Origin of the sequence: Streptomyces sp. NPDC002779 (genome assembly GCF_042888685.1) — a bacterium.
GTDB lineage: Bacteria > Actinomycetota > Actinomycetes > Streptomycetales > Streptomycetaceae > Streptomyces.
The window spans coordinates 287,642-402,051 of the sequence record NZ_JBIAQC010000001.1 but is presented as its reverse complement, the minus strand read 5'-3'; the positions used below and the strand labels follow the sequence as shown (position 1 = coordinate 402,051).

Below are 114,410 nucleotides of genomic sequence, written 5' to 3'. Positions count from 1 at the left end.
GAGGAGTCGAGCAGCCGTTCGGCCACCTGCTCCCGGTCCTTGAGCAGGCCCAGCGCGTCGCGCAGGCCCTCGAGCGCGTCGGCTTCGGTGAGGGTCGTCATCGTTCTCCCAATCAGTTACCCGGGGTCACATCCTCCGTGTCTTATGAGACTGCCTGTCAGTAAGCTCGTCAATCCCCTGCGCGCCACTTGTTGACCCCGCGTCTACCCGGCGGGAGTCTGCGAGACGTGCCGACATACGACCTGTACGCCAACAACCCGGGAGAACCCCTCTGGCAGGTGCCGGCGACCGGCGCGGCCCGTTTTCTTCGCCTGGAGTGCGACGACGGCCGCGACCGTCTGCTCGCCCTGTACCAGAAGGGCAAGGACACTGGGCGAAGCTCACGGACGCCGACAAGGGCAAGCTGCGCAGGCACTACGCCTGCTGGCAGTTCAGTCAGTTCCTGCACGGCGAACAGGGGGCGAGATCTACGGCCGTTTCCTGCACGAGAAGATCGGGATGCTGTACCCGATGAGGGCCTCGCGCTCGCAGCGTTCGGCATGATCCGCGACACCACGGACAAGCCCCTGCCGAAGCAGATCCTCGCCTACGTCATGCAGGACGAGGCCCGCCACGTGGCTTTCGGCCGCATGGCCCTGCGCGACTACTACCGGCAGCTCGCCGACGCCGAACTGCGCGAGCGCGAGGCCGAGGCGGAGGAGTGCAGCGAACAGTCCGAGTTCCTGGCCCTGTTCCGCCGGTTGCGATCGAGCAGGGCCGCCGTCAGACCGGGCAGCCCAGATCGTCCGGCACCTCAAGCGCCACCGGCTCGGCGCTCTGCGCCGGGAACGAGGCGCGGAAGGTGAAGGCGTACGGCGTCGGGCCGTTCGTCCGCAGGTGCAGCAGGCGGGACTCCGCCTCCGCGACCGTGGGACGGTGACCGGCCGGGACCCACCACAGGGTCACCATCGCCTCCTCGACCTTCTCGAACCTCCCCCACCGCCTTAAGGGCGTGGGGGGACCCCCACCCGGCGGCGGGCCAGCATCTCGCGGTGGCGGCCCTGGTACATGTACGCCGTCAGGGCCTCGGCGTCCCGCCACACCGACATGTTGATGATCAGCCACTCGTCCCCGAGCACGGCGATCTCCGTCGCGTCCCCGGACTCGCCCTGGAGGCGCCAGACGAATCCGTCCGCCGCGTCGGCGTCGTCGTTCACCGGGTCCAGCGCGTCGACGAAGTCCTTCAACTGCGGTGAAGCCAGGGGAACTTGAGGCGGGCGAGATTGACCTGGGCGAGTTGGTAAGCGGCCGTCGGCTCACTCATGGGCGTCATGGACCGAACGTTAGGTCGGGTGCCCGGCCCACGGAACCCCCCGTCTCACCCAGCGAGCACCGCCGCCATCACCGCCCGCGCGATCGGCGCCGCGTCCCCGCCCCCGCTGATCTCCCCGCGGTCCGCGTCCGCGTCCTCCACCACCACCGCGACCGCCACCCGCGGCTCCATGTCCCGCGCCCCCTGCGCCCACGACACGAACCAGGCGTACGGCGTACCGGCGTTGCCGATCCCGTGCTGCGCGGTGCCGGTCTTGCCGCCGACGGTCGCCCCCGGGATCGCGGCGTTCGCGCCCGTGCCCTTGCGCACCACGTCCGTCATCAGCTCGCGCAGCCGCCGCGCGGTCGCCGGATGCATCGCCTGCCGCACCGGACGGGCCCCGGCGGTCGTCAGCGTCGTCCCGCCCGCCCTCGTCGTCCGCTCCACCAGGTACGGCTCCCGCACCTGCCCCCCGTTGGCGACCGCCGCCGCGACCATGGCCATCTGCAAGGGCGTGGCCCGGGTGTTGTACTGCCCGATCGCCGACAGCGCGAGCTGCGCCCGGTCCACCGAGGTGTCGAAGGTGCTCGGCGCCACCGCGTACGGGATCCGCACCCCCGTGTCGTTGAAGCCGAAGGCCCCCGCGGTGGCCGCCAGATCGGCCACCCCCACCCGCACCCCCAGCCGCGCGAACACCGTGTTGCACGACCACACGAAGGCAGCCCGCAAGGAGGCGTTCCTGCACCCCTTCGCCTCGTTCGTCAGCCTCGTCGTGGTGCCGGGCAGGGTGTAGGGGTCGGGGGAGTCGGTCCGCCTGCCGACCTCGGTGACCACCCCCGCGTCCAGTGCCGCCGCCGCGGTCACCACCTTGAAGGTCGACCCCGGCGGATACGTCTGCCGCACCGCCCGGTTGAGCATCGGCTTGTCCGGGTCCTCGTTCAGCCCGATCCAGGACCGGGCCACGGCCGGACCGTTGCCCGACAGCGCCTCCGGGTTGTAGGAGGGCGCCGACACCAGCGCCAGGATCCGGCCCGTCGACGGCTCGATCGCCGCCACCGCGCCCTTGCGCCCGGCGAGCCCGTCGTAGGCGGCCCGCTGCGCCGCCGCGCGGAGCGTGGTCGCCACGTCCCCGCCCGGATTCCGGGCCCGCGTCAGGTCGTTCAGCAGCGGGAACGGCGACAGCATCGGGTCCGCCCCGGACAGCACCCCGTCCTCGGCGTGCTCCAGGAACGACGTGCCGTACACCTGCGAGGCGAAGCCGGTCACCGGCGCGTACAGAGGCCCGTCCTGGTAGGTGCGTTCGTAGCGGAGCTGTTCGCCGGTGTCCTCGGAGCCGGTGACCGGGCGGCCGTCGACCAGGATGTCGCCGCGCGGCTGGTCGTACCGGGCGATGGTCGCCCGCCGGTTGGCGGAGTTGCCGTCGTAGGCGCCGGCCCCGAAGACCTGGATGCGGGCGGCGTTGACCAGGAGCGCGGCCAGCAGCAGCGCGCAGAAGACGGCCGCCAGCCGGATGTGCCGGGTCACGCCGCCCCCTCCTCGTCGTACCGCCGCCGCGCCGAGTCGCTCATCCGGACCAGCAGCGCCACGATCGCCCAGTTGGTGACCACCGACGAGCCGCCCTGCGCCAGGAACGGCATCGCCATGCCGGTCAGCGGGATCAGTCCGCCCACTCCGCCCGCGATCACGAACACCTGGAGGGCCACGATGGAGGCCAGGCCCACCGCGAGCAGCCGCCCGAAGGGGTCGCGCAGCGCGAGCCCGGCCCGGTAACCGCGCTCCACCAGCAGGCCGTAGAGCAGGAAGATCGCGGACAGTCCGGCCAGGCCCAGCTCCTCGCCCGCCGTGGCCAGGATGAAGTCCGACTTGACGGCGAAGCCGATCAGCACGGAGTGGCCGAGCCCGAGGCCGGTGCCGGTGACGCCGCCCGCCGCGAAGGCGAACAGCGACTGGGCCAGCTGGTTGGGGCCCTGGCCCGCCTCGATCGACGCGAACGGGTGCAGCCAGTCCTCGACCCTGCTGTGCACATGCGGCTCCAGCCACCCCACGGCCACCGCGCCCAGCGACGCCAGCAGCAGCCCCACGGCGATCCACCCGGTGCGCCCGGTGGCGACGTACAGCAGGACCACGAACAGGCCGAAGAACAACAGCGAGGTGCCGAGGTCCCGTTCCAGGACCAGGACGCCGACGCTCAGCAGCCAGACGGCCACGATCGGCCCGAGCACCCGCCCGGTGGGCAGCTGCACCCGCCACACCCGGCGGCCGGCGTACGCGAGAGCCCCCCGGTTCGCGGCCAGGTACGCGGCGAAGAACACCGCCAGCAGCACCTTCGCGAACTCGCCCGGCTGGATGGAGAATCCGGCGATCCGGACCCAGATGCGGGCGCCGTTCACGGCGGGGAACAGGATCGGCAGGATCAGCAGCCCGAGAGCGGCGGCCACGCAGACGTACGCGTAGCGCTGCAGCACCCGGTGGTCCCGCAGCAGCACCATGGTCACGATGAAGAAGGCCACCCCCAGCGTGGACCACACCAGTTGGGCGGGCGCCGCCCGGTCGCCCGGGGTCTCCAGGTCGAGCCGGTAGATCAGCACCAGGCCGAGCCCGTTGAGCAGCACGGCGATCGGCAGCAGCAGCGGGTCCGCGTAAGGCGCCCGGAACCGCACCGCCAAGTGGGCGACGAGCGCCAGCACGCCGAGCCCGGCGCCGTAGCCGACGGCGCCGGGCGGGACGGTGCCGTGGCGGGCGAGGCCGACAGCGCAGTAGCCGTACACGGAGAGCAGGACGGCGACGACGATGAGGGAGAGTTCGATGCCACGGCGCCGGGGGAGGGGAACGGCGGGTGCGGGTGCGTCCGCTCGCGCCACGGTGATTCCGGCCTTGCTCATGTCCGGAACTTACCCAAATAGAGCCTCTTGCGCGCCTTGTCGCTCAGCACCAGCGTGGCGCGGGCCCGATGTTGTCGATGTACCGGGCGGATCCCCAGGCCCAGGTGCCGTCGGGGAGGAGGTACCACAGCGGGTTGCCCTGGACGTTCTGGCCGACCGTCTTGCAGTAGATCTTCACGATCTGCCCGCGGTACGCGGTCCGGATGACCTGGCTCCCCCGGTTGGGGGCGCTGCGCAGCAGCAGGGTGTCGGCGGTCACGACCCCCTTGTACAGCCGGGAGTGCTGGTTCTGGTGGTGCCCGCCCCAGTCGTCCCCGGCGACGGCGGGCGTGACGGTGGCCGCGGCGGCGAGCGCGCCGGCGGCGGCGGTTATGGCGAGGCGGCAGCGGAGCGACATGGGGGTACCTCCTGGAGAGGGGGCAAATCCTGACTAACCGCCACGCTAGGGGCGTGATACGCCGGTCGCCTCTCCGCATGGGCCATCCGGAGCGCCCCGACAGTGCGCTCAACCCCCGCCGGCCGGCAGGGAGAGAGTCGCCAAGGCCCCACCCTCCTCCGCATTCGCGAAAGTGAGCCGCGCCCCGAGAACCTCCGCCTGCCCCAACGCGATGGTCAGCCCCAGCCCATGCCCCTTCGCGCCCCCCTCCGTCCGGAACCGCTGCGGCCCGTGCTCCAGCAAGTACGCCGGGAACCCGTCCCCGTGATCCCGCACGGTCACCTGAGCCCCGTCCACGGTCAGGGACACCGGCCCCCGCCCGTGCCGGTGCGCGTTGGCCACCAGATTCCCCAGCACCCGCTCCAGCCGCCGCCGGTCCGTCTCCACCGTCACATCCCGCAGGACGACCACCTCCGTACGGCTCCCCGACGCCCGCACCACCCGCTCGGCCAGCGCCCCCAGCCGCTCGGTGTCCACATCGAGCCGCTCCCGCCCGGTGTCCAGGCGGGAGATCTCCAGCAGGTCCTCGGTGAGCGTCCGCAGCGCCGCCACCCGGTCCCGCACCAACTCCGTGGGCCGCCCCGGGGGCAGCAGCTCGGCCGCCGCGTGCAGCCCGGTGAGCGGCGTCCGCAGCTCATGCGCGACATCCGCGGTGAACCGCTGCTCGGTCTGCAACTTCCCCTGCAGCGACCCCGCCATGGAATCGAGCGCCGCGGCGACCGCGGCCACCTCGTCCTGCGGACGCGAGGGATCCTTCGTCCGGGGATCGTCCACGCGCGCGTCCAGATCGCCGCCGCTGATCCGCCGGGCCACCTGGGCGGTGGTGTGCAGCCGCCGGGTCACCCGGGTCACCGCGAGCGCGCCCACCAGCAGCGTCGCCCCGATCGCCAGCGCCGAGGACCACAGGATCGCCCGGTCCAGACCCTCGATCGTGCGGGCCTGCTGCGCGTAGTCGACCTGTACGCCCAGCGCCTGCCCGCCATCGGCCGGCCCCGCCGCCCACATGGTCGGCCGGCCCTCGTGGTCCGCGACCATCGTGCCCCGGTCCCCGCCGACCGCCAGCTCCCGCAGCGCCCCGGGCAGCCCCGGCGGATCGACGCCCGCACCCGGCATCAGCCGGTCCCCGGCCTCGAACGCCGTCGTCGCGTCGGCCAGCCGGGACAGCGCCTCGGTGCGGGCCCGGCCGACGGTCTGGTTGGTCACCGAGACATGCACCAGCACCCCGAGCAGCGCGGTCAGCGCACAGCACATCACGGTGATGAACACGGCGGCCTTGGTGGCGAGCGTCCCGGCCCAGCGGGGCAGCGAGAGCCTCATCGGCCGCTCGCGGACGCGGACGCAGACGCGGACGCAGACGCCGAGGGCTTGCGCTCGCCCGTGCGCAGCATCTCGTCCTGGGTCAGCAGCATCGCGTTGGCCTGCGCGTCCCAGGTCCACTGGAGGCGGTACTCGTATCCCGCGACCTCCGAGGGCGCACGGACGATCACGGACCGCCCGGCCAGTTCGACCGCGCTCACGGCGTCGTCGTAGGACATGACCCGGACCAGCCGGTGCTTCTGGACGGTGTAGACGCGGAGGGCGGTCAGCCGGTCGGGCAGCAACCGGAAGCCGAGCGTCAGGTCCTCCTGCCCGTCGCCGCTGAGGTCGCGGTAGTACGGGGTGAGGACGGGACAGCGAGCGTCCCCGCCGGTGCCGCAGTCGGCCATCCGGCGGGCCGTCTCGCGGTACGGCGCCTCGGCGCCCGCGTAGTCGTCGGGGTGCGCGGCGATCTCGGCGCGGACCACCGCGACCGGGTCCACCCGGCGGATGTCGTCACCGGGCACCTCGACGCCCTTGACGACCTCGGTGGTCACCTCGCCGATCTCGTAGGCGGGGCTGGAGGCGGGCGTCAGCTCCGGCCAGAGCCGGGCCGGGCTGACCGCGGTCGGAGTGGCGCCCGCGCCCTGCAGCCCACCGGCGTCCCCGCAGCCCGCGGCGGTCGCCAGCAGCACGGCGACGGCGGCGGTCGTACGGACACGGCTGCGAGGCACGGTGCTCCTGTGATGCAGAGGTGAGCGGTGGCCCCGTACACCTTATGCGGAGGTAAGTCGCTTTTGCCCGCCGAGGGGAGGGCGGGACGATGCTCAGGGCCCAGGGTGAGCGCCGGGACCGTATCAGCCGGATCGCTCCCTCGGCGGAGCGCCCCCGCCCTCCCGCGGGTACGCAAACGGCGCCTCCCCCGACGTCCCCACCCAACTCCGCTCAAAGGCAACCGTCTTCTTGCCTCGGAGCACCCCGCCTGTTCCCATGGTCAAAGGGGTGATGGTGCATGAGCGCACTGCGGGTCGTGCCGTCCTGGCGCCACGGTCAGGAACGGCTCTACGTCTGCCGCACCGACGGCAGGAACATCGCGTGGTACGACCGTGAGACCGCCAGGGTCAACCTGCTCAGCGACGAGCGCCGGGAGGACGTCCTGGAAGTCCTCGGCCCGTTCCTCACCGGACCGGTGACCGTGGGACCGCCGCCGGTCCCGACCCCGGCCGAGCTGGCCCGTCTCACCCTCCACCCGGACGACGACCTGGCACCCAACCGCCCCGGCGAGGCGCTGCTGATCGCCCTGGACCGCGACCCGGTACCGCCCCGCCGCCTGCGCACCGACCCCCGGCGCCGCGCGCTCACCGCCGAACAGACGGTGGGGGAGGCCCTGGACCGTCTGGACGGCGCCGGCTGGCACACCCTGCACTCGGTCCCACTGCCCGGCGGAGCGCGGATCCACCACCTGGCGATCGGCCCGGCGGGACTGTTCGCGATCCACACCCTGTACGCCCGCAAGCAGCGGATCAGGGTCGCGGACCCGCTGCTCCGTATCGGCCGCCGCGAGCCGGAGCCCCTGCTGCGCCGCGTCCGGGACGACGCCGGCCGCGCCTCGTACGCGCTGACCGCCGAGGTCCACCCGGTCCTGGCCCTGGCCGGCCCGGCGGACGTCACCGTCACCGGCCCGCTGCGCGAGGTCCGCATCCTCCAGGACGCGGACCTCGGCGAGCTGGCCCGCCAGGGCGGGGTCCTCAAACCGGCGGACGTGGAGGCCCTGCACGCGATGGCCCGGGACCGGAACACCTGGGCCCGGGTCTGAACCCCTGACCCCCTGGGCGCCGGGAGCTAGCGGACCGGCCTGAAGTAGTGCGCGAGCGCGAACCGGCCGATCTGCCGTCCGATCCGGTTGCCGACCTCGTCCGCCGTGCGGAAGTGAATGCCCTCCCACACCCGTGCGTCGATCACGTCCCGGTTGAAGTCGGCCGAGTCCCGGTAGGTCCGGGTCGTGCCCGTCACCGACGAGTGCACCCGCAGATCGATGTCACCACCGGTCAGCCGGTCCAGTACGGCCATCACGGCCCCGTCGGTGGCGCAGTGCCCCCCGATGTAGTCGGGGTACGGCGGCGTGTTGGCCAGCGGCAGCCATGCCGGATCGGCCTCGGTGTCCGGGTTCCCGTCCGTGTCCGCGAGCCGGATCGCGGTGACCGGCCGCCACAGCGCGTAGGTCAGCTTGGAGTTCCAGGTGGTGATCGTGGCGTCCGCGGAGGCGGTGTTCACCGCCGCGAACAGCCGGGCCGCCTCGACGATGTCCAGACCGCCCCGCGTGACGCGCTCGCGGTACGCGGACTGCAACTGCTGCGGCAGCGAATCCGTGTAGAACCGGGCAGTCTCCGTCTGCTCGGCCGTCCGCTCGGTGCTGTTCTTCGCCCCCATCGCCTTCACCTCGGCGAAGTCGCGGGCGTAGCGCTCCGAGGTCAGCTCGGGCGGCGGGCCGGGCATGAACCGGTCCGGCGAGTCCAGCAGCATCGGCCGCAGCTTCGCCATCCACGGGTTCACGAAGGGCCGGTTCCCGGGCGGCGCGGGCCGCCAGACACCGGGCGCCGGGGTCCGGTCGTACGTCACCGTCGCGTCCCGTCCGTCCCCCTGCCGCAGCTCGATGAGGTGCTCGGCGGCCCGCTCCCCGAAGGCGACCCCCTCGTCCGCGGCCCTGCCGTCGGGGATCTTCGAAAGCGAGGCGGCGTAGGCCGCGTCGATCCGCGCCCTGGAGTCCGGGAAGTACGTCAGCAGCACCCGGCGGGCGGCAGCGGCGGCGGCCGCCTCCGACGAGGCGTGACGGGGTCCCCGTACGTCCCACTTGTACGGCGTGTAGCGGCCCTCGATGCCGACGACCGCGTTGTACACGGCCGCCGAGACGAAGCCGTACCAGATGAACGGCTCCGCCGTGGGCTTGCGGGCGTCCACGCTGACCACCTCCTCGGCGGTCCGGTTCCAGTCGGTGATCACCTCGGAGTCCGGGGTGTGCGGGCCGGCCTCGGGGGCGGGGGAGGCGGGGAGAGCGGCACCGAGGGTGAGGGCGGAGAGGCCGACGATGAGGGCGCGTCGGAGATGCATGCGGCTCCTTTGGTGGGGGTGGGGCGTTGGGGAACGCCGGGGAAGGGGCGCGGCGGTGCGGATGGCGGGCGGTCAGTCCTGCGGCAGGGTGCCCGCCCGGTCCTGGTCGAGGAGCGGGGCCAGCAGGTCGCCGTAGTCCTGGATGCGGGGGGCGAGATCCGGCGCGGTGAAGGAGAGCTGCGCGGGGGTCCGGCACTCCTCGACCTCCGCCCAGGTGACCGGCGCGGACACCCAGGGCTCAGGGCGGGCGCGCAGGGTGTAGGGCGTGGCCGTGGTCTTGCGGGCGGCGTTCTGGCTCCAGTCGACGAAGACCTTGCCGGGGCGCAGGCTGCGGGTCATCCGGTGCAGGACCAGCCGGGGCAGGGCCCTCTCGGCCTCCACCGCGAGCGCCTTGGCGTACTCCGACACCTGGTCGGAGGAGGAACCCCGGACCGCGGCCAGCAGATGCAGCCCCTTCGAACCGGAGGTCTTCGCGTACGCCTCGATCCCGTCCTCCGCCAGCCGCTCACGCAGCCACAGGGCGACCTCGCAGCACTCCACGATCGTCGCGGGGGTGCCGGGATCCAGGTCGAGGACCAGCCGGTCGGCGGCGCCGGGCGCCCCGGCGACCCACTGGTGGGTGTGGAACTCGGCGACCTGGTTCGCCGCCCACATCAAACTCGGCAGGTCCTGGACGAGCACCATCCGGGCCGGCCCCTCCGACCGGGGGACCTCGGCGGTGGTGACCCACTCGGGTGTACCCGGCGGCACGTTCTTGGTGAAGAAGACCTGTCCGTCCGGCCCGTCCGGGTAGCGCAGGAAGGAGACCGGCCGGTCACGCAGATGGGGCAGCAGTACGTCGGCGGTGGTGGCGTAGTAGTGCAGCACCTCGCCCTTGGTGAAGCCGGTCGCCGGGTACAGCACCTTCTCCAGGTTGCTGAGCGCGAGCCGTCGCCCCTCCACCTCTGTGATCGGCGTCATACGATGAGACTCCCATGAAAATGGGATGAAGGGACTTAAAGCGCCCCATACCGCGCCCCATCCCGCGCCTCATATCCAACGAAAGGGTGCTGCACGTGAGATCCATCTGGAACGGCGCCATCTCGTTCGGTCTGGTCAGCATCCCGATCAAGGTGGTGAACGCGACCGAGAGCCATGCGATCTCCTTCCGCCAGATCCATACGGAGGACGGCGGGCGCATCCGGTACCGGAAGTTCTGCGAACTGGAGGACCGGGAGGTCACCCAGTCGGAGATCGGCAAGGGTTACGAGGACGCGGACGGCTCGATCGTGCCGATCACCGACGAGGATCTGGCGCAGCTCCCCATCCCGACGGCGAAGACGATCGAGATCGTGGCCTTCGTCCCGGAGGACCGCATCGACCCCCTCCAGATGGACGCGGCGTACTACCTCGCCGCCAGCGGTGCCCCGGCGGCGAAGCCCTACACGCTGCTCCGCGAGGCGCTGAAGCGCAGCAACAAGGTCGCCATCGCCAAGTTCGCCCTCCGCGGCCGGGAACGCCTGGGCATGCTCCGGGTGGTGGGCGACGCCATCGCGATGCACGGCCTGCTGTGGCCGGACGAGGTCCGCGCCCCCGAGGGCGTGGCGCCGGACGTCGACGTCACGGTCCGCGACAAGGAACTGGACCTGGCGGACGCCCTGATGGACACCCTGGGCGAGGTCGACCTGGAGGACCTGCACGACGAGTACCGCGAGGCGGTGGAGGAGGTCATCGCGGCCAAGGCGGCCGGCGAGGTCCCCCGGGAGGCTCCGGAACCGGCGACGGGCGGCAAGGTCCTGGACCTGATGGCGGCCCTGGAGAAGAGCGTCCGCGCGGCGAAGGAGTCGCGGGGCGAGGAGCCGGCGGAGGTCACGCACCTCCCGCAGCGCAAGACGTCCCGCTCCACCCCGAAGCAGGCGACGGGCAAGAAGTCGACGTCCGAGGCGAAGAAGACGGCGGCCAAGAAGACCGCCTCGCCCTCGGCGAAGAAGTCGACGTCCACGGCGAAGAAGAGCGCGTCGTCGGCGAAGAGCGGGGCGTCGTCGGCGAGGAGCACGGCGTCGTCGGCGAAGGGCACGGCGGCGAAGAAGACGGCCTCGGCGGGCAAGAGCACGGCGAAGAAGACGGCGGCGAAGAAGACGGCGGCGCGCAAGCGGTCGGCGTGACCGGGAAGAGGGTGCCGCCTCTTTACGGCTTCTTGTCCTTACCCCACCCTCCGCAACGCCAGCACGGCGTTGTGCCCTCCGAACCCGAACGAATTGCTGAGCACCAGATCCCCCCGCTCCGGCAACGCCCGCGGCGCCCCCCGCACCACGTCCAGCCCGATCGCCTCGTCGGCCTCCCCGCTCCCCACGGTCGGCGGCACCACCCCGTGATGCAGCGTCAGCACCGCGGCGACGGCCTCCACCCCGCCCGCGGCGCCTTGCAGATGCCCCAGATGCCCCTTGAGCGCGGTGACCGGCACGGCGCGCTCCCCGAACACGGCCCGCAGGGCTCCCGCCTCCGCGAGATCGCCCTCGACGGTGGCCGTGGCATGGGCGTTGATGTGTACGACGTCCACCACATGCCCCCCGGCGTCCCGCACCGCCCGCCGCAGCGCCAGCGCGACCCCGCTCCCGGACGGATCGGGCGCGGCCATGTGATGCGCGTCGGCGGACAGCCCCCACCCGGCCGCCTCGCAGTAGATCCGGGCACCCCGGGCGACGGCATGCTCCTCGGCCTCCAGGACGAGCACCCCCGCCCCCTCCCCGTTGACGAACCCGTCGCGCCCCTTCCCGAACGGCCGGGAGGGCGACCCCTCGTCCACACCCCCCGACGCCAACGCCCGCATGGACGCGAAGGACGCCATGATCGCCGGCGTCACCACGGCTTCGGCCCCGCCCGCGAGGGCGACGTCGACCCGGCCGTACCGTATGCGGTCGATCGCCTCCCCGATGGCCTCCGTGCCGGAGGCGCACGCGCTGGTCACGGTCCGTGCCTCGCCCGTGATGTGCAGGTCGAGCGAGACCTGCGAGGCGGCCTGCGACGGCACCGTCATCGGCGTGGTGAGCGGTGAGACCGCTCGCGGCCCCTTCTCCTGCAGCCTGCGGTCCCCGCCGACGAGCACGGACGCGTCCCCGAGGATCGCCCCGAGGCTCACCCCCACCCGCTCCGGATCGACCCCGCTCTCCCGGGTCCCGCCCGCGGCGAACCCGGCATCCGCCCAGGCCTCCCGCGCGGCCAGTACGGCGAACTGCGCGGCCCGGTTCATCCGCCGAGCGGCAGCCCGCGGCAGCAGTCCGGCAGGGTCGACGGGCACCACACCCGCCACCCGCACGGGCAGCCCCGCGAACTCCTCCCCGGCCAACTCCCGTATCCCGTGCCGCCCGTCGAGAAGTCCCCGCCACAACTCCCCGACCCCGACGCCGAGCGGTGACAGGGCCCCGAGCCCGGTGACGACCACTCGCCGGGGCCGGGGCACGGCAGCGGCCTCGGCCGCCGGCCGCGCCTCATGCCGTACGACGAACCCGTCCCGGTCCGCGTCGCGGGCCCACCGCCGCACGTCGTCGTCCGACACCGGTTCGCCGGCGTCCGCGTCGAGGTCCCGGTGCCACCCACCCCACCGCCGCACGTACGTCACCTCGGCGGCGAGCGGATCGACGGCCCGCAGCGAGGTCACCCGGTCCCCGTCCCGGAAGCCGACCCCGTCCAGCGCCACCGACGACACCAGCGGCACGTGCCGTACATCCACCCGCCGGCAGGCCACCGTCACCTCCCGCCCCCGGGCGAGCAGTTCATCCCGGTCCACCCCGCCGAGCGGCGGCCGCAGGGTCACCCGGACCGACTCCGGCGACTCGGGCAGGGTATGCATCACGACGAACCACCGCTGCCGTACGACGTCTTCACCCGACAGGGCGACCAGATCCCCGGGAACGACCTCGGCGACGCTGACGGAGTGCGGACGTACAGGAACTTGGTCCATATCTGTACGAGCTTCCCGCAGCGATGCGCTCCATAACCAGACCAGGAGGAAGCGCACCACACAACTAGTCACGCTCGCACCGCAGTTGCCCCCATAGAGCCACCCCTCGATGGAGACGCCTCGGCGCCCAACTTGGCGACCATCGAGGCGCCGTCGGTACTCGGCCTGCGCCGCGGCAGCGCGCACACTTGGACCCGAGGCTGTCGCTGAATTCAGGGTGACTGTCACTTCTATGCTGCGACATTTGAGGCGGCTCGCGATAGCGGCATGGCCGACTTCTTGGAGATCAGGAAACCTGACTGTGCAGCTCCACTTTCGCGGCTCGGACGAAGATTACTTCTTCTTCGTCGAATTGACGAGCGGCATCTAGGTATGCACTGCTGAGCATTGGGGGACGGGGTGAGTACCCCTCGATGAGTGCCTCGAACTCTTCGTATTCGAGCACGTTGGATGGTAGGGCGTTCCCGGCCTCACGGCAGGAGCGTTTTGCGACTCGAGCTTCCGGAGCGGAGGTCGCTGTGTACAGGCGACGCAGCTGGGAAAGTTCCCGTATGAGCCTCTCGGCAGCGGAGCTTACGGGCGACGGTTGATCATCCAACAGTCTGTGGAGCTTTCCCAACGCTCTTTCGAAGATGGCCTGCCTGCCTAGGTGAAGCACCATCACTTGAACGGCATTGGTCATCCCTGCGGCAGGTGCAGCTACCTCATCAGGGCCCTCCAGTTCGACGATCGTTTGGGCTGCCTTGAGGGCGGCGAGAGCGTCGTCAATAGCGGTCTTCCCGGATCTGATGTTCTCCAAGGGGAGTACTTCGGAATTTTCCATGGCGAACCGCTCACTCACCTCCGCTACGCGATGCACGGAAAGCAGGAAGGAGACATAAGCTTCTCGCTGGATGCCACGACGCCATTGCATACGATTGGCGTATGTTTCGGCACGGACAGCGTCCAATGCTGCACGGTATGCAGAATCAGCTTGAGCCATACCCGCCTCGCTCGTGGCTTCCGCCGTGCGCAAGGCGGCCTTCATCTGCCATCGGCCTATGAGCACTGTGGCGGGTATCCCGACGAGCGCCACTCCGGCCGCGGAGAGCGCCCCTATTACCTCAAGGTCCATGCCCGTCATGGTGTCGCAACCCCTGGGGCGCAGCCGGACCGCGGCCCTAGCCGTGCAGGCTGAGACTGTTGGCCCACACGCTCCTCACACACAAACAGTGCGTAGCAATGAGAAAGAGCGGGAGTCAGTGAGACTGACTCCCGCTCTCTCATGTCGGCATCCGCCCAGCTCAGCGCATGATTTTTGCTGGCTGTGTGGCGAGTGCCCCCGGCAGGATTCGAACCTGCGCACACGGCTCCGGAGGCCGTTGCTCTATCCCCTGAGCTACGGGGGCGTGTCGGGCGCCTTGCTTGGCGGCGACGGGTAGAACCCTACCAGCTCACCGGGGGTGTTCATGAACCGGTTTCCGGGGGTCGGGTAGCTCGCACGGGGTGGAAGTGGGCAAAACCCGGACGCGGTGGCCGGTCCGGACCTACTCTCGAGTTGTGTCAGGCGCGCCGGGCCGGGTGCTTGTTGTGGACGACAACAAGGTCATCCGGCAACTGATCAGGGTCAATCTCGAGCTGGAGGGCCTCGAGGTCGTGACCGCGGCCGATGGTGCCGAGTGTCTGGATGTGGTGCATCAGGTGCGTCCGGACGTCATCACCCTCGACGTCGTCATGCCCCGGCTGGACGGGCTGCGCACCGCCGCGCAGCTCCGCGCCGATCCCCGAACCAGAGATCTGCCCCTCGCCATCGTCAGCGCCTGCACCCAGTACGAGGTCGAGAGCGGCCTCGATGTCGGCGTCGACGCGTTCCTCGCCAAGCCATTCGAACCCACCGAACTCGTCGCCCTCGTACGTCGGCTGATCGAGCGGAAGCAGAGCGGTGGGGGCGTCCTGGGGGCCGGGGCGCGGGCCAGTGCCGGGGACTGCGGGCGGGGTGGCGGCTGAGGTCGTCGCATCGGCGGGGGTGCTCGGTCGGCGGGGGTCGGTCGGTGTGATCGTGAGCGGTCCACCCTCCGGGCGCGTCCCATCCGGCCGTCCACATCCCGGACCATCGCCCAAACCCGCTCGCTTACCCACCCCCCTTCTCCCCTACGCTTGTCCCGTGACCCCCGTCGAGCTCTCCCGTACCGTGCTGCGCGCGGTGCGTCGTGCTGTCGACGAGGGGGAACTGCGCGTGGCCGTGCCGGAACGGGCCGTGGTGACCGTGCCCGGGCCCGGCGGGTGCGGGGACTACGCCACCAACATCGCGTTGCAGCTCGCTCGCCCGGCGGGGCAGACGCCGCAGCGCGTCGCCGAGATCCTGCGGCCGTATCTCGTCGGGGCGGACGGCGTCGACGACGTCGTCGTCACCGGACCCGGGTTCATCAACTTCCGTCTGCGGGACGCGGCCCCCATCGCTCTCGTCGAGGACATCCTGCGGCGCGGATCGCGGTACGGCTTCGCCGACGGGCCCAGTGGGCAGGTCGTGCAGCTCCACTGCCCTCACGAGGTGCGTGCCGTCGTCGTCATGGACGCCGTCGCGCGGATCCTGCGGTCGCAGGGCGCCCTCGTCCGTACCAGCTGCGAGGCCCGCCCCGAGCAGGCGTGGCAGGACGTGCTCGGTGTCGACGTCGACGCGTACGGCCGACCCGCCGCCCCCGCGCCACTCGACGTCAACGTCCGTCCGGTCCCCGCCCCCGGCGACCCCGTCCCCCTCGGCGCCGACGCCGCCCGCTGGGCCCTGCTGTACCCCGCCGCGCACGACCGGCCCCGCATCACCGACGAACACCTCGTCCAGCGCGAGTCCAACCCCCTCTTCCGCGTCCGCTACGCCCACGCCCGCATCCGCGCGACCACCCGCAACGCCGCGGCCCTCGGCTTCACAGCACAACCGGACCCCACGCCCACCCCCACGACGCCCCCCGCGGCCCTCGGCATCTTCGCGGAACCGGGACCCGCGCCCACTCCAACGGCCGCCACCGCTCCCGCCTCGCCCCCCGCGGCCCTCGGCGTCTCCGCAGAACCGGGACCCGCCCCCACCTCGACGACGCCCCCGGCCCCGGCCTCGCACACCGCCGACCTCGGCGTCTCCGCAGAACCGGGACCCGCCCCCACCTCGACGACGCCCCCGGCCCCGGCCTCGCACACCGCCGACCTCGGCGTCTCCGCGGAGGCAGATCCCGCCCGCGCCCCTCACCCCGCAGGCCCCGCCCTCGCCCCAGAAGCAGCGCCTACCCAGGCCCTCGGCCGCACCGCGGCCCCCGCCCGAGCCCCGCACGCGGCCCTCGCTCCCGCCTCGTACGCCGCCGCCCCGGCCATCACCGAGGAACCGGGCCCCACCCCCTCCTCGACGGCGGCCCCCGCCCCCACCCCGCAGCCCACCCTCCTCGCCGCACCCCCCGAAGTCACGGCCCTCACCACCCCCCTCACCGCACTCCCCGAAGCCACCCCCCTCATCACCCCCCTCGCCGACCACCCCCGCATCCTCGCCGCCGCCGCCACCCACCACGCCCCCGATCGTCTCGCCCGGCACCTCGTCACCGTCGCCGATGCCGTTCTCGTTCTTCTGCCTGCCGTGCTGCCGCGCGGTGCGGAGAAACCCTCGGTCGCCCACCGTTCCCGGCTCGCTCTCGCCGAAGCCGCCGGGGCGGTGCTGGCCGGCGGCCTGTCCCTGCTCGGCATCGACGCACCCGAACACCTCTGAGGAAGCCACAAGAGTCATGAGCCGTTCCGCACACCCCGCCGGGCCCCGCCACGCCGATGTCCTGCCCGAGGGCCACTACTCCGCCCCGCCGGCCGATCTGAACGCCCTCGACCCCAAGGTGTGGGCCCAGACCGTCACCCGCGACCAGGACGGCGTCCTCACCGTCGGCGGAATCGATGTGCAGACCCTCGCCGAAGAACACGGCACCCCCGCCTACGTCGTCGACGAGACCGACTTCCGTGCCCGCGCCCGCGCCTGGCGCACCGCGTTCGGCACCGACGCCGACGTCTTCTACGCCGGCAAGGCCTTCCTCTCCCGCGCCATCGTCCGGTGGCTGCACGAGGAGGGGCTCAACCTGGACGTGTGCTCCGGGGGCGAACTCGCCACCGCCCTCTCCGCCGGGATGCCCGCCGACCGCATCGCCTTCCACGGGAACAACAAGTCGGTCGCGGAGATCACCCGGGCCATCGAGAGCGGCGTGGGACGGATCGTCCTCGACTCCTTCCAGGAGATCGTCCGCGTCGCCCACATCGCGCAGGGGCTCGGCAAGCGGCAGCGCGTGCAGATCCGTATCACCGTCGGCGTCGAGGCCCACACGCACGAGTTCATCGCCACCGCCCACGAGGACCAGAAGTTCGGTATCCCGCTGGCCGGGGGACAGGCCGCGGAGGCGGTCCGGCGCGCCCTGCAGCTGGACGGGCTCGAACTGATCGGGATCCACTCCCACATCGGCTCGCAGATCTTCGACATGTCCGGGTTCGAGGTCGCCGCGCACCGGGTCGTGGGGCTGCTCAAGGACATCCGGGACGAGCACGGCATCGAGCTGCCCGAGATCGACCTCGGGGGCGGGCTCGGCATCGCCTACACCAGCGACGACGACCCCCGCGAGCCGCACGAGATCGCCAAGGCGCTCACCGAGATCGTCACCCGTGAGTGCGAGTCCGCCAAGCTGCGCACGCCGCGCATCTCCGTCGAGCCTGGGCGGGCCATCGTCGGGCCCACCGCCTTCACCCTGTACGAGGTGGGCACCATCAAGCCGCTCGACGGGCTGCGCACCTACGTCTCCGTCGACGGCGGCATGTCCGACAACATCCGCACCGCGCTCTACGACGCCGAGTACAGCGTCTCGCTGGTCTCCCGTACGTCCGACGCGGCGCCGATGCTCGCCCGGGTGGTCGGCAAGCACTGCGAGAGTGGGGACATCGTCGTGCGGGACGCGTTCCTGCCCGCCGACCTGGCACCCGGTGACCTGATCGCCGTACCGGCGACCGGCGCCTACTGCCGGTCCATGGCCAGCAACTACAACCACGTGCTGCGGCCGCCCGTCGTGGCCGTGCGGGACGGCGAGTCCCGGGTGATCGTCCGCCGGGAGACGGAGGAGGATCTCCTGCGTCTCGATGTCGGCTGATCGCCAGGCCGATCGCCTGAAGCAGCGGGGCGGAAGATCTTCCGGTCTCCACCCGTCAGGAAAATGAAATAGTCGTCTCACGATCCGGACCAGGGATAGAAACTCCGGTCCGGTGAGTGAGACTGGTGCAACCGTAGAAGGTAAAGGAAACGAGGTCGGATGATGCGTACGCGTCCGCTGAAGGTGGCGCTGCTGGGCTGTGGAGTGGTCGGCTCAGAGGTGGCGCGCATCATGACGACGCACGCCGACGACCTCGCCGCCCGGATCGGCGCCCCCGTGGAGCTCGCCGGAGTCGCCGTGCGACGCCCCGACAAGGTGCGTGAGGGCATCCCGCGCGAACTCATTACCACCGACGCCACCGCGCTCGTCAAACGCGGCGACATCGACGTCGTGGTGGAGGTCATCGGCGGCATCGAGCCCGCCCGGTCCCTCATCACCACCGCCTTCGAGCACGGCGCCTCCGTCGTCTCCGCCAACAAGGCCCTCCTCGCCCAGGACGGCGCCGACCTGCACGCCGCGGCCGAGTCTCACGGCAAGGACCTCTACTACGAGGCCGCCGTCGCCGGCGCCATCCCGCTGATCCGGCCGCTGCGCGAGTCGCTGGCCGGTGACAAGGTCAACCGCGTCCTCGGCATCGTCAACGGCACGACGAACTTCATCCTCGACAAGATGGACTCGACCGGCGCCGGCTATCAGGAGGCCCTCGACGAGGCCACCGCCCTCGGGTACGCGGAAGCCGACCCCACCGCCGACGTCGAGGCCTTCGACGCCGCCGCCAAGGCCGCCATCCTCGCCGGAATCGCCTTCCACACGCGCGTGCGTCTCGACGACGTCTACCGCGAGGGCATGACCGAGGTGACCGCGGCCGACTTCGCCTCCGCCAGGGGGATGGGCTGCACCATCAAGCTGCTCGCCATCTGCGAGCGGGCCGGGGACGGCCGGTCCGTCACCGCGCGCGTGCATCCCGCGATGATTCCGCTGACCCACCCGCTCGCCTCGGTGCGCGGCGCGTACAACGCCGTCTTCGTCGAGTCCGACGCCTCCGGCCAACTCATGTTCTACGGCCCCGGCGCGGGCGGCGCCCCGACCGCCTCCGCCGTGCTCGGCGACCTCGTCGCCGTCTGCCGCAACCGGCTCAGCGGCACCACCGGACCCGGCGAGTCCGCCTACGCCGACCTGACCGTCTCCGGCATGGGCGATGTCGTCACTCGGTACCACATCAGCCTTGACGTCGCCGACAAACCGGGCGTTCTCGCCCAGGTGGCGACCGTCTTCGCCGAGCACGGTGTCTCCATCGACACGGTTCGGCAGCAGGGTAAGGACGGTGAGGCGTCGCTCGTCGTCGTGACCCACCGTGCGTCCGACGCGGCCCTCGGCGGCACCGTCGAGGCGCTGCGCAAGCTCGACACCGTGCGTGGTGTCGCCAGCATCATGCGGGTTGAAGGAGAGTAACCAGCAATGACCCACCAGTGGCGCGGAATCATCGAGGAGTACCGGGACCGGCTGCCCGTCTCCGCCACCACACCGGTCGTGACGCTCCGTGAGGGCGGCACGCCGCTCGTGCCCGCGCAGGTGCTCTCCGAGCGCACGGGCTGCGAGGTCCACCTGAAGGTGGAGGGCGCCAACCCGACGGGGTCCTTCAAGGACCGCGGCATGACCATGGCCATCACGCGGGCCAAGGAGGAGGGCGCCAAGGCGGTCATCTGCGCCTCCACCGGCAACACGTCGGCCTCCGCGGCCGCCTACGCGGTGCGCGCGGGTATGGTTTCGGCCGTTCTCGTGCCGCAGGGCAAGATCGCGCTCGGCAAGATGGGCCAGGCGCTGGTGCACGGCGCGAAGATCCTCCAGGTCGACGGGAACTTCGACGACTGCCTCACGCTGGCCCGCGCGCTCAGCGACAACTACCCCGTGGCGCTGGTCAATTCGGTCAACCCGGTACGTATCGAGGGCCAGAAGACGGCTGCCTTCGAGATCGTCGACATGCTCGGCGACGCCCCCGACATCCACGTCCTGCCGGTCGGCAACGCGGGCAACATCACCGCGTACTGGAAGGGTTACAGCGAGTACGCCGCCGACGGTGTCTCGAAGCGGACCCCGCGCATGTGGGGTTTCCAGGCGTCCGGTTCCGCGCCCATCGTGCGCGGCGAGGTCGTCAAGGACCCGTCGACGATCGCCACCGCGATCCGCATCGGCAACCCCGCCTCCTGGCAGTTCGCGCTCGCGGCCCGGGACGAGTCCGGTGGCTTCATCGACGAGGTGACGGACCGTGAGATCCTGCGCGCCTACCGCCTGTTGGCCGCCCAGGAGGGCGTCTTCGTGGAGCCGGCGTCCGCCGCGTCCGTCGCCGGTCTGCTCAAGGCCGCCGAGCAGGGCAAGGTCGACCCGGGCCAGCGGATCGTGTGCACCGTCACCGGCAACGGCCTGAAGGACCCCGACTGGGCGGTCGCGGGCGCCCCGCAGCCCGTCACCGTCCCGGTCGACGCGGCCACGGCGGCCGAGCGGCTGGGTCTGGCCTGATCAGCGCCGCACAGGGGGTGCACAGGGGGCTTACGACACGCATCGTGCGCCTCCTGTGCGCCCTATGTCGCCACTGAACCTTCCTTCGATAGGCTGTACCGAACCCGCCCGCCGCATATGCCCGAGCATCCGGCGGGGCGCCGCGCCGTCTCCACGGCCCGAGGGTCATCCCGTACGTATCGAATGTCTTCGACAATCACGCAGCTCAAGGAGAGTCATCGAGCGATGGCCGGTCCAGCCTTCCGCGCCGCCGCCGTCCGGGTGCGCGTCCCCGCCACCAGCGCCAACCTCGGTCCGGGCTTCGACGCCTTCGGCCTGTCGCTGGGGCTGTACGACGACGTGGTCGTCCGGGTGGCCGACTCCGGGCTGCACATCGACATCGCGGGTGAGGGCGGCGAAACGCTCCCGCGCGACGAGAAGCACCTGCTCGTACGGTCCCTGCGCACCGCCTTCGACCTGCTCGGCGGACAGCCGCGCGGCCTGGAGATCGTGTGCGCCAACCGCATCCCGCACGGCCGCGGCCTCGGCTCCTCCTCCGCCGCCATCTGCGCCGGCATCGTCGCCGCGCGTGCCGTGACCATAGGCGGTGAGTCCCGGCTCGACGACGCGGCCCTGCTGGAGCTCGCCACCGAGATCGAGGGCCACCCCGACAATGTCGCGGCCTGTCTGCTCGGCGGTTTCACGCTCTCCTGGATGGAGTCCGGCGCGGCCCGGGCGATCAGGATGGATCCCGCCGATTCCATCGTTCCGGTGGTTTTCGTGCCCGGGAAGCCGGTCCTCACCGAGACCGCGCGCGGCCTTCTCCCGCGCACCGTGCCGCATGTCGACGCCGCCGCCAACGCGGGCCGTGCCGCCCTGCTCGTCGAGGCCCTCACCCGGCGCCCCGAACTGCTGCTGCCCGCCACCGAGGACCGTCTGCACCAGGAGTACCGCGCCCCGGCCATGCCGGAGAGCGCCGCGCTGGTGGAGCGGTTGCGGGCCGACGGAGTCCCGGCGGTCATCTCGGGAGCGGGACCGACCGTGCTCGCGCTGGCCGACGGCGACAGCGCCGACAAGGTGGCTCATCTGGCGGGCGAAGGATGGGCCGCGAACCGGCTCGACCTCGACGCCCGGGGAGCGAGCGTGCTGCCGCTCGCGCCCTCCGGTGACTTTTGAAAGCGCACGGTTGCCGGATTTCGAGAGGGGGAATGTTTGTTGGATCCGGTAGTGTTAATCTCAAGTCTGCACCCGACCCCACCATGGCGAGGTGCTTTGTGTCCCCGTCCGGGACAGACATTCTTCCGGGAGCCTCCCAAGCCGCACTGTGTTCCGTACGACGTACGCGGGCGCTGAGCGACTCGCCGGGCACGCTCCGGAACCGGTGCGACCAAGCCACGTGACACGGACACTCAGTGCCACGGCTCTGGGAAGCGCCATCACCGATATTTCTTCCGCCGCTTTGGGCGGACCACCGCCCCGGCCGGTCCACGAAAAGGACCACAGCCGGACAGCACAACCGGTCGCCGAGCCAGACAGGCCGACGTCCGCTCCAGGGAAGGACCCTTCGTGAGCGACACCACCGATCTGATGGGCGCACGTGTCGAGGAGACCGCTGCCGCGCCCGCCACGGACGCCTCCGCGCCTGCCACCGGTGCCGGCTCCCGGCGGCGCCGCGGTACCGGCCTCGAGGGCATGGTGCTGGCCGAGCTGCAGCAGGTCGCATCCGGCCTCGGCATCAGGGGCACCGCGCGTATGCGCAAGAGCCAGCTGATCGAGGTCATCAAGGAAGCGCAGGCGGGAGGAGGTGCCGCGGCCCCCAAGGCCGACGCCACCGAGACCAAGCCCAAGCGCCGGGCCACCTCCAAGGCCCGTACCGGCGACGACGCGCCCGCCAAGAAGGCGGCGAAGGCCGAGGCGCCCGCCGAGCAGGCCGTGGCGCAGCAGCAGATCGAGATCCCCGGCCAGCCGGCCTCCGACGACGCCCCCGCGGAGCGCCGTCGCCGCCGTGCCACCGCCGAGGCCGGCGCCCCCGTGGCCGCCGCGCCCGAGACGGTCGCCGCCGAGGCCAAGAGCGAGCCGAAGGCCGAGACCCCGGCGCAGCCGCAGGGCGACGCCGGTGACGGCGGCGAGGGCCGCCGCCGCGACCGCCGTGAGCGCGGCCGGGACCGCGACCGTGGCGACCGCGGTGACCGTGGTGGCGACCGCGGTGGTGACCGCGGTGACCGTCGCAAGGGTGACGACCAGCAGGGCGGCCAGCGCGGCCAGCAGCAGGGCCAGCAGCAGGGCGGCGGCCGTCAGGACCGCGACCGTGACCGCCAGCAGCAGCAGCAGGACGACGACGACTTCGAGGGCGGCCGTCGTGGCCGTCGCGGGCGTTACCGCGACCGCCGTGGCCGTCGTGGCCGCGACGAGATGGGCAGCGCCCAGGAGCCGCAGATCAACGAGGACGACGTCCTGATCCCCGTCGCGGGCATCCTCGACATCCTCGACAACTACGCCTTCATCCGCACCTCGGGCTACCTCCCGGGGCCCAACGACGTGTACGTCTCCCTCGCCCAGGTCCGCAAGAACGGCCTGCGCAAGGGCGACCACGTCACCGGTGCCGTGCGCCAGCCGAAGGAAGGCGAGCGCCGCGAGAAGTTCAACGCGCTGGTCCGCCTCGACTCCGTCAACGGCATGGCGCCCGAACACGGCCGTGGCCGCCCGGAGTTCAACAAGCTCACCCCGCTGTACCCGCAGGACCGGCTCCGTCTGGAGACGGACCCGGGCATCCTCACCACCCGCATCATCGACCTCGTCGCGCCGATCGGTAAGGGCCAGCGCGGTCTGATCGTGGCCCCGCCGAAGACCGGCAAGACCATGATCATGCAGGCGATCGCCAACGCGATCACGCACAACAACCCCGAGTGCCACCTGATGGTCGTCCTCGTCGACGAGCGTCCCGAAGAGGTCACCGACATGCAGCGGTCGGTGAAGGGCGAGGTCATCTCCTCGACCTTCGACCGCCCGGCCGAGGACCACACCACGGTCGCCGAGCTGGCCATCGAGCGGGCCAAGCGTCTGGTGGAGCTGGGCCACGACGTCGTCGTGCTGCTCGACTCGATCACGCGTCTGGGCCGTGCGTACAACCTCGCCGCCCCCGCCTCCGGCCGCATCCTGTCCGGCGGTGTCGACTCGACCGCGCTGTACCCGCCGAAGCGCTTCTTCGGTGCGGCGCGCAACATCGAGGACGGTGGCTCGCTCACCATCCTGGCGACGGCTCTCGTCGACACCGGGTCCCGCATGGACGAGGTGATCTTCGAGGAGTTCAAGGGCACGGGCAACGCCGAGCTGAAGCTCGACCGCAAGCTCGCGGACAAGCGGATCTTCCCGGCGGTGGACGTCGACGCGTCCGGTACCCGTAAGGAAGAGATCCTGCTCGCCCCCGACGAGCTGGCCATCGTCTGGAAGCTGCGCCGGGTGCTGCACGCGCTCGACCAGCAGCAGGCGGTGGAGCTGCTGCTCGACAAGATGAAGCAGACGAAGTCGAACGCCGAGTTCCTGATGCAGATCCAGAAGACGACGCCGACCCCCGGCAACGGTGACTAGTCGCCGCTGAGTCGTAGCGAAGAGGGCCGCCCTTGGTTCAAGGGCGGCCCTCTTCGCTGTTGTCCCCCCGGGGTACGATCGCGCTCTTCGAACTTGTGATCCCTAGGGGGGACATTCGTGGGTACACCCATGTCCGGGGGCGGGCGGCACAGACGCCGGCTGCGGATCGCCCTGCCCGTCGCGGCCGCCGGTGTCGCCGCGGCCGTCGCCGGCGCGCTGCTGACCTCGTCCGCCGGGGCCGCCTCCGCGCAGCCGAACCCGCCGGCCATGCCGAGCGCCGCCTCTCCCTCGCCCGCCGAGCTGGAGCAGCGCGTCCTGGGCGCCGCCGCCCACGAGGACACCGCCGGCGTCTCGTCGGCCAAGTCGTCGTACAGCGGCTCCGGCACGGTCGACGCGAAGATCATCGGTGGCACCACGACCACCATCACGAACGCGCCGTGGATGGCCCAGCTCTGGTACCAGGACGAGACGAACGGCGTCTACTTCTTCTGCGGCGGCACGGTCGTCTCGCCGACGAAGATCCTCACCGCCGCGCACTGCGTCCAGGGCTACAACTGGAAGGCGTACGGAGCCGTCGTCACCGGCGCCACCCAGCTCCCCGACGGCGACCTGAACGGCGGCACCGCCACCGCCGTCCACCGCCAGTGGAACCACCCCTCCTACAGCTCGCGGACGATCGATAACGACATCGCGGTGCTCACCCTGGCCCAGCCGGTCAAGGCCACCCCGATCCGGATGGCGACGTCCACCGAGACCGCCGCCTACGCGGCCGGCACCAGCGCCAAGGTCTACGGCTGGGGCCGCACCACCTCCACCGACCAGAACGTCTCCCAGACGCTGAAGACGGCCACCCTGCCGATCCAGTCCGACGCCACCTGCGCCGCCTTCTACGGCGCCGACTTCGTCAAGGGCCACATGGTCTGCGCGGGCAAGCCCGCCAGCGGCAGCGACAGCGGCACCACCACCGCCTGCAACGGCGACTCCGGCGGCCCGCTGATCGTCGACAACCGCATCGTGGGCGTCGTCTCCTGGGGCGTGCAGGACTGTGTCGCCAAGGGCGCCTACAGCGTCTTCGCCAAGGTGAGGACCTACGTCGGCGCGACCTACCCGCGCGTGGACGACACCAACCTGAGCGGGGACCACAAGGCCGACCTGTGGGTGCGCAACGCCTCCACCAAGACCGGCTACGAGAAGGACTCCCAGGGCACCTCCTTCGGCGCCCGTGAGTCCTGGGGCAACTGGGGCGCCTACAACGTCGTCCTCCAGAACGACCTGAACCGGGACGGCTACCAGGACCTGCTGGTCCGCCGCGGCTCCGACGGTGACGTCTTCTGGAAGCACTGGGTGCCCGTGAGCGGCTCCTGGGCCACCACGAAGGTCGCCGACAACTGGAAGACCCGCACCCGCATCGTCACCCCCGGCGATGTCACCGGCGACTACCTGCCCGACCTGCTGTCCGTGGACTCCGCCGGGAAGCTGTGGCTCTACCCGGGCAAGGGCAACGGCACCTTCGCGAGCCGCGTCCAGGTCGGCAGCGGCACCGGCTGGAGCCAGTACGACGTCCTGGTCGGCCACGGTGACTTCTCGGGCGACGGCCGGACCGACCTGATCGCGCGCACCCGCAGCAACGGCGCCGTGTACGTGTACCAGGGCACCGGATCGGCCTCGGCGCCGTTCTCGTCCCGGGTGAAGGTGCGCACCTGGAGCACCTCGACGTACAACAAGGTCGCCACCGTCGGCGACGTCACCGGCGACGGCCGGGCCGATCTGCTGGCCCGCACCCCCGGCGGCACGCTCTACCTGTACAAGGGCACCGGCAAGGCCACCAGCGAGATCTTCGCCACAAGGATCTCCGTGGGCACCGATTTCAAGCAATACGACATCTTCGCCTGAAACCGCAGGTGACAGGCGTCCGCCCGGATGGCCGCCGTACGCACTGTGGCCACCTTTTCACAGGGTGGCCACAGTGCGTTGTGCAACCCTTTCCCGAGTTTCGCCGTCTGACCTGGCGGAGCGACGATGGAGCGGTACGGGTCTTCCAGACCACGCCTGACCCTGAAAGCAGGGGGTAACCGACCGGACGAGAACCGAGGAGCACATGTCCGCCGAGAGCACGCCGGAGTCCGGCATAGCGGGTGACACCGCCGCGGACGGCCCGGGCCCCCGCGCCAAGGGCCACCGCCGCAAGCCCCGCGACAAGCGTCCCAAGAGCCTGCTGATCATGGCCTGGACCGCCGCGGGCATCGTCGTCCTGGGCGGCACCGGAGCCGGCTTCCTGTACTTCAAGCTCAACGGCAACATCAACAGCGTCGACATCGACCAGGTCCTCGGCACCGACCGCCCGGAGAAGGTGGACAACGGCTCCGAGAACATCCTGGTGCTCGGCTCCGACACCCGCTCAGGCAGCAACCAGGACCTGGGCGGCGGCGCCGACGACGGCAGCGCCCGCTCCGACACCGCGATGATCGTGCACGTGTACAAGGGCCACCAGAAGGCCAGCGTGGTCTCCATCCCGCGGGACACCCTCATCGACCGCCCCGAGTGCACCGACGCCGACGGCGGCACCCACGACGCCGCGAGCGGCGTGATGTTCAACTCGGCGTACACCACCGGCGGCGCGGCCTGCGCGGTCAAGACCGTCGAGTCGATCACGAACCTGCGCATGGACCACTACCTGGAGGTCGACTTCAGCGGCTTCCAGAAGCTGGTCGACGACCTCGGCGGCGTGGACATCACCACCACCGAGGACATCAAGGACCCCGACAGCCATCTGGACCTGAAGGCCGGCACCCACACGCTCACCGGCGAGCAGGCGCTCGGCCTGGTGCGCACCCGGCACGGCGTCGGCGACGGCTCGGACCTCGGCCGGATCCAGCTCCAGCAGGCCTTCATCAAGGCGCTGATCAACCAGGTCAAGGAGGTCGGCGTCTTCACCAACCCGAAGAAGCTGTACGACCTGGCCGACACCGCGACCAGCACCATCACCACCGACTCCGACCTGGACTCGGTCAACAAGCTCATGTCCTTCGCAGGCGGCCTCAAGGGCATCAGCTCCTCGGACATGACGATGGTCACGATGCCCGTGCAGTACGACACGGCCGACGGCAACCGCGTCCTGGTGGACGAGAAGAAGGCGAAGCTGGTCTGGAAGGCCCTGAAGAAGGACCAGGCGATTCCCGAGGCGGCCACGGAAGGCACGGCCACCGGCCAGGCCAAGGACGTCGTGAGCGCCGGCTAGGGGCGCGGGGAACCGCGCGACCAGCCCTCACGGACCCGCGGGGAATACCCGACAGCCACCCCTCGTTTTGGGGGATGGCCCCAGTCCTGGCAGACTGGTACGTCGGCTCCGGTTCACGCCTCCGCATCCCGCGGCTGCGACCCGGCGCCCTCCCGAAACTAGGAGACACCTTGAAGCGCGACATCCACCCCGAGTACGTCGAGACGCAGGTCAGCTGCACCTGTGGCGCGTCGTTCACCACCCGCAGCACGATCTCCAGCGGCACCGTCCGTGCCGAGGTCTGCTCCGAGTGCCACCCGTTCTACACGGGCAAGCAGAAGATCCTCGACACCGGTGGCCGTGTGGCCCGCTTCGAGGCCCGCTTCGGCAAGGCTGCCGGCTCCAAGAAGTAGCGAGCCCCATTTCGCCGGTCCGCGGCCGCGCCCTCCACAGGCGTGCCGGGACCGGCGTTTTTGGTCGTCCGCCCTTCACCCACGTACGTACAGGAGCCCAGAGATGTTCGAGGCCGTCGAGGAACTCGTCGTCGAGCACGCCGACCTGGAGAAGAAGCTCTCCGACCCGTCGGTCCACTCCGACCAGGCCAACGCGCGCAAGCTGAACAAGCGCTACGCCGAGCTCACCCCGATCGTCGCCACGTACCGCTCCTGGAAGCAGACCGGCGACGACATGGAGACCGCGCGCGAACTGGGCGCCGACGACCCGGAGTTCGCCGCCGAGGTCAAGGAGCTGGACAAGCAGCGCGAGGAGCTGACGGAGAAGCTGCGGCTGCTGCTGGTCCCGCGCGACCCGAATGACGACAAGGACGTCATTCTGGAGATCAAGGCGGGCGCCGGCGGCGACGAGTCCGCGCTCTTCGCGGGCGACCTGCTGCGCATGTACCTGCGCTACGCCGAGCGCGTCGGCTGGAAGACCGAGATCATCGACGCCACCGAGTCCGAGCTCGGCGGCTACAAGGACGTCCAGGTCGCCGTGAAGACCAAGGGCGGCCAGGGCGCCACCGAGCCCGGCCAGGGCGTGTGGGCGCGGCTGAAGTACGAGGGCGGTGTGCACCGCGTGCAGCGCGTCCCGGCGACCGAGTCCCAGGGCCGTATCCACACCTCCGCGGCCGGTGTGCTGGTCACGCCCGAGGCGGAGGAGGTCGACGTCGAGATCAACCCCAACGACCTGCGGATCGACGTGTACCGCTCCTCCGGCCCCGGCGGGCAGTCCGTCAACACCACGGACTCCGCCGTGCGCATCACACACCTCCCCACCGGAGTGGTCGCATCCTGCCAGAACGAGAAGAGCCAGCTGCAGAACAAGGAGCAGGCACTGCGTATCCTGCGCTCCAGGCTGCTCGCCGCGGCGCAGGAGGAGGCGGAGAAGGAAGCCGCCGACGCCCGCCGCAGCCAGGTCCGCACCGTCGACCGCTCCGAGAAGATCCGTACGTACAACTTCCCGGAGAATCGCCTCTCGGACCACCGCGTCGGCTTCAAGGCGTACAACCTGGACCAGGTCCTGGACGGCGATCTCGACGCGGTGATCCAGGCCTGCGTCGACGCGGACTCGGCCGCCAAGCTCGCAGCCGCGTAAGGCACGGAGACCTGAGGACCGGAGGACGAGCGTGAACCTGCTGCTCGCGGAGGTGGCACAGGCCACCCAGCGGCTCGCCGACGCCGGCGTGCCCTCGCCGCGCAACGACGCGGAGGAGCTCGCCGCGTTCGTGCACGGCGTGAAGCGGGGCGAGCTGCACTCGGTGCGGGACGCCGACTTCGACGCCCGGTACTGGGAGGTCATCGCCCGCCGTGAGCAGCGCGAGCCGCTCCAGCACATCACCGGCCGCGCCTTCTTCCGCTACCTGGAACTCCAGGTCGGCCCCGGCGTCTTCGTGCCCCGCCCCGAGACCGAGTCGGTCGTCGGCTGGGCCATAGACGCCGTACGCGCCATGGACGTCGTGGAGCCGCTCATCGTCGACCTGTGCACGGGCTCGGGTGCCATCGCGCTCGCCCTCGCCCAGGAGGTCCCGCGCTCCCGGGTGCACGCCGTGGAGCTGTCCGAGGACGCCCTGCGGTGGACCCGCAAGAACATGGAGGGGTCCCGCGTCGACCTGCGTCAGGGCAACGCCCTCGACGCCTTCCCCGACCTGGACGGCCAGGTCGACCTGGTCATCTCCAATCCGCCGTACATCCCCCTCACGGAGTGGGAGTACGTGGCGCCCGAGGCACGCGACTACGATCCCGAACTCGCCCTGTTCTCCGGGGAGGACGGCCTCGAGCTCATCCGCGGCCTGGAGCGCACCGCGCACCGGCTGCTGCGCCCCGGGGGCGTCGTCGTCATCGAGCACGCCGACACCCAGGGCGGCCAGGTGCCGTGGATCTTCACCGAGGAGCGGGGCTGGGCCGACGCGGCCGATCACCCGGACCTCAACAACCGGCCGCGCTTCGCCACCGCCCGCAAGGCGCTGCCGTGAGCACCCCCATGACCCATCAGCAGTACGTGTACGAGGAGGCCCGCTAGACATGGCACGGCGATACGACACCAATGACGCGACCGACCGCACGACCGGTCTGCGTGAAGCCGCGTCCGCCGTCCGCCGTGGCGAGCTCGTGGTCCTCCCGACCGACACGGTGTACGGCATCGGCGCCGACGCGTTCTCCAAGGAGGCCGTGGGCGATCTGCTGGACGCCAAGGGCCGGGGCCGCAACATGCCCACCCCCGTTCTCATCGGCTCCCCGAACACCCTGCACGGCCTGGTCACCGACTTCTCCGAGCTGGCCTGGGAGCTGGTCGACGCGTTCTGGCCGGGCGCGCTCACCCTGGTCGCCAGGCACCAGCCGTCCCTCCAGTGGGACCTGGGCGACACCCGCGGCACCGTCGCCGTGCGGATGCCGCTGCACCCGGTGGCGATCGAGCTGCTGACCGACGTCGGCCCGATGGCGGTCTCCTCGGCGAACCTGACCGGGCACCCGGCGCCGGAGGACTGCGACGCGGCCCAGGGCATGCTCGGCGACTCCGTCTCCGTGTACCTCGACGGCGGGCCCACGCCCGGCAACATCCCGTCGTCGATCGTCGACGTCACCCGCGAGGTGCCGCTGCTGCTGCGCGAGGGCGCCCTCTCGCCGGACGAGCTGCGCAAGGTCGTACCCGACCTCGAGGTGGCGAATTGACAGCCCCTGACGCGGGGCGTGGCATAGGCAACGGGGAAGAGACCACCACCTTCGGGCTCCCGAGGGACAGCTTCCGCATCCTCCACGTCAGCACCGGCAACGTGTGCCGCTCGCCGATCACCGAGCGGCTGACCCGTCATGCCCTCGCGGACCGGCTCGGCGACCCGTTGTGGGGCGGGCTGATCGTGGAGAGCGCGGGCACCTGGGGCCATGAGGGCGCGCCCATGGAGGCCAACGCGGAGACCGTCCTCGCCGACTTCGGCGCCGACCCCTCCGGCTTCGTCGGGCGGGAGCTCCTCGACGACCATGTGATCCGCGCGGACCTGGTGCTGACCGCGACCCGCGACCACCGGGCCCAGGTCATCTCGATGGGCCACTCGGCGGGCCTGCGCACCTTCACCCTGAAGGAGTTCACCCGCCTGGTGCGGGCCATCGACCCGGCGACCCTGCCCCCGCTGGAGGACGGCGTCGTCGCCCGCGCCCGCGCCCTGGTCCGCGCCGCGGCCGCGCTCCGCGGGTGGCTGCTGGCCCCGACGGCGGAGGCCGACGAGGTCTTCGACCCGTACGGCGCCCCCCTGCCGTTCTTCCGCTCCATCGGGGACGAGATACACGAGGCCCTGGATCCGGTGGTCACCGCGCTGACCGGAGTGCCCGCGCGGACGTGAGCGAGCGGGCGGCGAACACCGGGCCTACATTGGTGCTACGTCACCGTCGACGCCCCGGAGCCCACCATGTCGGTCACCCCTGTCCTAGAGGCCGATGTCCTGCGTCGGCAGGATCCCGAGCTGGCGGAGATCCTGCTCGGTGAGCGGGAGCGGCAGGCGACCACCCTGCAGCTGATCGCCGCCGAGAACTTCACCTCGCCGGCCGTACTGGCCGCGCTCGGTTCCCCCCTCGCCAACAAGTACGCCGAGGGCTACCCCGGTGCCCGGCACCACGGCGGCTGCGAGATCGTCGACGTCGCCGAGCGGATCGCGGTGGACCGCGCCAAGGCGCTGTTCGGTGCCGAGCACGCCAACGTGCAGTCCCACTCCGGGTCTTCGGCCGTCCTCGCCGCCTACGCGGCCCTGCTGCGCCCCGGCGACACCGTCCTCGCCCTCGGCCTGCCCTACGGCGGCCATCTCACCCACGGTTCGCCCGCCAACTTCTCCGGCCGCTGGTTCGACTTCGTCCCCTACGGCGTCGACGCCGAGACCGGCCTCCTCGACCACGACCAGGTGCGCGCCCTCGCGCGCGGCCACCGGCCCAAGGCGATCGTGTGCGGCTCCATCGCCTACCCCCGGCACATCGACTACGCCTTCTTCCGCGAGGTCGCCGACGAGGTGGGCGCCTATCTCATCGCCGACGCCGCCCACCCCATCGGGCTCGTCGCCGGGGGAGCGGCGCCCAGCCCGGTGCCGTACGCCGACATCGTGTGCGCCGTCACCCACAAGGTGCTGCGCGGACCGCGCGGCGGGATGATCCTGTGCGGCGCGGAGCTCGCCGAGCGGGTCGACCGGGCCGTGTTCCCCTTCACCCAGGGCGGCGCGCAGATGCACACCATCGCCGCCAAGGCCGTCGCGTTCGGCGAGGCGGCGACACCGGCCTTCACCGCGTACGCCCATCAGGTGGTCGCCAACGCGCGAGCCCTCGCGGCCGGTCTCGCCGCCGAGGGCCTCGTCGTCACCACCGGCGGCACCGACACCCACCTGATCACCGCCGACCCCGCCCCGCTCGGTGCCGACGGCCGCACCGCCCGCGGTCTGCTCGCCGCGGCCGGGATCGTCCTGGACTGCTGCGCCCTGCCGCACGGCGACGCCCGCGGCCTGCGCCTGGGGGCGGCGGCGGTGACCACCCAGGGCATGGGGGAGAAGGAGATGGCCCGGATCGCCGCCCTGCTGGCGGGGGTGGTGCGCGGGGAGTCGGACGTCGTGCGCACGCGGGCGGAAGTGCGGGACCTGGCCGGGGCATTTCCGCCCTATCCGGGCTGAGCCGGGGTAGACGCACTCGTGTGCACAGCCTCACGTGCAACCATCGTCGCTACCCGGAAGTCCCCAACCATATGCGCGCCTCGCTAGGGTGTGGGGCTGAGATGGCCAGCGAGACCTGTGGGGAAGCCCGTGCGTGAATACCTGCTGACGCTCTGCATCACGGCCGCGGTGACGTACCTGCTCACAGGGCCGGTGCGGAAGTTCGCGATCGTGGCCGGGGCGATGCCGGAGATCCGGGCACGTGACGTGCACCGGGAACCCACTCCGCGGCTCGGCGGTATCGCCATGTTCTTCGGGCTGTGCGCGGGCCTGCTGGTCGCCGACCACCTGGCGAACCTCAGCACCGTCTTCGACAACTCCAACGAACCGCGCGCGCTGCTCTCGGGCGCCGCGCTGATCTGGCTGATCGGTGTCCTGGACGACAAGTTCGAGATCGACGCCCTGATCAAGCTGGGCGGCCAGATGATCGCCGCCGGCGTGATGGTCATGCAGGGTCTGACCATCCTGTGGCTGCCCATCCCGGGCGTCGGTTCGGTCGCGCTGACCCAGTGGCAGGGCACCCTGCTCACGGTCGCGCTGGTCGTCATCACCATCAACGCCGTGAACTTCGTCGACGGCCTCGACGGCCTCGCGGCCGGCATGGTGTGCATCGCGTCGGCGGCGTTCTTCCTCTACGCCTACCGGGTCTGGGTGTCCTACGGCATCGAGGCCGCCGCCCCGGCCACCCTGTTCTCGGCGATCCTCATGGGCATGTGCCTGGGCTTCCTGCCGCACAACATGCACCCGGCGCGGATCTTCATGGGCGACTCCGGGTCGATGCTGATCGGCCTGGTGCTCGCCGCGGGCGCGATCTCCATCACCGGACAGGTCGACCCGGACGCGCTGAAGCTGTTCGCCGGGTCCGAGAAGGCGGCCGTGCACCAGACGGTGCCGGTCTACATCCCGCTGCTGCTGCCGCTGACCATCATCGCGATCCCGGCCGCCGACCTGGTGCTGGCGATCGTGCGCCGCACCTGGCGGGGCCAGTCCCCGTTCGCGGCCGACCGGGGGCATCTGCACCACCGGCTGCTGGAGATCGGCCACTCCCACAGCCGGGCCGTTCTGATCATGTACTTCTGGTCGGCGCTGATCGCGTTCGGCGCCCTGGCCTACTCGGTGAACTCGGCGTCCATGTGGATCGTGCTCGGCATCGTGTTCCTCAGCGCCATCGGCCTGGCCCTGCTCCTGCTGCCGCGCTTCACGCCGCGCACCCCGAGGTGGGCCCAGGCCTTCGTGCCGCCGCGCTACCGGCGCCCCGCGGCCGTGTCGGAACCGGCGGCGGCCACCCGTCAGACGCCGGGCGGCGAGGGCGACCCGGCGGAGGCGGAGCCGCGCACTCCGGTGGCGGCCGGGGCCGCCCGAGTCAACGGCGCGACCGCGCTCGGCGCCCGTTCGCGCTTCCTGGACCGGCGTAAGGCCGGATCGTCGCGCTGACGGCAAGGTAAGAATCTGACTAGAGCATTGCCAAACCGTGGGGGAACGAAGTCCCCCAATACCAGACAAAGGGGCGAGGTTCCTGCACATACGCGCGCTGTCACTCTCATGTGTGACACCGAGCACACCCGGCAGGTAAAGACCTCATCAAATAGTTTGTGATACGGTTCACGAGAACCCCGGATAGAGCCGAAGGACCGCAGTGCGACGGCCCATCGGAGTGAGGTTCTCTCTCAGCCCGGGATTACGCTCGTCCATGACGACACCCCTCCCCCTGTGAAAGCGGAGTTGCCGCCATGCCGTCCAATGACGCCCGGAATCTTCTGCAGATCGCTGTGCCCACAGCGGCTGCCGGCGCGATTGTCGTCGCCGTCAGCGCTGCGGTCGCCGGTGGCAAGGGCGCGCTGGGTGCGGCGATCGGCACACTGCTGGCCATCCTCTTCATGGGAATCGGTCTGTACGTTCTCCAGTGGACGGCAAAAACGCTCCCGCAGCTGTTCCAGGCCATGGGGCTGATGCTCTATGTCGCCCAGCTCCTGCTGCTCCTGATCTTCGTCGCCCTCTTCAAGGACACCTCTCTCTTCAATGCGAAGGCGTTCGCGGTCTCGCTCGTCGTCGCAACCGTCGTGTGGATGGCCGCGCAGGCACGCGCGCACATGAAGGCCAAGATCTTCTACATCGACCCGGACTCCGCGAAGAGTGAGAAGACCGAGAAGACAGGGCCGTCGACGTGAGGGGTAGGGGCGGGATAAAGGCCTGGGGGAACTCCTGCTATCGTCCGGTGCCAACTGCGGCATCGCGGGCGCGGGCATCTGAGCTGACGCCTGCTCGATCGCGAGGCTTGATGCCCCAGAGCCGCCCTCACATCCGTAACACCAGTCCGGTGCCGACCCGCGGCTGCGCGCCGCGCCGACACAACGAGGTTGCCGTACCCATGCGTCACGCCGAAGGAGCCCGCGGTGAGTGCTGACCAGACCCAGCTCGCCTTTGACTGGAGCTGTCGGATCATGTCCGACAACGGGTGTGGTTTTCCGGCTCCGGGCCTGTACTCGTTCCTCTTCAAGCCGATCGCCACGGTAGGCGGGTTCGAGTTCAACAAGGTGATGCTGCTCGCGCTCATCACCACCCTCCTTGTCGTCAGCTTCTTCTGGGCTGCGTTCGGCAAGGCCAAGGTCGTCCCGGGCAAGCTGCAGATGGTCGGCGAGGCCGGTTACGACTTCGTGCGCCGCGGCATCGTGTACGAGACCCTCGGCAAGAAGGAGGGCGAGAAGTACGTCCCCCTGATGGTCTCGCTGTTCTTCTTCATCTGGATCATGAACATCTGGTCCGTGATCCCGCTGGCGCAGTTCCCGGTGTCGTCGATCATCGCGTACCCGATCGTGCTGGCGCTCATCGTCTACATCGTGTGGATGTCGCTGACCTTCAAGAGGCACGGCTTCGTCGGCGGCCTGAAGAACCTCACCGGTTACGACAAGGAGCTCGGCGCGGTCCTGCCGCTCGTCGTCGTCATCGAGTTCTTCTCGAACGTCCTGGTCCGCCCGTTCACGCACGCGGTCCGACTGTTCGCGAACATGTTCGCCGGCCACCTGATGCTGGTCATGTTCACCGTCGCCTCCTGGTACCTGCTGAACAGCTGGATGATCCCGGCGGCCGGCGTCTCCTTCGTCATGACCATCGTCATGATCCTCTTCGAGCTTTTCGTGCAGGCGGTCCAGGCGTACGTCTTCGTGCTCCTCGCCTGCTCGTACATCCAGGGCGCTCTCGCCGAGCACCACTGAGCCCCAACCCGCCCGCACACCCCCAGTCGTCCGGTGGCCAACCCCCACCGGTCCGCAAAGAGAAGGAAGTTACAGCATGTCCGCTGTGCAGCTTGCCGCTGAGGTCTCCGGTTCCCTCGGTTCCATCGGCTACGGTCTCGCCGCCATCGGCCCCGGCGTCGGCGTCGGCATCATCTTCGGTAACGGCACGCAGGCTCTCGCCCGCCAGCCCGAGGCTGCCGGTCTGATCCGCGCCAACCAGATCCTGGGCTTCGCCTTCTGTGAGGCTCTCGCCCTCATCGGCATCGTTATGCCGTTCGTGTTCGGTAAGTGATCAACCCTTACTGACACGAATCGACGAAAGGCACTGATGTGATCGCCAACCTGGTACAGCTGGCGGCCGAGGAAGAGCAGAACCCGCTCATCCCGCCCGGCCCCGAGCTGCTCGTCGGCACCATCGCCTTCGCCATCGTGTTCTTCTTCTTCTGGAAGAAGCTGCTTCCGAACATCAACAAGGTTCTGGAGGAGCGCCGCGCGGCGATCGAAGGCGGTATCGAAGAGGCCGAGGCCATGAAGGTCGAGGCCCAGAGCGTCCTTGAGCAGTACAAGGCACAGCTCGCCGAGGCCCGGCACGAGGCCGCGCGTCTGCGCCAGGAGGCGCAGGAGCAGGGTGCCGCGCTCATCGCCGAGATGCGTGCGGAAGGCCAGCGGCAGCGCGAGGAGATCGTCGCCGCGGGTCACTCCCAGATCGACGCCGACCGCAAGGCCGCCGCTTCCGCGCTGCGCCAGGACGTCGGCAAGCTCGCCACCGACCTGGCCGGCAAGCTCGTCGGCGAGTCCCTCGAGGACCACGCCCGCCAGAGCCGTGTCATCGACCGCTTCCTCGACGAGCTCGAGGAGAAGGCCGAGGCCACGCGATGAACGGAGCGAGCCGCGAGGCCCTGGCAGCCGCACGTGAGCGTCTCGACGCGCTGACGGACAACACGTCCGTGGACGCGGCGCAGCTCGCCGGCGAGCTGGCGGCCGTCACCGCGCTGCTCGACCGCGAGGTGTCGCTGCGTCGGGTCCTCACCGACCCGGCGCAGGCCGGTGAGGCCAAGGCCGAGCTGGCCCGGCGCCTGCTCGGCGGCCAGGTCAGCGGCGAGACCGCCGACCTGCTGGCCGGTCTGGTGCGCTCCCGCTGGTCGCAGTCCCGCGACCTGGTGTACGCACTGGAGCAGCTGGCGGACACCGCCGACCTCACCGCCGCGCAGCGGACGGGCACCCTCGACAACGTCGAGGACGAGCTCTTCCGGTTCGGCCGGATCGTCTCCTCGAGCACCGAGCTGCGTGCCGCGCTGACCAACCGTGCGGCCACCGGTTCGGCCAAGAGCGAGCTGCTGCGCAGCCTGCTCGGCGGACGGGCCGATGCGACCACCGAGCGTCTGGTGACGCGCCTTGTGACCGCGCCGCGTGGACGTAGCCTGGAGACGGGCCTCGAGTCCCTGTCCAAGCTCGCCGCCGAGCGCCGGGACCGCATGGTCGCCGTCGTCACCTCGGCGGTACCGCTGAGCGACGGCCAGAAGCAGCGCCTCGGCGCCGCGCTGGCGAAGCTCTACGGCCGCCGCATGCACCTCAACCTCGACGTGGACCCGGCGGTCCTCGGCGGGATCCGGGTGCAGGTCGGTGACGAGGTCATCAACGGCTCCCTCGCCGACCGTATCGAGGACGCCGGCCGCCGACTGGCGAGCTAGCGCAACTTCATAGCAGTACGTACTTACGACGGCCCTGGTTGGGCCGTACAGAAGAATCCTGGGGGTCGCCCCCAGACCCCCAAAGTGAAACTTCGGGCCCAACAAGGAGAGCAGGGAACCCAGATGGCGGAGCTCACGATCCGGCCGGAGGAGATCCGGGACGCACTGGAGACCTTCGTCCAGTCGTACAAGCCGGACGCGGCCTCGCGCGAGGAGGTCGGTACGGTCACCCTTGCCGGCGACGGCATCGCGAAGGTCGAGGGTCTGCCCTCGGCCATGGCCAACGAACTGCTGAAGTTCGAGGACGGCACCCTCGGCCTCGCGCTCAACCTGGAAGAGCGCGAGATCGGCGCCATCGTCCTCGGTGAGTTCAGCGGTATCGAGGAGGGACAGCCGGTCTCCCGTACCGGTGAGGTCCTCTCCGTGGCCGTCGGCGAGGGCTACCTCGGCCGTGTCGTCGACCCCCTCGGCAACCCGATCGACGGCCTCGGCGAGATCGAGACCAGCGGCCGACGCGCCCTCGAGCTGCAGGCTCCGGGCGTCATGGCCCGTAAGTCGGTGCACGAGCCGATGGAGACCGGCTACAAGGCCGTCGACGCGATGACCCCGATCGGCCGCGGTCAGCGTCAGCTGATCATCGGTGACCGCCAGACCGGCAAGACCGCCCTGGCCGTCGACACGATCATCAACCAGCGCGACAACTGGCGTTCGGGCGACCCGAAGAAGCAGGTCCGCTGCATCTACGTCGCCATCGGCCAGAAGGGCTCGACGATCGCGTCGGTCCGCCGCGCGCTGGAGGAGAACGGCGCGCTGGAGTACACGACCATCGTCGCCGCCCCGGCGTCCGACCCGGCCGGCTTCAAGTACCTGGCGCCGTACACCGGCTCGGCCATCGGTCAGCAGTGGATGTACGAGGGCAAGCACGTCCTCATCATCTTCGACGACCTGTCGAAGCAGGCGGACGCCTACCGTGCCGTGTCGCTGCTGCTGCGCCGTCCGCCGGGCCGTGAGGCCTACCCGGGTGACGTCTTCTACCTGCACTCCCGTCTGCTGGAGCGCTGCGCGAAGCTCTCCGACGAGATGGGCGCCGGCTCGATGACCGGTCTGCCGATCGTCGAGACCAAGGCCAACGACGTCTCGGCGTTCATCCCGACCAACGTCATCTCCATCACCGACGGCCAGTGCTTCCTGGAGTCGGACCTGTTCAACGCCGGTCAGCGCCCCGCGCTGAACGTCGGTATCTCCGTCTCCCGAGTCGGTGGTTCCGCGCAGCACAAGGCGATGAAGCAGGTCTCCGGCCGACTGCGCGTCGACCTCGCCCAGTTCCGTGAGCTGGAGGCCTTCGCCGCCTTCGGTTCCGACCTGGACGCCGCGTCGAAGGCGCAGCTGGAGCGCGGTCAGCGCATGGTCGAGCTGCTGAAGCAGGCTCAGTACCAGCCGATGTCCACCGAGGACCAGGTCGTCTCCGTGTGGGCGGGTACCACCGGCAAGATGGACGACGTGCCGGTCAACGACGTCCGCCGCTTCGAGAAGGAGCTGCTGGAGTACCTGCACCGCAAGGAGCAGGGCCTCATGACCTCCATCAGGGAGGGCGGCAAGCTCTCGGACGACACCCTCACCGCTGTTGCCGACGCGATCGCCGACTTCAAGAAGCAGTTCGAGACCTCGGACGGCAGGCTTCTCGGCGAGGACGCTCCGGCCGCCGCCAAGTGACGTAAGGAAGGGACCTGACTCATGGGAGCCCAGCTCCGGGTCTACAAGCGTCGCATCCGATCCGTCACCGCGACCAAGAAGATCACGAAGGCGATGGAGATGATCGCCGCCTCGCGCGTCGTCAAGGCGCAGCGTAAGGTGGCGGCCTCCACGCCGTACGCGAAGGAACTGACCCGCGCGGTCACGGCGGTCGGTACCGGCTCGAACACCAAGCACCCGCTGACCACCCAGGCCGAGACGGTCACGCGGTCCGCGGTGCTGCTCCTGACGAGCGACCGTGGTCTCGCCGGTGCCTTCAACTCCAACGCCATCAAGGCGGCGGAGCTGCTGACCGAGCGCCTGGAGCGCGAGGGCAAGCAGGTCGACACGTACATCGTCGGCCGGCGTGGCCTGGCGCACTACAACTTCCGTGAGCGCAAGGTCTCGGAGTCGTGGACCGGGTTCACGGACGAGCCGACGTACGCGGACGCCAAGAAGGTCGCGGCGCCGCTCATCGAGGCCATCCAGCAGGACACGGCCGAGGGCGGGGTGGACGAGCTCCACATCGTCTTCACCGAGTTCGTCTCGATGATGACGCAGACGGCGCTCGACGACCGTCTGCTGCCGCTCAGCCTCGAAGAGGTCGCGCAGGAGGCCGCGCCGAAGGGCGAGATCCTCCCGCTGTACGACTTCGAGCCGTCGGCGGAGGACGTCCTCGACGCCCTGCTGCCGCGCTATGTGGAGAGCCGTGTCTACAACGCGCTCCTGCAGTCGGCCGCCTCCAAGCACGCCGCCACGCGGCGCGCGATGAAGTCGGCCACCGACAACGCCGGAGAGCTCATCGAGACGCTCTCCCGGCTTGCGAACGCGGCCCGCCAGGCCGAAATCACCCAGGAAATCAGCGAGATCGTCGGTGGCTCCGCAGCCTTGGCCGACGCGAGCGCGGGGAGTGACAGGTAAATGACGACGACAGTTGAGACGGCCGCTGCCACGGGCCGCGTCGCCCGGGTCATCGGCCCGGTCGTCGACGTGGAGTTCCCCGTCGACGCGATGCCCGAGATTTACAACGCCCTCCACGTCGAGGTGGCCGACCCGGCCAACGCCGGCGAGAGGAAGACGCTGACCCTGGAGGTCGCCCAGCACCTGGGTGACGGCCTGGTGCGCACCATCTCCATGCAGCCCACCGACGGTCTGGTCCGCCAGGCCGCCGTCACCGACACCGGCACGGGCATCACCGTCCCGGTCGGCGACTTCACCAAGGGCAAGGTGTTCAACACCCTCGGTGAGGTGCTGAACGTCGACGAGTCCTACGACGGTGAGCGCTGGACCATCCACCGCAAGGCGCCGAACTTCGACGAGCTCGAGTCGAAGACCGAGATGTTCGAGACCGGCGTCAAGGTCATCGACCTTCTCACCCCGTACGTCAAGGGTGGAAAGATCGGTCTGTTCGGTGGTGCCGGCGTCGGCAAGACGGTGCTCATCCAGGAGATGATCTACCGCGTCGCCAACAACCACGACGGTGTGTCGGTGTTCGCCGGTGTCGGTGAGCGCACCCGTGAGGGCAACGACCTGATCGAGGAGATGTCGGAGTCCGGCGTCATCGACAAGACCGCGCTGGTCTTCGGTCAGATGGACGAGCCCCCGGGCACCCGTCTGCGCGTGGCCCTGGCCGGTCTGACCATGGCGGAGTACTTCCGCGATGTGCAGAAGCAGGACGTGCTGTTCTTCATCGACAACATCTTCCGCTTCACCCAGGCCGGTTCCGAGGTGTCGACCCTGCTCGGCCGGATGCCCTCCGCGGTGGGTTACCAGCCGAACCTGGCCGACGAGATGGGTCTCCTCCAGGAGCGCATCACCTCGACCCGTGGTCACTCGATCACCTCGATGCAGGCGATCTACGTCCCCGCGGACGACCTGACCGACCCGGCCCCGGCCACCACCTTCGCCCACCTCGACGCGACGACGGTTCTGTCCCGTCCGATCTCCGAGAAGGGCATCTACCCGGCCGTGGACCCGCTGGACTCCACGTCCCGCATCCTGGACCCGCGCTACATCGCGCAGGAGCACTACGACGCCGCCATGCGCGTCAAGACGATCCTGCAGAAGTACAAGGACCTCCAGGACATCATCGCGATCCTCGGTATCGACGAGCTCGGCGAGGAGGACAAGCTCGTCGTCCACCGTGCCCGTCGCGTGGAGCGCTTCCTGTCCCAGAACACCCACGTCGCCAAGCAGTTCACCGGCGTCGACGGGTCGGACGTCCCGCTGGACGAGTCGATCGCGGCCTTCAACGCGATCTGCGACGGCGAGTACGACCACTTCCCGGAGCAGGCGTTCTTCATGTGCGGTGGTCTCGAGGACCTGAAGAAGAACGCGAAGGAGCTGGGCGTCTCCTGAGCCTCGCGCTCTTGCGGAGGGGGCGGGGCACGTCCCGCCCCCTCCGTCACGCCCACTAGACTTGTAACCAACACCCGGCACAACCGCCGGGTGGTGACCCGAGGAGCCACCCTTGGCTGCTGAGCTGCACGTCGCGCTGGTCGCCGCCGACCGTGAGGTCTGGTCGGGCCAGGCCACCCTGGTCGTCGCGCGCACCACGTCCGGCGACATCGGCGTCATGCCCGGTCACCAGCCGCTGCTCGGTGTGCTGGAGTCGGGCCCGGTGACCATCCGTACGAGTGAAGGTGGAACGGTCGTCGCCGCGGTGCACGGCGGTTTCATCTCGTTCGCGGACGACAAGCTGTCGCTGCTGGCCGAGATCGCCGAGCTGTCGGACGAGATCGATGTCCAGCGCGCGGAGCGGGAGCTGGAGCAGGCGAAGGCGGAGGGTGACGCCCTCGCCGAGCGCCGGGCCGATGTCCGCCTGCGCACCGCGGCGGCGCGCTGACCGCAGCGCGCGCCCGTAGTGACGTCACTCAGCCGCGGCTGGGACCGGAGCGATCCGGTGCCGGCCGCGGCTGAGGCAGATATGGATGTTTTTTCCGTTCCGTTACCTGATGTGAAGGTACCTAGGAGACGAGGAGGTCGGTGTCGATGGTCCTCGCTCTGACTGTGTGCGGAATCGTCGTGGCCCTCGTGGCGCTGGGGCTGTTCGTCTTCGGGCTGCGCCGCAGGCTCATCCAGCGCTCCGGCGGCACCTTCGACTGCTCGTTGCGCTGGGACACTCCGGAGAAGACCGACACCAGCGGCAAGGGCTGGTCCTACGGCGTCGCCCGCTACAACGGCGACCGCATCGAGTGGTACCGCGTCTTCTCCTACGCCCCCCGCCCGCGCCGCATCCTGGAGCGCGTCGCGATCGAGGTCGCCGGGCGCCGGCTGCCCGAGGGCGAGGAGGAGCTGGCGCTGCTCTCCGACGCCGTCATCCTGACCTGTCTGCACCGGGGCACGCGGCTGGAGCTCGCGATGAGCGAAGACGCGCTGACCGGTTTCCTCGCGTGGCTTGAGGCAGCCCCGCCCGGTCAGCGCGTCAATGTCGCTTAGGTTTTCTCTCGGGTGATCTTTACTTCAGTCCGTTGTTGATCGCGCTCACCAGCTCACCGTTGCCGGTGTCACCGGAGAACTCCCAGAAGAAGGCGCCGCCCAGGCCCTGGCTCTTCGCCCAGGCCATCTTGGTGCCGATGGTGGCCGGGGTGTCGTAGGACCACCAGTTGGTGCCGCAGTGGGCGTACGCGGTGCCGCCGACCGTGCCCGTGGCCGGGCAGGAGTTCTTGAGCACCTTGTAGTCCTCGATGCCCGCCTCGTAGGTGCCGGGTGCTGCGCCGGTCGCCGTGCCGCCGGGGGCGGACTGGGTGACGCCGGTCCAGCCGCGGCCGTAGAAGCCGATGCCGAGCAGCAGCTTGGCCGCGGGGACGCCCTTGGCCTTGAGCTTGGCGATCGCGTCGGCGGAGGTGAAGCCCGCCTTCGGGATGCCGCTGTACGAGGTGAGCGGGGAGTGCGGGGCGGTGGGGCCGGTCTTGTCCCAGGCACCGAAGTAGTCGTACGTCATCACGTTGTACCAGTCGAGGTACTGCGCGGCGCCGCCGTAGTCGGCCGCGTCGATCTTGCCGCCGCTGGAGGCGTCGGCGGTGATCGCCGCGGTGATCAGGTAGTTCGAGCCGAACTCGGCGCGAAGGGCCTGGGAGAGGTTCTTGAAGGCCGCCGGGCCCGAGGTGTCACAGGTCAGACCGCAGGCGTTCGGGTACTCCCAGTCGATGTCGATGCCGTCGAAGACATCGGCCCAGCGCGGGTCCTCCACCACGGCCTTGCAGGACTTGGCGAACGCGGCGGCGTTCTGCGCGGCCTGGCCGAAGCCGCCGGAGTAGGTCCAGCCGCCGAAGGAGTACAGCACCTTGATGTGCGGGTACTTGGCCTTCAGCTGACGCAGCTGGTTGAAGTTGCCGCGCAGCGGCTGGTCCCAGGTGTCGGCGACGCCGCTGACGGACTGGTCGGCGGTGTACGCCTTGTCGGTGGCGGCGTAGGCGTCGTCCAGGACGCACTTGCCTTCCTTGACGTTGCCGAAGGCGTAGTTGATGTGCGTGATCTTGGCCGCGGAGCCCGACGTCACCAGGTTCTTGACGTGGTAGTTGCGACCGTAGACGCCCCACTCGGTGAAGTAGCCGAGGTTGATCTTGGAGCCGGGCTGCGGGCCGGGGTCGGTGCTGCCGCCGGTGGTGCGGACCGCGCGGGCGCCGCTGACCGGGCCGGTCTGGTCGGCGGTGTCCCGGGCCTGCACGGTGTAGGAGTAGTCGGTGCCGGCGGTCAGGCCGGTGTCCGTGTACGTGGTGCCGGTGACCGTGGCGACCTTGGTGCCGCCGCGCAGGACGTCGTAGTTCTTGACGCCCTTGTCGTCGGTGGCCGCGCTCCAGGCGAGCTTCACCGAGGTGTCGGTGATGCCGGAGGCGGTCGGGGTGCCCGGGGCGGAGGGCGCCGCGTCGCCGGGGACCGTCGGGCCGCCGTCACAACTGCCGCCGTTGAGCTTGCAGTTGGACGGGAAGCCGGAACCGGAGCCGTTGAAGCCGAAGGAGACGGACGCGCCGGGGGCGAGGGTGCCGTTCCAGGACTTGTTCTTGGCGGTCCAGTGGTTGCCGGAGGAGGTGACGTCGGCGTCCCAGGCGGAGCCGGCCGTGGTGCCGGAGGGGAAGTCCCACTCGACGGTCCAGGAGGTGATGGTCGTGGTGCCGGTGTTCTTCACCGTCCACTTGCCCTCGAAGCCGGTGCCCCAGTCCTGGGGCTTGGAGTAGGTGGCGGTGGCCTCGGTGGCCGCCTGCGCCGGGCTGGCGAGTCCGACCAGGCCGGCGAAGGGGAGCAACAGCGTCGCGAACCCTGCCGCAACTCTGTGTCTGAAGCGCATGCTGCGCCTCCCTGTCTGGGTAAGAGGGGTGATGGGCGCGCTGAGCCTTCACGCCCACGGTGCCGCGAGAATAGAAAGGTCTGGACCACAGGTCAATAGGTCCAGACCAGTTCGGGACAGACGCCCCTACATCCCCAACTCCTGCGCCAGAACCGCGGCTTGCACCCGGCTGCGCAGCTCCAGCTTCCCCAGCAGGCGGCTGACGTGCGTCTTCACCGTCGCCTCCGCCATGTCCAGCCGGTGCGCGATGTCCGCGTTGGACAGCCCCTCGCCGAGACACGACAGCACCTCGCGCTCCCGCCGGGTCAGCGCGTCGAGCACCGCGGGATCGGCCTTCGACTGCCGTACCGGCCTGGCGGCGAACTCCGCGATCAGCCGCCGGGTGACGGCCGGGGCGACGATCCCCTCGCCCCGCGCGACCGTCCGCACCGCCTCCAGCAGATCCCGGGCTTCGGTGTTCTTCAGCAGGAACCCGGATGCCCCGGCCCGCAGCGCCCCGAACACATACTCGTCGAGGTCGAAGGTGGTCAGCACGAGCACGTCCGCCAGCCCCTCCTCGACGACCTTCCGGGTGGCCGACACCCCGTCCAGACGCGGCATCTGCACGTCCATCAGCACCAGATCGGGGCTCAGCTCCCGGGCCAGCGTCACCGCCTGCTCGCCGTCCGCCGCCTCACCGACCACCTCGATGTCGGACGCGCTGCGCAGAATCAGGACGAGCCCGGCACGGACGGCGGACTGGTCCTCGGCGACGAGGACGCGGATCATTCGGGGTCTCCTTGTGCGTGGTCGGTCACGGGAAGCGCGGCGTGCACGGCCCAGACCCTGCCGTCGGGGGAGTCGTCGGGGGCCGCCTCGAAGCTCCCCCCGAGCAGCGCGGCCCGCTCCCGCATCCCGACCAGACCGGCACCGGAACCGGGGGCGCGCGGGCCGTCCCGGTCGCCGTAGGGGCTGGTCACCCGGATGTCCAGGACGCCGTCGCGCTGGGCGAGCGTCACGGTGACCGGGCCGGGGGAGGCGTGCTTGAGGGCGTTGGTGAGGGACTCCTGGACGATGCGGTAGGCGGCGAGTTCGACGGGGGCGGGCAGTTTGCCGTGCGCGGTGCCGAGGGTGACGTCGAGGCCGTTGGTGCGGGCGCCCTCCACGAGCGCGGTCAGTCCGTCCAGCGTCGGGGCCGCCGCCGGTTCCAGGTCGCCGCTGCTGTCGCGCAGGATGCCGATGAGCCGGCGCATCTCGGCGAGTCCCTCGACGCTGTTCTCCCGGATGACCGCCAGGGCGTCCTGGGAGGTCTTCGGGTCGTCCAGGGAGAGCGCGGCGGTGGAGTGGATGGCGATGGCGGAGAGGTGGTTGGCGACCATGTCGTGCAGCTCCCGGGCCATCCGGGCGCGTTCGGCGGTGACCGCCTGGACGCGGTCCATCTCGGCGAGCAGCGCGGTCTGTTCGGCGTGCAGCCGGGCGGCCTCGGCGGCGTCGCGGTGGTTGCGCACGATCCAGCCGGTGCCGGCGGGCGTGAACGCCACCAGCCCGATGACCACGCCGATCAGCAGTGCCTCCGGCTCCTGCCAGACGGCCAGCGGCACCACCGTGCCGGCCACCGTCAGCAGTCCGGTGATCCAGGGCACCCGGCGGGCGGTGCCGGGCGGGCCGTACAGGACGGCCGCGTAGATGAGGTCCGTGAACATCACGACCGTCACCAGGTTCCCCTGGGTGACGACGTCCGCGGTCAGCGCGGCCATGCCGACGATCAGACCCGTACGGGGGCGCACGCGGCGCAGCAGCTCGCAGGCGGCCATGACGGCCAGCGGCACCAGAACGGGCCAGCGCCCCTCCCACAGCACGATCGGGTCCTTCGCCGTGCGGGTGCCGAGCCCGACGCCCCAGATGAGGAGTCCGCCGAGCAGCCCGGCGACGGCGATGCGCACGTCGTCCGGGTGCGGGCGGGGGAGCGGTACGGCCATGCACCCATCCAACACGGCCCGTGCCCCCGTCGCCTGATGCCCGGGAACGGTCCCGCGCTGCATCTTTCGATGTACCGGCGGTTCGTCACCGCCGACGACGAAAGCGGCGCCCCGGGCCGGGAGCCTGGAAGGGTGACCGAGAGGAGCGTGCCGTGATCGTCGGATTGATCATCGCCTGTGAGGTCGGCTTCTGGGTGCTGCTGGCGCTGGGCCTGGCCGTCCGCTATCTGCTGAAGTGGCGCCGGACCAGCGTGGTGCTGCTGCTGTGCGAGCCGGTGCTGGAACTGGTGCTGTTCGTCGCCACGGCGATCGACCTGAAGAACGGCGCCGTACCGAGCTGGGAGCACGGACTCGCGGCGCTGTACATCGGCTACACCGTCGCGTTCGGCCACTACACGATCCGCTGGCTCGACGGCCACGCCGCCCACCGCCTGGCCGGCGCCCCCCGCCCGCCGAAGCCCCCGCGCTACGGCCGCGCCCGCGCCGTCCACGAGGCCAAGCTGTGGCTGCGCGCGGTGTTCGGGGGAGCGGTCGCCCTCGCCCTGCTCCAGCTCGCCGTCTGGTACGTCGGCGAGGACGGCGACATCAGCTCCCTGCGGTCCTTCCAGTGGGTGGCGATCCGCACGGTCGGCATCTACGGCCTGATCGTCCTCTCCTATACGGTCTTCCCCCGCAAGGAGCCCGCGTCAGCGCTCCCCGCCCGGAACCCAGAGCACGTCACCGACGCCGATGTTGGCCGTCCGCGCCAGAATGAAGAGCAGGTCCGATAGCCGGTTGAGGTAGGTCGCGGTGAGCAGGTTCATACCGCCATCCTTTCCTTGGGCTCCGTGGACCTCCATCGCCGCCCACGTCGAGCGCTCGGCCCGGCGTACGACCGTGCAGGCCTGGTGGAGCAGGGCCGCGCCCGGGGTGCCGCCGGGGAGGATGAAGGACCGCAGCTTCTCCAGCCGCTCGTTGAAGCGGTCGCAGTCGGCCTCCAGCTTGTCGATGTAGAACTGCTCCACCCGCAGCGGCGGGAACTCCGGGTTCTCCACCACCGGCGTCGACAGGTCCGCGCCCACATCGAACAGGTCGTTCTGCACCCGGGTGAGGACCTTGACGACCTCCTCGTCCAGACCGCCCAGCGCGATCGCCGTCCCGATGACCGCGTTCGCCTCATTGGCATCGGCGTACGCCGAGATCCGCAGGTCCGTCTTGGCGACCCTGCTCATGTCGCCGAGAGCGGTGCTGCCCTGGTCGCCGGTCCTGGTGTAGATACGCGTCAGATTGACCATGCGGCCAGCGTAGCCGCGGGGGCCAACTACGCCGTACGGGGCCCGCAATGAGCCGGGCCGGTGTGATGTCCGTCAGATGAGACGTGACTCGCGTTACTAACCGGTCACACACCGCCTCACTCCCGCTAGGGTCCGGCCGAGAGGCACTTAAACAGCGTGTAATGGGGAGTCGCACAGTGGCACGGAAGCTTGCCGTCATCGGCGCCGGCTTGATGGGTTCCGGAATCGCCCAGGTCTCCGCGCAGGCGGGCTGGGACGTCGTGCTGCGCGACGTCACCGACGAGGCCCTCGAGCGGGGCACCGACGGCATCAAGGCCTCCTACGACAAGTTCGTGAGCAAGGGCCGGATGGAGGCGCACGACGCCGACGCCGCCCTCGGCCGGATCACCACCACCACCGACCTGGACGCCGCCGCGGACGCCGACATCGTCGTCGAGGCCGTCTTCGAGAAGCTCGAGGTCAAGCACGAGATCTTCCGCGCGCTCGACAAGATCGTGCGCGACGACACCGTGCTCGCCTCCAACACCTCCGCCATCCCGATCACCAAGATCGCGGCCGTGACGGAGCGCCCCGAGCGCGTGGTCGGCACCCACTTCTTCTCGCCGGTCCCGATGATGCAGCTGTGCGAGCTGGTGCGCGGCTACAAGACCAGCGACGAAACCCTCGCCACCGCGCGGGAGTTCGCCGAGTCCGTCGGCAAGACCTGCATCGTCGTGAACCGGGACGTGGCGGGCTTCGTCACCACCCGGCTCATCTCGGCCCTCGTCGTCGAGGCCGCCAAGCTCTACGAGTCGGGCGTCGCGACCGCCGAGGACATCGATCTCGCCTGCAAGCTGGGCTTCGGCCACGCCATGGGCCCGCTCGCCACGGCGGACCTCACCGGCGTCGACATCCTGCTGCACGCCACCAGCAACATCTACACCGAGTCCCAGGACGAGAAGTTCGCTCCCCCGGAGCTGATGCGCCGGATGGTTGACGCCGGTGACATCGGACGCAAGAGCGGGCAGGGCTTCTACAAGCACTGAAACCGCACACGCCCCAGGAGGGTCACTCCCCGGGGTGAATTCGGTATCGGTTCGCTTACAGACGGCAACCTCTGACCCCTTCGGGCCGTCAGAGGTTGCATCACCGGACACACATCGCGGAGCACGAGACGCACGCTTAGGGGAGCGCTATGCACATCAGGGGCGACCACGCCGAGCTGGTCGTCGGGGGCCGCCTCGACGTCCGCAGCGCGGCGGACGCCCGTACGGTCCTGCACGACGCCGTCGACGACGGAGTCGGCGATCTGGTGCTGGACCTGTCCGAGCTGGACTCCTGGGACGCCACCGGCCTCGGAGTGATCATGGGAGCGCACCGGCGCGCCGGACGCTGCGGCAGACGCCTGGTGCTGCGCGGGGTGCCGCCGCAGATGCAACGCCTGCTGGTGGCCACCCGGCTGCACCGGATCCTGGCCATCGAGGGCGGCATCGGGGTGGAGTCACTGCCGCGCGTGTGACGACCGGCACGGGTGGGGACCAGCGGTCGGACGTTCCGGTCGCGAAGCGCATCACGTGCGCAATCCTCATGAACCTGTGACGTCTCGGACGGCGCGGTACCCCGGCCTGTCGTAGATACTGTGCCAAGGTTTAGGGTTCGGTCGCCCGCTGCGTGACAACCCTTTGAGCGGGCCCGGACCAGAAGCGACAGCGCGGTGTGCAGCAAGGCCGGGAGGGGCTTCGGCGCACGACGCTTTTGGGGGGCTTGAAACCTATGGACCCGAACAACCGGGGGCCCGAGGAGTACGGCCACGACGACGACGCCAACGCGCCGCGTCAACGCCCGCCCAGGGACCCCCTCACACCCGACTTCGGCCAGCACGCGCCCGCACTGGCCCGCACCGCCCAGCTCGTCTCGGGCGACTTCCTGGTCACCGTCAATCCGGTCGACGGAAGCGAGATCGAGGCCTGTCCGCCCGGCGAGCGGCCCACCCGGCCCGCGAAGCTCACCGCGGCCGACCGCGCCGAGGCCGACCGCGCGGCCAGGCCCCCGGTGCCGCCCGGACCGGCCCGGCCGGAACTTCCCCTGCTGGCCCGCCAGGAGGAGCGCGAACGGCTCGTACGACTGCTCGCGCGCGGTCGTTCCGTCCGGCTGACCGGCCCCGCCGGATCGGGCCGCACCAGCCTGCTCGACGTCGTCGCCGAGGACTGCGCGGACCTCGCCCCCGACGGCGTGGTGCGCCTGAACGGCTTCCACCGCACGGCGAGCGATCTGCTGTACGACCTGCTCCACGCCGTCTACGACGCGCCCCTGCACCGCCCGGACCGGGACGAACTGCTCGCCTGCGTCGGTGAGATCGGCGCGGTCGTCGTCCTCGACGACCTCGAGATCGGCGGCGCCGCCCTCGACGAACTGCTCGACGCCACCCCCGAGTGCGCGTTCCTGATCGCGGCCACGCCCGACGTCCCGGCCCCGTCCGCCGACTCCGCACTCGAAGAGGTCTTCCTCGGCGGTCTGGAGCGCGCCGCGGGGCTGGAGCTGCTGGAGCGGGCCGCCGGCCGTGCGCTGACCGAGGACGAGGCCAACTGGGCGGGCGACCTCTGGTTCGAGTCCGAGGGCCTGCCCCTGCGGTTCGTCCAGGCCGGCGCCCTGCTGCGCCAGCGCGACCAGCAGCGGGCCGGGGCCGGTGCCGTCGACGAGTACGGCGTCTTCGAGGACGCGCTGCCCGTCGACGTGCCCTTCGACCCGTCCCTCGACGCCGAGGACGGCGTCGAGATACCCCTGCCGGCGCTCGGTGAGGCCGCCGCGCCCGCCCCGCTGCTCGCCTCCCGGCTCAGTGCCTCCGCCCGCGCCACGCTGCGCATCGCCGTCGCGCTCGGCGGGGAGGTGCCGGATCAGGCCCATCTGCCCGCCCTGGTCGACGACACCCACGCGGACGCCGCCCTCGGCGAGCTGGCCGCCTGCGGTCTGGTCTCGCCGGTCGGCGCCCGCTACCGCCTCGCGGCGGGCGTACGCACCCAGCTCGCCGCCGCCGGATACGCCGACGACGTCGACGCCGGGGCCCTGGCCGCCGCCCAGCACTACGCCTGGTGGGCCGGGCATCCCTCGGTCACCCCGGAGCGGGTGTGCGCCGAGGCGGACGCCCTGCTCGCCGCGCTGAGCGTGCTGGTGCCGGCCACCACCGCGCCCCTCGACGAGGGGACGCAGAGCCCGGCGGTCCTGCTCGCCCGTACCGCCGCTCCCGCGTTCGCCGCCGGACTGCACTGGAGCGCCTGGGAACGGGCGCTCAGGTCCGGCGCGGAGGCGGCGCGGCTCGCCGGGGACGTGAGTGAACAAGCCTATTTCCACCACGAGTTGGGGATCCTCGCGCTCTGCGGAGGACAGTACGACCGGGCCCGTGCCGAGTTGGAGGCCTCCATCGGCCTGCGGGGCGCCCTCGCCGACAAGCGGGGCACCGTCGCGGGCCGCCGCGCCCTGGCGCTGGTCGCCGACCGCACCGGCGACACCCCGGGCGTCGGCATCGTGGCGGCGGTGGCCGGCGCGACGGCGGGCGAGGAGGTGTCGGGCGCGCGCTCCGAGGAGTCGCAATCGCCGCCCCGCGGCATCCCGGCGGCCTTCCCGTCGCTGCAGCCGCCCAACGACGACCCGGCGCTCGTGATCCACCGCACCTCGGGTCCGGTGCCCTCGCGCAAGGCCGGGGGCGGTCTGAAGGGCCTCGCCAAGCGGAACCTCGTGGCCGCGGGCGCCGGTGCGCTGCTGGTGGCCGTTCTGGGCACCGTGGTGACCCTCGGCGCCACCTCCGACGGCGACACCGGCACCCCCTCCGACCAGGTGGGCGTCAACCCGTCGGCCAGCCAGGGCGCCGGTGACGGCAGCCTCGGTGCGGACAAGGCGGACGATGGCGAGGGCTCCGGCGACACGGGCACGGCGACGAGCCGCCCGACGGACCCGGGTCCCGACGGCACGTACGGCACCTCCGACGACCCGGCGCCCACGGCGACGGCGGAGCCGTCGGACGACCCGAGCGGCACGGAGGGGCCGGGCGGGGACCCGACCAAGACCCCGACGAAGCCGCCGAGTTCGACGACGAAGCCGCCGACGACCACCAAGCCGCCGACGTCGGAGCCGCCCACCAGCGACCCGCCGACCTCGGAGCCGCCCACGAGCGAGCCGCCGACGTCCAGCGAGCCGCCCACCGACCCGCCGTCCTCCCCGGAGACCTCGGACTCGGCCAGCGGCCCGGCGTCCTCCAGCGCCCCGGCGGAGGCGAGCAGTTCGGCGAGTGCACCCGAGAGCCCCAGCACCTCGGCCAGCCTGATCTGAGGCCGCGCACGGCACAAGAAGGCCGGGTCCGCCGCACGGACCCGGCCTTCGTCGTCGTAGAACCGCCGCGGAACCCTCGTGGCACCCGGCTCAGAACAGCCGCAGCTTGTCGTCCTCGATGCCGCGCAGCGCGTTGTAGTCGAGGACCGCGCAGCCGATGCCCCGGTCCGTCGCGAGGACCCGGGCCTGGGGCTTGATCTCCTGGGCCGCGAAGATGCCCTTCACCGGGGCCAGGTGGGGATCGCGGTTGAGCAGTTCCAGGTAGCGCGTCAGCTGTTCCACGCCGTCGATCTCGCCCCGGCGCTTGATCTCCACCGCGACGGTCTGTCCGTCCGCGTCCCGGCACAGGATGTCCACCGGCCCGATGGCCGTCATGTACTCGCGCCGGATCAGTGTGTAGCCCTCGCCCAGGGTTTCGATGCGGTCGGCGAGGAGCTCCTGAAGGTGTGCTTCCACGCCGTCCTTGATCAGGCCGGGGTCGACGCCGAGTTCGTGCGAGGAGTCGTGGAGGATCTCCTCCATCGTGATGATGAGCTTCTCGCCCGCCTTGTTGGTGACGGTCCACACGCCGTCCTCGTCACCCGCGCCCTCCTTCAACGAGCACGGCGGGGACATCCAGTTCAGGGGCTTGTAGGCCCGGTCGTCCGCGTGGATGGACACACTGCCGTCCGCCTTCACCAGGATCAGACGGGGTGCGGACGGCAGGTGGGCGGTGAGCCGGCCCGCGTAGTCGACGGAGCATCGGGCAATGACGAGACGCATGGTCGGCAACGCTACTCGACGGTCGTAGGTGCACGCGATTCGCCCTGGAAGACCCCTGTTCGGTTGTGGCCGATTGTGTGCCCACGGGGACTTGCCCATGTACGCATTCTTCTGGTGCCGTCACGGTCTGTTGCCTACGGTAGTAAACGGGAGGTCGCGGACTGTGCACGCAGCGTGTTCGAGACGTGAACTCCCGTCCCTGTCCGGCAACCCCTGTTGTTCGGGGGTGCGAGAGGAGAACTCATGTCGCTCGACGTCTCACCGGCCCTACTGGAACAGGCCGAGCGAGGCGAGGTCGACGAAGCCGCCTTCGTCGACTGCGTCCGGACCTCCCTGCCCTACGCGTGGGAGATGATCAGCTCCCTGGTGGCCCAGCTGAAGGTCGACGGTGGAGAGTTCGCCGACAACCAGACGCCCCCGCCGGACGAGCAGGCGCGTGGCCAGCTGCTGCGTGCGCTTGCGAGTGACGCGATACGCGGCGCGCTGCAGCGGCACTTCGGTGTGCGGCTGGCCTTCCAGAACTGCCACCGGGTGGCGGTGTTCCCGGTCGACTCGTCGGTCGACGAGACGCTGGCCCGCTTCACCTCGGTACGCAACCAGCTGTTGAACCAGTCTCCGGAGTTCCGGGACTGCTGAGCCCGAGAGCCGTTTGCTTGCCGCTCCGTACGCGGGAGGTGCATTCAGTACGGGCGGCAAGCTTCCGGTCGGACAGGCCGTTCAGCCGAGGTGCGGGAGCACCTCGGCACCCAGCCGCCGTACGTTCTCCTCCGTGGCGGCCAGGTCGCCGGAGCCCTCGACGAGCAGGGCGAAGCGGGAGATGCCGGTCCGCTCGCTGGTCGCGGCCAGCCGGTCGGCGCACAGCCGGGGAGTGCCCACCGGGTGCAGCCCGCAGAGGAGTTCGGTGTACGCCAGCGGGTCCCGCATCGCCCGATGGCGGCCGTCCACCGTGACATGGGCCTCCAGCCCCTGCCTCAGCCAGCCCGGCATCGCCTTCAGCAGCGTCTCCGCCGCGTCGCTGCGCCGGTCGGCGATCTGGCAGACGCCGGCCGAGACATGGGGCGCGGCCCGGATCTCCTCCGGCGTCCGCCCGGCCGCGCGCGCGTGCTCCCGCCACAGGGCGACCATCTCGGCCTTCTCCTCGTCGCCCACATGCATGCCGAGCAGCATCGGCAGCCCGCGCTCGGCCGCGAGCCGCACGCTCTGCGGTGAGGTGCAGGCGAGCACGACCTCGGGGCCGGGCTCGCCCGACAAGGACTCCGAGGGACGCGGGACGACCGGGACCTCGCGGAAGGAGTAGCGGTCCCCGGCCGCCGCGACCGACGGTTCGCGCAGCCAGCGCACCAGCAGATCGAGTGATTCCGGGAACCCCGACTCGTAGGCCTCCAGACCCGAGCCGAAGACCTCCAGGTCGACCCAGGGCCCGCCGCGCCCGACGCCCAGGGAGAAGCGCCCGCCGCTCGTCAGATGCAGCAGCGCGGCCTGTTCGCCCAGGGTCACCGGGTGGGTCGTGGGCAGTACGCTGACGGCGGTGCCGACGCGGATCCGGCGGGTACGGCCGAGCAGTAAGGCGGCCAGGGTGATCGCGGACGGACAGGTGCCGTAGGGCACGAAGTGGTGCTCGGCCAGCCAGACCGAGTCGAGCCCCGCCTCCTCCGCGGCCTCGGCCGAGCGGACGGCGCGGTGCAGCGCCTCCCCCTGGCCCTGACCCGGGAACTGGGCCGCCAACACGAAACTTCCAACGCGCATGGCTCTTCCTGCTTCCTTGGCTCCGACGCGGAGCTCCCCCACTCGGCATAACCGTCTGACACGTGCCGAGGACACGGCTCGACGGAGAGATTTGCGGATTGTCTGCAGAATGACCCGCCGCGGCAGGGGACTTGTGGGGATTGGCGGCCTACGTGTACCCCCGTGTGCGCCGCGTAGGCTGGACATGGCCCATGCCCCCTGTATAGCCCCGTGAGGTGTCCTGTGTCCCCGCGTCGCAACCGTCCCAAGGCCGGCGGTGGCTCCGCCCCGTCCGGCCGGAGCGCCGAGGACGAGCGCCCGGGGCGCTACGGCGGCTGGCAGGCCGCGGAGGAGTGGCAGGGCGAGGAGTGGAACGTACGGCATGTGGCGGGGTCCAGCGCGCAGGGCAAGGCGTACCGCTGTCCCGGCTGCGACCAGCTGATCCCGGACGGCGTTCCGCACGTCGTGGCCTGGCCCGCGCATGTCGGCATCGACGACCGCAGACACTGGCACAAGTCCTGCTGGAACGCGAAGGACCGCCGCACCACGCGAGTGCAGCGGTCCCGTAACGCGCCGAGGTTCTAGCCGGGGCCACGCTCTGTGGGCTAGACGTCCCGCCTCTCCAGCAGGGCGTAGGCGCCGGCGAAGGCGGCCGCGGTCACGCCGAGCATGATCCACAGGGGGTCCCAGCCGGACGGGCCGGTCTCGGTGAGGGACTGCGAGTAGAAGACGCTGAGCTGGTTCGGGATCGAGTACTCGAACAGGGCCTCGCGCAGGTCCTCCAGGGACTGCGAGAACATGAACAGCGCGATCACCAGCGGGGCCAGCACCAGGCCGATCATGATGGTGATGGCGCCCGCGGAGTGCCGGATGACCGAGCCGACGACCAGCGAGAGCAGGCCGATCAGCGCGATGTAGAACGAGACGCCGACCGTGCCCTTCAGCCACTCCGAGCTCGACGGCTCCCGGGCGTCGGTGAGCATGGCCACGTCCGCCATGGCGACGATCAGCACCGAGACCAGGGTGACGGTGAACGCCACCACGAAGAACACGATCGCCTTCGCCGCCAGCACCCGCCCGCGGGTCGGGCACGCGGCCATCGTGGTGCGGATCATGCCCGTGCCGTACTCCGAGGCCGTGGTCAGCACGCCCAGCGTGATGACGCACATGATGCCGAGCAGCAGCCCGAAGAAGCCGAACGACAGCGGGTTCTCGCCCGCCAGCTCGCCCTGGCCGGCGTTGGCGGAGACCAGGGCGGCGGTGGCCAGGCCGATGCCGATGACGAGCACGACGAAAACGCCGAGCGTCCACATCGTGGAGCGCACCGACCGGATCTTCGTCCACTCCGAGGCGAGGGCGTTGCCCAGGTGGGTGCGCTTCACCGGGATCGGCGAGGTGTAACCGGGGTACGAAGCGCCGGGCGCCGCCTGCCAGTTCGGTGCGGCGGTCTGCGGCATCGGGGGCTGCGGGGTGCTCATCGGGCGTCCTCGGGCTTGGTCGTGTCGGCAGCGGGAGCTGGGGCGGCGGGCGCGGCGGGCGCGGGCTGCGCGTAGGGGTTCGGGGCCGCGGCGGGCGCGGCCGGGGCGCCGTAGGGGCCCTGAGGCGGCCCTGAGGGCGCCGCGGGCTGTCCGGGCTGCCCCTGGGGCATCGCGAACGGCTGACCGCCCTGCTGGGGCGGCGGCGGGGCATACCAGCCCGGCTGGCCCTGCCCCGGAACCGGCATCGGCGGCTGCGCGCCCGGCGGCACCGGCTGCTGCAGCCCGGCCTTCTGGTCGATGGTGGAGCGGTAGTCGACGGCGCCCTGCGTCATCCGCATGTACGCCTCCTCCAGCGAGGCCTGGTGCGGCGACAGCTCCCACAGCCGTACGTCCGACTCGTGCGCGATGTCGCTGATGCGCGGCAGCGGCAGCCCCGTCACGCGCAGCGCGCCGTCCTGCTCGGACAGCACGTGCCCGCCCGCCTCGGCCAGCGCCGTGGACAGCTTCTCGCGCAGCTGCGGCTCGGTGTCGGGCGTCCGTACCCGGGCGAAGCCGGCGGAGTTCGCCGCGATGAAGTCCCGCACGCTCATGTCGGCGAGCAGCTGGCCGCGGCCGATCACGATCAGGTGGTCGGCGGTCAGCGCCATCTCGCTCATCAGGTGCGAGGAGACGAAGACCGTACGGCCCTCCGCGGCGAGCGACCTCATCAGGTTGCGCACCCAGAGGATGCCCTCGGGGTCGAGGCCGTTGACCGGCTCGTCGAACAGCAGCACCTGGGGGTCGCCGAGCAGCGCCGCGGCGATGCCGAGCCGCTGCCCCATGCCGAGCGAGAAGCCCTTGGAGCGCCGCTTCGCCACGTCCTGGAGGCCCACCACGCCGAGCACCTCGTCCACCCGGCGGGCCGGGATGCCGGACAGCTGGGCCAGGCTCAGCAGATGGTTGCGGGCGGTGCGTCCGCCGTGCACGGCCTTGGCGTCGATCAGCGCGCCGACCTGTCGCGGGGCGTTGGGCAGCTTGCGGTACGGGTAGCCGCCGATCGTCACCTGCCCCGAGCTGGGGTTGTCCAGGCCGAGGATCATCCGCATCGTCGTCGACTTGCCGGAGCCGTTGGGCCCCAGGAAGCCGGTGACGGACCCGGGCCGCACCTGGAAGGAAAGGTTGTACACAGCGGTCTTGTCGCCGTAGCGCTTGGTCAGGCCGACTGCCTCGATCATGCTCCGCACCCATCGAAAGGTTCAGGACAGCGGGGCACACGCCCCCGTAAGGGTTAGGAGGATATCGGGGCGCTGACGGTTCCCTTCAAGAGCGGGCAAAATCGGCGGGCTCCAGGCGCCCTCGTCCGCGGGCGCCAGGCATCCCGCTTCCGCGGGCTCTAGGCGTCTCTCTTCTTCAGCAGGAAGAGTCCGCCCGCCAGCGCCGCGATCACCCACAGCACCATGATGCCGAGGCCGCCCCAGGGCCCGTACGGCGTGTCGTCGTCGACCGGGGTGACCACCTGCATGATCTTGCTGCCGGCCTGGTCGGGGAGGTAGCGGCCGATCTTCTTGGTGGCCGGGACATTGCCGAGGATGTTGGAGACCAGGAAGAAGAACGGCATCAGGATGCCCAGCGACAGCATCGGCGACCGCAGCATCGCGGCGACGCCCATCGAGAACACCGCGATCAGCGTCATGTAGAGACCGCCGCCGATGACCGCCCGCAGCACCCCGTCGTCGCCGATGGACGCCTTGTGCTCGCCGAGCATCGCCTGGCCCAGGAAGAAGGTGACGAAGCTGGTGACGAGACCGACCAGCAGCGCCAGGGCCGTCGCCACCGTGATCTTGCTGAACAGGAAGGAGCCGCGCTGCGGCACCGCGGCCAGCGAGGTGCGGATCATGCCGGTGCTGTACTCGTTCGACACCACCAGCACCCCGAACACGATCATCGCGAGCTGGCCGAGGCTCATGCCGGCGAAGCTGATGAAGGTCGGGTCGAAGGAGAGCCGGTCCTCGCGGTTCATCTTGTCGAACTCGTTCTTCGACAGCAGCGAGATCAGCATGCCCAGCGCGATCGTGACCACCACGGCGAGGGACAGCGTCCACACCGTCGACGCCACCGACCGGATCTTGGTCCACTCGGAACGGATGACCTGACTCGTCGCCATCGCTCAGCTCTCCTGTCGCGGGCCGGCGCCCCACGCCTGCCGCTGCCCGGCGGGTGGGTCCGAGTGCGCGTGGTACTCCACGGACTCCGCGGTCAACTGCATGAACGCCTCCTCCAGCGACGCCTGCTGAGGGCTCAGTTCGTGCAGCACGAGCTGGTGCTGCGCCGCCAGTTCACCGATCCGCTCCGAGTGCCCGCCGTCCACCTCCAGTGCCCCGCTCCCGGTCTGCACGACCGTCATCCCGGCCCGCCGCAGCACATCGAGCAGCCGCTCGCGGTGCGGGGTGCGGATGCGGACGTAGGAGCGCGAGTTCTGCGCGATGAAGTCGGCCATGGAGGTGTCGGCGAGCAGCCGGCCCTGGCCGATGACCACGAGATGGTCGGCGGTCAGGGCCATCTCGCTCATCAGATGCGAGGACACGAACACCGTCCGGCCCTGCGCGGCCAGCGACTTCATCAGATTGCGGATCCAGTGGATGCCCTCGGGGTCCAGCCCGTTGACCGGCTCGTCGAACATCAGGATCCGCGGATCGCCGAGCAGCGCCCCCGCGATGCCGAGGCGCTGGCCCATGCCGAGCGAGAACCCCTTGGCCTTCTTCCGCGCGACCGGCGTCAGACCGACGGTGTCGAGCACCTCGGTCACCCGCTTCCTCGGGATGCCGTTGCTCTGCGCGAGACAGAGCAGATGGTGGTAGGCGCTGCGGCCGCCGTGCATGGCCTTCGCGTCCAGCAGGGCGCCGATGTACGTCAGCGGGTCCTTGAGCTGGTCGTAGTGCTTGCCGTCGATCCGCACGTCCCCCGCGGTCGGCCGGTCCAGGCCCAGCATCATGCGCATGGTGGTGGACTTGCCGGCGCCGTTGGGGCCGAGGAACCCGGTCACGATGCCGGGTCTGACGGTGAAGGTGAGATTGTTGACCGCCACCTTCTCGCCGTACCGCTTGGTCAGCCCCTCGAGCTCGATCATGCGGCAACGCTAAAACGGGACAAAGCCCTCTGCCACCTCAGTGGCAGAGGGCTTTGCAGGTGTTCAGCAGCTGTACGCCGGAGCGTTACCGGGACTGCTGCGCGGGAACCCCGCGGGAGATCGGCTCGTCCTCGGCCGGCGTGCCCGCGGCGGCCACCGCGGCACCGGTGAGGGTCGCCAGCATCTCGCGCACGTTCGTCAGCTGGGCGTTGATCGAGTCGCGGCGGTTGGTGAGCGCCGCGAGCTCGCGCTCGGATTCCGAACGGATGCGGTCGGCCTTGGCGTTGGCGTCCGCCACGATGTCCTCGGCCTGGCGCTGTGCGGTCTCCACGGTCTGCCGGGCGCGGCGCTCGGCGTCCGTGCGCAGCTTCTCGGCCTCCAGGCGGAGCTGCTCCGCGCGGTGCTCGATCTCCGCGAGGCGCTTCTCGGCCTTCTGCTGACGGGAGGCCAGGTCGCGCTCGGACTGCTCGCGGCGCTTGGCCAGGTTCGTCTCGAAGTCCGCCGCGGCCTGCGCCGCCTTGGCCCGGGTCTCCTCGAAGAGGGCGTCGGCCTCCTCACGCTTGGACTGCGCGTCCTTCTGCGCCTCGGAGCGCAGCTGGGAGGCGTCGCTCTTGGCCTTCTCGACGATCCGGACGCCCTCGTCCTCCGCCTTGGCCTTGCGCTCCACCGCGAACGATTCTGCGTCGTTGCGGACCTGCTGGGCTGCCGACTCGGCGAGCTCGCGGTGCTGCTCGGCGGCGCGACGGGCCTCCTCGCGCAGGTCCTTGGCCTCTTCCTCGGCGAGGCGGAGGATCTTCTCGACACGCGCGCCCAGACCGGCGTACGACGGCTCGGCGTCGGTTACCTGGGCCTGGGCGTTCTGCGTCTCGAGGTGGAGCTCCTCGATGCGCTTTTCCAGAGCGGTGATGCGGGCGAGAGCGCTGTCACGGTCGGAGACGAGCTTGGAGATGCGTTCGTCCACCTGAGCGCGGTCGTACCCACGCCGCACAAGCTCGAAGCCGTAGGGGGAAGTGTCGCTCATGGGGTTCCTGTCGAATGAGACCGGTGAGGTGATAGGTGGAATCCTAGGGGCCGAAGCGGTGTGTCATCGAGCGGATACGTGTTTGATCTGGAGAATGACACCCCTTTTGAGTGGCTAACCGGCGGACCGCTTGCCAAAAAGTTGGGCAAAGGCCCCAGAAGGCACCGGAACCGGTTCGCCCGACTAGCTCTCCGACGCCTTGCCACCCGATCGAGGGGCGCCGACCGTCGCGCCCGCCTTGACGCCGGCGTCCTTGCCGGCCGCCGGGGCCTCGAAGGACTCCAACGCCTCCAACACGTCCTGGACACGGGAGATCTCGGCGTTGATGTCCTCACGCCGGCGCACGATCACCTCCAGCTCGCGCTTGCCCTCCTCGACCGTCCGCTTCGCCTCGCGGATCGCCTCGGCCCGCAGCTCCTCGGCCTCCTTGACCAGCGAGGACTTCTTCTGCTCGGCCTCCTTGAGCAGCCCCTCGGCCTTCTTCACCGCGGCGATACGGACCTTGCCCGCCTCGGAGTTGGCCTCCGAGACCAGCTCCTTCGCCTTCGCCTGGGCCTTCGCCAGCTGCTCCTCGGCGGCCTTGATGAGCGCGTCGCAGCGGTCGCCGGTCGACTTCATCGTCTCCGCGGCCTCGCGGCGGGCCCGCTCGTGCAGCTCCTCGATCTCGCTGGTGATGCGGTCGCGCAGCTCCTCCGCGCGCTCCCTTATGGCGGTGGCGTCCCGGCGGGCACCGACCAGCAGCTCGTCCGCGTCCGCGCGGGCCTTCTCCACCAGGGAGTTGCCCTCCACCGTCGCCTGCGAGACCAGCCGGTCGGCCTCCTTGCGGGCGGCGCCCACCATGGTGTCGGCCTGCGACTCGGCGTCCGCGGTGGTCTTCAGCGCCTGCTTCTGCGACTCGGCGAGCAGCTTGTCGGCCTCCGCCGCGGTCTCCGTGATGAGCGTGTCGACCTGCTCCGCGGCCTCCGAACGCCGCTTGTTGGCGTCCTTGCGGGCCTCGTCCAGGGTCCGTTCGGCCTCCTCGCGCGCGGCCGCGGTGACCCGCTCGGCCTCCGCCAGCGCCTCCGCCTTCAGCCGCTCCGACTCGCCGCGCATCCGCTCGGCGTGCTGCTGCGCGGAGCCGACCGTCTCGGCGGCCTCGGCACGCAGCCGCTCCGCGTCGCCGGTGGCCTCCGACAGCAGCTGCTCGGCCGCCGCGACCGACTCGGCCCGGACCCGCTCGGCCTCGGCGACGGTCTCGGACCGCAGCCGCTCGGCCTCGGCGACCGTCTCCGTGCGCAGCCGGTCGGTGTCCGTGAGGGTTTCCGTGGTGAGCCGCTCCGCCTCGGCGCGCGCCTCGGTGATGAGGGTGTCGGCCTGCGTCGCCGCGTCCGACCGGATGCGGTTGGCGTCCTCGCGGGCGTCGGCCCGGGTACGCGCGGCGGCCTGGTCGGCCTCGGCGATGGCGTCCGAGGCCTCGGTGCGCACCCGCTGGGCGTGCTCGGAGGCGTCGGAGCGCAGCCGCTCGGCCTCCGCGATGGCCTCCGAGACCGTGCGCTCGGCCAGCGCCTTGGCGGCGTCCGTCTCCTCCGTCGCCTCGCGCCGGATCCGGCCCGCGTCCTGCGAGGCCCGTTCCCGCTCGGCGTAGGCGTCGCCGCGGACCCGGTCCGCCTCTTCCTCGGCCTCGCGCCGGGTACGGTCCGCCGCGTGCTCGGCCGCGCTGCGCAGCCCCTGGATCTCCTCCTGGGCCTGCTCGTGCAGTCCGGCGACGGAGTCCCGCACCTGCTGGGCGTGGAGCTCGGCGGCCGACACCATCTCGGTGGCCCGCCGGTCCGCCTCCTCGACCAGCCGTACCGCCTCGGTCTGCGCCTCCTCCACGCGCTTGCGCGCCGAGGCCAGCAGCTCCTCGCTCTGCTCGCGGGCCCGCTCGCGCTCCTGGTCCGCCTCCTGCCGTGCGGAACCGAGGGTCTCCTCGGCCTCGCGGCGGCGCCGGGCGGCCTCCTCCTGGGCGGCGGCCAGCGTCTCCGACGCCTCGGCGGCGATCCGCTCGGCGGCGGCCTGCGCCTCCGCCCGCACCCGGTCGGCGCTGTCCTGGGCCTCCGACTTCAGCCGCTCCGCCTCGGCGGCGGCCTCCGAGCGCAGCCGTACGGCGAGGGCCTCGCCCTCCGCGCGGGAGGCGGACGCGTCCGAGGCGGCCTCGGTGCGCAGGCGGTCGGCCTCCGCCTCGGCCTGCTGCTGGAGCGTACGGATCCGCTCGGCGGCCTCCGCGCGCAGCCGCTCGGTCTCCTCGGCGGCCTCGCGGCGGATCCGCGTGGCCTCCTCACGGGCCTCGGTCAGCGCCTGCTCGGCGGCGGTCACCCGCTGCTCGGCCTCCGTCTGAAGCCGGGTCAGCTCGGCGGCCGCCTCCGCCCGGCGGGCCTCCATGGCCCGCTCGGTCTCCTCGCGCAGCTCGCGCGCGGCCCGCTCGGCCTCCTCCCGGATGCCCTCGGCCTGCTCGACGACCTCGGCGCGGTGCCGCTCGGCCTCCTGCCGGGTGCGCTCCAGCGTCTCCTCGGCCTGTCGGCGCAGCGCGGTGGCGCGCTCGATGGCCTCGGTGCGGACCTTCTCGCTGTCCGCCGTGGCGCTCTGGCGGAGCTCGTCCGCGTCCGCCTTGGCCTTCGCCAGCAGCTCCTCGGCGGTCCTGGCCGCCTCCTCGATCTGCTGGACGGCCTCCCGGCGGGCCTCCGCGCGGATCTTCTCGCCCTCGGCGACCGCGTCGGCGCGCAGCTGCTCGGCCTCCCCGCGCAGCCGGCGGGCCTCCTCCTGGAGCTCGACCGTCTTGGCGCGGTACTCCTTGGTGTCGTCCTTCGCCGCGCCCTTGAGCTGCTCGGCGATGTCGTGCGCCTCGGCCCGCAGCCGGTCCGCCTCGGCCTCCGCCTCCCGGCGGATCCGCTCGGCCTCCTCGGCGGCGGCCTTGGTGGTGCTGCGCGCGTCCTCCTGCGCCTTGTTGAGGACGTCCTCGGCGGTCTTGGCCGCCTTCGACAGCTGGGTCGCGCTCTCCTCGGCGGTGAGCGTACGGGCCTTCTCGGCGGCCTCCGCCAGGACCTTCTCGGCCTCGCCGCGGGCGTCCGCGACGATCTGCTCGGCCTCCGCCTTGGTGGCCTCGGCCTCCTTGGTGGCCTCGCTGACCAGCCGGGCGACCTGCTCCTTGGCCGTACGGGTGCGCTGCTCGTTGGCCGACTCGGCGCTGCTGAGGGTCTTGCCCGCGGCCTCCTTGGCCTCGGTGAGGACCTTCTCCGCCTCGGCCTGCGCCTTGCGCAGCGCCTCCTCGGCCGCCGCCATGCGCTGCTCGGCGGCCCGGCTCAGCTCGGCGGCCTCGCGGCGGGCGGTGTCCGACTCGCTGACGGTGGAGCTGCGCAGCTGCTCGGCGTGGTCGGTGGCCTCCTGGGCCTGGGTCGAGGCGGCGTTCAGCAGCCGCTCGGCGTCGGCGCGGGCCCGCCGCAGCAACTGCTCGGCCTCCGCGCGGGCGGCCTCCGCCTCGCTCTGGAGGCGCTGGCGGGCCTCGGCGGTGAGCCGCTCGGCCTCCGCGCGGGCGGCCGCCATGGCCTGCTCGGCCTCGGCGCGGGACTCGTCGAGGAGCCGGCGGGCCTGGGACTCGCTGCGGGCGCGCAGCTGCTCGGCCCAGGCCACGTTCTCGTTGACGTGCGACTCGACGGTCTGGCGGCGCTCGGCGAGCTCCTGGTCGAGCTGCTGGCGGCGGGTGACCGCCTCCTGGTGCAGCTCCGCCTGGAGCCGCGCGGCCTGCTCGGCGTGCTCCTGGAGGATCCGCTGCGTCTGCGCGCGCGCCTGGCTCAGCTCGCGCTCGGCGTCCTGCCGGAGCTGGTCGGCCTGGATCTGCGCATTGCGCAGCAGTTGCTCGGCCTGGTAGCCGATGTCACCGCCGCCGAAGTCGGGCCGGGACATGATGGTGCGCCGCGCCTCGTGCAACTTGGCGCGCAGCACCTCGACCTGGTAGCCGAGGTCCTCGGCGTGCTGGATCGCCTTTTCCCGCTCGGTCTTCAGCCGCTCCATCTCGGCCTCGAACCGAGAGAGGTGGTCGACGTCAGCCGCCGGCTCTCGCTCCTGGCGTTCGTAGCCCCGCACTGCGCGGTCCCATCCGTCCCCTGGTCGCAAGTCACTCCATACGAGCACCGTCCATCCGCCGAACGGGGCCCCCGGGGAATGGTGTCAGATCAACGACGGAGCATGGGCTGCTGCCCCGACGCTCGTCCCCCGAAACCCGGACCCCGGCCCGCGGTCGAACGCCCGAAGAGCGACGACCGACCCCAACCCTACCGGCCCCTATGTACGAGGGTCAGTGCTCAGGTGACTCAACGGGCGCCGAAGTGACCAGTTCTGTCAGGACGCCATGGCAATCCTTGGGGTGCAGGAAGGTGATCCGTGACCCCATGGAGCCGCGTCGCGGCTCCTCGTACAGCACGCGTACGCCCTTGTCCTTGATGTCCGCGGCGTCCGCGTCGACGTCCGCCGTGCCGAAGGCGATGTGGTGCACGCCCTCGCCGTTCTTGGCGAGCCACTTCGCGACGGTGGAGTCCTCGCGGGTGGGTTCCAGCAGCTGGAGGTACGAGGCGCCGCCGTCGGACGTATCGTTGATCTTGAGCATGGCCTCGCGCACGCCCTGCTCCTCGTTGATCTCGGAGTGGAACACCTCGAAGCCGTAGGTGGCCCGGTAGAACTCGACGGTCTTGTCGAGGTCGAAGCAGGCGATCCCGATGTGGTCGATTCGCGTCAGCATGCTGTTAGTGCAGCGCTCCGGAGGTGGTTACGCAACGTGCCAGCGATCACACCGACAGCCCGGTGACGGCACGGAGTGCCATCAGTACATTCGAAGTAAACCCTCGTTCACTCCTCGGCTGTGCAGGCTGGAAGGGGATCGCACGATATGTCTTCTGCAACTTCCGTGATCGTCGCGGGCGCTCGGACGCCCATGGGGCGACTGCTCGGCTCACTCAAGTCCTTCTCGGGAGCCGATCTCGGTGGCTTCGCGATCAAGGCCGCCCTCGACCGTGCGGGGATCGGCGGCGACCAGGTGCAGTACGTGATCATGGGCCAGGTGCTCCAGGCCGGGGCGGGGCAGATCCCGGCGCGCCAGGCCGCGGTCAAGGCCGGCATCCCGATGAGCGTCCCGGCGCTCACCATCAACAAGGTCTGTCTCTCCGGCCTCGACGCCATCGCCCTCGCCGACCAGCTGATCCGCGCCGGCGAGTTCGACGTGATCGTCGCGGGCGGCCAGGAGTCCATGACCAACGCCCCCCACCTGCTGCCGAAGTCCCGGGAGGGCTTCAAGTACGGCGCGATCGAGATGCTCGACGCGATGGCCTACGACGGACTGACCGACCCCTGGGAGAACATCCCCATGGGCCAGTCGACGGAGAAGCACAACACGCGTCTCGGCATCGCCCGCGAGGCGCAGGACGAGATCGCCGCGCTGTCCCACCAGCGGGCCGCCGCCGCGCAGAAGAACGGCATCTTCGAGGCCGAGATCACGCCGGTGGAGATCCCGCAGCGCAAGGGCGAGCCGGTCGTCTTCAGCAAGGACGAGGGCATCCGCGCCGAGACCACGGCGGAGTCCCTGGGCAAGCTGCGTCCGGCGTTCGCGAAGGACGGCACGATCACCGCCGGTTCGGCCTCGCAGATCTCCGACGGCGCCGCCGCGGTCGTCGTGATGAGCAAGGCCAAGGCGCAGGAGCTGGGCCTGGAGTGGATCGCCGAGATCGGCGCCCACGGCAATGTGGCGGGCCCGGACAGCAGCCTGCAGTCGCAGCCGTCCAATGCCATCCTGCACGCCCTGAAGAAGGAGGGCCTGGAGGTCTCCGACCTCGATCTGATCGAGATCAACGAGGCGTTCGCGGCGGTCGCGGTCCAGTCAATGAAGGACCTCGGGGTGTCCACGGAAAAGGTGAACGTCAACGGTGGCGCGATCGCCCTCGGCCACCCCATCGGCATGTCCGGCGCCCGTCTCGTGCTGCACCTGGCGCTGGAGCTCAAGCGCCGGGGCGGTGGTGTGGGCGCGGCGGCGCTGTGCGGCGGCGGCGGTCAGGGCGACGCGCTGATCGTGCGGGTACCGAAGGCCTGACCGACTTTCTCTGAGTGAACGGAGCTGTGATGCAGGACGTCTCCACGCTGGTGGCCCAGGCCAGGGAGGGCAGGCCGCGGGCCGTGGCTCGCCTGATCTCCCTGGTGGAGGGGGCGTCCCCGCAGCTCAGGGAGGTCATGGCGGCGCTGGCCCCGCTGACCGGCGGGGCGTATGTGGTGGGCCTGACGGGTTCGCCGGGGGTCGGCAAGTCGACGTCGACGTCCGCGCTGGTGACGGCGTACCGCAAGCAGGGCAGGCGGGTCGGCGTGCTCGCGGTGGACCCCTCCTCGCCGTTCTCCGGCGGGGCGCTGCTCGGCGACCGGGTGCGGATGTCGGAGCACGCCTCGGACCCCGGGGTCTACATCCGCTCGATGGCGACCCGGGGCCACCTGGGCGGCCTCGCCTGGGCGGCCCCGCAGGCGATCCGGGTCCTGGACGCGGCGGGCTGCGACGTGATCCTGGTGGAGACGGTCGGGGTGGGCCAGTCCGAGGTGGAGATCGCCTCCCAGGCGGACACCTCGGTGGTGCTGCTGGCGCCGGGCATGGGCGACGGCATCCAGGCCGCGAAGGCGGGCATCCTGGAGATCGGTGACGTGTACGTCGTCAACAAGGCCGACCGGGACGGCGCGGACGCCACCGCCCGCGAGCTGAACCACATGCTGGGCCTGGGCGAGTCCCGGGGGCCGGGAGACTGGCGGCCGCCGATCGTGAAGACGGTGGCGGCGCGCAGCGAGGGCGTCGACGAGGTCGTCGAAGCCCTGGAGAAGCACCGCGCCTGGATGGAGGAGCGGGGCGTCCTGGCGGAACGGCGCCGGTCCCGCGCCTCCCGCGAGGTGGAGACCATCGCGGTCACGGCCCTGCGCGAACGCATCGGCGACCTGCACGGCGACCGCCGCCTGAGCGCTCTCGCGGAGCGCATCGTGGCCGGGGAACTGGACCCCTACCGGGCGGCGGACGAACTCGTGGCGGGGCTGACGGAGGGCTGAGGCGGCGGCGCCGAGCGGGCGGGGGACGGGGGTGCCGCGGTTGCGGACCGCCGTCAGTCGTCGTCCGCCTGGCGGTCGTCCCGGTCGTCCCGGTCGTCCCGGTCGTCCTGCGCGTCCTTGTCGTCCTGGGTTCGGTCGTCGGCGGTGTCGGTGTCGTCGCGGTCCTGGGTGAGCTCGGCCGTCCTCGGGTCGACCTTCCACTCGCCCTTCGTGGTCTCCACGGTCCACACCGCGGGGCCGTCGTCGTCCAGGTCGACCTCGGTCACGGTGCCCCGCACCGCGGCGGCCCGGGCGGCTTCGCGGGCGTCCACGCTCGTGCCCTTCAGGGCGGCGAGGTCGTCACGGCCGTCGCTGTCGTCGTCGTCCCGGTCGGCGCCGAGGACCTTTCCGGAGCCGGTGGCGATCCTGACCGTGTACTCGGTGCCGTCCGACGTCACGACATCCACCTCCCAGGCGTCCTCGCCGTCGTCCTCCAGGTCGACGGCGACGGCCGTGCCCGGGGTGTGCTTCAGCGCGGCCGTCACGGCGTCGGCCGCGGTCACTCCGGCGGTACGGGCCTCGGCGGTGTCGTCGTCCCGGGTGCCGTCCTGGCTGTCGTCCCGGTCGTCGGCGACCCGGGTGTTCGAGTCCCGCTGGGCGGGTGCGCCGTCGTCGTCCCCGGACGCGTAGGCCGCGAAGGTGCCGCCCGTGACGAGTGCCGCGGCGGCGACGGTGGCGATGACGAGGTTGCGCTTCATCCTGGTTCCTCCCGAGTCGATGAGTTTCACGTCGTTTCGTTGCGACGGGAACCAATCTGGCGAACCGACGCTGAGGGGAACCTGAAGGACCCTGAAGAACTCTTCAGCTTCCCTTTGCCAAGCTGTGCCCATGCGCCTGTTGATCGTGGAGGACGAGAAGCGGCTCGCCCTGTCGCTCGCCAAGGGCCTGACGGCCGAGGGCTACGCCGTGGACGTCGTCCACGACGGCCGCGAAGGGCTGTACCGGGCCTCGGAGGGGTCGTACGACCTGGTGATCCTCGACATCATGCTGCCCGGCATGAACGGCTACCGCGTCTGCGCCGCCCTGCGCGCCGCCGGTCACGAGGTGCCGATCCTGATGCTCACCGCCAAGGACGGCGAGTACGACGAGGCCGAGGGGCTGGACACCGGCGCCGACGACTACCTCACCAAGCCCTTCTCCTACGTCGTCCTGGTCGCCCGGATCAAGGCGCTGCTTCGCCGCCGCAACACCGGGACCGGCTCCCCGGTGCTCACCCTCGGCGAGCTCCGCGTCGACACCGGCGCCCATCAGGTCTTCCGCGACGGCACCGAGATCCCGCTCACCGCCAAGGAGTTCGCGGTGCTGGAGCAGCTCGCTCTGCACGCGGGCCAGGTGATCTCCAAGACGCACATCCTCGACCACGTCTGGGACTTCGCCTACGACGGGGACCCCAACATCGTCGAGGTGTACGTCAGCAACCTGCGCCGAAAACTCGGCGCCGGGCTCATCCGCACCGTCCGCGGCGCCGGGTACCGACTGGAGTCCGGCCGATGAGGCGCCTGTTCGGTTCCGTCCGCGCGCGAGCGACCCTCGCCGCCACGCTCGTCGTGGCCGTGGCCCTGGTCGCCGCCGGGGCCGTCGTCCTGCTCACCCTGCGCAGCAACCTCACCGGGCAGGCCGACTCGGAGGCCGACGACGCCGCCCGTTCGGTCGCCACCCAGATCGCGCAGAACGTCCCGTACGCCGATCTCGACCTGGACGAGGACCACCCCGTGCAGGTGGTGGACGAGGACCGGCGGGTGCTCGCGGTGAGCGAGGGCCTGGAGACGATCAGCGGCACCGGTGTCGCCGGAGTGACGCCCACCACGGGCAGCACCGAGAGACCCGACGACGACGATGACGATGACGACGACCTCCAGGTCGGTGAGGTGGGGGACATCTCCTGGCACGGTCAGGGCTGGGCCACCGTCGACGGCGAGCGCACCGAGTACCGCTTCGCCCGGATCGAGGTCACCGACCCGCGCGACCGGACCGTCCTCGTCCACGCCGGCGCCTCCCTGGAGGCCGAGCGGGACGCCGTACGCACCGCCTCGACCGTCATGCTGATCGGGCTGCCCGCCCTGCTCGCCGTGGTCGGCTCGGTGACCTGGCTGGTCACCCGGCGCGCCCTGCGCCCGGTGGAGGACATCCGGCGGGAGATGGCGGAGATCACCGCCTCCGAGGACCTGTCCCGGCGGGTGCCCGAGCCGGGCACGCACGACGAGGTCGCCCGGCTGGCCCGGACCACCAACGAGACACTCAGTGCCCTGGAGACCTCCGTGGAACGCCAGCGCCGCTTCGTCGCCGACGCCTCCCACGAACTGCGCAGCCCGATCGCCTCGCTGCGCACCCAGCTCGAAGTGGCCGCCGCCCACCCGGAGTTCCTGGACCTGGACGGGGCGGTCGAGGACACCGTACGGCTGCAGCGGCTGGCCGCCGACCTGCTGCTGCTCGCCCGACTCGACGCGGGGGAGCGGCCCGCCGACGCGCGGGTGGATCTGGCCGCGCTGGCCGTGGAGGAGGCCGAGGGGCGGGCCGGGATGACCGTGGTGGCGGACGGGCCGGTGGAAGTGACCGGATCCCGGGGGCAGTTGGGGCGAGTGCTCGCCAATCTGCTGAACAACGCGGGCCGGCACGCCCGTTCCGCGGTCACCGTGACGGTCCGGCGGGAGGGGGAGCGGGCCGTGCTCCAGGTCGCCGACGACGGGGACGGGGTGGCCGAGGCCGACCGGGAGCGGATCTTCGAGCGGTTCGTCCGTCTCGACGAGGCCCGCAGCCGCGACGACGGCGGCGCCGGGCTCGGACTGGCCATCGCCCGCGATGTCGCCGAGCGGCACGGCGGCACCCTCACCGTCGGCGACGCGCCCGCAGGCGGAGCTCTGTTCGAGCTCCGCCTGCCGGTCGCCGAGCGGGAGGTCAGGGGCGGCCGCGCTGCCCGCGCAGGTGCTCCGCGATCGGCTTGAGCGCCTTGCTGAGCTCGGTCAGCGCCTCGGGGGAGAGCAGATCGATGAAGTGCCGGCGCACCGAGGCCACATGGTGCGGGGCGACCTTCTTCATCGTCTCCATGCCGTGCTCGGTGAGGACGGCGTAGAGCCCGCGGCGGTCGGACTCGCAGTTCTCGCGCCGCACCAGGTTCGCGTTCTCCATGCGCGTGATCTGGTGGGAGAGGCGGCTCTTGGACTGCAGGGTGGCGGACGCGAGGTCGCTCATCCGCATCCGTACGTCCTCGGACTCGGAGAGGTTCACCAGGATCTCGTAGTCGTTCATTGTCAGGCCGAACGGCTGGAGGTCCCTCTCGAGCTGGTACGTCAACAGCCTGTTGACCTCCAGGTGGGTGCGCCAGGCGCACTGCTCCGCATCGGTCAGCCAGCGCGTGGCCGTCTCGGTCTCCATGAATGAAGTCTACCTAAAATGTTGAAAAGCGAACTAGTGAGGGCGGTGTGACTGTGCGCACGCGTTCGAGTTCGTCACACTCCGCAGACTACCGCTCACAGCCCGAAGCGACGCTGGAGGTCTCCCAGCTGTCCGGGAAGGCGCGGTGAGCCGGCTTGCGGTGAGCCACCTGTGGAACCACCACTTCCGGGCACCCCCGCCTGATGCGGAACGGCCCCCGTCGCCTGCTCGGCCATGAGTGCCTCGGAGGACTGCAGGAGCACCGTGCCGGCGCCCACGAACTCGAACTGGTGCTCCTCTCCGGAGGCCCCTCCGAGGCCCGTCATCGCACGTAGACCGCCCATCAGGCCGGTCATGTAGCCGTAGTCGTAGTGATGGCACGGGGAGGGGCAGTCGGCCCAGCCGACGAGCGCCTGGGGATCCACCCGGATCGGGGGCTCCATGAACACCACCGGACCGTTAGATGCGGCCACGAACGTGCCGGTTCCGATGAGTGTCAGAAAACCGGGCACGATCGACTGCTTCAGCGAAAGACTTGGCTGAAAAGCGAGCAGGTTGCCTGAGCGAATGGTCAAGTTGCCGTTGGTGAGATCGTACGAATTCACATCGAAGGCCCGGTCGGCGAGGAGCATCTTGCCCGAGCCCTCGGCCACCACCCAGTCGCTCGCGTGCAGAGGCGAATGGAACGACGAACGCACCAGGCGGTCCAGCCGGCCGTGCCCGATGCCGTTGAAGTCGATCGAGCCGTAGTAGGCGATCATCTTCCCCTTCTGCAGGAACCACTGGGTTCCCTTGAGCTCGACGCAGAAGGTGTAGGGGTTGACCTTGTCGTCGGACGGCAGGGTCATCGGGTCGTGGACGACCGGACCCGCGCCCGGATGGGTGCTCACAGCTTCTCCTCCGACGCCTGGACGTACACCGCACCGCTGCCGCTGAGCTCCAGCTGGAAGGCCTCGCCGGAGCCCCGGCCCACCATGTCCCGCCAGCCGAGCGCGGTCGACAGCTTGTTGCGCACGTCGCCGTGGTGGGCGACGTAGGCCTGCGGGTCGACGTGGACCGGGCGCTGGGGGGTGATGGGGATCTCCAGGACACCGCCGTGCGCCATGACGGCGACCGAGCCGTGGCCCTTCAGGGTCGTGGTGAACAGTCCCTGGCCGGTGACCTGGCCGCGGACCATGCCCATCACGCCGCCCTGCGCGCCGAGGAACATCGTGCCCTGCTCCAGGGTGCCCTCGAAGGCCAGCAGCCGGTCCGCCTCGACGTACAGGGTGTCGCCGGTGAGGCCGATCACCTGGACGTGGTGGCCGCCGTGCCCGAACAGGACGGTGCCGCTGCCCTCGACGGTCATCAGCGGCGTGGCCTCGCCGGCCACCCGGCGTCCGACCATCGACATCAGCCCGCCCTGGCCGCCGCTGGAGTTGGGGGTGAAGGACACCTCGCCCCGGTAGGCGAGCATCGCGCCCCGCTGGCTGAACAGCCGCTGCCCGGGTGTCACGGTGGCCTCGACCACCTTGGAGTTGATCTCACGCAGGGTCATGTCAGACGTCCCCCGCGATAGTGTTCCGCTCGCTCGGCTGTACGTAGACGAGGCCGTCGCCCTCGAAGCGGATCTGGAAGGCCTCGCCGCCGCCCTCGCCCATCAGCGTGCGGAAGGTCACGCCCGACTGGAAGGACTGCCGCAGGTTGCCCTGGTGGGCGATGTACGCCCCCGGGTCGACGGTCAGCGGGTACTGCGCGCTCACCCGCAGCACGACCGCCGGGCCGGCCGAGGTGATCGCCGCCTGTCCGTGTCCCTCCACGGTCGTGGTGAACAGGCCGTTGCCCTGCGAGGCCCCGCGCACTCCGGTGAAGGTCGTGCCGGTCCGTAGTCCGCTGTCGGTCGCGAGCAGGTTGCTCGACTCCACGTAGAGCTTGTCCCCCTGGAGCCCGACGAGGTTGATCTCGGCCGCCCGGTCCGCGAACCAGCAGGTCCCGTGCCCCTTCACCTCCATCACCGTCATCTGCTCGCCGGTGATGCGCCGGGTCACCATGCCCCGGATGCCCTCACCGCCGCCGCTCATCTTCTTGAACGCCATCTGTCCGTCGTACGCGACCATCGAGCCGTTCTTCGCCTTCACGGCGTCCCCGGTCATCTCGACGGCGAGCACCTTGCTGCCCTGAAGTCGGAACATCGCCACGCAGCGACGGTAGCCGCGGGGGGCTGCCGCCGAACAGAGCCCGAAGGGGGAGATGGACCCTGAATGTGCCCTTAGGGGCGGTGTGCGGGGCGGTGTGCGGGGAGTGCCGTGGGCCCCCGGCTCGGAGCACCCCCGCCCGTTTGCCACAATGGACGAACGTTTGTGCATGCGTTCACAAACCCCCGTCGTTTCTCCCACCGAAGGTGACCCGTGGACATCAAGACCGCCACCGCCCTCCGCCGCCTCCGCCTCGTCTCCGCGCCCGAGGCGGTCTCCTTCCTGCTCCTGCTGGTCTGCTCGGTGCTGAAGCGGACCACGGAATTCAACGCGGTGCCCGTGATGGGTGCGATCCACGGCTTCCTCTTCATCCTGTACGTGATCTTCTGGGCCGACGCCTGGAACCGCGCGAAGTGGCCCTTCGGGACCGCCGCCGTCTACTTCGTCCTCTCCGTCCTGCCCGCCGGCGGCTTCTTCGCCGAGCGCAAGCTCAAGCGGGAGGCCGAGGACGCGGTCATCGCCTCCCGTGCCCGCCAGCAGGGCGCGGTGAAGACCTCGTGATCGTCGCCTTCTCCGTGACACCGCTCGGTGTCGGCGAGGACGTGGGGGAGTACGTCGCCGATGCCGTCCGCGTGGTCCGCGAGTCCGGCCTGCCCCACCGCACCGACGCGATGTTCACCTCGATCGAGGGTGCCGACTGGGACGAGGTCATGGACGTCGTGAAGCGGGCGGTCGCCGCCGTCGAGGCACGCGCCCCGCGGGTGTCCCTGGTCCTCAAGGCGGACATCCGCCCCGCAGTGACCGACGGTCTGACCTCCAAGGTGGAGACGGTCGAGCGGTACCTCGCCGCCGAGTAGCGGACCCGCACCACCGTGAACCCCGGCCCCGCGCGGGCCGGGGTTTTTGCGTGCCCCTTGTTTGAGCGGTCACTCAAAACGGTGTACCTTCCCGATCAGTGAGTTTGAGCAGTCGCTCAAACAATGGCCTGACCTGGGGGAATCACATGGGCCACACCGGTCTGTACATAGAGGCGCGGATCCGCGCCGACCTCGACGACCTGTGGTCACGTACGCAGGAGCCGTCCCAGCACCAGCGCTGGGACCTCCGCTTCACCGAGATCGACCACCTTCCGCGCGCGGAGGGCGAACCGCAGCGCTTCCGCTACGCCACGCGCGTGCTGCCCTTCCTCACCGTCGCGGGCACCGGCGTCTCGGCCGGCGAGAAGGAACGCCCCGACGGCACCCGCACCTCCGCCCTGCGCTTCTCGTCCGCCCACCCGCTCTCGCTGCTCGCCGAGGGCGGCGGCTACTGGCGCTACGTCCCCGACGGCGACGGCGTCCGCTTCCTCACCGGCTACGACTACCGCCCCCGCTGGGGCGCCCTCGGCGCGCTCGCCGACCGCCTGCTGTTCCGCCCGCTCATGGGCTGGGCGACGGCCTGGTCCTTCGACCGGCTGCGGCTGTGGCTGGAGCGCGGCGTCACCCCCGAGCGGGCCCGCCGGAACTGGCTGACGGAACTGCTGGTCCGGGCCCTGCTGCTGGCCGCCACGGCCACGGGGCTGGTCACCGAGTCCGTACTCCCCGCCTTCGGGCCGCTGGCCGCGGCGATGGCGTTCCTCTGGCCGCTCCTCCTGGCGGTCGTGTGCTGCCTGACGCTGGTCGCGCCGCCGCTGCCCGGCACCCCGGCCGCCCGCCGCTGTCTGCGACGGCCGCCGGCGCGGGCGCGGGCACCCCGGCTGCTGCGCACCCTGGAGGACCCGCGATGACCTCGATCTTCCGTACGGCCATGGGCGCCGGTTTCGACCGGCTGCACCCGCAGCTCCAGCGCCGCTTCTCCGTGGGCCTGACCAGCGGGGAGGCCTGCACCGGCCGGGGTGTCATGGACCGTGTCTGGCACGGCGGGGCCTTCGTGAAGCCGTTCCTGGCCCTCGGCGCCACCCGCAACATTCTGGTCCCCAGAGCGGGGCGCCAGGTGCCGTTCGTGATCGAGAACGTGCCGTACACCGACAGCTTCGGGCGTGAGACGGTGACCTTCGTGCGCACCTTCGACCTGCCCGGCCGCCCCCGCCGCTTCGACGCCCAGATGGTGCTCGGCCCCCGGGGTGACCGGGTCCTCGACTACCTCGGCACCCACCAGCACCTCGCCACCGACCTGTACTTCTCGGCCGAGCCCGACGGATCGCTCCTCGTCCGCTCCGGCGAAGACCGGTTCCGCGAGGGCATGGTGGACGTCCGGGTGCCCGAACTGATCGGCGCCACGGCCGAGGTGCGCGAGTCCTACGACGACGCCACGGGCCGCTTCCGGATCCGGGTCCGGGTGGAGAACCGGTACTTCGGGCCGCTCTTCGGCTACGAGGGTTCCTTCCGGGTCACGTACACCGACATCCGGGACTGCGGTGTGCGACCCGGTCTGCGCCCGGTGCGCGAGGAGGTGCGCGCGTGAGCCCGGAGACCGCCAAGTCCCTGGAGACGAAGACCAAGCTCCTCGAAGGGGCACTGCGGACCCTGACCGAGCAGGGCATCGCCAAGACGTCGGCGCGTACGGTCGCGGCGGCCGCCGGGGTCAACCAGGCGCTGGTCTTCTACCACTTCGGCTCCCTGAACGACCTGCTCGCGGCGGCCTGCCGGTACGGCGCGGAACAGCGGGTCGCCCGCTATCGCGACCGCCTCGCCGCGATCGGCTCGCTCTCCGAACTCCTCGCCTTCGGCCGTGAGATGCACGAGGAGGAGCGGGCCTTCGGTCATGTCTCCCTGCTCGGCCAGCTGCTGGCCGGCGCCCAGACCCACGAGAGCCTCGGGCCCGCCACGGCCGCCGGACTCGACCTGTGGATCACCGAGATCGAGCAGGTCCTCACCCGGGTCCTGGCGCACACCCCGTTCGGCGAGTTCGTGGACCCGCCCGGTCTGGCGCGGGCGGTGGCGGCGTCGTTCGTGGGGATCGAGCTGTACGAGGGCGCGGACGCGGAAGGGGCGGGCGCGGCGCTGGACGCACTGGAGCAACTCGGGCGCCTGGTCGCCGCGCTGGACGACCTGGGACCGGTGGCCCAACGAGCGGTCCGCCACCGCCTGCGGCGCACGCAGCGCTGAGGGGTTCGGGGTGGGGTGGGGTGTGGTCGAGGGGTGCTGGCCGAGCGTGCGGTCCGGTACCGCCTGCGGGGCGGGCAGTGCTGAGTTGTACGGGGTGGGGTGTGGTCGAGGGGTGCTGGCCGAGCGTGCGGTCCGGTACCGCCTGCGGCGCGCGCAGCGTTGAGTCGTTCCGGCGCAGCGTCGGTGGGGCGGGGGCGAAGGGGTGTTCCTACGGGCGTCCGGCCGGGTGCGGGCGGCGGGCCGTGCCGGGCGGTTGGGCGCACGGCAGGGGCGTCACCTGCTCCTCACCGCAGCGGCTGCAGCGCACGGTCCCGGCGGGCGGCGGGTGGTCCCGCTGTGCCAGGCGGGGGTGAGGGTGTCGCGGCGCCATCCACGGCGGCGCCCGCGGGCTGCGCCGCCGACCTGCCCGTCCACGGCGTCGCCGTACGCTCCGGGCACCCGCTGGACCGGCTCGGTGACCCGCTCTGCCGCGCCTCCCGCTGCAGGCGGCCCCTCACCGACGTCGGCGCCGTCCCGGCCGTCACCCTGGCCCGGCCGTCACCCTGGCCCGCCCGCCGCCCGCCGCCCGCCGCCCGCCGCCCGCCGCCCGCCGCCCGAACCGACACCCACCCATCCTGGCGCCCAGTCCGCACCACCCCTGCGCCTCGCCCGCCCGCGCTGACCCGCCGTCCGGCGCAACGGCCTCGGTGTCCTCGCCACCCCCAGCCGAGCCCCCCGGACACACGGGAGCACAGCCCCGGCGGCATTCCGCACCTACCGAGCGACCGGCCCCTGCTCCAGCCCGCCGGGCCGCCCCCTGCCCCCCACAGCAGCAGCGCCCCCGAACTCGCCGTCCCGTCAGGCGGATCCGGAACCGGTCCGTCCTCCTGGCGGGGCGGGCACCCACCTGGACGCCCCCAGTTCGACACGACCACGTATCTCATCTTGTGTAGGGGTATCGGCGCATTTCGCCGATGACTCCTCAATCACTGGAGGGCGCTGTGCGGCCGGAGGGCTATGACTACGACACCCACAGCCGACTCGCCGGACCGCTCACCGAGCCGGCCGACGCGGGGTACCGGGTGCAGTACGCCTCGCTACTCGCCCGTGAGCCGCGCCGAATACGAGCCGTCCTCCTGATGACCCTGGCGCCCCTGCTCACCGGCGCCCTGCTGGTCTACCTCGTCTGGCCGACCCACTGGGTCGAGCGCGAGGGCGCCGACCGCTGGCTGACCGGCCTCGACGTCACCATGCTCATATCGATCGGGCTCATCGAACTCTTCATGGTCGTCAACGTCGCCTCCGTCGCCCACGCCACCCTGGTGGCCCGCGACCCGGTCCCGGTCACCCCCGAACCCGGCACCAGAGTCGCCTTCCTCACGACCTACGTCCCGGGCAAGGAACCCCTCTCCATGCTCCGCGCCACCCTCGAGGGCGCGACCAGGATCACCCACCCCGGCCCTCTCGACATCTGGCTCCTCGACGAGGGCGACGACGACGGGGCCAAGGCCCTCTGCGCCGAACTCGGCGTCCGCCACTTCACCCGCCTCGGCGTCCCGGAGTGGAACCGCGCCAAGGGCGTCCACAAGGCCCGCACCAAGCACGGCAACTACAACGCGTGGATCGCCATGCACGGCGGCGACTACGACTTCTTCGCCTCCGTCGACACCGACCACGTCCCGCTCCCGAACTTCCTGGAGCGGATGATGGGCTACTTCCGCGACCCGGACGTCGCCTTCGTGGTCGGCCCCCAGGTCTACGGCAACTACCACAACCCCGTCACCAAGGCCGCCGAGTCGCAGCAGTTCCTCTTCCACGCGCTCATCCAGCGCGCCGGGAACCGCTACCGCGCCCCCATGTTCGTCGGCACCAACAACGTCGTACGGATCTCCGCCGTCCGGCAGATCGGCGGCCTGTACGACTCCATCACCGAGGACATGGCCACCGGCTTCGAGCTGCACCGGCACCGCAACCCGCGAACCGGCGCCCACTGGCAGTCCGTCTACACCCCGGACGTGCTCGCCGTCGGCGAGGGACCGGCCTCCTGGACCGACTTCTTCACCCAGCAGATGCGCTGGTCCCGGGGGACCTACGAGACCCTCTTCAAGCAGTACTGGAGGGCGCCGTTCAGCATGCCGCCCGGCCGTCTCTTCTCGTACACCATGATGCTCGTCTACTACCCGATGACGGCCGTCAACTGGCTCCTCGGCATCCTCAGCTGTGTCCTCTTCCTCTGGTTCGGCGCCTCCGGCACCCAGGTCGCGGCCTCCGTGTGGCTGATGCTCTACAGCGACGCCGCCGCCCTGCAGATCGGCCTCTACCTGTGGAACCGCCGGCACAACGTCTCCCCGCACGAACCGCGGGGCTCCGGCGGACTCGCCGGCATGGCGATGTCCGCGCTCTCCGCGCCGATCTACCTCAAGTCCTTCGGGGAGGCGCTGATCCGCCGTCCCAGCAGGTTCGTCGTCACCCCCAAGGGCGGGGACGCCAGCCCCGACCGGCTGCTCACCTTCCGCATCCACCTGGGCTGGGCCGCCCTGCTCGCCGTCTCGCTCGTCGCCTCGACGGTCCTCGACCACACCCATGCCGCCATGCGCACCTGGGCGGTGCTGGCCATGGCCATCTCCCTGGCACCGGTCGCGGTATGGGCCGGCACCCAGTACGCGGAGCGCCGCGCACGGCAGGCGCCGCGCCCCGCCCCACGGCCCGTCGAGGGCACCGAGCCGGCCCTCGCCACCAGCGGCGCGACCGCCCCCGGCAGCACGACAGGAGGCAACTAGCTCATGGCCTACCAGCCCTCGCAGAAGACCAAGAAGACCGTCCTCGGCATCGGCGGCATCGCGGTCCTGGCCGGCCTCAACGCCCCCGCCGCACTGGACTTCGCGGGTGAGCGCTACCACGAGTACAAGATCGCCCAGCCCGCCTACAAGGCCCGCTACGGCTCCTGGACCCAGATCGACATCCCGGAGGAGTACCGCACCAACGCCATCCACGCGGCCCTGCTGCACACCGGCAAGGTGCTGATCGTGGCGGGCTCGGGCAACGAGCAGAAGAAGTTCGACAAGGGGTCCTTCGACACCGTCCTGTGGGACCCGCGGGACAACACCTTCAAGAAGATCCCCACCCCCGACGACTTCTTCTGCTCCGGCCACGCCCAACTCCCCGACGGCCGCCTGCTGGTGGCCGGGGGGACGGCCCGCTACGAACTCCTCGACGGAGAGGTCGAGCGGGCCGGCGGCGGCATGCGGGTCAAGAACGAGAACCCCGACAAGGCCGTGATCCTGAAGAAGGGCACCCGCTTCCGCTCACCGGCGGGCGTCGAGTACGTCACCCGCTTCGACGTCACCGTCCCCAAGGCCAAGCGCACCTTCAAGGTGACGTACACCCAGAGCGGCGCGATGCGGCCCTGGCGGACGAAGGTCACCGCCAGCGAGGCCCGGGTCTTCGTGGAGGCCGTGGAGAAGGGCCCCCTGTCGGTCACCGACACCCAGACGCAGTACGAGGTGGTCGGGCTGAACGGCCGGGACGCCAAGAACATCTACGGTCTCTCCGAGAAGATCACGCTGGAGAAGCAGGACTTCCAGGGCATCCGCGCGGCCTACGAGTTCGACCCCGTCGCCGAGAAGTACATCCCCGTCGACCCCATGGACAAGGCCCGCTGGTACCCGACCCTGGTCGGCCTGGACGACGGACGGGTGCTCGCCGTGTCGGGGCTGGACGACGTCGGTGTGGTCGACCCGGGGGACAACGAGATCTACGACCCGGAGACCAAGAAGTGGTCCCCGGGCCCCAAGCGCTACTTCCCCACCTATCCGGCCCTGTTCCTCACCAAGGGCGGCAAGCTCTTCTACCCGGCGGCCAACGCCGGTTACGGCCCCGCCGAGATGGGCCGCGACCCGGGGCTGTGGGACCTGAAGACCAACACCTTCGAGAAGGTGCCCGGTCTGCGCGACGCGGACGCGACCGAGACCGCCGCATCCCTCCTGCTGCCCCCCGCCCAGGACCAGAAGGTCATGATCCTCGGCGGCGGAGGCGTCGGCGAGTCGAAGAAGTCCACCCCGCGCACGGCCGTCATCGACCTGAAGAAGGACAACCCCGTCTTCCAGGACGGCCCCGACCTGCCCCAGGGCACCCGCTACCTGAACAGCGTGATCATGCCGGACGACACCGTCTTCACGGCCAACGGCTCCGAGGACTACCGCGGCCGCAGCGCCAGCAACATCCTCAAGGCGCAGTTCTACCTGCCCAAGGAGAACGTCTTCCGGGAGGCCGCCGCCCCCAAGGTGGGCCGCAACTACCACTCCGAGGCACTGCTGCTGCCCGACGGCCGGGTCGCCACCTTCGGCTCCGACCCCCTCTTCGACGACCAGCAGAACACCAAGCTCGGCCACTTCGAGCAGCGCATGGAGGTCTTCACCCCGCCCGCCCTGCACCGCAACGGCGCCGACCGCCCCGTACTGAAGGAGGGACCGAAGCTCCTCGACGCCGAGCACCGGGCGACCTACCGCACCGAGCACCCGGAGCGGATCGTCAAGGCCCGCCTGATGCGCCCCAGCGCGGTCACCCACACCACGGACGTCGAGCAGCGCTCCATCGAGCTCGGCCTGACCAAGGACGCCCGCTCGGTGACGGTGACCGTGCCGAAGGACCCGGCGCTGGTGCCGCCCGGCTGGTACATGCTGTTCGTCACCGACGCGGAGGGCACCCCGTCCGTGGCGCACTGGATCAAGGTGAAGTGATCTACCGGGAGCCGGAGTTGCGTGCCAGCGCCAGCGCGTACTCCGGCCACCACTGCCCGGCGTTCGGACCGCCCGCGCAGGTCCCGTCCGACTCCCCGGGCCGCTTCACCCACAGATAGGCGTCCAGGGCGGGCTCTTCGGTGTCCGTCGAGGGCGGGGTGCCGAGGGCGCGCCCCGGCGGGTTGCACCAGACGCCGGGCAGCGGACCGTTGCCGTTGCGGCTGGTGTCGATGACGAAGTGCTTGCCGCCCAGGCTCCGGGACAGCCGCAGGCCGTACTCCGCGGTCACCGCGTTCGTCTGGAAGTTGGAGACGTTCAGCGCGAAGCCGTCCGCGTCGGCGATCCCGGCCCGTCGCAGCGGCTCCACCAGCTTGGCCGGCTCCTTGATCCAGGACGGGTTGCCCGCGTCCAGGTACACCTTGGTGTGCGGCTGCTTCTTGAGCCGGCGGATCGCCTCGCCCAGCAGCTGCTCCCGCTCGGCGTGCAACTCGCCCGGCGTACAGCCGTCCACGATGTGCGCCACCGCGTCCGGCTCCAGCACGACCAGCGCCTTGCTCTCCCCGAGCGCGCTCGCGAACTTCTCGATCCAGCCGCGGTACGCGTCCGCGTCCGCGGCCCCGCCCGCCGAGTGCTGGCCGCAGTCCCGGTGCGGAATGTCGTACGCCACGAGGAGGGCGGTCCGCCCCTGGGCGGTGGCCGCGGCGGTGGCCCTGCGGACGAGGGGGCCGGGGTCGGTCTCGGCGGGCGGCCACAGCGCGGCCGGGCGGTCGGCGATCCGGCGCAGCAGCCGCGCGTCCTCGGTGCGGCCCTCGCGCTCCCACTGCGTGATCTGCCGTGCGGCCGGACTCTCGGGATCGACCCAGAACGGTGAGGCGGGCGCCGGGCTCCCCTTGCTCGAGGCGGCGCCGACGGCGGAGGCCTCGTCGACGTCGGAGCCGGGGGCACAGCCCGCCGCGACTCCGAGCACCGCGAGAGCCGCGAGGGTGTGGATCAGCCGGGGCATGCTGCTCCCTTGGTGAGATGAGGTGACGGTCGGTTGCGATAGATGACGATGTGTGATCAATCGTTGCATAACCGTGCGAATCGCCCTGGAAAAGACATGGCGCACACCGCCCCCGGGGCAGGTCGACCGAGGAGCGAGACAGGGCTGACCGCCATATGACCGGCCGGTAGGGTCTGGTGCCGTGCCGAAGCCGCTCAGTCTTCCTTTCGACCCCATCGCCCGCGCCGACGAACTCTGGAAGCAGCGCTGGGGAAACGTGCCGTCCATGGCGGCGATCACCTCGATCATGCGCGCCCAGCAGATCCTGCTCGCCGAGGTCGACGCGGTGGTCAAGCCGTACGGGCTGACCTTCGCCCGGTACGAGGCGTTGGTGCTGCTCAACTTCTCCAAGGCCGGCGAGCTGCCGATGTCCAAGATCGGCGAGCGGCTGATGGTGCACCCCACGTCCGTGACGAACACCGTCGACCGGCTGGTCAGGTCGGGCCTGGTCGACAAGCGCCCCAACCCCAACGACGGGCGCGGCACGCTCGCCTCCATCACGGAGAAGGGCCGCGAGGTGGTCGAGGCGGCCACCCGTGACCTGATGGCGATGGACTTCGGTCTCGGGGTGTACGACGCGGAGGAGTGCGCGGAGATCTTCGCCATGCTGCGCCCGCTGCGCATCGCCGCGCACGACTTCGAGGAGCAGTGACCCGGGGAAAGATCGCCCGGAACGGGTCGTTACGCTCGACCGTATGAAAAAGAGCGTGCTCACCCGCTACCGCGTCATGGCCTACGTCACCGGTGTGCTGCTGGTGCTGCTGTGCCTGTGCATGATCGGCAAGTACGTGCTGGACGTGGACGGCGCGGCGGACGCGACCCGGGTCGTCTCGATCGCGCACGGCTGGCTGTACGTCCTCTACCTGGTCTTCGCCTTCGACCTGGGCTCCAAGGCGAGGTGGCCGGTGGCCAAGCAGCTGTGGGTGCTGCTCGCCGGGACGATCCCGACGGCCGCGTTCTTCGTGGAGCGGCGGATCAGCCGCGAGCTGGACGCGCAGGTGGCCGAGGAGTCACCCGCGGTCGCCAAGGCGTAGCCGCGTACACCGCCGGACGGCCTCGACCGTCCGGCGGTTCTTGCTGGAGCCTTGCTGGGGCGACCCGGCGAATGGCCGACAGCCATCGACATTTACTAGGACGTCCTAGTAATTTGGAGTCATGGACGCTGACGCCATCGAGGAGGGCCGCCGACGCTGGCAGGCCCGGTACGACGCCGCACGCAAGCGCGACGCTGACTTCACCACGCTCTCCGGGGACCCCGTGGAGCCGGTGTACGGTCCCCGTCCCGGGGACACCTATGAGGGCTTCGAGCGGATCGGCTGGCCGGGGGAGTACCCCTTCACCCGCGGCCTGTACCCGACCGGCTACCGCGGGCGTACCTGGACCATCCGGCAGTTCGCCGGCTTCGGCAACGCCGAGCAGACCAACGAGCGCTACAAGATGATCCTCGCCAACGGCGGCGGGGGTCTGTCGGTCGCCTTCGACATGCCGACGCTGATGGGCCGCGACTCGGACGACCCGCGCTCGCTGGGCGAGGTCGGCCACTGCGGGGTGGCGATCGACTCGGCGGCGGACATGGAGGTCCTGTTCCAGGACATCCCGCTCGGGGATGTCACGACCTCGATGACGATCAGCGGCCCGGCGGTGCCGGTGTTCTGCATGTACCTGGTGGCGGCGGAGCGCCAGGGCGTGGACCCGGCGGTGCTGAACGGCACGCTCCAGACGGACATCTTCAAGGAGTACATCGCCCAGAAGGAGTGGCTCTTCCAGCCCGAGCCGCATCTGCGGCTGATCGGCGACCTGATGGAGTACTGCGCGGCCGGCATCCCCGCCTACAAGCCGCTGTCGGTCTCCGGCTACCACATCCGCGAGGCCGGGGCGACGGCTGCGCAGGAACTGGCGTACACGCTGGCGGACGGCTTCGGCTATGTCGAGCTGGGCCTGTCCCGGGGCCTGGACGTGGACGTGTTCGCCCCCGGCCTGTCCTTCTTCTTCGACGCGCACCTCGACTTCTTCGAGGAGATCGCCAAGTTCCGCGCGGCGCGGCGCATCTGGGCGCGGTGGATGCGGGACGTCTACGGCGCTACCTCCGACAAGGCCCAGTGGCTGCGCTTCCACACGCAGACGGCGGGTGTCTCGCTGACGGCGCAGCAGCCGTACAACAACGTCGTGCGGACGGCGGTGGAGGCGCTGGCGGCGGTGCTGGGCGGGACGAACTCGCTGCACACCAACGCGCTGGACGAGACGCTGGCGCTGCCGAGCGAGCAGGCGGCGGAGATCGCGCTGCGCACCCAGCAGGTGCTGATGGAGGAGACCGGCGTCGCGAACGTCGCGGACCCGCTGGGCGGTGCCTGGTACGTCGAGCAGCTCACGGACCGCATCGAGGCGGACGCGGAGAAGATCTTCGACCAGATCAAGGAGCGGGGACTGCGGGCGCATCCCGACGGCCGCCATCCGATCGGCCCGATCACCTCCGGCATCCTGCGGGGGATCGAGGACGGCTGGTTCACCGGCGAGATCGCCGAGTCGGCGTTCCAGTACCAGCGGTCGCTGGAGAAGGGTGACAAGAAGGTGGTGGGCGTGAACGTCCACACCGGGTCCGTCACCGGCGACCTGGAGATCCTGCGGGTGAGCCACGAGGTGGAGCGGGAGCAGGTGCGGGAGCTCGCCGGGCGCAAGGCGGGCCGGGACGAGGCGGCGGTGCGGTCCGCGCTGGACGCGATGCTCGCCGCGGCCCGGGACGGGTCCAACATGATCGAGCCGATGCTGGACGCCGTACGCGCCGAGGCGACGCTGGGCGAGATCTGCGGGGTGCTGCGGGACGAGTGGGGCGTGTACACGGAGCCCGCCGGATTCTGACCCCGGGGCCGGCCGAGGCGGCCGGGAGGGTCGCTCAGTGCCTCCCCCCGGCGGCCGAAGCCGGCCTCATCCCGCGGCCGTTGCCGCCAGCCCCGCCACCAGTACCTTCGTGAAGCCCCGCACCCACTGCTCGTCCGCCGGTTCCGCGCTGACCAGGCAGCGGTGGACGACCGCGCCGGCGACCACGTCGAAGATGAGGTCCACCGTGCGGGCCGCCTCCGACGCGTCCGTCTCCGGGGGGAGTTCGCCGCGGGCCTGGGCCCGTGCCCTGCCCTCCAGGACCAGGCGTTTCTGCCGGTCGACGATGGACGTGCGGATGCGCTCGCGCAGCGCCTCGTCGCGGGTGGACTCCGCGACCACCGCCATCAGGCCGCTCTTGGCCTCCGGGCGGGCCAGGATCGCCGCGAACTGCAGCACCACTCCCTCGATGTCCGCGCCCAGGGTGCCGCGGTCGGGGAGTTCGAGTTCGTCGAACAGCTCGGCCACCGCGTCGACCACCAGCTCGTTCTTCCCCGCCCAGCGGCGGTAGAGCGTCGTCTTGGCGACGCCGGCCCGCACGGCCACGTCCGACAGGGTCAGTTTCGACCAGCCCAGCTCCACCAGCGCCTCCCGCGTCGCCGCGAGGATCGCGGCGTCCGCCGCCGCGCTGCGGGGACGCCCGGTGGCACGTGGGGCGGGAAGGCTGCTCTGCATCCCCCGACCATAACCACCGCGGTTCCCGTCGCCGCCGTGAGACAGATCACCGGGGCACGGTGTACCGGAGGCGCCCGGTGCCATTACGCTACGACTCGTAGCGAAACCACTGGCGTGGGGTGGGGACCCGGCGTCCGATCGGCTTTTCTCATCGCTTTTCACTCGCGCGCGAAGACGGGGGAGGATAGACGCATGCAGCCACGGAACATGTCCATGAGCGGAGTCGTCGACCTCGCCGCGGTGAAGGCGGCCCAAGAGGCCAAGGCGAAGGCGGAGCAGGCGCGCGCCGATGCCGCCCGGCAGGGCGGGGGAGGGGCCGTCTCGCCCGCCGACCTCGTCCTCGACGTCGACGAGGCCGGGTTCGAGCGAGACGTACTTCAGCGGTCCACCGAGGTGCCCGTCGTCATCGACTTCTGGGCCGAGTGGTGCCAGCCCTGCAAGCAGCTGAGCCCCGTGCTCGAGCGGCTCGCCGTCGAGTACAACGGCCGCTTCGTCCTCGCCAAGATCGACGTCGACGCCAACCAGATGCTGATGCAGCAGTTCGGGGTGCAGGGCATTCCGGCCGTGTTCGCCGTCGTCGCCGGCCAGGCGCTCCCGCTCTTCCAGGGTGCCGCCGGCGAGGCGCAGATCCGAGGGACCCTCGACCAGCTGGTGACGGTGGCCGAGCAGCGCTTCGGCCTCACCGGTCTCGCCGTCGACCCCGAGGCCGAGCCCGGCGCCGCCCAGCCGGCGCCCGCGGCACCGGCCGGCCCGTACGACGCGCTGCTGGAGGCCGCCGTACAGGCCCTCGACGCGGGGGACTTCGGCGGGGCGGTCCAGGCCTACAAGAACGTGCTGAGCGACGACCCGGGGAACTCCGAGGCGAAACTGGGCCTGGCGCAGGCCGAGTTGCTGCAGCGGGTGCAGGGCGCCGATCCGGCGCGGGTGCGCAAGGAGGCGGCGGACCGGCCGACCGATGCGCAGGCGCAGATCGCCGCCGCCGACCTGGATCTGGTGGGCGGTCATGTCGAGGACGCCTTCGGACGGCTCATCGAGACCGTCCAGCGCACCGCGGGCGACGAGCGCGAGGCCGCACGCCTGCGGTTGCTGGAACTGTTCGAGGTCGTCGGCTCCGACGACCCGCGAGTGACGGCGGCGCGCAGGGCGCTGGCGCGCGCTCTGTTCTGACCGGGGCGCGAACCCCGTTCTGACCAGTCACTAAACGCGAGGGCGCGTGTTGCCCGAGTGAAAGAACTGCCGACGAAGTGCCAAAGCGGCCGCGCTTTACCAAATCTTGGTAATCGCGGCCGCTGTTACTTCCAGTAAGTCGAGGGCGTTGTTCTGTCGGATTCTGTCCGGCCATTCACTGACATGTCCACCCCCCTCGCACCACCCTCCGTCGATGTCCGAGACCAGCGGGTCGTTGTTCGGTTATCCGGCCGTTACTAGCGAGTAACGAACCCCCTTGTGCGGGCGCCGAGAATGCACCACGATCGGCGACGCTCGGTCCATTCCCGAACTACCCGACAGCCGGTCGGGTCACGGGAGTCCAGGGTCCCCACCGAGCAGAGCCGGCGGCAGTGGCGCCGGCTCTCGGGCAGGGGGGTCTTCGCCACCAGGCGAAGCCTGTCCAGCAAGGTTGTGCGTGATGCGTGTCAGGCGCGACCAGTGGTTGTCGCTCGGGGGTGATCGCCGGTGATTCGGGCGCGGTTCGCGCCGCCGAAGCAGGCGCTCTCCTTTCCGAGGACGTAGCACTTCTCCCATCCCTGCCCGGCTGAGCCGTCGCGTTCGACAGCGGCAGTCAGGGCCAGGAGATGTACGTCCGAGAAGGAGGAAATATGGAGTCCCAGGTGCGTGGCGGGACCAGATGGAAGCGGTTCGCCGTCGTGATGGTGCCCAGCGTGGCCGCCACGGCAGCGATAGGTGTCGCCCTCGCGCAGGGCGCTCTCGCCGCGTCGTTCAGCGTGTCGGGCCAGTCGTTCAAGGTGACGACCAAGCAGCTCGACGGTACGGGCTTCAGCCAGTACGGCGCCCTTGACGAGGGCTACACGCTCAGCGGCAAGAAGACGGTTCACCCCGTCGCGGTCTCGGCCTTCAAGACCGCGACCATCAACAGCCTGTGCCAGTCGGTCGTCACCCCCGACATCCCGGTCCTCGGGAGTGTCAGCCTGATCCTGCGGGCCGGCCAGGACCCGGACAAGCCGGTCGAGGCCGAGAACCTGTACATCGACGTCGCCGAGCTCAACGCCGACGCGACGTTCAAGGGCATCGACATCGGTGTGGCCGCCAAGGACGCCGTCAAGGGTCCCGGCATGAAGGGCGGCAAGGAGCAGTCCAACCCGTTCGGCTTCGCGCAGCAGGCCGACTCGGTCGTGCTGAAGGACGTGAAGCAGACGGCGTGGGCGACCACCGCCGGAACCTTCAAGCTCAGCGGTCTGTCGATGAAGCTGTCGACGGGTGTCAAGGAGTGCTACTAAGCACTCGCTGACGGGCGGGGGAGCCGGTGGCGCCCCCGCCCGTCCCCACTCCGGCCGTGTCCGCACACCCCCGGCCCGAGCCGCACAACTCACCACCACAGCAAAGCCGTACCAGGGAGCTGTTTTCCATGAGCGCCGAGACTCCTGCCGTACCCGGCCGCGACGAGCACTACCTCCGGGTCATCAGGCGGCACTTCCGCGCCTGGCGGGGCGAGAGGCCTTTCTGGGCCGGTCTGTTCATCATCCTCGGTGGACTCCCCATCGCCTACTTCCCGTACGCGAACCTCCAGATAGGTCACCTGACGCTGGCGATGGCCACCACCGCGGGCGCCGGGTCCCTGATCATCGGCGTGCTGCTCGTCGTCCTCGGCGTCAGCCTCTGGTTCCAGAAGCACGTACGCACCTTCGCGGGTGTCGCGGCGATCCTGCTGGCGCTGGTGTCCCTCCCCGTGTCCAACCTCGGCGGCTTCCTGATCGGCTTCCTGCTCGCCCTCGTCGGCGGCGCGATGGCCGTGTCGTGGGCGCCGGGCCCGCCGCCGCAGCCGCAGCCGGTGCCGGAGGCCACGGTCGAGCAGGGTGACGCCCCCGCGGGCGCGCTCCCGGCTGAGGCGGACACGGTGGATGAGCCGAACGATCTGTCAGGAACGAGCCCGGCGAACGGGGCGAACGGGAGGCACAGTGCCGGCTGACGAGGTGACCCACGGGACTGACGTGGAGTCCCGTGCGAGAACCGGGCCGCGGCACGCGGCTCCCAAGAAGCCGCTGTTCACCCGGTTCCACATGCCGGCCGGCAAGGCGATAGCGCTGGCCGCGATGCCGACCGCGGTCCTGATGGGGATGGGCTTCACGCCGACGCTCGCCAACGCGGAGGACCAGCCCGCCGCCAAGAGCCTGACGGCCGACGAGTACAAGGACTGCGTGGCCGCCCTGGAGGGTGAGACCGCGTCCCCGTCCCCGTCGCCGTCCGTGAGCGAGAGTGCGAGCGAATCCCCCGCCGAGGACGACACGGCGGAACCGACACCCACCCCGTCGGCCTCCACGGGTGAGCCCTCTTCGCCGGATTCAGGTTCCGACGACGAGGCCGAGCCCACGCCGTCCGCGTCCGAGAGCAGGACCGCCGAGCCGCAGTCCGGTGGCGAGCAGACCGCTACGGCGTCCCCCTCGCCGTCGCCCTCGGAGTCCGACGGCAACCTGCTGGACGGCATCGGCGACGCCATCACCGGCATCTTCACGCCGGGTGACGGCGCGGAGAGCGCGAGCCCGGCGCCCTCGGCCACCCCGTCGGCCTCCGCGTCGCCGAGCGCCGAAGCCTCCGACCCCGGCAAGGAGATCACCGACGAGGTCACCGACGGGGTCACCGAGACGGTCGAGGACGCGGTCAAGGACACCACCGACGCGGCGTCCCCGGCGGCCGAGGCCACCGGCGAGGCGGCCGACGAGGCCACCGCCACCGCGACCCCGAGCCCGTCGGCGAGTTCCACCACCGATCCCGAGGACTGCCCGGCCGCCACGGACGACAAGGGCGGCGTCGACAACACCGTCCCGCTGCCCGACGACCCGTGGTACCTGAACGCCAGCTCGCTGCTGCTCAAGGGCGCCGACTACCAGGGCATCGTCAAGGTGAAGACGGCCAACGGCACCACCAAGGAGGTGCTGAAGTACGTCATCTCCGACGGCACCGACATCGGCGATCTGCACCAGACGGTCGAGGACCCGCAGTCGGGCAAGACGTACCACGTGCAGGCGGGCGCCGGAACGACGTCGACGATCCGCGACGGCGAGACGCTCATGTACACCGAGTCCATCTCCGGCAACCTGCTGGGGCTGATCCCGGTGACCTTCACCCCGGAGAACCCGCCGCCGCTGAACATCCCGCTGATCTACTTCACCAAGGTGAAGGTCGTGCAGGCCGGCCAGTTCGGCGGAACCCTGCACGTGCCCGGGCTGCATCAGTTCATCACCGACTGAGCGCCCTCAAAAGCCCGTTCGGGAGCCGCACAACGCCTGAGGGCGCCCCTGGTCCAGGGGCGCCCTCAGCGCCGTACACGACCCCTCGCGGGGCCTCAGTCGGTGTGATCGCCACCGAGGTGGTGGACGCGGACCATGTTGGTGGTGCCGGGGACGCCGGGGGGCGAGCCGGCCGTGATGATGACGATCTCGCCCTCGTTGAAGCGGCCCAGCTTGACCAGTTCGCCGTCGACCAGGTCGACCATCTCGTCGGTGCTGTTCACGAACGGGACGACGTGCGACTCCACGCCCCAGCTGAGGGTGAGCTGGTTGCGGGTGGCCTCGTCGGTGGTGAAGGCCAGGATCGGCTGGGCGACGCGGTAGCGGCACAGCCGGCGGGCGGTGTCACCGGACTTGGTGAAGGCGATCAGGCCCTTGCCGCCGAGGAAGTCGGCGATCTCGCAGGCCGCGCGGGCGACCGAACCGCCCTGGGTGCGCGGCTTCTTGCCCGGGACGAGCGGCTGCAGGCCCTTGGCGAGCAGCTCCTCCTCGGCCGCCTGGACGATCTTCGACATCGTCTTGACGGTCTCGATCGGGTACGCGCCCACGCTCGACTCGGCGGAGAGCATGACGGCGTCGGCGCCGTCCAGGATCGCGTTGGCCACGTCGGAGGCCTCGGCGCGGGTCGGGCGGGAGTTGGTGATCATCGACTCCATCATCTGGGTCGCGACGATCACCGGCTTGGCGTTGCGGCGGCACAGCTCGATCAGCCGCTTCTGCACCATGGGGACCTTCTCGAGCGGGTACTCGACGGCCAGGTCGCCACGGGCCACCATCACGGCGTCGAACGCCGCGACGACGGCCTCCATGTTCTCCACCGCCTGCGGCTTCTCCACCTTGGCGATGACCGGGACGCGGCGGCCGACCTCGTCCATGACCTTGTGGACGTCCTGCACGTCGTCGGCGTCCCGCACGAAGGACAGGGCGACCATGTCGCAGCCCATCCGCAGTGCGAACCGGAGGTCCTCGACGTCCTTCTCGGAGAGCGCCGGCACGTTCACGGCCGTACCCGGCAGGTTGATGCCCTTGTGGTCGGAGACGACACCGCCCTCGATGACGATCGTCTTGACCCGGGAGCCCTCGACGTCCAGGACCTTCAGCTCGACGTTGCCGTCGTTGATGAGGATCTGGTCGCCGCGCGAGACATCGCCCGGCAGGCCCTTGTAGGTGGTTCCGCAGATGTGCTTGTCACCCGGGACGTCCTCGGTGGTGATGACGAACTCGTCACCGCGCTCCAGCTCCACCGGGCCCTCGGCGAAGGTCTCCAGACGGATCTTCGGACCCTGGAGGTCGGCGAGCACACCGATGGCACGGCCGGTCTGTTCGGCGGCGGCCCGGACGCGGTCGTACCGCCCCTGGTGCTCTTCGTGCGTGCCGTGGCTGAAGTTGAAGCGGGCCACGTTCATGCCGGCCTCGATCAGCGACACGAGCTGTTCCTGGGAGTCGACCGCGGGGCCGAGAGTACAGACGATTTTCGAACGGCGCATGGGGCGATCCTATCGGTTTGTTTCGCTACGGAATATTCCGTCTGGCGGAAAATACAAAAGGGCGGGATGCCGCTCAGGTGAGGTTCCGTGAGCCATTTACCAGCGCGTACGTCTGCGTCGCAATCTCCAGTTCCTCGTCGGTCGGCACCACGGCCACGGCCACCCGCGCGTACTCCGGCGAGATCAGCCGCGGCTCGTCACCGCGTACGGCGTTCAGCTCGCCGTCCACCGCCAGTCCGAGCTCCTCCAGACCGGCCACGGCAGCTTCCCGCACGGGACTCGCGTTCTCCCCGACTCCCGCTGTGAAGGCGACCGCGTCCACCCGTCCGAGTACGGCGTAATAGGCGCCGATGTACTTCTTCAGGCGGTGAATGTAGATGTCGAAGGCGAGTTGCGCCTCTTTGTCACCCTCGTCGATCCTGCGCCGGATCTCACGCATGTCGTTGTCACCGCACAGGCCGATCAGACCGCTCTTCTTGTTGAGAAGAGTGTCGATCTCATCGGTGGACATTCCGGCAACACGCATCAAATGGAAGATGACGGCCGGATCCATGTCTCCGGACCGCGTACCCATCACCAGGCCCTCCAAGGGCGTCAGTCCCATGGAGGTGTCCACGCACCGGCCGCCCCGGACCGCCGAGGCGGAGGCGCCGTTGCCGAGGTGCAGCACGATCACGTTCACCTCTTCCGGCGACCTGCCCAGCAGCTCGGCCGTCGCCCGGGAGACGTACGCGTGCGAGGTGCCGTGGAAGCCGTAGCGGCGGATGCGGTGCTCGTCCGCGGTCCGGACGTCGATCGCGTAGCGGGCGGCCGACTCCGGCATCGTGGTGTGGAACGCGGTGTCGAACACCGCGACCTGCGGCAGATCCGGCCGCAGCGCCTGGGCCGTGCGGATCCCGGTGAGGTTCGCCGGGTTGTGCAGCGGGGCGACCGGGATCAGCCGCTCGATCTCGGCGAGCACCGCGTCGTCGATCACGGTCGGCTCGGTGAAGTGCCGGCCGCCGTGCACGACCCGGTGCCCGATCGCGGCCAGCTCGGGGGAGTCGAGCCCGAGACCGTCCCGGGACAGCTCCTCCGCGACGGCCTTCAGGGCGGCCTCGTGATCGGCGATCGGCTCGGTGCGCTCCCGGGACTCGCCGTCCCTCGGGGTGTGCTTGAACCGGGAGGACTCCTCGCCGATGCGCTCGACGAGGCCCACCGCGAGCCGGCCGCCGTCGCTCATGTCGAGGAGCTGGTACTTCACCGACGAGGAGCCGGAGTTCAGGACGAGGACGCGGGTGCCACGCGGGGAGCTCACTGCTGGGACGCCTTCTGCAGAGGGGACTGGGCCTGGATCGCCGTGATGGCGACGGTGTTGACGATGTCCTGCACGAGCGCGCCACGGGACAGGTCGTTGACCGGCTTGCGCAGGCCCTGGAGAACCGGGCCGACGGCGATGGCGCCGGCCGAGCGCTGCACGGCCTTGTAGGTGTTGTTGCCGGTGTTGAGGTCGGGGAAGATCAACACGCTCGCCTGGCCGGCGACTTCGGAGCCCGGCAGCTTGGTCGCGGCGACCGACGGCTCGACGGCGGCGTCGTACTGGATCGGGCCCTCGATCCTCAGATCGGGCCTGCGCAGTCGCACCAGCTCCGTCGCCTCGCGCACCTTGTCGACGTCGGCGCCCGACCCGGACGTACCCGTGGAGTACGACAGCATCGCGATCCGCGGCTCCACCCCGAACCGCGCGGCGGTCGCCGCCGACTGGATGGCGATGTCGGCGAGCTGCTCGGCGTTCGGGTCGGGGTTGACCGCGCAGTCGCCGTAGACGAGGACCTTGTCGGCGAGGCACATGAAGAAGACCGAGGACACGATCGACGCTCCCCCAGAGGGGGGACCCCCAGGCTTCGTCTTGATGATCTCGAAGCCCGGCCGGATGGTCGCCGCCGTGGAGTGCACGGAACCGGACACCATGCCGTCGGCCAGGCCCTCCTCGACCATCAGGGTGCCGAAGTAGTTCACGTCCGAGACGACGTCGTAGGCCAGCTCCACGGTCACGCCCTTGTGGGCGCGCAGGGCGGCGTACTTCTCGGCGAAGGCGTCGCGCAGCTCCGAGCCGGCCGGGTCGATCAGCTGGGTCTCGCCCAGGTCGATGCCGAGGTCGGCGGCCTTCTTGCGGATCTGGTCCACCGGGCCGAGCAGGGTCAGCTCGCACACCCCGCGCCGCAGCAGCACCTCCGCGGCGTGCAGCACCCGCGGCTCGGTGCCCTCGGGCAGCACCACGCGGCGGAGGTCGGAGCGGGCCTGCTCCAGCAGCTTGTGCTCGAACATCATCGGGGTGACCCGGTCGCTGCTGGGGGCGCTGACCCGCTTGAGCAGGTCACCGGTGTCGGCGTACCGCTCGAACAGGCCGAGCGCGGTCTCCGCCTTGCGCGGGGTCGCGGCGTTCAGCTTCCCCTCCAGGGAGAAGAGCTGCTCGGCGGTGGGGAAGCTGTTGCCGGGCACCGAGATCACCGGGGTGCCGGGGGCGAGCCGGGCGGCGAGGGTGAGGACGTCGTCGCTCGGGACCTCGTTCAGGGTGAGCAGCACACCGGCGATCGGCGGGGTGCCGGCACTGTGCGCGGCGAGTGCGCCGACCACCAGGTCGGCCCGGTCGCCCGGGGTCACGACCAGGCAGCCCGGGGTCAGAGCGCCCAGGAAGTTCGGCAGCATCGCGCCGCCGAAGACGAAGTCCAGCGCGTCCCGGGCGAGCCCCGACTCGTCGCCGAGGAGCGTCTTCGCGCCGAGGGCATGGGCGATCTGCGCGACCGTGGGCGCGGACAGGGCGGGCTCGTCGGGCAGGACGTAACAGGGGACGGGCAGCCGGTCGGCGAGCCGCTCGGCGATCTCGTCCCGGTCGCCCCGCGCGACCCGGTTGGTCACCATGGCGAGGACGTCGCAGCCGAGGCCGTCGTAGGCGCGGTAGGCGTTGCGGGTCTCGGCGAGCACCGACTCGGCGGGCTGCTTGCGGCCGCCGACCACGGGTATGACGGAGGCGCCGAACTCGTTGGCGAGCCGGGCGTTGAGGGAGAGCTCGTCCGGGAACTGGGTGTCGGCGTAGTCGGTGCCGAGGACGAGGACGACGTCGTAGTCGCGGGCGACCAGGTGGAAGCGGTCGACGAGGGTGGAGACCAGTTCGTCGGTGCCCTGCTCGGCCTGGAGCGCGGACGCCTCGTGGTAGTCCATGCCGTACACGGTTCCCGGGTCCTGCACCAGCCGGTAGCGGGCCCGCAGCAGCTCGAAGAGCCGGTCGGGCCCGTCGTGGACGAGGGGCCGGAAGACACCCACCCGGTCGACCCGGCGGGTCAGGAGTTCCATGACCCCCAGTTCGACGACCTGGCGGCCGTCGCCGCGGTCGATACCGGTCACGTACACGCTGCGCGTCACGCGTGGTCTCCCCTTCGTCGAGCGAGTGTCATAAAAATCGCCCACCGAGGTGAGCAGAACCCTCTTGACAATACCTCTGCCGCTAGATAAGGCGCCCGTCAGCTTCGGGGAGGCGGCATCGCCCCCGGGGACGTGAAACAATCGGAATGGCTCATTGGTGTCAACAGCGAGCAGGAGACACAGCACGATGCGTATCGGAGTTCTCACCGCAGGCGGCGACTGCCCCGGCCTGAACGCAGTGATCCGGTCGGTCGTGCACCGGGCCGTCGCCCAGTACGGCGACGAGGTCATCGGGTTCGAGGACGGCTACGCCGGTCTGCTGGACGGCCACCACCGCACCCTCGACCTCGACGCGGTGAGCGGCATCCTGGCCCGCGGCGGCACCATCCTCGGCTCCTCTCGCCTGGAGCGCGACCGGCTGCGCGAGGCCTGCGACAACGCTCCCGACATCGCCCGGGAGTTCGGCATCGACGCCCTCATCCCGATCGGCGGCGAGGGCACCCTGACGGCCGCGCGGATGCTGTCGGACGCCGGACTGCCGGTGGTCGGCGTGCCGAAGACGATCGACAACGACATCTCCTCCACCGACCGCACCTTCGGCTTCGACACCGCGGTCGGGGTCGCGACGGAGGCGATGGACCGCCTCAAGACCACGGCCGAGTCCCACCAGCGGGTGATGGTCGTGGAGGTCATGGGCCGCCACGCCGGCTGGATCGCCCTGGAGTCCGGCATGGCCGCCGGCGCCCACGGCATCTGTCTGCCCGAGCGCCCGTTCGACCCGGCCGACCTGGTGAAAATGGTCGAGGAGCGCTTCGCGCGCGGCAAGAAGTTCGCCGTCATCTGCGTCGCCGAGGGCGCCCACCCCGCCGAGGGCTCGATGGACTACGGCAAGGGCGCGATCGACCAGTTCGGCCACGAGCGCTTCCAGGGCATCGGCACCGCCCTCGCCTACGAACTGGAGCGGCGCCTCGGCAAGGAGGCCAAGCCGGTCATCCTCGGCCACGTCCAGCGCGGTGGCGTGCCCACCGCCTACGACCGGGTCCTCGCCACCCGCTTCGGCTGGCACGCCGTGGAGGCCGCGCACCGGGGCGAGTTCGGCAGGATGACGGCGCTGCGCGGCACCGAGATCGTGATGGTGCCGCTGGCGGAAGCGGTGACCGAGCTGAAGACGGTCCCGAAGGACCGGATGGACGAGGCGGAGTCGGTCTTCTAGACCTTGGTCCCAGCTTCCTGACAGGTCCGAGTCCAAGCTTCCTGACAGGTCCGGCTCAGGAGCGTCTCAGCTGCGGGCCGCACCGTGGTGCGCATGCACGCACACGGACACCGTCCCCGCACCCCTGAGGCCGAGCGCACCCGGCGCTGGTTCATGAACAAGTCCCTGCTCGTCGGCGGCGCCGCCGCGGTGGCGACGATGACCGGCTGCTCGACCGGTTCGTCCTCGTCGTCGTCCTCCTCGTCGACCGCCTCGTCGTCCTCGGCCGCTCCGGGCGGTGGCGCGCCGGGTGGCGGCGGCATGGGCCCCGGCGCCTCGGCGGTGGCGTACGACGACTTCGTCGGGGTGACCACGGACGGCACGGTCCAGGAGGACCTCTACGCGATCCATTCCACCGGCGTCTCCACCGACGCGATCGTGAAGGCGGCACAGGCTTTCCTGGACGGACTGTCCGCCAAGGAGAAGCGGTCCGCGCAGTACGACGTCCAGGACGACGAGTGGCTGGCCTGGAGCAACGTCGACGGCTACGAACGCAAGGGCGTCCGCATGGGCGACCTCACCGAGAAGCGGCGCGCACTCGGTTACGCCCTGCTCGGCGCCGCCCTGTCCGCGGACGGGCTCACCCAGGCCCGCAACATCATGAAACTCAACGCCTACCTCGGCGAGTACAACGGCGGCGGCAAGGAGACCCTGACCGAGGGCCACTACTACTTCACCTTCATGGGCAGCCCCTCGACCACCAAGCCGTGGGGCTTCCAGTACGAGGGCCACCACCTGGCGATCAACTACTTCGTCCTGGGCGACCAGGTGGTGATGACCCCGACCTTCATGGGCTCCGAGCCGACCTCGGCGACGTACAACGGCGAGAAGATCACGACCTTCAGGAAGGAGACGAAGGCCGGTCTGGCCCTGCTGCGCTCCCTGACCTCGGCCCAGCGGGCGAAGGTGATCTCCTCGGAGGAGAAGGCCGGCGACAACCTCAAAGCGGGCGCGGGCCAGGACAATCTCCAGCTGGCGTACCAGGGCCTCGCCGCGTCCGGGTTCACCGGGGCGCAGCGCGGCAAGCTGCTCGACCTGGTGCGGGTGTACGTCGGCACCATGGCCGACGCCCACGCCGAGGTGAAGATGGCGGAGGTCGAGGAGCATCTCGACGACACGTACTTCTACTGGATCGGTGAGACGAAGGACAGCTCGGCGTTCTACTACCGGGTGCACAGCCCCGTGGTCCTGATCGAGTACGACGCGCAGTCGCCGCTGGCCTACGGCAACGAGAACGGGGGAGGGGCGGGCGGCCCCGGCGGGACGCCGACGCAACAGCACATCCACACCATCATCCGCACCCCGAACGGCGGCGACTACGGCGTGGACCTGCTCAGGCTCCACCTGGAGAACGATCACTGACCCGGGTCCAGAAGTGGTCCACGATCCGGGCCAGGAAGTCCTGGCCGGACGCGCTGGAGCCGCTGTCGCCGCCGCCCCAGCTCAGGGTGGAGACCATCTGGCCCTGGTAGTCCTCGTGCAGTTCCTGGAGGGCATCCTCCAGGAGCCGCCGGTCCAGCGGGCAGAGCTTGCCGATCGGGCGGACGTACGCCTGCCAGCGCGTCGTCACCGCGCTGCGCAGCAGGTCGGCGAGTTTGCCGTCGCGGCCGGTGACGGTGACGAAGTCGGCCAGCGAGAGCCCGAGCAGCGCGGCGAGCTCGGCGGCCTGCCGCTCGGTGCCCCGCCAGTCGTCGCTCTCCTCCATCCGCAGATAGGCGTGGAGTTCGTGCCCGACGGCACGGGCGACGTCCTCGGCGGCGAGACCGCGGGCCATGCGGTGCTCGCGCAGGGTCCGCGGACGGCCGAGCAGCTCACCGGGCGAGCACCACAACACGCCTGCCAGAGCGGTCAGTTCGGGGTTGGAGGGGGAGGCGATCCCGCGTTCCCAGGCGATCACGAGGTCCGGGGTGACGTAGGGCATGCCGTACGAGACGCGCATGCCGTAGGCGACATGTTCGGGGCCCATGTTCAGGGCGGCACGGAGCCGGCGGGCGGCGGGGGCGTTGAACGGGGGAGTCGGCGGAATGGGCTGGTTCGGTTGAGCTGAGGGTCGGCGCACGGGGCTCAAGCTATGGGCACCGGGGAGCGGTGACTACGGTCTGTTCGGCCAGGATCACGGATTGTAGGAACATACGGTTTCGGCCGTCGGAGGGTGGCGTGGCTGAAGATCGTCGGTCACCCCTTGACCGCCCCGCCCAGCGCGAACCCCCCGCCCAGCCGCCTCGCCACCAGTACGTACAGCAGGATCACCGGCGTCGAATAGATCACCGAGAAGGCCGCCAGCTGCCCGTACACCACCGTCCCCCGGTTCCCGAAGAACTCGTTGATGCTCACCGCGGCCGGCATCCGGTCGGGGGTGAGCAGCAGCATGAACGGGACGAAGAAGTTCCCCCACATCATCACGAACGAGAACACCGTCACCACCGCCACCCCGGGCCCCATCAGCGGCAGGACGATCCGGAGCAGGGACTGCAGCGGTGAGGCCCCGTCCGTCCAGGCCGCCTCCTCCAGCTCCTTCGGCACGCCGTCCATGAAGTTCTTCATCAGCCAGATGGCGAACGGCAGTTGGGAGGCCGCGAAGAAGAAGATCGTGCCCCGCATCGTGTCGATCAGGTTCACCTGGACGAACAGCGCGTACACCGGAACCATGATCGCCGTGATCGGCAGGCACGTCGCGAACAGGATCGTCAGCAGGAACGGCCGGTTCAGGCGGGAGCGGAAGCGCGACAGCGGATACGCCGCCAGCGCCGCGCACACCACCGTCAGCAGCGTCCCGCCCCCGCACAGCAGCAGGCTGTTGAGCAGTGGCGTGAAGGTGATGTCGTCGGTGAGGACGGCGTCGAAGTTGTCCCAGGTCACGCCGTCCGGGACCTTCACCGACAGGTCCGCGTGCGGATCGACCGCGGACAGGGCCACCCACGCCAGCGGGAGCACGAAGGCCGCCGCGACGGCCAGCAGCCCCGCGTCGGCGGCGAGGCGGCGCGTTGTCCGGGAGCGCACGGCCCTACACCTCCGTCCGCAGCAGCCGCAGGTACACGGCCGAGAACAGCGAGCCGACCACCAGCAGCAGCAGCGCCACCGCCGTTCCGTAGCCGATCATGCTCTTCTGGAAGGCCTCCTCGTACATGAAGAGCGGGAGCGTCTGGCTCTTGCCGCCCGGGCCGCCTCGCGTCATCACCCAGATCAGGCCGAACACGGACAGCGTCTGCAGGGTGATCAGCATCAGGTTCGTGCCGATGGAGCGGCGGATCATCGGCAGCGTGATGTGCCACAGGCGGCGCCAGCCGCCCGCGCCGTCGACCTCGGCCGCCTCCGTGATCTCCTTCGGGATCTCGTTCAGCGCGGCCGAGTACACCAGCATCGAGAACGCCGTGCCCCGCCACACGTTCGCGAACGACACCGCCAGGATGGGGAGGGTGAACAGCCAGTTCTGGGAGGGGAGATGGAGCCAGTCCAGGATGGCGTTCAAGGTGCCCTCGCGGCGGAAGAAGGCGTACAGCAGAAAGCCGGCGACCACCTCCGGGAGCACCCAGGCGGCGATGACGATGCCGCCCGTCAGCGTGCGGACCGGCTTCGACGCGCGGTGCATCAGGGCGGCCAGGGCCAGGCCCAGGGTGTTCTGGCCGATCAGCGCCGATACGACCGTGAAGACGAGGGTCAGCCATACGGCGTTCAGGAAGGCCTCGTCGCCGAACGCCGTACGGAAGTTCTCGAAGCCGACGAACGACTCCTCGGCCTGGCCGGTGAGCTGGAGGTCGGTGAAGGCGATCCAGGCGCAGTAGGCGATGGGGCCGGCGAGGAAGAGGAGCAGCAGGACGACGGCCGGGGTGAGGGGCAGTGCGCGGGTGATCGTCCTCATGCGCGCCGGCTCACTTCCGGATCACCTGGTCATCGGTGGCAGTTTTGAGTTCCTCGTCGTAGTTCCTCGCCGCCTCCTCCACCGACTTGTCACCCGTCGTCACGCTCTCCATCGCCTCCTGGATGGCGGTGGAGACCTTCGGGTACGCCGGGTAGGCGGGCCGGTAGTGGGTGTGCGCGACCAGGTCCGTGAAGAACTTGGTGCCGGGCTGGGCCCCGGCGTACGCGGGATCGTCCGCGACGTCCTCGCGGACCGCGATGCCGGAGTTGGCGATGTACCACTTCTGGGCGTTCGCCTTGGTCTGCATCGTCGTGATGAAGTCGAAGGCGAGGTCGGGGTTGGCGGCCTTCGCGGGGATCGCCCAGGTCCAGCCGCCGGACATGCTCACCTTGCCGGGGGCCTGGCCGTGCTGGGTCGGCATGGCGGCGAGGCCCAGCTTCTCGGACCACTCGGGCCATTCGTGGCCGCTGCCCTCCAGCCAGTCCTGCGGGAGCCAGGAGCCGTCGAGGGCGATGCCGAGCTTGCCCTCGGGGAGGAGTTCGCCGCGTACGCGGGTGCCGAAGTTGGGGTCCAGGGCGTCGGCGACGTCGGGGCCGAGCTTCTCCCGGTAGACCGTCTCGACGAAGGCGAGCGAGTCCTTGAAGCCCTGGCTTCCGGCGATCCACTTCCTGGCGCTCTCGTCGTAGAGGCGGTCCTCGGTGCCGTACAGGAGCATTTCGAAGCCCTGCATCGTGGCGGCCTCGCCCGCGGGCTTGCCGGTGTAGACGTTCAGCGGGGTGACGTCCGGGACCTTCTCCTTGATCGTGCGGGCCGCTTCCAGGAGGTCGTCCCAGGTCTTCGGCTGCCAGGGGACCGGGATGCCGGCCTCGGCGAAGACGGCCTTGTCGTACCAGAGCCCGCGGGTGTCGGTACCGTCCGGGACGCCGTACGTCCTGCCGTCCTCGCCCTTCGCCGCCGCCTTCGCCGTGTCGATGAACCGGTCCCAGTCCGGCCACTTGGCGAGGTAGTCGTCGAGGGGCTTGAGGTAACCGCTGGTGATGTCGGAGTTGATGAGGAAGGTGTCCTCGTAGACCAGGTCGGGCGCGGTCTTGGGGGAGCGGAGCATCTGCTGGAGCTTGGTGTAGTACTCCGAGTCCGGGGCCTTGATCGGGATGAACTCGACCTTCTTGCCGGGGTACTTCTTCTCGAACTGCTTCTTGATGTCCGCGAGGAAGGTGTCCATCACCTTGATGTTGTTGTCCGTCGACTGCTTGAAGGACACCTTCAGCGTGTCCGGATCGCTCCCGGAACCGCCGCCGCAGGCGGTGAGGGTCGTCGCGGCGGCCAGGGCGAGGAGGGTGGGGATCAGGGCGGCGGTGGGGCGCACGGGCATGACGGCATGACCTCCTGCGGGCTCACGTCGTTGTGGCGCGGGGATGGCTGCCCGGTGAACGTAGGTGGAGTGGTCTAGTCAGGTCAATGCGTCTGCGAGGGATTGAACGCCGGCTACCGCTCCCGGTCGACCCGCTTGCCGATGACCGGCCCGTGGAAGACCCCGCCCCGGAAGTCGATGTGGTCGCCGCCGTACCGGGAGGATCCCTCCGCGGCACCGGCCCGGCCGGAGGCCTCCCGCGGCCGGTGCTTGCGCAGCACCCCCATCGCCACGGCCGCCGCCTGTGCGGCCGCCCGCTGCTGCGAACCACTCGCGTCCGCCGCCGGCTTCCCGGCATCGGCCCGGTCACTGATCCCCCGGATCACGAGCGCGTCCACCTGCCCGCTCACCTGCGCCGCGTGGACGGCCCCCGCGCCCTCCATCTCGATGGCGTTCGCGTCGTTGTAGTGACGCCTGATGAACTCCGCGAACGCCGACCTGTCGTCCGCGAGGACCACGTCCCCGCAGGCGATCGGCTTCAGGTGGCCGCGTACGTCCTCAAGGCCCCGCAATGCCGAACGTGCCGCCTGCACCAGCCGGTTCGAGCCGTGCCAGACCTCGGGGCGGGCCAGGAAACCCTCCGGCGTCAGCTTGCCGCCCTGTACCGCGTACACCTTCGTGCCGACCACCACGTCACCGATTCCGACCTCGGCCTTCAGGGAGCCCGCCACGCCGACGAACAGCACCGCCTCCGGCCGCAGCCAGCCGAGGATCTGCGTCGTCAGCGCGGACGCGTTCACCGCGCCCTCGCCCAACTCGGCGAGCGCCAGGGTCCATTCGGTGCCCGGCAACCGCCCGCACTCCACCCGCGTCCCGTCCTCGTGCACCAACTCCTCGCTGTCGGCGCCGAGATGGGCTCGTACGGCGTCGTACTCGACGGCCAGCGCGGTCACGACGACGACGGTGGGTGAAGTCTGCGGCACGCCTTTAAGGTACTGCCAGGCACGACCACCGGGGGAAGGAAGAACAACGTGGCGGAGCGCGACGTCACCATCGGCCAACTGCTCCTCACCGAGTACCAGACCGTCAAGGACGAGCAGAAGACCCGCATCGGCTTCCGCGACAACCTCCTCTACGTCACCCTCACCGTCGTCGCCGCGGTCATCGCCGCCGCCGCGCAGGCCGAGCAGTCCGCCATGCTGCTCGCCATCCCACCGGTGTGCGTGGTCCTCGGCTGGACCTACCTCGTCAACGACGAGAAGATCTCCGCCATCGGGAAGTACGTACGCGAGGATCTCGGGCCGCGGCTCACGCAACTCGCCGAGGCCGAGCGCGTGTTCGCGTGGGAGACCGCCCACCGCGCCGACCCCCGGCGCCGCTCCCGCAAAGCCGTCCAGTGCGCCATCGACCTGTCGGCCTTCTGCGTCGTGCCGCTCGCCGGGCTCGCCGTCTACTGGAGTGCCGGGCAGACATCCCCCGGACTGCTCGTCGTCTCCGTCCTCGAAGCCCTCGCCCTGTGCGGTCTCGCCGCGCAAGTCGTCGCCTATGCCCGGCCGTTCAGCTGAGAGCCGCTGACCCACCGGTACTGCAGCTCCGGCCGCCCCACCGTCCCGTACTGCGGACTGCGCGCCGCCCGCCCCGCGTCCACCAGATGCTCCAGATACCGGCGCGCCGTGATCCGCGAGATGCCCACCGCCTCCGCCACGCCCGTCGCCGTCAGACCCTGCGCGCAGTCCCGCAGCGCCACCGTCACCCGTTCCAGGGTCGGTGCGCTCAGGCCCTTCGGCAGGGCGGCCGGGCCCGGTGCCCGCAGGGTCGCCAGGGCGCGGTCGACCTCGTCCTGGCCGCTCGCCTCGCCCGCCGCCGCGTGGAACTCGGCGTACCGCACGAGCCGGTCCCTGAGCGTCGCGAAGGTGAACGGCTTCAGGACGTACTGGACCACCCCCAGCGACACGCCCTCCCGCACCACCGCCAGATCCCGCGCCGACGTCACCGCTATCACGTCCGCGTGATGCCCCGACGCCCGCAGCGAGCGCGCCAGTTGCAGCCCGTGCACATCCGGCAGGTGCAGGTCGAGCAGCAGCAGGTCCACGGGCGTGCGGTCCAGCGCGCGGCGCGCCTGAGCGCCCGTGTGCGCCTTGCCGACGGCGGTGAAACCGGGGACCCGGCCGACGTACAGGACATGCGCGTCGGCGGCGACGGGGTCGTCCTCCACGACCAGGACACGGATCTGCTGCGGGGTGCTCATACGGGGCCTCCAGAGACTGCGCCCCCAGAAACTACGCCCGCGCCCGCCCGTACGGCCCCCAGCGGCAGCCGTACCTCGAACTTCGCCCCGCCCTCCTCGGCGCCCGCCACCGTCAGCGCCCCCGCGTGCCTGCCCACCGCCTGCCGTACCAGCGCCAGCCCCAGCCCCCGCCCACCGGGACCGGGCGCCGGCTTGGTCGAGAAGCCCCGCTCGAACACCGCCTCCGCGTGCGCCGGGTCCACGCCCGCCCCCGTGTCCGAGACGGACAGCACCAGCTCGGACGCCTCCGTGTACGCCCGTACCGTCACCCGTGCCCGCGCGCTGCCCTGCGCCGCGTCGACCGCGTTGTCGATCAGGTTGCCCAGGATGGTGACCAGGTCCCGGGCGGGCAGCGACGGCGGCAGGAGCCCGTCGTCGAGCCGGCTGTCCTGCGACACCACCAGCTCCACGCCCCGCTCGTTCGCCTGGGCCGTCTTGCCCAGCAGCAGCGCCGCCAGCACCGGCTCGCCGACGGCTGCCACGACCCGGTCGGTGAGCGCCTGCGCCAGCTCCAGTTCGGCCGTCGCGAACGCCACCGCCTCCTCGGCCCGGCCCAGCTCGATCAGCGAGACCACCGTGTGCAGCCGGTTGGCGGCCTCGTGCGCCTGCGAGCGAAGCGCCTGGGTGAAGCCCCGCTCGGAGTCCAGCTCGCCCATCAGCGACTGGAGTTCGGTGACGTCCCGCAAGGTCACCACCGTGCCCCGGCGCTCCCCGCCCGACACCGGGGAGGTGTTGACCACCAGCACCCGGTCCGCCGTCAGATGCACCTCGTCCACCCGGGGCTCCGACGCCAGCAGCGCACCGGTGAGCGACGGCGGCAGCCCGAGGTCGGCGACGGAGGCGCCGACCACCTGGTCCGAGACGCCCAGCAGCTCCCGGCCGCCGTCGTTGACCAGCGCCACCCGGAACTGTCCGTCGAGCATCAGCAGCCCTTCGCGCACCGCGTGCAGGGCGGCCTGGGAGTAGTCGTACATGCGGCTCAGCTCGGTGGCGTTCATGCCGTGCGTGTGGCGGCGCAGCCGGGCGTTGACGACGTACGTGCCGACCGCGCCGAGCGCGAGCGCGCCGCCCGCCACGCCGATCAGCGCGGTCAGCTGGCCCCGCACCCGCTTGCTGATCTCCTCCACCTTGATACCGGCGCTGACCAGGCCGACGATCCGCCCGCCGTCCCAGACGGGGGTGACCGCGCGGACGGAGGGGCCGAGGGTGCCGGTGTACGTCTCGGTGAAGGACTCGCCCCGCAGCGCGTCCTCGATGTGACCGATGAAGCGCTGGCCGATCTCGCCGGGATCGGGGTGGGTCCAGCGGATGCCCCGCGTGTTCATGATCGTGACGAAGTCGACCCCGGTGTCCCGCTGCACGTGCAGCGCGTACGGCTGGAGCGAGGAGGAGGGGTCGTCGGTGCGGATCGCCTGCCGTACCGAGGGGGAGTCGGCGATCGAGCGGGCCACGGCCAGCGCCTGCCGGCCGGCCGCGTCCTCGGCCTGGCTGCGGTCACCGGCGTACGTGAACAGCGCGTACCCGGCGACGACCACCGCTATCAGCACCGCCTGCATGGCGAAGAGCTGGCCTGCGAGGCTGCGGGGCCGGGGGACGGGGAGGCGCATGCCGTCAGTGTGCCTCCCGGCCCGGCGTGAACTAAATGAACGGAAGGGTGACCGCCCTCACAGGGCGGGAGATAGTCACGGCATTCCCCGAAACCCCCGGACGTGAGCCGCACGCCGGTGATGCCGACGAAGACGTCAAGGAGGGCAGCCGTGGCCGCCAGCACCCCCGATACGGCACCCGCAGCCAAGCGGGACCGCACGCACTATCTCTACATCGCGGTGATCATCGCGGTCGCCCTGGGCATCACCGTCGGTCTGGTCGCACCCGACTTCGCGGTGGAGCTGAAGCCGATCGGCACCGGGTTCGTGAACCTGATCAAGATGATGATCTCGCCGATCATCTTCTGCACGATCGTGCTCGGCATCGGGTCGGTCCGCAAGGCCGCGAAGGTCGGCGCCGTCGGCGGTATCGCGCTGGTCTACTTCACGATCATGTCGCTGATCGCGCTGGGCATCGGCCTGGTCGTCGGCAACATCCTGGAGCCGGGCACCGGCCTCGCGGTGACCGACGCGGTCAAGGACGCCGGTCACGCCCAGGTCGACGCCGAGGCGAAGGACACCACCGAGTTCCTGCTCGGCATCATCCCCACCACGATGGTCTCCGCCTTCACCGGTGGCGAGGTCCTGCAGACCCTGCTCATCGCCCTGCTCGCCGGCTTCGCGCTGCAGGCCATGGGCCCGGCCGGGCAGCCGATCCTGCGCGGTGTGGAGCACCTGCAGCGGCTGGTCTTCCGCATCCTCGCGATGGTCATGTGGGCCGCGCCGGTCGGTGCCTTCGGCGCCATCGCCGCGGTGACCGGCTCGGCCGGCCTCGATGCCCTCAAGAGCCTCGCCGTCCTGATGCTCGGCTTCTACGTCACCTGCGTGCTGTTCGTCTTCCTGGTGCTCGGTGTGCTGCTGCGGGTCGTCGCGGGCCTGAACATCCTCACCCTCTTCAAGTACCTGGGCCGGGAGTTCCTGCTGATCCTGTCGACGTCCTCGTCCGAGTCCGCGCTGCCGCGGCTCATCGCGAAGATGGAGCACCTGGGCATCAGCAAGCCGGTGGTCGGCATCACGGTGCCGACGGGCTACTCCTTCAACCTCGACGGCACGATGATCTACATGACCATGGCCTCGCTGTTCATCGCGGACGCCATGGGGACGCCGATGTCGGTCGGCGAGCAGATCCCGCTGCTGCTGTTCCTGCTGGTCGCCTCCAAGGGCGCGGCGGGCGTCACCGGGGCGGGGCTGGCGACGCTGGCCGGTGGTCTGCAGTCGCACAAGCCCGCGCTGGTGGACGGCATCGGTCTCATCGTCGGCATCGACCGGTTCATGAGCGAGGCCCGCGCCCTGACGAACTTCGCGGGCAACGCCGTGGCCACGGTCCTGATCGGCACCTGGACCAAGGAGATCGACCGCGGCCGGGTCGACCAGGTACTGGCCGGCCGGATCCCGTTCGACGAGGCGACCCTGCTCGACGACGGCGGCGCCGAGCCGGAGACGCCGGCCGAGGTCCCCGAGCAGGGCGGCGAGAAGGAGCTGGCGAAGGCGTAGCCCCGGCTCCCGCACTACCCCGAGCGGTCAGGCACTCCCCCACGGGCCTGGCCGCTCGGCTCATGTGTGCAGCCCCGCCACCAGCGCGGTGGCCTCCGCGGCGGGTACGCCCGCCGTGGTCAGCACGGTGGCCGCGGCCGAGCGGCCCGCCTCCTCGGGCGCGAGAAGACCTTCGTTCACCGCCTCCATCAGGGCGATCAGGGTCTGCTCATGGACGTACGCCAGCGCGGGCGCCGGCAGCGGTGAGGTGAACACGCCCTGGTCCAGGCCGCGTCGGAGGAGGTCCGCGGCGGCCTCGCGGACGGGGGTCAGCCGGCCGCGGATGCCCTGCACGGTGACACTGCGCTGGGCCAGCGCCACCAGGATGCGGTAGCGGTCGGCGACCTCCCAGACCGCCAGCACCGAACCGGCCAGCGCCTCCGCCGGATCCTCGATCCCCGCGCACCCCGCCGCATGCGCCGCGGCGACCGCCGCCACGGCATCGTCGACGAGTGTGCCGACCAGCGCCTCACGGCTGGGGAAATGGCCGTACACCGTCCGCCGTACGACACCCGCGGCGCGCGCGATCTGGTCCATCGACGCGTCGGGGTCGCGCAGGAGTTCGATGAGGGCGACATCCAGGATGCGGCGGCGGTTGACGTCGGCGCGGGTGGTGTGACCGGTGGGCATGGCAGCCATTCTGCACACCGTGCGGTGTGCGGCGGCGCCGATCCCAGGGGTCGGTGATAACCTATAGCGAACCCTTGACGCTATAGCCCCCACCGGTCAGGAGCGCGTAGATCGTGCCCACGTCGGACCCCAGGACCCCCCGAGAGCGCTACCGCGCCCAGGTACGGGACGAGATCAAGACCCGCGCCTGGGAACAGATCGCCGGCGCCGGCGCCTCCGCGCTGTCCCTCAACGCCATCGCCAAGCAGATGGGCATGAGCGGCCCCGCCCTCTACCGCTACTTCGCCAACCGCGACGAACTCATCACCGAGCTGATCAGGGACGCCTACCGCAGCCTCGCCGACCGCTTCCAGGCCGCGGCCAAGGCGGGCGCCGGCCTCCCCGGCCTCGCCCGGACCATGAGGGACTGGGCCCTGGAAGACCCCCACCGGTACTTCCTCGTCTACGGCACCCCCGTCCCCGGCTACCAGGCGCCCCCCGACACCACCCTCATCGCCTCCGAGGTGATGACCGTGCTCCTCGACGCCTGCGAGGCCGAGGGCGTCGCCGAGGACCCGTTCCAGACCCACATCGCCGAGCACCGCTTCTGGGCCGGCGACCACTCGGCCCCGCCCGCGGCCCTCCACCACGCCCTGGTCTTCTGGACCCGCCTGCACGGCACCCTGTCCCTCGAACTGGCCGGCCACTTCACCGGCATGGGCTTCGACCCCGCCGAGCTGTACGCCGCCGAGACCCGGGCCCTCACCACTTCCCCGGTGGAGGGCAATCCGCTGTTGCCTTGACGCCGGGGTCAAGGATTACGTTCGTACGCATGCGAATCGGCGAGCTGGCCGAGCGGGCCGGGACGACGACCCGGACGCTCCGGTACTACGAGTCACGCGGCCTGCTGCCCGCGCGGCGCACCGAGAACGGCTACCGGACCTACGACGAAAGCGATCTGAGGCTGCTGCGGCAGATCAGGACGCTCCAGGACTTCGGGTTCGACCTGGAGGAGACCCGGCCGTTCGTGGAGTGTCTGCGGGCCGGGTACCCCGAGGGCGACTCGTGCCCGGCCTCGCTCGCGGTCTACCGGCGCAAGCTGGACGAACTCGACGCGCTGATCGGCGAGTTGCAGGCCGTACGGGCGCAGATCGGGGTGCGGCTCGCACTCGCCGAGGATCCGAAGTGCGAACTGGGAGGGTGACCGTGGTGAGTGCCGTGGTGAGTGAAGTGACCGACGCCGACTTCGAGGCGGAAGTCATCGGGTCCGACGTGCCGGTGCTGGTGGAGTTCACCGCCGACTGGTGTCCGCCGTGCCGGCAGATGGCGCCGGTGCTGCGGGCACTGGCCGACGAGACGGGCGACCGTCTGAAGGTGGTGCAGCTGGACGTGGACCACAACCCGCTGACCACCAACGCCTACAAGGTGCTGTCCATGCCGACCTTCATGGTCTTCCGGGGCGGTGAGCCGGTGCGGTCCATGGTGGGGGCCCGGCCCAAGCGGCGGCTGCTGGAGGAGATCGCCGACGTGCTGTGATCTGCACCCACACACAAGAAATCCCCCGGGCAATTGCGCCCGGGGGATTTCTTTGCGTATATTCAATGATTCGCGACTTCAATGGAATTGGGTCGCGAAGAAGCTGAGTAAGCGCAGTATATCCGGGCGGGAGTGGAATTGTCAAACAGCGAATTTCCGGACGATGAAATGCGCGGCGAGCAGGAATTCATCGACGGCCTGTACGCGCGCGTGGACGCGCTGCGCGGTGACACCGAGACCTCCGTCGCCGACGCCCTCGCCCAGGGCAACACGCCCATGCAGGCCCGTCTGGAGCGGGACATCCTCGTCGCCGAGCGCTCGGGGCTGCTCGCCGCGCTGAACGCGGTCGACGGCTCGCTCTGCTTCGGCCGGATCGATCTCGCCTCCGGCGTCAGCCACCACATCGGCCGGATCGGACTGCGCACCGAGGACGAGGCCCGCACCCCGATCCTCATCGACTGGCGGGCCGCCGTCGCCCGCCCCTTCTACCTGGCCACCGGACACACCCCGATGGGCCTGCGCAGACGCCGGCACATCAGCACCAGCGGCCGTACGGTGACCGCGCTGCACGACGAGATCCTCGACCTCGGGGACCAGCAGCGCACCGGCCACGAGGACCCCAGCGGCGACGCGGTGCTGCTCGCTGCCCTGAACTCCGCGCGCACCGGCCGCATGGGCGACATCGTGCAGACCATCCAGGCCGAACAGGACGAGATCATCCGCGCTCCGCACCGCCAAGTCCTGGTGGTGGAGGGCGGCCCCGGCACCGGCAAGACGGCCGTCGCCCTGCACCGGGCCGCGTATCTCCTCTACGAGCACCGGGAACTGCTCGCCAAGCGGGCCGTTCTGATCGTCGGCCCCAACCCCGCCTTCCTCGGCTACATCGGCGAGGTGCTGCCCTCCCTCGGTGAGACGGGCGTGCTGCTGGCGACGGTCGGCGAACTCTTCCCGGGCGTACGGGCGAAGGCGGCGGACACTCCGGAGGCAGCCGCCGTGAAGGGGCGCGCCGACATGGCGGAGGTGCTCGCCGCCGTCGTACGCGACCGGCAGGCGCTGCCCGATCCGGTGATCGCGATCGAGCACGACCGCGAGATCCTGATGCTCGACGACGGCCTGGTGGGCGTCGCCCGCGAACGCACCCGCTCGGCGCGGCTGCCGCACAACGCGGCACGCGAGTACTTCGAGGGCCACATCCTCAACACCCTCACCGACATGGTCGCCGAGCGCATCGGCACCGACCCCTACGACGGTACGAACCTGCTCGACCCGAGCGACATCACCCAGATCCGCGACGACCTCGCCGAGAACCCCGAGGTCCGGTCGGCCATCGACCAGCTGTGGCCGCTGCTCACCCCGCAGCGGGTGGTCGCCGACTTCCTCGCCGCACCGGAGGGATACCTCTCGGCCGCCGACGCGGCCGCCGTGCGGCGCCCGGTGACCCGGGCCTGGACCGTGGCGGACGTCCCCCTGCTCGACGAGGCCGCCGAACTCCTCGGCGAGGACGACCGGGTGGCCCGGCTGCGGGCGGAACGCGAGCGGGAGACCCAGATCGCCTACGCGCAGGGCGTGCTGGACGTGTCGTACGCCTCCCGTACCTATGAGTTCGACGACAAGCACGACGAGGACTCCGAGGTGCTCTCCGCGCACGACATCATCGACGCCGAGCGGTTCGCCGAGCGGCAGGAGGAGGACGACCACCGCAGCGCCGCCGAGCGCGCGGCGGCCGACCGCACCTGGGCGTTCGGGCACATCATCGTCGACGAGGCGCAGGAGCTGTCGCCGATGGCGTGGCGCCTGCTGATGCGGCGCAGCCCGACCCGCTCGATGACCCTGGTCGGCGACCCGGCCCAGACCGCCGAGGCGGCGGGCGTCGGCTCCTGGGCCGACATCCTCCAGCCGTACGTGGAGGACCGCTGGGAGCACACCCGGCTGGGCGTCAACTACCGCACCCCGGCCGAGATCATGGAGCTCGCGGCGGCCGTGGTCCGCGCCGAGCACCCCGGGTTCGAACCGCCCAGCTCCGTGCGCTCGACGGGGGTACGGCCGTGGATCCGCGCGACGGACGACCTGCCCGGCGCCGTGGCCGAGGCGGTCGGGGAGCTGACCCCCGCGGAGGGACGCCTGGCGGTCATCGCCCCGCGCGACCTCCACCGCCGCCTCGCCGCGCACCTCGACGGGGTGACGGCGGACGCGGAACCGGACCTCACCCGGACCGTCGTCCTGCTGGACCCGCGGCAGGCCAAGGGCCTGGAGTTCGACTCGGTCCTGGTCGTGGAGCCCGGCCGCTACGGCACCAGCGACCTCTACGTCGCCCTGACCCGGGCGACGCAGAGCCTCGGCATCCTGCACACCGGCCCGCTCCCGGCCGGCCTGGTCGGCTAGGCCGGCCGGAGCCACACCGTCGCCAGGGGCGGCAGGGTCAGGCGGATGCTGGTCGCCTGGCCGTGCCGGCCCTGGGGCTCGGGCTTGAGGGGGTCGGGGTTGCCGACGTCGCTGCCGCCGTACCGCGCGCCGTCGGTGTTCAGCGTCTCGTGCCAGGCCGGGACGTCCTCGGGGACGCCCAGGCGGTAGTCCTGCCGCACCACCGGGGCGAAGTTGGAGACCGCCAGCAGCGGCACGCCCTCCGTGTCGTACCGGAGGAACGCGAAGACGTTGTCCTCCGCCGCGTCCCCGACCACCCACCGGAAGCCGTCCGGGTCGGTGTCCCGCGCCCACAGCGCAGGAGTGTGCCGGTAGACGGTGTTCAGGTCCCGGACCAGGTCCCGCACGCCCCGGTGGTCGGCCTCCGCCCCGTACGCCGGATCCAGCAGCCACCAGTCCGGTCCGTGCGCCTCCGACCACTCCGCGCCTTGGGCGAACTCCTGCCCCATGAAAAGGAGTTGCTTGCCGGGGTGGGCCCACATGAAGCCCAGGTAGGCGCGGTGGGTGGCGCGCTGCTGCCACCAGTCGCCGGGCATCTTCGACACCAGTGACCGCTTGCCGTGCACGACCTCGTCGTGCGAGATCGGCAGCACGTAGTTCTCGCTGTAGGCGTACACCATCGAGAAGGTCATCTCGTGGTGGTGGTACCTGCGGTGGATCGGCTCGTGGGACAGGTAGCCCAGCGAGTCGTGCATCCAGCCCATGTTCCACTTCAGGCCGAAGCCGAGCCCGCCGCCGTCGGTGGGCCGGGTGACCCCCTCCCAGGCGGTGGACTCCTCCGCGATCGTCACCACGCCCGGCACCCGCCGGTACACGGTCGCGTTCATCTCCTGGAGGAACGCCACCGCGTCCAGATTCTCCCGGCCGCCGTGGACGTTCGGGATCCACTGCCCCGGCTCACGCGAGTAGTCGAGGTACAGCATCGAGGCGACCGCGTCCACCCGCAGCCCGTCGATGTGGAACTCCTCGCACCAGTACACGGCGTTCGCCACCAGGAAGTTGCGCACTTCGCGGCGCCCGAAGTCGAACTCCAGCGTGCCCCAGTCGGGGTGCGCGGAGCGCAGCGGGTCCTCGTGCTCGTACAGCGGGCGCCCGTCGAACTCGGCCAGCGCCCAGTCGTCGCGCGGGAAGTGCGCGGGCACCCAGTCCATCAGCACGCCGATGCCCGCCTGGTGCAGCGAGTCGACCAGGAACTTGAAGTCGTCGGGCGTGCCGAGCCGGGCGGTGGGCGCGTAGAAGCCGGTGACCTGATAGCCCCAGGAACCGCCGAACGGATGCTCCGCGACCGGCATCAGTTCCACATGCGTGAAGCCCAGCTCCTTGACGTAGGCAGGCAGTTGCTCGGCGAGCTGGCGGTAGGTCAGCCCCGGCCGCCAGGAAGCCAGATGCACCTCGTAGACCGAGAAGGGCCCCTCATGCGCCGGTATCCGCCCGCGCTGCTCCAGCCACTCCTGGTCGTGCCACTCGTGGTGCGAGGCGTGAATGACCGACGAGGTGAGCGGCGGGACCTCGGTGCGGCGGGCCATCGGGTCCGCCCGCAGGGTGCGGGAACCGTCGGGCCGGGTGATGTCGAACTTGTACAGCTCGCCCTCGCCTATCGCCGGGACGAACAGCTCCCACACCCCGGTCCCGCCCAGCGACCGCATCGGATACCCGGTGCCGTCCCAGAAGTTGAAGGTCCCGGCCACCCGCACCCCGCGCGCGTTCGGCGCCCACACCGTGAACCGGGTGCCGTCGACGCCCTGGTGGGTCATCGGCTCGGCGCCGAGTGCCCGCCACAGCTGCTCGTGCCGGCCCTCGCCGATCAGGTGCAGGTCCAGATCGCCCAGCGCGGGCAGGAAGCGGTACGGGTCCTCGGTCTGCAGCTCCGTGTCCTCGTACGTCACGAGCAGCCGGTACTCCGGCACCTCGGGCAGCGGCAGCAGACCCGAGAAGAAGCCCTCGCCGTCGTCGTGCAGCTCGGCCCGCAGCTCCCCGGCGAGCACGGTCACGGCACGGGCGTACGGCCGGAAGGCCCGGAAGGCCACGCCACCGGGCACGGGGTGCGCGCCGAGCACGGAGTGCGGAGCGTGATGGGTGCCGGCGAGGAGACGGGCCCGGTCGTCGGCGTCCATGGCGGGGGAGACGGCGACCACCGGGGCGGGCTCCAGCACGGGTTCCAGCACGGGCTCCGGGGGGAGGGCCGTGGCGGGTTCCCCGGCCGGGGCCTTGGTCCCGGGCGCCTTCTTCGCCGCGTCCCTCTCCGTCGCGTCCTTCTTCGCCGAGGTCTTCTTCACGGTGACCGACGTGCCGCCCGCCGCCTTGGCGGCGACCTTCTTCGCGGTCTTCTTCGCTTTGCGCGCGGCGTCCTTCCGAGCGGCGTCCTTCTTCGCCGGACTCTTCTGGGCGGCAGCCTGTTTGGCCGCCGCTGCCGCCTTCTTCGCGACGCTCATCTCCTCGGCCGTCTGCTCGGCCGACTGGTGCGGATCGGAACCGGGGGACGGGGGGCGGGGGGTCACGGGTGGAGCCTCCTCGACGAGGGTGAGGTGAGCGGGGACGGTGCGCCGACGTCCGCGGCGAGGCGGCGCACGGCCGACAGCGGGACCGGAAGCCAGTCGGGACGGTGGCGGGCCTCGTAGACGACCTCGTAGATCGCCTTGTCCGTCTCGCACGCCCGCAGCAGCACGGGATCGGTACGGGGATCGACGCCGGAGACCTCGGCGTACCCGGAGCAGTACGCGGCCCGGCAGGTCTCGGCCCAGTCCGGCACGGCCGGCTCGGCCGAATGGGCCGCGTAGTCGAAGGAGCGCAGCATCCCGGCGATGTCCCGCAGCGGGGGCTGCGGCATACGGCGCTCGGCGAGCGGCTTGGCCGGTTCGCCCTCGAAGTCGATCAGTGACCACTGTCCGGCGGGCGAGCGCAGACACTGGCCGAGGTGCAGATCCCCGTGGACGCGTTGGGCGGTCCAGGTGCGGCCCTCGGCCGCCAGGGTGCCGAGCGCCTCGAACGCGGACCGCAGCCCCGGCGCGTACGGCCGCAGCGCGGGCACCGCCTGTGTGGCCGAGTCGAGCCGCTCCAGCATGCCGTGAACCATCATCTCCAGCTGGGTACGGCCGAGGGTGACGGTCGGCAGCGCGCGGGCCAGCGCGGTGTGCACCTCGGCGGTGGCCCGCCCCAGCGCCCGCGCCTCCGCGGCGAAGTCCCCGCCCTTGGCCAGCTCGTGCAGCGCCAGCTCCCAGCCGTCCGAGGCGCCCTGCACGAAGGGCTGGAGCACACCGAGGACGTACGGCTCCCCGGAGTGCTCGGCGCGGATCCACGCCGTGGGCGCCGGTACCCGGGGACAGCCCTCGCGGGCCAGCGCCAGCGGCAGCTCCAGGTCGGGGTTGACGCCGGGCACG

General features: G+C 70.8%; 103 protein-coding genes, 1 tRNA gene and 3 pseudogenes (2 of these 107 running past the window's edge). 62 read left to right on the top strand and 45 right to left on the bottom strand.

From position 1 onward, the window contains the following. Positions 1–101: the beginning of a diiron oxygenase gene (locus ACFYW5_RS01790; RefSeq protein ID WP_389414957.1), read on the bottom strand. Its footprint begins 838 nt before the window's first position; 101 of the gene's 939 nt are visible here — the first part of the coding sequence; the start codon lies at positions 99–101; its stop codon lies beyond the left edge, outside the window. A 126-nt stretch (positions 102–227) separates the two neighbouring features. Here ACFYW5_RS01790 and ACFYW5_RS01785 point away from each other — a divergent pair. After that, positions 228–755, top strand: a pseudogene (locus ACFYW5_RS01785) (aminobenzoate oxygenase); the annotation flags it as partial. Positions 756–762: 7 nt separating this feature from the next. Here the strand turns inward: ACFYW5_RS01785 and ACFYW5_RS01780 are convergent. The 6 genes and pseudogenes from ACFYW5_RS01780 to ACFYW5_RS01755 all read right to left on the bottom strand — a co-directional run bounded on the left by ACFYW5_RS01780 (position 763) and on the right by ACFYW5_RS01755 (position 6,639). Next, positions 763–1,303: pseudogene (locus ACFYW5_RS01780) on the bottom strand (DUF3291 domain-containing protein). A 54-nt stretch (positions 1,304–1,357) separates the two neighbouring features. Further along, positions 1,358–2,815: a penicillin-binding transpeptidase domain-containing protein gene (locus ACFYW5_RS01775; protein ID WP_389414956.1), complete on the bottom strand. Its 1,458-nt coding sequence runs from the start codon at positions 2,813–2,815 to the stop codon at positions 1,358–1,360. Then, positions 2,812–4,173 carry an FtsW/RodA/SpoVE family cell cycle protein gene (locus ACFYW5_RS01770; protein WP_389414955.1) on the bottom strand — a complete coding sequence of 454 codons (1,362 nt, stop codon included), beginning with the start codon at positions 4,171–4,173 and terminating at the stop codon, positions 2,812–2,814. The genes ACFYW5_RS01775 and ACFYW5_RS01770 overlap by 4 nt, the downstream gene beginning before the upstream one ends. 43 nt (positions 4,174–4,216) lie before the next feature. Beyond that, a complete protein-coding gene (locus tag ACFYW5_RS01765) occupies positions 4,217–4,570 on the bottom strand; it encodes an SH3 domain-containing protein (RefSeq protein ID WP_389414954.1) in 354 nt (117 codons plus the stop codon). A gap of 108 nt (positions 4,571–4,678) precedes the next feature. Beyond that, positions 4,679–5,926, bottom strand: coding sequence for an ATP-binding protein (locus tag ACFYW5_RS01760; RefSeq protein WP_389414953.1), 1,248 nt, complete (start codon positions 5,924–5,926; stop codon positions 4,679–4,681). Continuing rightward, positions 5,923–6,639 carry a hypothetical protein gene (locus ACFYW5_RS01755; protein ID WP_389414952.1) on the bottom strand — a complete coding sequence of 239 codons (717 nt, stop codon included), beginning with the start codon at positions 6,637–6,639 and terminating at the stop codon, positions 5,923–5,925. The genes ACFYW5_RS01760 and ACFYW5_RS01755 overlap by 4 nt, the downstream gene beginning before the upstream one ends. 278 nt (positions 6,640–6,917) lie before the next feature. On the opposite strand from ACFYW5_RS01755, the gene ACFYW5_RS01750 reads away from it, so the two are divergent. Then, entirely contained in the window at positions 6,918–7,721 is an 804-nt protein-coding gene (locus ACFYW5_RS01750) for a nuclease-related domain-containing protein (protein WP_389414951.1), read from the top strand. Positions 7,722–7,747: 26 nt separating this feature from the next. Here the strand turns inward: ACFYW5_RS01750 and ACFYW5_RS01745 are convergent, their stop codons facing one another. Beyond that, positions 7,748–9,013 carry a vanadium-dependent haloperoxidase gene (locus tag ACFYW5_RS01745; RefSeq protein ID WP_389414950.1) on the bottom strand — a complete coding sequence of 422 codons (1,266 nt, stop codon included), beginning with the start codon at positions 9,011–9,013 and terminating at the stop codon, positions 7,748–7,750. A gap of 72 nt (positions 9,014–9,085) precedes the next feature. Continuing rightward, positions 9,086–9,973 (bottom strand): non-homologous end-joining DNA ligase, encoded by an 888-nt coding sequence (ligD, locus tag ACFYW5_RS01740; protein WP_389414949.1) that lies wholly within the window; start codon positions 9,971–9,973, stop codon positions 9,086–9,088. Positions 9,974–10,059: 86 nt separating this feature from the next. On the opposite strand from ligD, the gene ACFYW5_RS01735 reads away from it, so the two are divergent. Further along, complete coding sequence (locus ACFYW5_RS01735; protein WP_389414948.1) at positions 10,060–11,157, top strand: Ku protein; 1,098 nt, start codon at positions 10,060–10,062, stop codon at positions 11,155–11,157. Positions 11,158–11,195: 38 nt separating this feature from the next. Here the strand turns inward: ACFYW5_RS01735 and ACFYW5_RS01730 are convergent, their stop codons facing one another. The 3 genes from ACFYW5_RS01730 to ACFYW5_RS01720 all read right to left on the bottom strand — a co-directional run bounded on the left by ACFYW5_RS01730 (position 11,196) and on the right by ACFYW5_RS01720 (position 14,341). After that, entirely contained in the window at positions 11,196–12,953 is a 1,758-nt protein-coding gene (locus ACFYW5_RS01730) for a beta-ketoacyl-[acyl-carrier-protein] synthase family protein (RefSeq protein WP_389414947.1), read from the bottom strand. Between the two features lie 286 nt (positions 12,954–13,239). Continuing rightward, complete coding sequence (locus ACFYW5_RS01725; RefSeq protein WP_389414946.1) at positions 13,240–14,067, bottom strand: hypothetical protein; 828 nt, start codon at positions 14,065–14,067, stop codon at positions 13,240–13,242. Between the two features lie 202 nt (positions 14,068–14,269). Continuing rightward, positions 14,270–14,341: transfer RNA gene (locus ACFYW5_RS01720), tRNA-Arg, on the bottom strand. Between the two features lie 97 nt (positions 14,342–14,438). Here ACFYW5_RS01720 and ACFYW5_RS01715 point away from each other — a divergent pair. The 27 genes and pseudogenes from ACFYW5_RS01715 to ACFYW5_RS01585 all read left to right on the top strand — a co-directional run bounded on the left by ACFYW5_RS01715 (position 14,439) and on the right by ACFYW5_RS01585 (position 42,655). Continuing rightward, entirely contained in the window at positions 14,439–14,939 is a 501-nt protein-coding gene (locus tag ACFYW5_RS01715) for a response regulator (RefSeq protein ID WP_389414945.1), read from the top strand. Between the two features lie 157 nt (positions 14,940–15,096). After that, positions 15,097–15,873, top strand: a pseudogene (locus ACFYW5_RS01710) (hypothetical protein); the annotation flags it as partial. Between the two features lie 36 nt (positions 15,874–15,909). Further along, positions 15,910–16,677, top strand: coding sequence for a DALR anticodon-binding domain-containing protein (locus ACFYW5_RS01705; RefSeq protein WP_389415616.1), 768 nt, complete (start codon positions 15,910–15,912; stop codon positions 16,675–16,677). A gap of 16 nt (positions 16,678–16,693) precedes the next feature. Beyond that, positions 16,694–18,085, top strand: a complete 1,392-nt coding sequence (gene lysA, locus ACFYW5_RS01700) for a diaminopimelate decarboxylase (protein ID WP_389414944.1) — start codon at positions 16,694–16,696, stop codon at positions 18,083–18,085. Positions 18,086–18,244: 159 nt separating this feature from the next. Further along, the gene (locus ACFYW5_RS01695; protein ID WP_389414943.1) at positions 18,245–19,537 is read left to right on the top strand and encodes a homoserine dehydrogenase; all 1,293 of its coding nucleotides are present in this window, start codon (positions 18,245–18,247) and stop codon (positions 19,535–19,537) included. Between the two features lie 6 nt (positions 19,538–19,543). Beyond that, positions 19,544–20,602 (top strand): threonine synthase, encoded by a 1,059-nt coding sequence (thrC, locus tag ACFYW5_RS01690; protein WP_389414942.1) that lies wholly within the window; start codon positions 19,544–19,546, stop codon positions 20,600–20,602. 225 nt (positions 20,603–20,827) lie between these two features. After that, positions 20,828–21,757 (top strand): homoserine kinase, encoded by a 930-nt coding sequence (gene thrB / locus ACFYW5_RS01685; RefSeq protein WP_389414941.1) that lies wholly within the window; start codon positions 20,828–20,830, stop codon positions 21,755–21,757. 390 nt (positions 21,758–22,147) lie between these two features. After that, complete coding sequence (gene rho, locus ACFYW5_RS01680) at positions 22,148–24,169, top strand: transcription termination factor Rho (protein ID WP_389414940.1); 2,022 nt, start codon at positions 22,148–22,150, stop codon at positions 24,167–24,169. A gap of 129 nt (positions 24,170–24,298) precedes the next feature. Continuing rightward, positions 24,299–26,062 (top strand): trypsin-like serine protease, encoded by a 1,764-nt coding sequence (locus ACFYW5_RS01675; protein WP_389415615.1) that lies wholly within the window; start codon positions 24,299–24,301, stop codon positions 26,060–26,062. 205 nt (positions 26,063–26,267) lie between these two features. Next, on the top strand, positions 26,268–27,407 hold the full coding sequence (locus ACFYW5_RS01670) for an LCP family protein (RefSeq protein ID WP_389414939.1): 1,140 nt from the start codon (positions 26,268–26,270) through the stop codon (positions 27,405–27,407). A gap of 170 nt (positions 27,408–27,577) precedes the next feature. After that, positions 27,578–27,799: a 50S ribosomal protein L31 gene (rpmE, locus tag ACFYW5_RS01665; protein WP_016438250.1), complete on the top strand. Its 222-nt coding sequence runs from the start codon at positions 27,578–27,580 to the stop codon at positions 27,797–27,799. A gap of 103 nt (positions 27,800–27,902) precedes the next feature. Next, positions 27,903–28,979 carry a peptide chain release factor 1 gene (gene prfA / locus ACFYW5_RS01660; protein ID WP_389414938.1) on the top strand — a complete coding sequence of 359 codons (1,077 nt, stop codon included), beginning with the start codon at positions 27,903–27,905 and terminating at the stop codon, positions 28,977–28,979. A 31-nt stretch (positions 28,980–29,010) separates the two neighbouring features. Further along, positions 29,011–29,856, top strand: a complete 846-nt coding sequence (gene prmC / locus ACFYW5_RS01655; RefSeq protein ID WP_328873844.1) for a peptide chain release factor N(5)-glutamine methyltransferase — start codon at positions 29,011–29,013, stop codon at positions 29,854–29,856. Positions 29,857–29,905: 49 nt separating this feature from the next. Beyond that, complete coding sequence (locus ACFYW5_RS01650; protein WP_383312239.1) at positions 29,906–30,553, top strand: L-threonylcarbamoyladenylate synthase; 648 nt, start codon at positions 29,906–29,908, stop codon at positions 30,551–30,553. After that, a complete protein-coding gene (locus tag ACFYW5_RS01645) occupies positions 30,550–31,218 on the top strand; it encodes a protein-tyrosine-phosphatase (RefSeq protein ID WP_389414937.1) in 669 nt (222 codons plus the stop codon). The genes ACFYW5_RS01650 and ACFYW5_RS01645 overlap by 4 nt, the downstream gene beginning before the upstream one ends. A gap of 66 nt (positions 31,219–31,284) precedes the next feature. Further along, entirely contained in the window at positions 31,285–32,523 is a 1,239-nt protein-coding gene (gene glyA / locus ACFYW5_RS01640; protein ID WP_389414936.1) for a serine hydroxymethyltransferase, read from the top strand. Positions 32,524–32,652: 129 nt separating this feature from the next. Beyond that, entirely contained in the window at positions 32,653–33,996 is a 1,344-nt protein-coding gene (locus ACFYW5_RS01635) for an MraY family glycosyltransferase (RefSeq protein WP_389414935.1), read from the top strand. Between the two features lie 296 nt (positions 33,997–34,292). Further along, positions 34,293–34,730: a hypothetical protein gene (locus ACFYW5_RS01630; protein ID WP_389414934.1), complete on the top strand. Its 438-nt coding sequence runs from the start codon at positions 34,293–34,295 to the stop codon at positions 34,728–34,730. A 273-nt stretch (positions 34,731–35,003) separates the two neighbouring features. Next, positions 35,004–35,774 carry a F0F1 ATP synthase subunit A gene (atpB, locus tag ACFYW5_RS01625; protein ID WP_389415614.1) on the top strand — a complete coding sequence of 257 codons (771 nt, stop codon included), beginning with the start codon at positions 35,004–35,006 and terminating at the stop codon, positions 35,772–35,774. Between the two features lie 76 nt (positions 35,775–35,850). After that, entirely contained in the window at positions 35,851–36,087 is a 237-nt protein-coding gene (locus tag ACFYW5_RS01620) for a F0F1 ATP synthase subunit C (RefSeq protein WP_186284969.1), read from the top strand. Between the two features lie 38 nt (positions 36,088–36,125). Beyond that, positions 36,126–36,674, top strand: coding sequence for a F0F1 ATP synthase subunit B (locus ACFYW5_RS01615; RefSeq protein WP_389414933.1), 549 nt, complete (start codon positions 36,126–36,128; stop codon positions 36,672–36,674). Further along, entirely contained in the window at positions 36,671–37,486 is an 816-nt protein-coding gene (locus ACFYW5_RS01610) for a F0F1 ATP synthase subunit delta (RefSeq protein WP_389414932.1), read from the top strand. Before ACFYW5_RS01615 ends, ACFYW5_RS01610 begins: the two co-directional genes overlap by 4 nt. Positions 37,487–37,609: 123 nt before the next feature. Continuing rightward, a complete protein-coding gene (atpA, locus tag ACFYW5_RS01605; RefSeq protein WP_389414931.1) occupies positions 37,610–39,199 on the top strand; it encodes a F0F1 ATP synthase subunit alpha in 1,590 nt (529 codons plus the stop codon). 21 nt (positions 39,200–39,220) lie between these two features. Next, positions 39,221–40,138, top strand: coding sequence for a F0F1 ATP synthase subunit gamma (locus ACFYW5_RS01600; RefSeq protein WP_250076005.1), 918 nt, complete (start codon positions 39,221–39,223; stop codon positions 40,136–40,138). Then, positions 40,139–41,575, top strand: a complete 1,437-nt coding sequence (gene atpD, locus ACFYW5_RS01595) for a F0F1 ATP synthase subunit beta (RefSeq protein WP_389414930.1) — start codon at positions 40,139–40,141, stop codon at positions 41,573–41,575. It abuts the gene before it with no gap. Positions 41,576–41,687: 112 nt separating this feature from the next. Then, a complete protein-coding gene (locus ACFYW5_RS01590) occupies positions 41,688–42,062 on the top strand; it encodes a F0F1 ATP synthase subunit epsilon (RefSeq protein ID WP_389414929.1) in 375 nt (124 codons plus the stop codon). 146 nt (positions 42,063–42,208) lie between these two features. Next, on the top strand, positions 42,209–42,655 hold the full coding sequence (locus ACFYW5_RS01585; protein ID WP_383312254.1) for a DUF2550 domain-containing protein: 447 nt from the start codon (positions 42,209–42,211) through the stop codon (positions 42,653–42,655). Positions 42,656–42,674: 19 nt separating this feature from the next. Here ACFYW5_RS01585 and ACFYW5_RS01580 read toward each other — a convergent pair whose 3' ends face one another. The 3 genes from ACFYW5_RS01580 to ACFYW5_RS01570 form a co-directional block, all read right to left on the bottom strand. Continuing rightward, positions 42,675–44,504: a glycosyl hydrolase family 18 protein gene (locus tag ACFYW5_RS01580; protein ID WP_389414928.1), complete on the bottom strand. Its 1,830-nt coding sequence runs from the start codon at positions 44,502–44,504 to the stop codon at positions 42,675–42,677. A 126-nt stretch (positions 44,505–44,630) separates the two neighbouring features. Then, positions 44,631–45,272, bottom strand: coding sequence for a response regulator (locus ACFYW5_RS01575; protein WP_389414927.1), 642 nt, complete (start codon positions 45,270–45,272; stop codon positions 44,631–44,633). Then, positions 45,269–46,462: a sensor histidine kinase gene (locus tag ACFYW5_RS01570; protein ID WP_389414926.1), complete on the bottom strand. Its 1,194-nt coding sequence runs from the start codon at positions 46,460–46,462 to the stop codon at positions 45,269–45,271. The genes ACFYW5_RS01575 and ACFYW5_RS01570 overlap by 4 nt, the downstream gene beginning before the upstream one ends. A 152-nt stretch (positions 46,463–46,614) precedes the next feature. Here ACFYW5_RS01570 and ACFYW5_RS01565 point away from each other — a divergent pair, with 152 nt between their 5' ends. Next, the gene (locus ACFYW5_RS01565) at positions 46,615–47,232 is read left to right on the top strand and encodes a hypothetical protein (RefSeq protein WP_389414925.1); all 618 of its coding nucleotides are present in this window, start codon (positions 46,615–46,617) and stop codon (positions 47,230–47,232) included. Here the strand turns inward: ACFYW5_RS01565 and ACFYW5_RS01560 are convergent. Beyond that, entirely contained in the window at positions 47,149–47,736 is a 588-nt protein-coding gene (locus tag ACFYW5_RS01560) for a cob(I)yrinic acid a,c-diamide adenosyltransferase (protein WP_389414924.1), read from the bottom strand. The two genes, ACFYW5_RS01565 and ACFYW5_RS01560, sit on opposite strands and share 84 nt — an antisense overlap. A gap of 176 nt (positions 47,737–47,912) precedes the next feature. Here ACFYW5_RS01560 and ACFYW5_RS01555 point away from each other — a divergent pair, with 176 nt between their 5' ends. The 3 genes from ACFYW5_RS01555 to ACFYW5_RS01545 all read left to right on the top strand — a co-directional run bounded on the left by ACFYW5_RS01555 (position 47,913) and on the right by ACFYW5_RS01545 (position 52,038). Then, a complete protein-coding gene (locus tag ACFYW5_RS01555; RefSeq protein ID WP_389414923.1) occupies positions 47,913–48,761 on the top strand; it encodes a 3-hydroxyacyl-CoA dehydrogenase family protein in 849 nt (282 codons plus the stop codon). Positions 48,762–48,910: 149 nt separating this feature from the next. Further along, the gene (locus ACFYW5_RS01550) at positions 48,911–49,234 is read left to right on the top strand and encodes an STAS domain-containing protein (RefSeq protein ID WP_389414922.1); all 324 of its coding nucleotides are present in this window, start codon (positions 48,911–48,913) and stop codon (positions 49,232–49,234) included. Positions 49,235–49,488: 254 nt separating this feature from the next. Next, a complete protein-coding gene (locus ACFYW5_RS01545; RefSeq protein WP_389414921.1) occupies positions 49,489–52,038 on the top strand; it encodes an ATP-binding protein in 2,550 nt (849 codons plus the stop codon). A gap of 90 nt (positions 52,039–52,128) precedes the next feature. Here ACFYW5_RS01545 and nucS read toward each other — a convergent pair whose 3' ends face one another. Next, on the bottom strand, positions 52,129–52,800 hold the full coding sequence (gene nucS, locus ACFYW5_RS01540) for an endonuclease NucS (protein ID WP_389414920.1): 672 nt from the start codon (positions 52,798–52,800) through the stop codon (positions 52,129–52,131). 243 nt (positions 52,801–53,043) lie between these two features. Between nucS and ACFYW5_RS01535 the strand changes: the two genes are divergently transcribed. Continuing rightward, a complete protein-coding gene (locus ACFYW5_RS01535; RefSeq protein ID WP_250076035.1) occupies positions 53,044–53,436 on the top strand; it encodes an SCO5389 family protein in 393 nt (130 codons plus the stop codon). Between the two features lie 81 nt (positions 53,437–53,517). Here the strand turns inward: ACFYW5_RS01535 and ACFYW5_RS01530 are convergent, their stop codons facing one another. Then, positions 53,518–54,546 carry an LLM class flavin-dependent oxidoreductase gene (locus ACFYW5_RS01530; RefSeq protein ID WP_389414919.1) on the bottom strand — a complete coding sequence of 343 codons (1,029 nt, stop codon included), beginning with the start codon at positions 54,544–54,546 and terminating at the stop codon, positions 53,518–53,520. A 222-nt stretch (positions 54,547–54,768) separates the two neighbouring features. Here ACFYW5_RS01530 and ACFYW5_RS01525 point away from each other — a divergent pair, with 222 nt between their 5' ends. Further along, positions 54,769–55,110, top strand: a complete 342-nt coding sequence (locus ACFYW5_RS01525; protein WP_389414918.1) for an ATP/GTP-binding protein — start codon at positions 54,769–54,771, stop codon at positions 55,108–55,110. A 20-nt stretch (positions 55,111–55,130) separates the two neighbouring features. Here the strand turns inward: ACFYW5_RS01525 and ACFYW5_RS01520 are convergent, their stop codons facing one another. The 7 genes from ACFYW5_RS01520 to mce all read right to left on the bottom strand — a co-directional run bounded on the left by ACFYW5_RS01520 (position 55,131) and on the right by mce (position 64,880). Then, the gene (locus ACFYW5_RS01520) at positions 55,131–56,003 is read right to left on the bottom strand and encodes an ABC transporter permease subunit (protein WP_389414917.1); all 873 of its coding nucleotides are present in this window, start codon (positions 56,001–56,003) and stop codon (positions 55,131–55,133) included. Beyond that, positions 56,000–57,217: an ABC transporter ATP-binding protein gene (locus tag ACFYW5_RS01515; protein ID WP_389414916.1), complete on the bottom strand. Its 1,218-nt coding sequence runs from the start codon at positions 57,215–57,217 to the stop codon at positions 56,000–56,002. The genes ACFYW5_RS01520 and ACFYW5_RS01515 overlap by 4 nt, the downstream gene beginning before the upstream one ends. 158 nt (positions 57,218–57,375) lie before the next feature. After that, entirely contained in the window at positions 57,376–58,146 is a 771-nt protein-coding gene (locus tag ACFYW5_RS01510; RefSeq protein WP_389414915.1) for an ABC transporter permease, read from the bottom strand. Between the two features lie 3 nt (positions 58,147–58,149). Then, positions 58,150–59,109, bottom strand: coding sequence for an ABC transporter ATP-binding protein (locus tag ACFYW5_RS01505; protein ID WP_389414914.1), 960 nt, complete (start codon positions 59,107–59,109; stop codon positions 58,150–58,152). 85 nt (positions 59,110–59,194) lie between these two features. Continuing rightward, on the bottom strand, positions 59,195–60,130 hold the full coding sequence (locus ACFYW5_RS01500; RefSeq protein ID WP_389414913.1) for a cellulose-binding protein: 936 nt from the start codon (positions 60,128–60,130) through the stop codon (positions 59,195–59,197). A gap of 183 nt (positions 60,131–60,313) precedes the next feature. Continuing rightward, entirely contained in the window at positions 60,314–64,228 is a 3,915-nt protein-coding gene (gene scy / locus ACFYW5_RS01495; protein ID WP_389414912.1) for a polarized growth protein Scy, read from the bottom strand. Between the two features lie 211 nt (positions 64,229–64,439). Beyond that, positions 64,440–64,880 carry a methylmalonyl-CoA epimerase gene (mce, locus tag ACFYW5_RS01490; RefSeq protein WP_210572649.1) on the bottom strand — a complete coding sequence of 147 codons (441 nt, stop codon included), beginning with the start codon at positions 64,878–64,880 and terminating at the stop codon, positions 64,440–64,442. Between the two features lie 147 nt (positions 64,881–65,027). Here mce and ACFYW5_RS01485 point away from each other — a divergent pair, with 147 nt between their 5' ends. Together ACFYW5_RS01485 and meaB are read left to right on the top strand one after the other, a co-directional pair. Continuing rightward, entirely contained in the window at positions 65,028–66,221 is a 1,194-nt protein-coding gene (locus ACFYW5_RS01485) for an acetyl-CoA C-acetyltransferase (RefSeq protein WP_389414911.1), read from the top strand. Positions 66,222–66,250: 29 nt separating this feature from the next. Then, positions 66,251–67,207: a methylmalonyl Co-A mutase-associated GTPase MeaB gene (gene meaB / locus ACFYW5_RS01480; protein ID WP_389414910.1), complete on the top strand. Its 957-nt coding sequence runs from the start codon at positions 66,251–66,253 to the stop codon at positions 67,205–67,207. A 53-nt stretch (positions 67,208–67,260) separates the two neighbouring features. On the opposite strand, the gene ACFYW5_RS01475 is transcribed toward meaB, so the two are convergent. Beyond that, entirely contained in the window at positions 67,261–67,944 is a 684-nt protein-coding gene (locus ACFYW5_RS01475; RefSeq protein WP_389414909.1) for a PepSY domain-containing protein, read from the bottom strand. A gap of 130 nt (positions 67,945–68,074) precedes the next feature. Here ACFYW5_RS01475 and ACFYW5_RS01470 point away from each other — a divergent pair, with 130 nt between their 5' ends. Next, positions 68,075–68,740, top strand: coding sequence for a response regulator transcription factor (locus tag ACFYW5_RS01470; RefSeq protein ID WP_389414908.1), 666 nt, complete (start codon positions 68,075–68,077; stop codon positions 68,738–68,740). Continuing rightward, a complete protein-coding gene (locus tag ACFYW5_RS01465; RefSeq protein ID WP_389414907.1) occupies positions 68,737–70,188 on the top strand; it encodes a sensor histidine kinase in 1,452 nt (483 codons plus the stop codon). The genes ACFYW5_RS01470 and ACFYW5_RS01465 overlap by 4 nt, the downstream gene beginning before the upstream one ends. Here ACFYW5_RS01465 and ACFYW5_RS01460 read toward each other — a convergent pair. From ACFYW5_RS01460 to ACFYW5_RS01445, 4 genes are all read right to left on the bottom strand, one after another. Then, a complete protein-coding gene (locus ACFYW5_RS01460) occupies positions 70,142–70,618 on the bottom strand; it encodes a MarR family winged helix-turn-helix transcriptional regulator (protein WP_389414906.1) in 477 nt (158 codons plus the stop codon). The two genes, ACFYW5_RS01465 and ACFYW5_RS01460, sit on opposite strands and share 47 nt — an antisense overlap. A gap of 95 nt (positions 70,619–70,713) precedes the next feature. After that, positions 70,714–71,508: an AIM24 family protein gene (locus tag ACFYW5_RS01455; protein ID WP_389414905.1), complete on the bottom strand. Its 795-nt coding sequence runs from the start codon at positions 71,506–71,508 to the stop codon at positions 70,714–70,716. Further along, entirely contained in the window at positions 71,505–72,155 is a 651-nt protein-coding gene (locus ACFYW5_RS01450; RefSeq protein WP_389414904.1) for an AIM24 family protein, read from the bottom strand. The genes ACFYW5_RS01455 and ACFYW5_RS01450 overlap by 4 nt, the downstream gene beginning before the upstream one ends. A 1-nt stretch (position 72,156) precedes the next feature. Further along, positions 72,157–72,789 carry an AIM24 family protein gene (locus tag ACFYW5_RS01445; protein ID WP_389415613.1) on the bottom strand — a complete coding sequence of 211 codons (633 nt, stop codon included), beginning with the start codon at positions 72,787–72,789 and terminating at the stop codon, positions 72,157–72,159. A 216-nt stretch (positions 72,790–73,005) separates the two neighbouring features. On the opposite strand from ACFYW5_RS01445, the gene ACFYW5_RS01440 reads away from it, so the two are divergent. From ACFYW5_RS01440 to ACFYW5_RS01410, 7 genes are all read left to right on the top strand, one after another. Beyond that, the gene (locus ACFYW5_RS01440; protein ID WP_389414903.1) at positions 73,006–73,353 is read left to right on the top strand and encodes a DUF3817 domain-containing protein; all 348 of its coding nucleotides are present in this window, start codon (positions 73,006–73,008) and stop codon (positions 73,351–73,353) included. Further along, positions 73,350–73,649 (top strand): MTH1187 family thiamine-binding protein, encoded by a 300-nt coding sequence (locus tag ACFYW5_RS01435; RefSeq protein WP_389414902.1) that lies wholly within the window; start codon positions 73,350–73,352, stop codon positions 73,647–73,649. Before ACFYW5_RS01440 ends, ACFYW5_RS01435 begins: the two co-directional genes overlap by 4 nt. 146 nt (positions 73,650–73,795) lie before the next feature. Continuing rightward, positions 73,796–74,557, top strand: coding sequence for a hypothetical protein (locus ACFYW5_RS01430; RefSeq protein ID WP_389414901.1), 762 nt, complete (start codon positions 73,796–73,798; stop codon positions 74,555–74,557). Next, positions 74,554–75,234, top strand: a complete 681-nt coding sequence (locus ACFYW5_RS01425; RefSeq protein ID WP_389414900.1) for a DUF4166 domain-containing protein — start codon at positions 74,554–74,556, stop codon at positions 75,232–75,234. The genes ACFYW5_RS01430 and ACFYW5_RS01425 overlap by 4 nt, the downstream gene beginning before the upstream one ends. Next, positions 75,231–75,878: a TetR/AcrR family transcriptional regulator gene (locus ACFYW5_RS01420; protein ID WP_389414899.1), complete on the top strand. Its 648-nt coding sequence runs from the start codon at positions 75,231–75,233 to the stop codon at positions 75,876–75,878. The genes ACFYW5_RS01425 and ACFYW5_RS01420 overlap by 4 nt, the downstream gene beginning before the upstream one ends. A 953-nt stretch (positions 75,879–76,831) precedes the next feature. Continuing rightward, complete coding sequence (locus ACFYW5_RS01415) at positions 76,832–78,637, top strand: glycosyltransferase family 2 protein (RefSeq protein ID WP_389414898.1); 1,806 nt, start codon at positions 76,832–76,834, stop codon at positions 78,635–78,637. A gap of 3 nt (positions 78,638–78,640) precedes the next feature. Then, entirely contained in the window at positions 78,641–80,596 is a 1,956-nt protein-coding gene (locus ACFYW5_RS01410; RefSeq protein ID WP_389414897.1) for a galactose oxidase-like domain-containing protein, read from the top strand. Position 80,597: 1 nt separating this feature from the next. Here ACFYW5_RS01410 and ACFYW5_RS01405 read toward each other — a convergent pair whose 3' ends face one another. Then, complete coding sequence (locus tag ACFYW5_RS01405; protein WP_389414896.1) at positions 80,598–81,599, bottom strand: glycoside hydrolase family 6 protein; 1,002 nt, start codon at positions 81,597–81,599, stop codon at positions 80,598–80,600. A gap of 181 nt (positions 81,600–81,780) precedes the next feature. Here ACFYW5_RS01405 and ACFYW5_RS01400 point away from each other — a divergent pair, with 181 nt between their 5' ends. The 3 genes from ACFYW5_RS01400 (at position 81,781) to ACFYW5_RS01390 (ending at position 84,494) form a co-directional block, all read left to right on the top strand. Continuing rightward, entirely contained in the window at positions 81,781–82,290 is a 510-nt protein-coding gene (locus ACFYW5_RS01400) for a MarR family winged helix-turn-helix transcriptional regulator (RefSeq protein WP_389414895.1), read from the top strand. Between the two features lie 43 nt (positions 82,291–82,333). Next, complete coding sequence (locus ACFYW5_RS01395) at positions 82,334–82,672, top strand: DUF3817 domain-containing protein (protein WP_389414894.1); 339 nt, start codon at positions 82,334–82,336, stop codon at positions 82,670–82,672. A gap of 121 nt (positions 82,673–82,793) precedes the next feature. Beyond that, positions 82,794–84,494, top strand: a complete 1,701-nt coding sequence (locus ACFYW5_RS01390) for a methylmalonyl-CoA mutase (RefSeq protein WP_389414893.1) — start codon at positions 82,794–82,796, stop codon at positions 84,492–84,494. A 66-nt stretch (positions 84,495–84,560) separates the two neighbouring features. On the opposite strand, the gene ACFYW5_RS01385 is transcribed toward ACFYW5_RS01390, so the two are convergent. Further along, positions 84,561–85,187, bottom strand: coding sequence for a TetR/AcrR family transcriptional regulator (locus ACFYW5_RS01385; protein WP_389414892.1), 627 nt, complete (start codon positions 85,185–85,187; stop codon positions 84,561–84,563). A gap of 192 nt (positions 85,188–85,379) precedes the next feature. Here ACFYW5_RS01385 and ACFYW5_RS01380 point away from each other — a divergent pair, with 192 nt between their 5' ends. The 4 genes from ACFYW5_RS01380 (at position 85,380) to ACFYW5_RS01365 (ending at position 89,611) form a co-directional block, all read left to right on the top strand. Next, positions 85,380–86,354, top strand: a complete 975-nt coding sequence (locus ACFYW5_RS01380; protein ID WP_389414891.1) for a tetratricopeptide repeat protein — start codon at positions 85,380–85,382, stop codon at positions 86,352–86,354. A 650-nt stretch (positions 86,355–87,004) separates the two neighbouring features. Then, positions 87,005–87,643 (top strand): DUF6230 family protein, encoded by a 639-nt coding sequence (locus ACFYW5_RS01375; RefSeq protein WP_389414890.1) that lies wholly within the window; start codon positions 87,005–87,007, stop codon positions 87,641–87,643. Positions 87,644–87,771: 128 nt separating this feature from the next. Beyond that, complete coding sequence (locus ACFYW5_RS01370) at positions 87,772–88,332, top strand: DUF6114 domain-containing protein (protein ID WP_389414889.1); 561 nt, start codon at positions 87,772–87,774, stop codon at positions 88,330–88,332. Continuing rightward, on the top strand, positions 88,322–89,611 hold the full coding sequence (locus tag ACFYW5_RS01365) for a hypothetical protein (protein ID WP_389414888.1): 1,290 nt from the start codon (positions 88,322–88,324) through the stop codon (positions 89,609–89,611). Before ACFYW5_RS01370 ends, ACFYW5_RS01365 begins: the two co-directional genes overlap by 11 nt. A gap of 95 nt (positions 89,612–89,706) precedes the next feature. Here the strand turns inward: ACFYW5_RS01365 and pyk are convergent, their stop codons facing one another. The 3 genes from pyk to pta all read right to left on the bottom strand — a co-directional run bounded on the left by pyk (position 89,707) and on the right by pta (position 94,539). Continuing rightward, positions 89,707–91,137, bottom strand: a complete 1,431-nt coding sequence (gene pyk / locus ACFYW5_RS01360) for a pyruvate kinase (RefSeq protein WP_389414887.1) — start codon at positions 91,135–91,137, stop codon at positions 89,707–89,709. A 73-nt stretch (positions 91,138–91,210) separates the two neighbouring features. Further along, positions 91,211–92,434, bottom strand: a complete 1,224-nt coding sequence (locus ACFYW5_RS01355; RefSeq protein WP_389414886.1) for an acetate kinase — start codon at positions 92,432–92,434, stop codon at positions 91,211–91,213. Next, positions 92,431–94,539, bottom strand: coding sequence for a phosphate acetyltransferase (gene pta / locus ACFYW5_RS01350; RefSeq protein WP_389414885.1), 2,109 nt, complete (start codon positions 94,537–94,539; stop codon positions 92,431–92,433). Before pta ends, ACFYW5_RS01355 begins: the two co-directional genes overlap by 4 nt. A 187-nt stretch (positions 94,540–94,726) precedes the next feature. Here pta and ACFYW5_RS01345 point away from each other — a divergent pair, with 187 nt between their 5' ends. Both ACFYW5_RS01345 and ACFYW5_RS01340 read left to right on the top strand, forming a co-directional pair. Next, positions 94,727–95,752: an ATP-dependent 6-phosphofructokinase gene (locus ACFYW5_RS01345; RefSeq protein ID WP_389414884.1), complete on the top strand. Its 1,026-nt coding sequence runs from the start codon at positions 94,727–94,729 to the stop codon at positions 95,750–95,752. Positions 95,753–95,845: 93 nt separating this feature from the next. After that, positions 95,846–97,153 (top strand): DUF3500 domain-containing protein, encoded by a 1,308-nt coding sequence (locus ACFYW5_RS01340; RefSeq protein WP_389414883.1) that lies wholly within the window; start codon positions 95,846–95,848, stop codon positions 97,151–97,153. Here ACFYW5_RS01340 and ACFYW5_RS01335 read toward each other — a convergent pair. From ACFYW5_RS01335 to ACFYW5_RS01315, 5 genes are all read right to left on the bottom strand, one after another. Further along, positions 97,125–97,850, bottom strand: a complete 726-nt coding sequence (locus tag ACFYW5_RS01335; protein WP_389414882.1) for an XRE family transcriptional regulator — start codon at positions 97,848–97,850, stop codon at positions 97,125–97,127. The two genes, ACFYW5_RS01340 and ACFYW5_RS01335, sit on opposite strands and share 29 nt — an antisense overlap. Positions 97,851–97,966: 116 nt before the next feature. After that, positions 97,967–98,791 carry a carbohydrate ABC transporter permease gene (locus tag ACFYW5_RS01330; protein ID WP_389414881.1) on the bottom strand — a complete coding sequence of 275 codons (825 nt, stop codon included), beginning with the start codon at positions 98,789–98,791 and terminating at the stop codon, positions 97,967–97,969. Between the two features lie 4 nt (positions 98,792–98,795). Further along, positions 98,796–99,650, bottom strand: coding sequence for a carbohydrate ABC transporter permease (locus ACFYW5_RS01325; RefSeq protein ID WP_389414880.1), 855 nt, complete (start codon positions 99,648–99,650; stop codon positions 98,796–98,798). A 10-nt stretch (positions 99,651–99,660) separates the two neighbouring features. Further along, complete coding sequence (locus tag ACFYW5_RS01320) at positions 99,661–101,022, bottom strand: ABC transporter substrate-binding protein (protein ID WP_389414879.1); 1,362 nt, start codon at positions 101,020–101,022, stop codon at positions 99,661–99,663. 113 nt (positions 101,023–101,135) lie between these two features. Continuing rightward, positions 101,136–101,984, bottom strand: coding sequence for a 5'-methylthioadenosine/S-adenosylhomocysteine nucleosidase (locus ACFYW5_RS01315; RefSeq protein ID WP_389414878.1), 849 nt, complete (start codon positions 101,982–101,984; stop codon positions 101,136–101,138). Positions 101,985–102,032: 48 nt separating this feature from the next. On the opposite strand from ACFYW5_RS01315, the gene ACFYW5_RS01310 reads away from it, so the two are divergent. After that, entirely contained in the window at positions 102,033–102,566 is a 534-nt protein-coding gene (locus ACFYW5_RS01310) for a hypothetical protein (RefSeq protein ID WP_389414877.1), read from the top strand. Here ACFYW5_RS01310 and ACFYW5_RS01305 read toward each other — a convergent pair. Both ACFYW5_RS01305 and ACFYW5_RS01300 read right to left on the bottom strand, forming a co-directional pair. Beyond that, positions 102,545–103,249 carry a response regulator gene (locus tag ACFYW5_RS01305; protein WP_389414876.1) on the bottom strand — a complete coding sequence of 235 codons (705 nt, stop codon included), beginning with the start codon at positions 103,247–103,249 and terminating at the stop codon, positions 102,545–102,547. The two genes, ACFYW5_RS01310 and ACFYW5_RS01305, sit on opposite strands and share 22 nt — an antisense overlap. Next, on the bottom strand, positions 103,246–104,895 hold the full coding sequence (locus tag ACFYW5_RS01300) for an ATP-binding protein (RefSeq protein ID WP_389414875.1): 1,650 nt from the start codon (positions 104,893–104,895) through the stop codon (positions 103,246–103,248). The genes ACFYW5_RS01305 and ACFYW5_RS01300 overlap by 4 nt, the downstream gene beginning before the upstream one ends. Before the next feature lie 120 nt (positions 104,896–105,015). Here ACFYW5_RS01300 and ACFYW5_RS01295 point away from each other — a divergent pair, with 120 nt between their 5' ends. Continuing rightward, complete coding sequence (locus ACFYW5_RS01295; RefSeq protein WP_389415612.1) at positions 105,016–106,428, top strand: cation:dicarboxylate symporter family transporter; 1,413 nt, start codon at positions 105,016–105,018, stop codon at positions 106,426–106,428. Between the two features lie 60 nt (positions 106,429–106,488). Here ACFYW5_RS01295 and ACFYW5_RS01290 read toward each other — a convergent pair whose 3' ends face one another. Further along, the gene (locus ACFYW5_RS01290; RefSeq protein ID WP_389414874.1) at positions 106,489–107,106 is read right to left on the bottom strand and encodes a TetR/AcrR family transcriptional regulator; all 618 of its coding nucleotides are present in this window, start codon (positions 107,104–107,106) and stop codon (positions 106,489–106,491) included. Between the two features lie 104 nt (positions 107,107–107,210). Here ACFYW5_RS01290 and ACFYW5_RS01285 point away from each other — a divergent pair, with 104 nt between their 5' ends. The 4 genes from ACFYW5_RS01285 to ACFYW5_RS01270 all read left to right on the top strand — a co-directional run bounded on the left by ACFYW5_RS01285 (position 107,211) and on the right by ACFYW5_RS01270 (position 110,994). Next, the gene (locus ACFYW5_RS01285) at positions 107,211–107,879 is read left to right on the top strand and encodes a TetR/AcrR family transcriptional regulator (RefSeq protein ID WP_389414873.1); all 669 of its coding nucleotides are present in this window, start codon (positions 107,211–107,213) and stop codon (positions 107,877–107,879) included. A gap of 29 nt (positions 107,880–107,908) precedes the next feature. Continuing rightward, on the top strand, positions 107,909–108,280 hold the full coding sequence (locus tag ACFYW5_RS01280) for a MerR family transcriptional regulator (RefSeq protein WP_389414872.1): 372 nt from the start codon (positions 107,909–107,911) through the stop codon (positions 108,278–108,280). Positions 108,281–108,297: 17 nt separating this feature from the next. Further along, positions 108,298–108,612, top strand: a complete 315-nt coding sequence (locus ACFYW5_RS01275; protein WP_389414871.1) for a thioredoxin family protein — start codon at positions 108,298–108,300, stop codon at positions 108,610–108,612. A 168-nt stretch (positions 108,613–108,780) separates the two neighbouring features. After that, the gene (locus ACFYW5_RS01270; protein WP_389414870.1) at positions 108,781–110,994 is read left to right on the top strand and encodes a HelD family protein; all 2,214 of its coding nucleotides are present in this window, start codon (positions 108,781–108,783) and stop codon (positions 110,992–110,994) included. Here the strand turns inward: ACFYW5_RS01270 and glgB are convergent. Beyond that, positions 110,991–113,531 (bottom strand): 1,4-alpha-glucan branching enzyme, encoded by a 2,541-nt coding sequence (glgB, locus tag ACFYW5_RS01265; RefSeq protein ID WP_389414869.1) that lies wholly within the window; start codon positions 113,529–113,531, stop codon positions 110,991–110,993. The two genes, ACFYW5_RS01270 and glgB, sit on opposite strands and share 4 nt — an antisense overlap. Then, a protein-coding gene (locus ACFYW5_RS01260) for a maltokinase (protein ID WP_389414868.1) crosses the window boundary here: on the bottom strand, positions 113,528–114,410 show its 3' portion. Its footprint extends 548 nt past the window's final position; the window shows 883 of its 1,431 coding nt (coding positions 549–1,431); its start codon lies off the right edge, out of view — the gene reads right to left on this strand; it ends in the stop codon at positions 113,528–113,530. Before ACFYW5_RS01260 ends, glgB begins: the two co-directional genes overlap by 4 nt.

Coding starts and splice junctions, on each gene's coding strand:
- ACFYW5_RS01770 (WP_389414955.1), bottom strand. CDS start 4,173: ATGAGCAAGGCCGGAATCACCGTGGCGCGAGCGGACGCACCCGCACCC.
- ACFYW5_RS01765 (WP_389414954.1), bottom strand. CDS start 4,570: ATGTCGCTCCGCTGCCGCCTCGCCATAACCGCCGCCGCCGGCGCGCTC.
- ACFYW5_RS01760 (WP_389414953.1), bottom strand. CDS start 5,926: ATGAGGCTCTCGCTGCCCCGCTGGGCCGGGACGCTCGCCACCAAGGCC.
- ACFYW5_RS01750 (WP_389414951.1), top strand. CDS start 6,918: ATGAGCGCACTGCGGGTCGTGCCGTCCTGGCGCCACGGTCAGGAACGG.
- ACFYW5_RS01745 (WP_389414950.1), bottom strand. CDS start 9,013: ATGCATCTCCGACGCGCCCTCATCGTCGGCCTCTCCGCCCTCACCCTC.
- ligD (WP_389414949.1), bottom strand. CDS start 9,973: ATGACGCCGATCACAGAGGTGGAGGGGCGACGGCTCGCGCTCAGCAAC.
- ACFYW5_RS01730 (WP_389414947.1), bottom strand. CDS start 12,953: ATGGACCAAGTTCCTGTACGTCCGCACTCCGTCAGCGTCGCCGAGGTC.
- ACFYW5_RS01725 (WP_389414946.1), bottom strand. CDS start 14,067: ATGGACCTTGAGGTAATAGGGGCGCTCTCCGCGGCCGGAGTGGCGCTC.
- lysA (WP_389414944.1), top strand. CDS start 16,694: ATGAGCCGTTCCGCACACCCCGCCGGGCCCCGCCACGCCGATGTCCTG.
- ACFYW5_RS01695 (WP_389414943.1), top strand. CDS start 18,245: ATGATGCGTACGCGTCCGCTGAAGGTGGCGCTGCTGGGCTGTGGAGTG.
- thrC (WP_389414942.1), top strand. CDS start 19,544: ATGACCCACCAGTGGCGCGGAATCATCGAGGAGTACCGGGACCGGCTG.
- thrB (WP_389414941.1), top strand. CDS start 20,828: ATGGCCGGTCCAGCCTTCCGCGCCGCCGCCGTCCGGGTGCGCGTCCCC.
- ACFYW5_RS01675 (WP_389415615.1), top strand. CDS start 24,299: ATGTCCGGGGGCGGGCGGCACAGACGCCGGCTGCGGATCGCCCTGCCC.
- ACFYW5_RS01670 (WP_389414939.1), top strand. CDS start 26,268: ATGTCCGCCGAGAGCACGCCGGAGTCCGGCATAGCGGGTGACACCGCC.
- prfA (WP_389414938.1), top strand. CDS start 27,903: ATGTTCGAGGCCGTCGAGGAACTCGTCGTCGAGCACGCCGACCTGGAG.
- ACFYW5_RS01650 (WP_383312239.1), top strand. CDS start 29,906: ATGGCACGGCGATACGACACCAATGACGCGACCGACCGCACGACCGGT.
- glyA (WP_389414936.1), top strand. CDS start 31,285: ATGTCGGTCACCCCTGTCCTAGAGGCCGATGTCCTGCGTCGGCAGGAT.
- ACFYW5_RS01630 (WP_389414934.1), top strand. CDS start 34,293: ATGCCGTCCAATGACGCCCGGAATCTTCTGCAGATCGCTGTGCCCACA.
- atpB (WP_389415614.1), top strand. CDS start 35,004: ATGTCCGACAACGGGTGTGGTTTTCCGGCTCCGGGCCTGTACTCGTTC.
- ACFYW5_RS01620 (WP_186284969.1), top strand. CDS start 35,851: ATGTCCGCTGTGCAGCTTGCCGCTGAGGTCTCCGGTTCCCTCGGTTCC.
- ACFYW5_RS01610 (WP_389414932.1), top strand. CDS start 36,671: ATGAACGGAGCGAGCCGCGAGGCCCTGGCAGCCGCACGTGAGCGTCTC.
- atpA (WP_389414931.1), top strand. CDS start 37,610: ATGGCGGAGCTCACGATCCGGCCGGAGGAGATCCGGGACGCACTGGAG.
- ACFYW5_RS01600 (WP_250076005.1), top strand. CDS start 39,221: ATGGGAGCCCAGCTCCGGGTCTACAAGCGTCGCATCCGATCCGTCACC.
- atpD (WP_389414930.1), top strand. CDS start 40,139: ATGACGACGACAGTTGAGACGGCCGCTGCCACGGGCCGCGTCGCCCGG.
- ACFYW5_RS01585 (WP_383312254.1), top strand. CDS start 42,209: ATGGTCCTCGCTCTGACTGTGTGCGGAATCGTCGTGGCCCTCGTGGCG.
- ACFYW5_RS01580 (WP_389414928.1), bottom strand. CDS start 44,504: ATGCGCTTCAGACACAGAGTTGCGGCAGGGTTCGCGACGCTGTTGCTC.
- ACFYW5_RS01575 (WP_389414927.1), bottom strand. CDS start 45,272: ATGATCCGCGTCCTCGTCGCCGAGGACCAGTCCGCCGTCCGTGCCGGG.
- ACFYW5_RS01570 (WP_389414926.1), bottom strand. CDS start 46,462: ATGGCCGTACCGCTCCCCCGCCCGCACCCGGACGACGTGCGCATCGCC.
- ACFYW5_RS01560 (WP_389414924.1), bottom strand. CDS start 47,736: ATGGTCAATCTGACGCGTATCTACACCAGGACCGGCGACCAGGGCAGC.
- ACFYW5_RS01550 (WP_389414922.1), top strand. CDS start 48,911: ATGCACATCAGGGGCGACCACGCCGAGCTGGTCGTCGGGGGCCGCCTC.
- ACFYW5_RS01545 (WP_389414921.1), top strand. CDS start 49,489: ATGGACCCGAACAACCGGGGGCCCGAGGAGTACGGCCACGACGACGAC.
- nucS (WP_389414920.1), bottom strand. CDS start 52,800: ATGCGTCTCGTCATTGCCCGATGCTCCGTCGACTACGCGGGCCGGCTC.
- ACFYW5_RS01535 (WP_250076035.1), top strand. CDS start 53,044: ATGTCGCTCGACGTCTCACCGGCCCTACTGGAACAGGCCGAGCGAGGC.
- ACFYW5_RS01530 (WP_389414919.1), bottom strand. CDS start 54,546: ATGCGCGTTGGAAGTTTCGTGTTGGCGGCCCAGTTCCCGGGTCAGGGC.
- ACFYW5_RS01520 (WP_389414917.1), bottom strand. CDS start 56,003: ATGAGCACCCCGCAGCCCCCGATGCCGCAGACCGCCGCACCGAACTGG.
- ACFYW5_RS01515 (WP_389414916.1), bottom strand. CDS start 57,217: ATGATCGAGGCAGTCGGCCTGACCAAGCGCTACGGCGACAAGACCGCT.
- ACFYW5_RS01510 (WP_389414915.1), bottom strand. CDS start 58,146: ATGGCGACGAGTCAGGTCATCCGTTCCGAGTGGACCAAGATCCGGTCG.
- ACFYW5_RS01505 (WP_389414914.1), bottom strand. CDS start 59,109: ATGATCGAGCTCGAGGGGCTGACCAAGCGGTACGGCGAGAAGGTGGCG.
- ACFYW5_RS01500 (WP_389414913.1), bottom strand. CDS start 60,130: ATGAGCGACACTTCCCCCTACGGCTTCGAGCTTGTGCGGCGTGGGTAC.
- mce (WP_210572649.1), bottom strand. CDS start 64,880: ATGCTGACGCGAATCGACCACATCGGGATCGCCTGCTTCGACCTCGAC.
- ACFYW5_RS01485 (WP_389414911.1), top strand. CDS start 65,028: ATGTCTTCTGCAACTTCCGTGATCGTCGCGGGCGCTCGGACGCCCATG.
- meaB (WP_389414910.1), top strand. CDS start 66,251: ATGCAGGACGTCTCCACGCTGGTGGCCCAGGCCAGGGAGGGCAGGCCG.
- ACFYW5_RS01475 (WP_389414909.1), bottom strand. CDS start 67,944: ATGAAGCGCAACCTCGTCATCGCCACCGTCGCCGCCGCGGCACTCGTC.
- ACFYW5_RS01470 (WP_389414908.1), top strand. CDS start 68,075: ATGCGCCTGTTGATCGTGGAGGACGAGAAGCGGCTCGCCCTGTCGCTC.
- ACFYW5_RS01465 (WP_389414907.1), top strand. CDS start 68,737: ATGAGGCGCCTGTTCGGTTCCGTCCGCGCGCGAGCGACCCTCGCCGCC.
- ACFYW5_RS01460 (WP_389414906.1), bottom strand. CDS start 70,618: ATGGAGACCGAGACGGCCACGCGCTGGCTGACCGATGCGGAGCAGTGC.
- ACFYW5_RS01450 (WP_389414904.1), bottom strand. CDS start 72,155: ATGACCCTGCGTGAGATCAACTCCAAGGTGGTCGAGGCCACCGTGACA.
- ACFYW5_RS01445 (WP_389415613.1), bottom strand. CDS start 72,789: ATGTTCCGACTTCAGGGCAGCAAGGTGCTCGCCGTCGAGATGACCGGG.
- ACFYW5_RS01430 (WP_389414901.1), top strand. CDS start 73,796: ATGGGCCACACCGGTCTGTACATAGAGGCGCGGATCCGCGCCGACCTC.
- ACFYW5_RS01425 (WP_389414900.1), top strand. CDS start 74,554: ATGACCTCGATCTTCCGTACGGCCATGGGCGCCGGTTTCGACCGGCTG.
- ACFYW5_RS01415 (WP_389414898.1), top strand. CDS start 76,832: ATGACTCCTCAATCACTGGAGGGCGCTGTGCGGCCGGAGGGCTATGAC.
- ACFYW5_RS01410 (WP_389414897.1), top strand. CDS start 78,641: ATGGCCTACCAGCCCTCGCAGAAGACCAAGAAGACCGTCCTCGGCATC.
- ACFYW5_RS01405 (WP_389414896.1), bottom strand. CDS start 81,599: ATGCCCCGGCTGATCCACACCCTCGCGGCTCTCGCGGTGCTCGGAGTC.
- ACFYW5_RS01395 (WP_389414894.1), top strand. CDS start 82,334: ATGAAAAAGAGCGTGCTCACCCGCTACCGCGTCATGGCCTACGTCACC.
- ACFYW5_RS01390 (WP_389414893.1), top strand. CDS start 82,794: ATGGACGCTGACGCCATCGAGGAGGGCCGCCGACGCTGGCAGGCCCGG.
- ACFYW5_RS01385 (WP_389414892.1), bottom strand. CDS start 85,187: ATGCAGAGCAGCCTTCCCGCCCCACGTGCCACCGGGCGTCCCCGCAGC.
- ACFYW5_RS01380 (WP_389414891.1), top strand. CDS start 85,380: ATGCAGCCACGGAACATGTCCATGAGCGGAGTCGTCGACCTCGCCGCG.
- ACFYW5_RS01375 (WP_389414890.1), top strand. CDS start 87,005: ATGGAGTCCCAGGTGCGTGGCGGGACCAGATGGAAGCGGTTCGCCGTC.
- ACFYW5_RS01370 (WP_389414889.1), top strand. CDS start 87,772: ATGAGCGCCGAGACTCCTGCCGTACCCGGCCGCGACGAGCACTACCTC.
- pyk (WP_389414887.1), bottom strand. CDS start 91,137: ATGCGCCGTTCGAAAATCGTCTGTACTCTCGGCCCCGCGGTCGACTCC.
- ACFYW5_RS01345 (WP_389414884.1), top strand. CDS start 94,727: ATGCGTATCGGAGTTCTCACCGCAGGCGGCGACTGCCCCGGCCTGAAC.
- ACFYW5_RS01340 (WP_389414883.1), top strand. CDS start 95,846: ATGCACGCACACGGACACCGTCCCCGCACCCCTGAGGCCGAGCGCACC.
- ACFYW5_RS01325 (WP_389414880.1), bottom strand. CDS start 99,650: ATGAGGACGATCACCCGCGCACTGCCCCTCACCCCGGCCGTCGTCCTG.
- ACFYW5_RS01320 (WP_389414879.1), bottom strand. CDS start 101,022: ATGCCCGTGCGCCCCACCGCCGCCCTGATCCCCACCCTCCTCGCCCTG.
- ACFYW5_RS01305 (WP_389414876.1), bottom strand. CDS start 103,249: ATGAGCACCCCGCAGCAGATCCGTGTCCTGGTCGTGGAGGACGACCCC.
- ACFYW5_RS01300 (WP_389414875.1), bottom strand. CDS start 104,895: ATGCGCCTCCCCGTCCCCCGGCCCCGCAGCCTCGCAGGCCAGCTCTTC.
- ACFYW5_RS01295 (WP_389415612.1), top strand. CDS start 105,016: ATGCCGACGAAGACGTCAAGGAGGGCAGCCGTGGCCGCCAGCACCCCC.
- ACFYW5_RS01290 (WP_389414874.1), bottom strand. CDS start 107,106: ATGGCTGCCATGCCCACCGGTCACACCACCCGCGCCGACGTCAACCGC.
- ACFYW5_RS01280 (WP_389414872.1), top strand. CDS start 107,909: ATGCGAATCGGCGAGCTGGCCGAGCGGGCCGGGACGACGACCCGGACG.
- ACFYW5_RS01270 (WP_389414870.1), top strand. CDS start 108,781: ATGCGCGGCGAGCAGGAATTCATCGACGGCCTGTACGCGCGCGTGGAC.